The 115,343-nt window shown below is 50.0% G+C and carries 107 protein-coding genes and 4 tRNA genes (2 of these 111 cut by a window edge); 73 read left to right on the top strand and 38 right to left on the bottom strand.

The features are described from left to right. A protein-coding gene (locus ACXAF9_RS05685; protein WP_475071500.1) for a ZIP family metal transporter crosses the window boundary here: on the bottom strand, nucleotides 1-849 show its 5' portion. The gene continues 144 nt to the left of window position 1, outside the view; the window shows 849 of its 993 coding nt (coding positions 1-849); it begins with the start codon at nucleotides 847-849; its stop codon lies off the left edge, out of view. 14 nt (nucleotides 850-863) lie between these two features. Further along, the gene (locus ACXAF9_RS05680; RefSeq protein WP_475071497.1) at nucleotides 864-2,006 is read right to left on the bottom strand and encodes a MalY/PatB family protein; all 1,143 of its coding nucleotides are present in this window, start codon (nucleotides 2,004-2,006) and stop codon (nucleotides 864-866) included. A gap of 200 nt (nucleotides 2,007-2,206) precedes the next feature. Here ACXAF9_RS05680 and ACXAF9_RS05675 point away from each other — a divergent pair, with 200 nt between their 5' ends. The 6 genes from ACXAF9_RS05675 (at nucleotide 2,207) to ACXAF9_RS05650 (ending at nucleotide 13,184) form a co-directional block, all read left to right on the top strand. Next, complete coding sequence (locus ACXAF9_RS05675) at nucleotides 2,207-3,757, top strand: 2-isopropylmalate synthase (RefSeq protein ID WP_475071494.1); 1,551 nt, start codon at nucleotides 2,207-2,209, stop codon at nucleotides 3,755-3,757. Between the two features lie 6 nt (nucleotides 3,758-3,763). Then, nucleotides 3,764-4,624, top strand: coding sequence for a uracil-DNA glycosylase family protein (locus tag ACXAF9_RS05670; protein ID WP_475071492.1), 861 nt, complete (start codon nucleotides 3,764-3,766; stop codon nucleotides 4,622-4,624). A gap of 26 nt (nucleotides 4,625-4,650) precedes the next feature. Continuing rightward, nucleotides 4,651-5,112 (top strand): ribosomal protein S18-alanine N-acetyltransferase, encoded by a 462-nt coding sequence (gene rimI / locus ACXAF9_RS05665; RefSeq protein ID WP_475071490.1) that lies wholly within the window; start codon nucleotides 4,651-4,653, stop codon nucleotides 5,110-5,112. Between the two features lie 151 nt (nucleotides 5,113-5,263). Beyond that, nucleotides 5,264-5,938 (top strand): DUF1449 domain-containing protein, encoded by a 675-nt coding sequence (locus tag ACXAF9_RS05660; RefSeq protein WP_475071487.1) that lies wholly within the window; start codon nucleotides 5,264-5,266, stop codon nucleotides 5,936-5,938. 56 nt (nucleotides 5,939-5,994) lie between these two features. Then, entirely contained in the window at nucleotides 5,995-7,965 is a 1,971-nt protein-coding gene (locus ACXAF9_RS05655) for a hypothetical protein (protein ID WP_475071483.1), read from the top strand. Nucleotides 7,966-8,054: 89 nt separating this feature from the next. After that, nucleotides 8,055-13,184 (top strand): DNA repair ATPase, encoded by a 5,130-nt coding sequence (locus ACXAF9_RS05650; protein WP_475071480.1) that lies wholly within the window; start codon nucleotides 8,055-8,057, stop codon nucleotides 13,182-13,184. Nucleotides 13,185-13,278: 94 nt separating this feature from the next. Here ACXAF9_RS05650 and ACXAF9_RS05645 read toward each other — a convergent pair whose 3' ends face one another. Both ACXAF9_RS05645 and ACXAF9_RS05640 read right to left on the bottom strand, forming a co-directional pair. Further along, nucleotides 13,279-14,466, bottom strand: a complete 1,188-nt coding sequence (locus ACXAF9_RS05645) for a HAMP domain-containing protein (RefSeq protein ID WP_475071477.1) — start codon at nucleotides 14,464-14,466, stop codon at nucleotides 13,279-13,281. Between the two features lie 29 nt (nucleotides 14,467-14,495). After that, the gene (locus tag ACXAF9_RS05640; protein ID WP_475071474.1) at nucleotides 14,496-15,128 is read right to left on the bottom strand and encodes a DUF8082 domain-containing protein; all 633 of its coding nucleotides are present in this window, start codon (nucleotides 15,126-15,128) and stop codon (nucleotides 14,496-14,498) included. Between the two features lie 449 nt (nucleotides 15,129-15,577). Here ACXAF9_RS05640 and ACXAF9_RS05635 point away from each other — a divergent pair, with 449 nt between their 5' ends. The 19 genes from ACXAF9_RS05635 (at nucleotide 15,578) to ACXAF9_RS05545 (ending at nucleotide 31,976) form a co-directional block, all read left to right on the top strand. Further along, nucleotides 15,578-17,383 (top strand): acyl-CoA dehydrogenase C-terminal domain-containing protein, encoded by a 1,806-nt coding sequence (locus ACXAF9_RS05635; protein WP_475071472.1) that lies wholly within the window; start codon nucleotides 15,578-15,580, stop codon nucleotides 17,381-17,383. Between the two features lie 74 nt (nucleotides 17,384-17,457). Then, nucleotides 17,458-17,775: an SCP2 sterol-binding domain-containing protein gene (locus ACXAF9_RS05630; protein ID WP_475071470.1), complete on the top strand. Its 318-nt coding sequence runs from the start codon at nucleotides 17,458-17,460 to the stop codon at nucleotides 17,773-17,775. A gap of 105 nt (nucleotides 17,776-17,880) precedes the next feature. Further along, complete coding sequence (locus tag ACXAF9_RS05625; RefSeq protein WP_475071468.1) at nucleotides 17,881-19,554, top strand: AMP-binding protein; 1,674 nt, start codon at nucleotides 17,881-17,883, stop codon at nucleotides 19,552-19,554. A gap of 17 nt (nucleotides 19,555-19,571) precedes the next feature. Further along, nucleotides 19,572-20,138 (top strand): DUF2889 domain-containing protein, encoded by a 567-nt coding sequence (locus ACXAF9_RS05620; RefSeq protein WP_475071467.1) that lies wholly within the window; start codon nucleotides 19,572-19,574, stop codon nucleotides 20,136-20,138. 4 nt (nucleotides 20,139-20,142) lie between these two features. Further along, a complete protein-coding gene (locus ACXAF9_RS05615) occupies nucleotides 20,143-21,168 on the top strand; it encodes an NAD(P)H-dependent flavin oxidoreductase (protein WP_475071465.1) in 1,026 nt (341 codons plus the stop codon). 4 nt (nucleotides 21,169-21,172) lie between these two features. Next, entirely contained in the window at nucleotides 21,173-21,913 is a 741-nt protein-coding gene (locus ACXAF9_RS05610; RefSeq protein WP_475071461.1) for an enoyl-CoA hydratase/isomerase family protein, read from the top strand. Between the two features lie 112 nt (nucleotides 21,914-22,025). Next, nucleotides 22,026-22,451, top strand: coding sequence for a phosphoribosyl-AMP cyclohydrolase (hisI, locus tag ACXAF9_RS05605; protein ID WP_475071459.1), 426 nt, complete (start codon nucleotides 22,026-22,028; stop codon nucleotides 22,449-22,451). Beyond that, on the top strand, nucleotides 22,448-23,788 hold the full coding sequence (locus tag ACXAF9_RS05600) for a dihydroorotase (RefSeq protein WP_475071457.1): 1,341 nt from the start codon (nucleotides 22,448-22,450) through the stop codon (nucleotides 23,786-23,788). Before hisI ends, ACXAF9_RS05600 begins: the two co-directional genes overlap by 4 nt. Then, the gene (gene folE2 / locus ACXAF9_RS05595) at nucleotides 23,789-24,709 is read left to right on the top strand and encodes a GTP cyclohydrolase FolE2 (RefSeq protein WP_475071454.1); all 921 of its coding nucleotides are present in this window, start codon (nucleotides 23,789-23,791) and stop codon (nucleotides 24,707-24,709) included. A gap of 28 nt (nucleotides 24,710-24,737) precedes the next feature. Continuing rightward, on the top strand, nucleotides 24,738-25,298 hold the full coding sequence (locus tag ACXAF9_RS05590; RefSeq protein ID WP_475071451.1) for a DapH/DapD/GlmU-related protein: 561 nt from the start codon (nucleotides 24,738-24,740) through the stop codon (nucleotides 25,296-25,298). A 137-nt stretch (nucleotides 25,299-25,435) separates the two neighbouring features. Continuing rightward, a complete protein-coding gene (locus ACXAF9_RS05585; RefSeq protein ID WP_475071449.1) occupies nucleotides 25,436-25,681 on the top strand; it encodes a hypothetical protein in 246 nt (81 codons plus the stop codon). Nucleotides 25,682-25,781: 100 nt separating this feature from the next. Then, a complete protein-coding gene (locus ACXAF9_RS05580; RefSeq protein WP_475071447.1) occupies nucleotides 25,782-26,702 on the top strand; it encodes a glutaminase in 921 nt (306 codons plus the stop codon). 215 nt (nucleotides 26,703-26,917) lie between these two features. Beyond that, nucleotides 26,918-27,670, top strand: coding sequence for an electron transfer flavoprotein subunit beta/FixA family protein (locus tag ACXAF9_RS05575; protein ID WP_475071445.1), 753 nt, complete (start codon nucleotides 26,918-26,920; stop codon nucleotides 27,668-27,670). Continuing rightward, nucleotides 27,667-28,596 (top strand): electron transfer flavoprotein subunit alpha/FixB family protein, encoded by a 930-nt coding sequence (locus ACXAF9_RS05570; protein ID WP_475071443.1) that lies wholly within the window; start codon nucleotides 27,667-27,669, stop codon nucleotides 28,594-28,596. The genes ACXAF9_RS05575 and ACXAF9_RS05570 overlap by 4 nt, the downstream gene beginning before the upstream one ends. Nucleotides 28,597-28,821: 225 nt before the next feature. Next, the gene (locus ACXAF9_RS05565) at nucleotides 28,822-30,222 is read left to right on the top strand and encodes a cytochrome ubiquinol oxidase subunit I (RefSeq protein ID WP_475071441.1); all 1,401 of its coding nucleotides are present in this window, start codon (nucleotides 28,822-28,824) and stop codon (nucleotides 30,220-30,222) included. Then, nucleotides 30,219-31,226, top strand: coding sequence for a cytochrome d ubiquinol oxidase subunit II (gene cydB / locus ACXAF9_RS05560; protein ID WP_475071438.1), 1,008 nt, complete (start codon nucleotides 30,219-30,221; stop codon nucleotides 31,224-31,226). The genes ACXAF9_RS05565 and cydB overlap by 4 nt, the downstream gene beginning before the upstream one ends. Further along, nucleotides 31,213-31,380, top strand: a complete 168-nt coding sequence (locus tag ACXAF9_RS05555) for a DUF2474 domain-containing protein (RefSeq protein ID WP_475071435.1) — start codon at nucleotides 31,213-31,215, stop codon at nucleotides 31,378-31,380. The genes cydB and ACXAF9_RS05555 overlap by 14 nt, the downstream gene beginning before the upstream one ends. A 54-nt stretch (nucleotides 31,381-31,434) precedes the next feature. Continuing rightward, on the top strand, nucleotides 31,435-31,677 hold the full coding sequence (locus ACXAF9_RS05550) for a type II toxin-antitoxin system ParD family antitoxin (protein ID WP_475071433.1): 243 nt from the start codon (nucleotides 31,435-31,437) through the stop codon (nucleotides 31,675-31,677). Then, nucleotides 31,674-31,976, top strand: coding sequence for a type II toxin-antitoxin system RelE/ParE family toxin (locus ACXAF9_RS05545; protein WP_475071431.1), 303 nt, complete (start codon nucleotides 31,674-31,676; stop codon nucleotides 31,974-31,976). Before ACXAF9_RS05550 ends, ACXAF9_RS05545 begins: the two co-directional genes overlap by 4 nt. Nucleotides 31,977-32,136: 160 nt before the next feature. Here ACXAF9_RS05545 and ACXAF9_RS05540 read toward each other — a convergent pair whose 3' ends face one another. Next, nucleotides 32,137-33,315: a benzoate/H(+) symporter BenE family transporter gene (locus tag ACXAF9_RS05540; protein ID WP_475071429.1), complete on the bottom strand. Its 1,179-nt coding sequence runs from the start codon at nucleotides 33,313-33,315 to the stop codon at nucleotides 32,137-32,139. A gap of 131 nt (nucleotides 33,316-33,446) precedes the next feature. On the opposite strand from ACXAF9_RS05540, the gene ACXAF9_RS05535 reads away from it, so the two are divergent. From ACXAF9_RS05535 to ACXAF9_RS05525, 3 genes are read left to right on the top strand one after another with little or no spacing between them, the layout of a single operon-like run. Continuing rightward, nucleotides 33,447-34,007 carry a helix-turn-helix domain-containing protein gene (locus ACXAF9_RS05535; protein WP_475071427.1) on the top strand — a complete coding sequence of 187 codons (561 nt, stop codon included), beginning with the start codon at nucleotides 33,447-33,449 and terminating at the stop codon, nucleotides 34,005-34,007. Nucleotides 34,008-34,016: 9 nt separating this feature from the next. Then, nucleotides 34,017-35,006: an aldo/keto reductase gene (locus tag ACXAF9_RS05530; RefSeq protein ID WP_475071425.1), complete on the top strand. Its 990-nt coding sequence runs from the start codon at nucleotides 34,017-34,019 to the stop codon at nucleotides 35,004-35,006. 8 nt (nucleotides 35,007-35,014) lie between these two features. Beyond that, complete coding sequence (locus tag ACXAF9_RS05525; RefSeq protein WP_475071422.1) at nucleotides 35,015-35,749, top strand: 5-oxoprolinase subunit PxpA; 735 nt, start codon at nucleotides 35,015-35,017, stop codon at nucleotides 35,747-35,749. A gap of 112 nt (nucleotides 35,750-35,861) precedes the next feature. Here the strand turns inward: ACXAF9_RS05525 and ACXAF9_RS05520 are convergent, their stop codons facing one another. Continuing rightward, complete coding sequence (locus ACXAF9_RS05520) at nucleotides 35,862-36,533, bottom strand: AraC family transcriptional regulator (protein WP_475071420.1); 672 nt, start codon at nucleotides 36,531-36,533, stop codon at nucleotides 35,862-35,864. Nucleotides 36,534-36,873: 340 nt separating this feature from the next. Between ACXAF9_RS05520 and fadB the strand changes: the two genes are divergently transcribed. From fadB to ACXAF9_RS05505, 3 genes are all read left to right on the top strand, one after another. Further along, complete coding sequence (gene fadB, locus ACXAF9_RS05515; RefSeq protein WP_475071417.1) at nucleotides 36,874-39,036, top strand: fatty acid oxidation complex subunit alpha FadB; 2,163 nt, start codon at nucleotides 36,874-36,876, stop codon at nucleotides 39,034-39,036. Nucleotides 39,037-39,047: 11 nt separating this feature from the next. After that, nucleotides 39,048-40,223 (top strand): acetyl-CoA C-acyltransferase FadA, encoded by a 1,176-nt coding sequence (fadA, locus tag ACXAF9_RS05510; RefSeq protein ID WP_475071414.1) that lies wholly within the window; start codon nucleotides 39,048-39,050, stop codon nucleotides 40,221-40,223. Between the two features lie 89 nt (nucleotides 40,224-40,312). Beyond that, the gene (locus ACXAF9_RS05505; protein ID WP_475071412.1) at nucleotides 40,313-40,777 is read left to right on the top strand and encodes a hypothetical protein; all 465 of its coding nucleotides are present in this window, start codon (nucleotides 40,313-40,315) and stop codon (nucleotides 40,775-40,777) included. Between the two features lie 8 nt (nucleotides 40,778-40,785). Here the strand turns inward: ACXAF9_RS05505 and ACXAF9_RS05500 are convergent, their stop codons facing one another. Both ACXAF9_RS05500 and ACXAF9_RS05495 read right to left on the bottom strand, forming a co-directional pair. Beyond that, the gene (locus ACXAF9_RS05500) at nucleotides 40,786-41,376 is read right to left on the bottom strand and encodes a TetR/AcrR family transcriptional regulator (protein ID WP_475071410.1); all 591 of its coding nucleotides are present in this window, start codon (nucleotides 41,374-41,376) and stop codon (nucleotides 40,786-40,788) included. Nucleotides 41,377-41,458: 82 nt separating this feature from the next. Then, on the bottom strand, nucleotides 41,459-42,019 hold the full coding sequence (locus ACXAF9_RS05495) for a hypothetical protein (RefSeq protein WP_475071408.1): 561 nt from the start codon (nucleotides 42,017-42,019) through the stop codon (nucleotides 41,459-41,461). Nucleotides 42,020-42,570: 551 nt separating this feature from the next. On the opposite strand from ACXAF9_RS05495, the gene ACXAF9_RS05490 reads away from it, so the two are divergent. Beyond that, nucleotides 42,571-45,471: a toxin VasX gene (locus ACXAF9_RS05490; RefSeq protein ID WP_475071761.1), complete on the top strand. Its 2,901-nt coding sequence runs from the start codon at nucleotides 42,571-42,573 to the stop codon at nucleotides 45,469-45,471. Between the two features lie 2 nt (nucleotides 45,472-45,473). Then, nucleotides 45,474-46,451: a hypothetical protein gene (locus ACXAF9_RS05485; protein ID WP_475071406.1), complete on the top strand. Its 978-nt coding sequence runs from the start codon at nucleotides 45,474-45,476 to the stop codon at nucleotides 46,449-46,451. Between the two features lie 66 nt (nucleotides 46,452-46,517). On the opposite strand, the gene acnA is transcribed toward ACXAF9_RS05485, so the two are convergent. The 5 genes from acnA to ACXAF9_RS05460 all read right to left on the bottom strand — a co-directional run bounded on the left by acnA (nucleotide 46,518) and on the right by ACXAF9_RS05460 (nucleotide 52,308). Continuing rightward, the gene (gene acnA / locus ACXAF9_RS05480; protein ID WP_475071404.1) at nucleotides 46,518-49,265 is read right to left on the bottom strand and encodes an aconitate hydratase AcnA; all 2,748 of its coding nucleotides are present in this window, start codon (nucleotides 49,263-49,265) and stop codon (nucleotides 46,518-46,520) included. Nucleotides 49,266-49,534: 269 nt separating this feature from the next. Beyond that, nucleotides 49,535-49,861 carry an AzlD domain-containing protein gene (locus ACXAF9_RS05475; protein ID WP_475071402.1) on the bottom strand — a complete coding sequence of 109 codons (327 nt, stop codon included), beginning with the start codon at nucleotides 49,859-49,861 and terminating at the stop codon, nucleotides 49,535-49,537. After that, nucleotides 49,854-50,594 (bottom strand): AzlC family ABC transporter permease, encoded by a 741-nt coding sequence (locus ACXAF9_RS05470; protein WP_475071400.1) that lies wholly within the window; start codon nucleotides 50,592-50,594, stop codon nucleotides 49,854-49,856. The genes ACXAF9_RS05475 and ACXAF9_RS05470 overlap by 8 nt, the downstream gene beginning before the upstream one ends. Before the next feature lie 9 nt (nucleotides 50,595-50,603). Continuing rightward, nucleotides 50,604-51,401 carry an MOSC domain-containing protein gene (locus ACXAF9_RS05465; RefSeq protein WP_475071397.1) on the bottom strand — a complete coding sequence of 266 codons (798 nt, stop codon included), beginning with the start codon at nucleotides 51,399-51,401 and terminating at the stop codon, nucleotides 50,604-50,606. A 55-nt stretch (nucleotides 51,402-51,456) separates the two neighbouring features. Further along, the gene (locus ACXAF9_RS05460; RefSeq protein WP_475071395.1) at nucleotides 51,457-52,308 is read right to left on the bottom strand and encodes an SMP-30/gluconolactonase/LRE family protein; all 852 of its coding nucleotides are present in this window, start codon (nucleotides 52,306-52,308) and stop codon (nucleotides 51,457-51,459) included. A gap of 133 nt (nucleotides 52,309-52,441) precedes the next feature. Between ACXAF9_RS05460 and ACXAF9_RS05455 the strand changes: the two genes are divergently transcribed. From ACXAF9_RS05455 to ACXAF9_RS05440, 4 genes are all read left to right on the top strand, one after another. Next, entirely contained in the window at nucleotides 52,442-53,191 is a 750-nt protein-coding gene (locus tag ACXAF9_RS05455; protein ID WP_475071393.1) for a helix-turn-helix domain-containing protein, read from the top strand. Between the two features lie 136 nt (nucleotides 53,192-53,327). Then, the gene (locus ACXAF9_RS05450; RefSeq protein ID WP_475071391.1) at nucleotides 53,328-54,278 is read left to right on the top strand and encodes an AEC family transporter; all 951 of its coding nucleotides are present in this window, start codon (nucleotides 53,328-53,330) and stop codon (nucleotides 54,276-54,278) included. Nucleotides 54,279-54,288: 10 nt separating this feature from the next. Then, a complete protein-coding gene (locus ACXAF9_RS05445) occupies nucleotides 54,289-55,311 on the top strand; it encodes a LacI family DNA-binding transcriptional regulator (protein ID WP_475071389.1) in 1,023 nt (340 codons plus the stop codon). Then, entirely contained in the window at nucleotides 55,308-55,814 is a 507-nt protein-coding gene (locus ACXAF9_RS05440) for a GNAT family N-acetyltransferase (protein ID WP_475071387.1), read from the top strand. Before ACXAF9_RS05445 ends, ACXAF9_RS05440 begins: the two co-directional genes overlap by 4 nt. Before the next feature lie 141 nt (nucleotides 55,815-55,955). Here the strand turns inward: ACXAF9_RS05440 and ACXAF9_RS05435 are convergent, their stop codons facing one another. From ACXAF9_RS05435 to ACXAF9_RS05410, 6 genes are all read right to left on the bottom strand, one after another. Continuing rightward, the gene (locus tag ACXAF9_RS05435) at nucleotides 55,956-57,248 is read right to left on the bottom strand and encodes a DUF6638 family protein (protein WP_475071385.1); all 1,293 of its coding nucleotides are present in this window, start codon (nucleotides 57,246-57,248) and stop codon (nucleotides 55,956-55,958) included. Then, a complete protein-coding gene (locus ACXAF9_RS05430; protein ID WP_475071383.1) occupies nucleotides 57,232-59,133 on the bottom strand; it encodes an ATP-binding protein in 1,902 nt (633 codons plus the stop codon). Before ACXAF9_RS05430 ends, ACXAF9_RS05435 begins: the two co-directional genes overlap by 17 nt. 11 nt (nucleotides 59,134-59,144) lie before the next feature. Beyond that, nucleotides 59,145-60,248, bottom strand: a complete 1,104-nt coding sequence (locus ACXAF9_RS05425; RefSeq protein WP_475071381.1) for a hypothetical protein — start codon at nucleotides 60,246-60,248, stop codon at nucleotides 59,145-59,147. A 60-nt stretch (nucleotides 60,249-60,308) separates the two neighbouring features. After that, entirely contained in the window at nucleotides 60,309-61,358 is a 1,050-nt protein-coding gene (locus ACXAF9_RS05420; protein WP_475071379.1) for a hypothetical protein, read from the bottom strand. A 176-nt stretch (nucleotides 61,359-61,534) separates the two neighbouring features. Beyond that, nucleotides 61,535-62,887 carry a DUF1329 domain-containing protein gene (locus tag ACXAF9_RS05415; protein WP_475071377.1) on the bottom strand — a complete coding sequence of 451 codons (1,353 nt, stop codon included), beginning with the start codon at nucleotides 62,885-62,887 and terminating at the stop codon, nucleotides 61,535-61,537. 19 nt (nucleotides 62,888-62,906) lie between these two features. Continuing rightward, the gene (locus ACXAF9_RS05410; RefSeq protein WP_475071373.1) at nucleotides 62,907-64,862 is read right to left on the bottom strand and encodes a DUF1302 domain-containing protein; all 1,956 of its coding nucleotides are present in this window, start codon (nucleotides 64,860-64,862) and stop codon (nucleotides 62,907-62,909) included. Nucleotides 64,863-65,168: 306 nt separating this feature from the next. On the opposite strand from ACXAF9_RS05410, the gene ACXAF9_RS05405 reads away from it, so the two are divergent. The 9 genes from ACXAF9_RS05405 (at nucleotide 65,169) to ACXAF9_RS05365 (ending at nucleotide 71,638) form a co-directional block, all read left to right on the top strand. Continuing rightward, nucleotides 65,169-66,230 carry an AraC family transcriptional regulator gene (locus tag ACXAF9_RS05405; RefSeq protein ID WP_475071371.1) on the top strand — a complete coding sequence of 354 codons (1,062 nt, stop codon included), beginning with the start codon at nucleotides 65,169-65,171 and terminating at the stop codon, nucleotides 66,228-66,230. A gap of 130 nt (nucleotides 66,231-66,360) precedes the next feature. After that, the gene (locus tag ACXAF9_RS05400; RefSeq protein WP_475071369.1) at nucleotides 66,361-68,112 is read left to right on the top strand and encodes an acyl-CoA dehydrogenase; all 1,752 of its coding nucleotides are present in this window, start codon (nucleotides 66,361-66,363) and stop codon (nucleotides 68,110-68,112) included. A gap of 9 nt (nucleotides 68,113-68,121) precedes the next feature. After that, a complete protein-coding gene (locus tag ACXAF9_RS05395) occupies nucleotides 68,122-69,774 on the top strand; it encodes an electron transfer flavoprotein-ubiquinone oxidoreductase (protein ID WP_475071367.1) in 1,653 nt (550 codons plus the stop codon). A 137-nt stretch (nucleotides 69,775-69,911) separates the two neighbouring features. Continuing rightward, complete coding sequence (locus tag ACXAF9_RS05390) at nucleotides 69,912-70,355, top strand: pseudoazurin (protein ID WP_475071365.1); 444 nt, start codon at nucleotides 69,912-69,914, stop codon at nucleotides 70,353-70,355. 160 nt (nucleotides 70,356-70,515) lie between these two features. After that, on the top strand, nucleotides 70,516-71,115 hold the full coding sequence (locus tag ACXAF9_RS05385) for a MarC family protein (RefSeq protein WP_475071363.1): 600 nt from the start codon (nucleotides 70,516-70,518) through the stop codon (nucleotides 71,113-71,115). A gap of 162 nt (nucleotides 71,116-71,277) precedes the next feature. After that, nucleotides 71,278-71,365: transfer RNA gene (locus tag ACXAF9_RS05380), tRNA-Ser, on the top strand. Between the two features lie 18 nt (nucleotides 71,366-71,383). Further along, a tRNA-Asn gene (locus ACXAF9_RS05375) sits at nucleotides 71,384-71,459 on the top strand. A gap of 11 nt (nucleotides 71,460-71,470) precedes the next feature. Beyond that, a tRNA-Lys gene (locus ACXAF9_RS05370) sits at nucleotides 71,471-71,545 on the top strand. Nucleotides 71,546-71,563: 18 nt separating this feature from the next. Beyond that, a tRNA-Lys gene (locus ACXAF9_RS05365) sits at nucleotides 71,564-71,638 on the top strand. Nucleotides 71,639-71,717: 79 nt separating this feature from the next. On the opposite strand, the gene ACXAF9_RS05360 is transcribed toward ACXAF9_RS05365, so the two are convergent. Then, nucleotides 71,718-71,969 (bottom strand): DUF1127 domain-containing protein, encoded by a 252-nt coding sequence (locus ACXAF9_RS05360; protein ID WP_475071361.1) that lies wholly within the window; start codon nucleotides 71,967-71,969, stop codon nucleotides 71,718-71,720. A 176-nt stretch (nucleotides 71,970-72,145) separates the two neighbouring features. On the opposite strand from ACXAF9_RS05360, the gene ACXAF9_RS05355 reads away from it, so the two are divergent. The 4 genes from ACXAF9_RS05355 (at nucleotide 72,146) to ACXAF9_RS05340 (ending at nucleotide 75,162) form a co-directional block, all read left to right on the top strand. Next, nucleotides 72,146-73,060: a LysR family transcriptional regulator gene (locus ACXAF9_RS05355; RefSeq protein WP_475071358.1), complete on the top strand. Its 915-nt coding sequence runs from the start codon at nucleotides 72,146-72,148 to the stop codon at nucleotides 73,058-73,060. Nucleotides 73,061-73,120: 60 nt separating this feature from the next. After that, entirely contained in the window at nucleotides 73,121-73,606 is a 486-nt protein-coding gene (gene greB, locus ACXAF9_RS05350; protein WP_475071356.1) for a transcription elongation factor GreB, read from the top strand. Between the two features lie 70 nt (nucleotides 73,607-73,676). Then, a complete protein-coding gene (locus ACXAF9_RS05345; RefSeq protein WP_475071353.1) occupies nucleotides 73,677-74,126 on the top strand; it encodes a hypothetical protein in 450 nt (149 codons plus the stop codon). Nucleotides 74,127-74,238: 112 nt separating this feature from the next. Then, nucleotides 74,239-75,162 carry a DMT family transporter gene (locus ACXAF9_RS05340; protein ID WP_475071351.1) on the top strand — a complete coding sequence of 308 codons (924 nt, stop codon included), beginning with the start codon at nucleotides 74,239-74,241 and terminating at the stop codon, nucleotides 75,160-75,162. Nucleotides 75,163-75,166: 4 nt separating this feature from the next. Here ACXAF9_RS05340 and ACXAF9_RS05335 read toward each other — a convergent pair whose 3' ends face one another. Beyond that, nucleotides 75,167-75,550 (bottom strand): hypothetical protein, encoded by a 384-nt coding sequence (locus tag ACXAF9_RS05335; protein ID WP_475071349.1) that lies wholly within the window; start codon nucleotides 75,548-75,550, stop codon nucleotides 75,167-75,169. Between the two features lie 139 nt (nucleotides 75,551-75,689). Here ACXAF9_RS05335 and ACXAF9_RS05330 point away from each other — a divergent pair, with 139 nt between their 5' ends. Then, the gene (locus ACXAF9_RS05330; RefSeq protein WP_475071346.1) at nucleotides 75,690-76,955 is read left to right on the top strand and encodes a DUF945 family protein; all 1,266 of its coding nucleotides are present in this window, start codon (nucleotides 75,690-75,692) and stop codon (nucleotides 76,953-76,955) included. On the opposite strand, the gene ACXAF9_RS05325 is transcribed toward ACXAF9_RS05330, so the two are convergent. The 8 genes from ACXAF9_RS05325 to ACXAF9_RS05290 form a co-directional block, all read right to left on the bottom strand. After that, the gene (locus ACXAF9_RS05325) at nucleotides 76,915-77,250 is read right to left on the bottom strand and encodes a hypothetical protein (RefSeq protein ID WP_475071344.1); all 336 of its coding nucleotides are present in this window, start codon (nucleotides 77,248-77,250) and stop codon (nucleotides 76,915-76,917) included. The two genes, ACXAF9_RS05330 and ACXAF9_RS05325, sit on opposite strands and share 41 nt — an antisense overlap. Before the next feature lie 23 nt (nucleotides 77,251-77,273). Next, a complete protein-coding gene (locus ACXAF9_RS05320) occupies nucleotides 77,274-78,125 on the bottom strand; it encodes a putative RNA methyltransferase (protein WP_475071342.1) in 852 nt (283 codons plus the stop codon). Nucleotides 78,126-78,135: 10 nt separating this feature from the next. Next, nucleotides 78,136-79,272 (bottom strand): succinyl-diaminopimelate desuccinylase, encoded by a 1,137-nt coding sequence (dapE, locus tag ACXAF9_RS05315; RefSeq protein ID WP_475071340.1) that lies wholly within the window; start codon nucleotides 79,270-79,272, stop codon nucleotides 78,136-78,138. A gap of 68 nt (nucleotides 79,273-79,340) precedes the next feature. Beyond that, nucleotides 79,341-80,372 (bottom strand): 2,3,4,5-tetrahydropyridine-2,6-dicarboxylate N-succinyltransferase, encoded by a 1,032-nt coding sequence (gene dapD / locus ACXAF9_RS05310; protein WP_475071337.1) that lies wholly within the window; start codon nucleotides 80,370-80,372, stop codon nucleotides 79,341-79,343. A gap of 45 nt (nucleotides 80,373-80,417) precedes the next feature. Beyond that, the gene (locus tag ACXAF9_RS05305; RefSeq protein ID WP_475071335.1) at nucleotides 80,418-80,768 is read right to left on the bottom strand and encodes an ArsC family reductase; all 351 of its coding nucleotides are present in this window, start codon (nucleotides 80,766-80,768) and stop codon (nucleotides 80,418-80,420) included. A gap of 4 nt (nucleotides 80,769-80,772) precedes the next feature. Continuing rightward, on the bottom strand, nucleotides 80,773-81,981 hold the full coding sequence (gene dapC / locus ACXAF9_RS05300) for a succinyldiaminopimelate transaminase (RefSeq protein WP_475071333.1): 1,209 nt from the start codon (nucleotides 81,979-81,981) through the stop codon (nucleotides 80,773-80,775). Nucleotides 81,982-82,226: 245 nt separating this feature from the next. Continuing rightward, entirely contained in the window at nucleotides 82,227-82,490 is a 264-nt protein-coding gene (locus ACXAF9_RS05295) for an EF-hand domain-containing protein (protein ID WP_475071331.1), read from the bottom strand. Nucleotides 82,491-82,507: 17 nt separating this feature from the next. Then, a complete protein-coding gene (locus ACXAF9_RS05290; RefSeq protein ID WP_475071329.1) occupies nucleotides 82,508-82,744 on the bottom strand; it encodes a hypothetical protein in 237 nt (78 codons plus the stop codon). Between the two features lie 437 nt (nucleotides 82,745-83,181). On the opposite strand from ACXAF9_RS05290, the gene ACXAF9_RS05285 reads away from it, so the two are divergent. The 3 genes from ACXAF9_RS05285 to ACXAF9_RS05275 are packed head-to-tail and all read left to right on the top strand — an operon-like array spanning nucleotide 83,182 to nucleotide 85,767. After that, a complete protein-coding gene (locus tag ACXAF9_RS05285) occupies nucleotides 83,182-84,027 on the top strand; it encodes an alpha/beta fold hydrolase (protein WP_475071326.1) in 846 nt (281 codons plus the stop codon). A gap of 20 nt (nucleotides 84,028-84,047) precedes the next feature. Further along, complete coding sequence (locus ACXAF9_RS05280) at nucleotides 84,048-85,085, top strand: hypothetical protein (RefSeq protein WP_475071324.1); 1,038 nt, start codon at nucleotides 84,048-84,050, stop codon at nucleotides 85,083-85,085. A gap of 25 nt (nucleotides 85,086-85,110) precedes the next feature. Next, nucleotides 85,111-85,767 (top strand): DUF2959 domain-containing protein, encoded by a 657-nt coding sequence (locus ACXAF9_RS05275; protein ID WP_475071322.1) that lies wholly within the window; start codon nucleotides 85,111-85,113, stop codon nucleotides 85,765-85,767. 55 nt (nucleotides 85,768-85,822) lie between these two features. On the opposite strand, the gene ACXAF9_RS05270 is transcribed toward ACXAF9_RS05275, so the two are convergent. From ACXAF9_RS05270 to ACXAF9_RS05245, 6 genes are all read right to left on the bottom strand, one after another. After that, a complete protein-coding gene (locus tag ACXAF9_RS05270; RefSeq protein WP_475071320.1) occupies nucleotides 85,823-86,200 on the bottom strand; it encodes a lysozyme inhibitor LprI family protein in 378 nt (125 codons plus the stop codon). 69 nt (nucleotides 86,201-86,269) lie between these two features. Further along, the gene (locus ACXAF9_RS05265; protein ID WP_475071318.1) at nucleotides 86,270-87,037 is read right to left on the bottom strand and encodes a glycoside hydrolase family protein; all 768 of its coding nucleotides are present in this window, start codon (nucleotides 87,035-87,037) and stop codon (nucleotides 86,270-86,272) included. Nucleotides 87,038-87,141: 104 nt separating this feature from the next. Beyond that, a complete protein-coding gene (locus ACXAF9_RS05260) occupies nucleotides 87,142-87,867 on the bottom strand; it encodes a hypothetical protein (RefSeq protein ID WP_475071314.1) in 726 nt (241 codons plus the stop codon). A 14-nt stretch (nucleotides 87,868-87,881) separates the two neighbouring features. Then, the gene (locus ACXAF9_RS05255) at nucleotides 87,882-90,503 is read right to left on the bottom strand and encodes an MlaD family protein (RefSeq protein WP_475071312.1); all 2,622 of its coding nucleotides are present in this window, start codon (nucleotides 90,501-90,503) and stop codon (nucleotides 87,882-87,884) included. Beyond that, nucleotides 90,500-91,126 carry a paraquat-inducible protein A gene (locus tag ACXAF9_RS05250; protein WP_475071309.1) on the bottom strand — a complete coding sequence of 209 codons (627 nt, stop codon included), beginning with the start codon at nucleotides 91,124-91,126 and terminating at the stop codon, nucleotides 90,500-90,502. Before ACXAF9_RS05250 ends, ACXAF9_RS05255 begins: the two co-directional genes overlap by 4 nt. Next, entirely contained in the window at nucleotides 91,119-91,778 is a 660-nt protein-coding gene (locus tag ACXAF9_RS05245; protein WP_475071305.1) for a paraquat-inducible protein A, read from the bottom strand. The genes ACXAF9_RS05250 and ACXAF9_RS05245 overlap by 8 nt, the downstream gene beginning before the upstream one ends. 223 nt (nucleotides 91,779-92,001) lie before the next feature. On the opposite strand from ACXAF9_RS05245, the gene pdxH reads away from it, so the two are divergent. The 3 genes from pdxH to ACXAF9_RS05230 are packed head-to-tail and all read left to right on the top strand — an operon-like array spanning nucleotide 92,002 to nucleotide 93,792. After that, a complete protein-coding gene (gene pdxH / locus ACXAF9_RS05240) occupies nucleotides 92,002-92,652 on the top strand; it encodes a pyridoxamine 5'-phosphate oxidase (protein ID WP_475071303.1) in 651 nt (216 codons plus the stop codon). After that, the gene (locus ACXAF9_RS05235; RefSeq protein WP_475071299.1) at nucleotides 92,649-93,320 is read left to right on the top strand and encodes an alpha/beta hydrolase; all 672 of its coding nucleotides are present in this window, start codon (nucleotides 92,649-92,651) and stop codon (nucleotides 93,318-93,320) included. Before pdxH ends, ACXAF9_RS05235 begins: the two co-directional genes overlap by 4 nt. Nucleotides 93,321-93,330: 10 nt before the next feature. Beyond that, a complete protein-coding gene (locus ACXAF9_RS05230; protein WP_475071297.1) occupies nucleotides 93,331-93,792 on the top strand; it encodes an FKBP-type peptidyl-prolyl cis-trans isomerase in 462 nt (153 codons plus the stop codon). 32 nt (nucleotides 93,793-93,824) lie between these two features. Here ACXAF9_RS05230 and ACXAF9_RS05225 read toward each other — a convergent pair whose 3' ends face one another. Then, complete coding sequence (locus tag ACXAF9_RS05225) at nucleotides 93,825-94,082, bottom strand: hypothetical protein (RefSeq protein WP_475071293.1); 258 nt, start codon at nucleotides 94,080-94,082, stop codon at nucleotides 93,825-93,827. A 462-nt stretch (nucleotides 94,083-94,544) separates the two neighbouring features. On the opposite strand from ACXAF9_RS05225, the gene ACXAF9_RS05220 reads away from it, so the two are divergent. From ACXAF9_RS05220 to ACXAF9_RS05150, 15 genes are all read left to right on the top strand, one after another. Beyond that, a complete protein-coding gene (locus ACXAF9_RS05220) occupies nucleotides 94,545-94,814 on the top strand; it encodes an STAS domain-containing protein (RefSeq protein WP_475071290.1) in 270 nt (89 codons plus the stop codon). 16 nt (nucleotides 94,815-94,830) lie between these two features. Then, the gene (locus ACXAF9_RS05215; protein WP_475071288.1) at nucleotides 94,831-95,193 is read left to right on the top strand and encodes a response regulator; all 363 of its coding nucleotides are present in this window, start codon (nucleotides 94,831-94,833) and stop codon (nucleotides 95,191-95,193) included. 6 nt (nucleotides 95,194-95,199) lie between these two features. Further along, entirely contained in the window at nucleotides 95,200-97,326 is a 2,127-nt protein-coding gene (locus tag ACXAF9_RS05210) for a chemotaxis protein CheA (RefSeq protein WP_475071285.1), read from the top strand. 2 nt (nucleotides 97,327-97,328) lie between these two features. Next, nucleotides 97,329-97,838, top strand: a complete 510-nt coding sequence (locus ACXAF9_RS05205) for a chemotaxis protein CheW (RefSeq protein WP_475071283.1) — start codon at nucleotides 97,329-97,331, stop codon at nucleotides 97,836-97,838. Nucleotides 97,839-97,874: 36 nt separating this feature from the next. Further along, entirely contained in the window at nucleotides 97,875-100,211 is a 2,337-nt protein-coding gene (locus tag ACXAF9_RS05200; RefSeq protein WP_475071281.1) for a methyl-accepting chemotaxis protein, read from the top strand. A gap of 67 nt (nucleotides 100,212-100,278) precedes the next feature. After that, nucleotides 100,279-101,124: a CheR family methyltransferase gene (locus tag ACXAF9_RS05195; protein ID WP_475071278.1), complete on the top strand. Its 846-nt coding sequence runs from the start codon at nucleotides 100,279-100,281 to the stop codon at nucleotides 101,122-101,124. A 19-nt stretch (nucleotides 101,125-101,143) separates the two neighbouring features. Further along, a complete protein-coding gene (locus ACXAF9_RS05190) occupies nucleotides 101,144-101,776 on the top strand; it encodes a chemotaxis protein CheD (RefSeq protein ID WP_475071276.1) in 633 nt (210 codons plus the stop codon). Between the two features lie 9 nt (nucleotides 101,777-101,785). Continuing rightward, nucleotides 101,786-102,853, top strand: coding sequence for a protein-glutamate methylesterase/protein-glutamine glutaminase (locus tag ACXAF9_RS05185; protein WP_475071273.1), 1,068 nt, complete (start codon nucleotides 101,786-101,788; stop codon nucleotides 102,851-102,853). Between the two features lie 33 nt (nucleotides 102,854-102,886). Beyond that, nucleotides 102,887-104,071, top strand: a complete 1,185-nt coding sequence (locus ACXAF9_RS05180; RefSeq protein WP_475071271.1) for a methyl-accepting chemotaxis protein — start codon at nucleotides 102,887-102,889, stop codon at nucleotides 104,069-104,071. A gap of 39 nt (nucleotides 104,072-104,110) precedes the next feature. Then, nucleotides 104,111-104,419 carry an STAS domain-containing protein gene (locus ACXAF9_RS05175; RefSeq protein ID WP_475071268.1) on the top strand — a complete coding sequence of 103 codons (309 nt, stop codon included), beginning with the start codon at nucleotides 104,111-104,113 and terminating at the stop codon, nucleotides 104,417-104,419. Nucleotides 104,420-104,431: 12 nt separating this feature from the next. Then, complete coding sequence (locus ACXAF9_RS05170; RefSeq protein ID WP_475071266.1) at nucleotides 104,432-106,171, top strand: SpoIIE family protein phosphatase; 1,740 nt, start codon at nucleotides 104,432-104,434, stop codon at nucleotides 106,169-106,171. 194 nt (nucleotides 106,172-106,365) lie between these two features. After that, nucleotides 106,366-106,500, top strand: a complete 135-nt coding sequence (locus tag ACXAF9_RS05165; RefSeq protein WP_475071264.1) for a hypothetical protein — start codon at nucleotides 106,366-106,368, stop codon at nucleotides 106,498-106,500. Nucleotides 106,501-106,750: 250 nt separating this feature from the next. Further along, a complete protein-coding gene (locus tag ACXAF9_RS05160; protein ID WP_475071262.1) occupies nucleotides 106,751-107,158 on the top strand; it encodes a GNAT family N-acetyltransferase in 408 nt (135 codons plus the stop codon). A 96-nt stretch (nucleotides 107,159-107,254) separates the two neighbouring features. Next, nucleotides 107,255-108,055, top strand: coding sequence for a DODA-type extradiol aromatic ring-opening family dioxygenase (locus tag ACXAF9_RS05155; protein ID WP_475071260.1), 801 nt, complete (start codon nucleotides 107,255-107,257; stop codon nucleotides 108,053-108,055). 97 nt (nucleotides 108,056-108,152) lie between these two features. Then, on the top strand, nucleotides 108,153-110,096 hold the full coding sequence (locus ACXAF9_RS05150) for a methyl-accepting chemotaxis protein (RefSeq protein WP_475071258.1): 1,944 nt from the start codon (nucleotides 108,153-108,155) through the stop codon (nucleotides 110,094-110,096). 7 nt (nucleotides 110,097-110,103) lie between these two features. On the opposite strand, the gene corA is transcribed toward ACXAF9_RS05150, so the two are convergent. After that, a complete protein-coding gene (gene corA, locus ACXAF9_RS05145) occupies nucleotides 110,104-111,165 on the bottom strand; it encodes a magnesium/cobalt transporter CorA (RefSeq protein ID WP_475071256.1) in 1,062 nt (353 codons plus the stop codon). A gap of 118 nt (nucleotides 111,166-111,283) precedes the next feature. On the opposite strand from corA, the gene ACXAF9_RS05140 reads away from it, so the two are divergent. Then, the gene (locus tag ACXAF9_RS05140) at nucleotides 111,284-113,113 is read left to right on the top strand and encodes a sensor domain-containing diguanylate cyclase (protein WP_475071254.1); all 1,830 of its coding nucleotides are present in this window, start codon (nucleotides 111,284-111,286) and stop codon (nucleotides 113,111-113,113) included. 63 nt (nucleotides 113,114-113,176) lie between these two features. Here the strand turns inward: ACXAF9_RS05140 and ACXAF9_RS05135 are convergent, their stop codons facing one another. Next, nucleotides 113,177-115,343: the 3' portion of a valine--tRNA ligase gene (locus ACXAF9_RS05135; RefSeq protein WP_475071251.1), read on the bottom strand. It continues 689 nt past the right edge of the window; only the last 2,167 of its 2,856 coding nucleotides appear in the window; its start codon lies beyond the right edge, outside the window; the stop codon is at nucleotides 113,177-113,179.

Here is a 115,343-nt window from a genome sequence, read left to right as displayed (position 1 = left end):
TAAACCAATCGAATAAGCAAGCGGCAAACCGCTGGCCACGCCAATACCGACAAACGCCCCTAAGGGTTCCATCAACCCGCTACCGGCCGCCATCAAAAATGCCCAGATGGGTTTGATGCCCGCAGAGCGAAGGGCCATCGCAACGGCCAAACCCTCTGGAATGTTCTGAATCGAAATAGCACTGGTGATGGCCACGCCAATCGGATCATCACCACCGGCAAAGCCTACCCCAATGGCCATCCCCTCCGGGAAGTTGTGCAACGTGATTGCCATGGTGAATAACCAAACGCCACTTAAGCGGTCGCGACCCGGGCCAAAGGTGCCGCTGTACTCGTGAGCGTGCGGCGTAAAGCGGTCCAGCCCCAGCATCAACAAAACGCCCAAAGTTAAGCCGAGAACGATCACCAACGGGGTCCAAGTATCTGAGCCCAGCAAGGTGTCGGAGGCTTCCATCGCCGGTAAAATCAGCGAAAACACGCTCGCAGCCAGCATCATGCCTGCGGCAAACCCCAACATGCTGTCTTCGGTTTTGGTGCTGAGCCCCCGAAGCACTAATGCGCCTAAAGCCCCCAGAGCGGTCGTACCAAAGCTGATCGCACTGCCGAGCATGGCGTGATTGAACTGAGTGTTTTGTCCGCTAAGCGCTTGGTACTCGATGAGCATCAAGACGAACATCACCAAGACAGAGAGCCCAAACCCTGCGCTTAGCAAAGGGTGGGCTTTAAGCTCCGCTAGTAGCTGGGTAATAAAACCATCAATTTTGGTATTTGGGTTGGTTTCATCGGGCTTAATCGCATCAACCTTATTCGTATCATGGAGGTGTTCGGTGGCGCTGTGTTCGCTGCTCATGTGAGGCGGCATCCTTACTTCGTAAATACGCGTTCTATACGGGCGACGGCTTCTTCCAGACGCGACCTTGGGCAACCAAAATTAAGTCGCATAAAGCGATCATTGCCAAAGTCACGCCCTGGGGACATCCCCACACCCGCGTCTTCAAAGGTGTGAGGTAAGTCTTGAATATCGGTACCGGAGAAATCGATCCACGCTAAATAGGTCGCTTCGATGGGGCGAAGTGTAACGCCAGGCAAAGCATTTAAGCGCTGCATTAGGTAATCCCGGTTATCTTTTAGGTACGCGCATTGGGCTTGGTTCCAATCATCACCGTCTTTGTATGCGGCTAGTGCGGCCGTGTAACCAAGAAGGTTCGCATCTGGCACGATGCCGCGGCGGACTCGGTGAAATGCCGAGCGAAGCGTCGGGTCGGGGATGATCGCCACCGAGCACCCCAAGCCTGCAATGTTAAAGGTTTTGCTCGGCGCCATCAGAGTAATTGTGCGCTTGGAGATTTCGTCCGAGAGGGAGGCGATTGGGATGTGTTTAAGGCCCGGTTCCAAAATCAGGTCGCAGTGAATCTCGTCCGAGCATATATAAAGGTCATGCTCGATCACAAAGGCCGCCAAGGCGTCGAGCTCCTCTTTGCGGTACACTGTGCCGCCAGGGTTATGCGGATTACAAAACAGCACTAAACGAGTCCGATCAGTCAATTGGGCTTTAAGGCCCTCTAAATCGATCACCCAACGCTGGTTGACCTCCTTCATGGGGACTTTGACCGCTACTCGGTCGGATAGCTTAGGTGCACTGATAAAGGGTGGGTAGATGGGGGTAGCACTCAGTACCTGATCGCCGGATTCGCCAACGCTTCGGCACGCCAAATTTAACCCACACACCAAACCGGGTAACCACACTAAAGATTCCGCGGTCACTGACCAGTCGTATCGCTGTTTTGCGCGCGCTATAAATACCTCGACCAGCTCATCGGGCGTGTGCGTGTAGCCAAATACACTGTGATCGATTCGTTGATGCAGAGCCTCCATCACGCAAGGGGGCGAGGCAAAGTCGGTATCGGCAACCCACATAGGCAATATCGGAAAGTCTTGGTACTTGCTCCATTTCTCGCTGTGGGATTGGCTGCGATCTATCAAATGATCAAAGTCGAACGTGCTCATGGCGTATCCTTTTTCTGTGACTCCCTAACAGTAAAGAATCGCCATGCGCAAATAAAGCAGCAGCGTGTTGACCCACGCATGCAGAATGACGATTTCGCCGTCATACTGTACACTTTAGGCCGCTACAATCCGTACCTATAAAGCGCTGCGACCGCAAGCAACGCAGCCATATACGACAAGACACCCTGGGAGTGAGCATCATGAGTCAACAAGACCGAGTGATTATATTTGATACCACCTTGCGTGATGGGGAACAAAGCCCCGGCGCGTCGATGACTCGTGATGAGAAACTCCGCATTGCCAAGCAGCTTGAGCGCATGCGCGTGGATGTGATCGAGGCCGGCTTTGCCATCGCCTCCCCTGGGGATTTTGAATCGGTCAAAACCATTGCCGATGCGATCAAAGAGAGCACCGTGTGTTCGCTTTCACGCGCACTTAATGCCGATATAGATCGAGCCGGCGAGGCGCTTAAAAACGCCGCGTCCGGTCGAATCCACACCTTTATCGCGACCTCACCAATCCACATGAAATACAAACTGCAGATGCAGCCAGACCAAGTGGTTGAACACGCGGTGAAAGCGGTGAAACGAGCGCGCTCTTTGGTAGGGGATGTGGAGTTTTCGCTGGAAGACGCCAGCCGCTCTGAGCTGGATTTTATGTGCCGCATTATTGAAGCGGTAATCGATGCCGGAGCATTGACGATTAATATCCCAGATACCGTGGGCTACGCGGTTCCCGAAGAGTTTGGTCACACCATCGGTCAGTTAATCGAACGCATCCCGAACTCCGATAAGGCCATTTTCTCGGTGCATTGTCACAACGATTTGGGTCTTGCGGTGGCCAACTCGTTGGCGGCCGTCTCTGCAGGTGCACGTCAGATTGAATGTACTGTAAATGGCTTGGGTGAGCGTGCGGGTAATGCCTCCTTAGAGGAGGTGGTCATGGCGCTGCGCACCCGTAAAGATCGTTTTGGGCTTGAAACCAACATCGATACCACACAGATCGTGCCTGCATCGCGTTTAGTTTCCAGTGTGACGGGCTTCCCAGTGCAGCCGAACAAAGCGATTGTGGGGGCGAATGCCTTTGCGCACGAATCGGGCATCCACCAAGACGGTGTCTTAAAACACCGTGAAACTTACGAGATCATGACCGCGCAGGATGTAGGTTGGAACACCAACCGCATGGTGCTCGGTAAGCTTTCCGGTCGTAATGCGTTCCGTACCCGTTTAGAGGAGCTTGGCACCACGTTTAACTCCGATGCTGAGTTAAACCACGCATTTGCGCGCTTTAAAGAGCTGGCGGATAAAAAGCTTGAGATCTTTGATGAAGATTTGGTGGCGCTGGTTTCCGATACCCGTGCTGAAGAAGCCTACGAGAAGTTTAAATTGTCCTCCTTGGCGGTGACCTCTCAAACAGGTGAAACCCCCGTCGCTTCGGTCAGCTTAATGGTGGATGGAGAAGAGCATAAAGCCCAGTCCTCAGGCGGTGGCCCTGTCGATGCGGCGCTAAAAGCGATTGAATCGATTGTGGCATCCGAATCGAACCTGCAGTTGTACTCAGTTAACGCCATTACCAGCGGTACCGACTCGCAAGGTGAGGTGACCGTTCGCTTGGAAAAAGGCGGCCGTATTGTCAATGGGCTCGGTGCGGACACCGACATCATCATCGCCTCGGCCAAAGCTTACGTACACGCACTTAACTTGATGGCGGCTAACCTACAAAAAGCCCACCCACAAAACGACGGAATTTAACCCAGTATGAACCCGCAACGTCAGCATCAATACCTAAATGCCATGGGGATTACCTCATGGCTACCCCGTGCGACGTTGCCGAGGGCTGCGCCCTCCAAAGATTGGGTGCACACTTTTTTATATGGGCACCTAGACGAGGAGTTCGGATACGCAGACGCACCGGGTGAGGATATTGATCACCCCATATCCGAAGCGCCCGTGCGACCTACCTCGGCGGTCAGTGGTGCAGCCCGTGTGCAACAAGGCGTCAAAGACGCGCTGGGTTCGTTAGCGGATGCGGCACCAGCCGCCAAACCGGCCGCGAAAGCACCCGCGGAAAAAGCGGCCGAACACAGCGAAGAGCCTGTCCCAGATATCGGCGTAACGCCGCGGAAAGACCCGACCAAAGCGCCGAACTTCCGTTTAAGCTTTTACCACTTTGGGCAAGTCTTGGTGGTGGATTCTATGCCGCCACAAAGCCCAGTGGGTATGTCGGTCAGCCGTCAGCAGCAGTTATGTCAAAACATGATCAAAGCGATGGGTGGCTCAGGAGCCTTAGCGGTGCCTCACAGCTCACTGCCATGGCCGATGCTCTCGGGCAGTCGTATTGATCAAGGCCCAAATGTTGCCAGTGAGGCGGTGCGCTATAAATTGGATAAGCTCTTATTCGAACACCCGGTTAACCTAGTTTTATTATTGGGCGAAAGCGCCTCCCAAATGGTGATGCAGCGTGAAGAGGGGCTCGATACGCTTCGCGGGATGAGTTTCCATTACCGCAGCGACATTAAAGTGTTAATGACGCACAGCTTAAGCGAGATGCTCTCGATTCCGGAATGCAAAAAAGAGGTCTGGAAAGACCTGCAACCCTTTGTACCGCTTGCTCCGTGATGAAGGTCGTTTGTCAGCCGCTAATTTTGCCAGATTCAAACTCGGTAGAGCGTTTGTTGCAGATTGAATCCGAGGCTTTCCCCTATGAAACTTGGTCTGAATCGAGGCTTTCAGAGCACCTAAACCAAGCGGATGACATGGTTCAGCGACGCCTTAACCTAGGTCTATACCAGGGGGAGGAACTGATCGGCTTTGTTATATCTGGGGGTGTTATTGACGAGCTGGAGCTGTACCAAATCGCCATCGCCAATCAGCACCAAGGCATGGGGTATGGCCGAGAGTTATTGTCGGCCTTCCTGAGGGGGGCATCCACCTTAACGCCTGCAATTGAGCGAATCTTGCTTGAGGTGAACACGCATAACCAGGCAGCCATCGGCTTGTATCAGTCACATGGATTTACAACAGACGGGCATCGGAAAGGGTATTACACAACGCCCGAGGGCCGTCAGGATGCGTGCCTGATGTCGTATACATTCCCTTCGTCTTAAAAATCACAAAATTTTCACTTGTTTTGCAGCGTCAATCGGAGTATTTTTTCGACTCGCTTTAGAGACTGTTGTCTGTCAAAAGGAGTTTGGCAAGAGCTCTATAGCTCCCAATTCGATGCTCTTACATTTTTCACTTAACGGACGAAGTGACATGTTTGCTCTTTTATTGATGGAAGATATGAACCCCTTCTATCAAAACATTGCCTCTTTCCCTACCGCGATATTCACCTTTTTACTGGTGGTGTGTGTCTTGTTCTGGTTGATCGCTATGCTCGGCATGATCGATCTGGAAGGCTTTGATTTTGGCGATGCTACTCCCGATATGGAAACCACCACAGGCCATGCGATGGCGGGGGTGTTTACCCACTTTAATCTTCGCGAGATCCCCCTAACGGTCACGCTGACCTTTTTCAGTTTGTTCGGTTGGTTAATCTCGTATTACAGCGTTCACTACCTAAGTGGCCTTGTGGATGGGGCTTTGCGCTATCCCGTGGGTTTTGGCATCTTGCTGGTGGGGTCGTATGTGGCGATGTGGCTTACCTCCCTGATCTGCATCCCTTTGCGACCCTTTTTCCGTTCATCGGACCAAAACAAAACCCAATCACTCATCGGCCAAGTGGCGATCGTTCGCACCAGCAAGGTCGATCAAACCTACGGTGAAGCGTTTGTGAATGATGATGGCGCAGGCCTTATCATTAAAATCCGCTCCATCAATGACCAAGTGTTTCTTCGTGATCAGCGCGTCGTGTTGATCGAGTATGTGGAAGGTGAACATATCTACCGCGTAATTTCTGAAGATGAATTTTTAGGAAAGCCAGTTATCTAGCATTTTTCGCTTAAGAAAACGGACTTTTTTATTCAACCCGAAATGGAGTATTCAAGGTGGCAGACCTCTCTATCTTAATGCCGATAGCGACCGGTGCGATCATTGTTGTGGGCGCGCTGATCTTTTTAGCCATTATGTTTAAGGCCTTTTACTTTAAGGTCGAGCAGGGCACAGCTTTGATCGTCAACGATTTAAGCTCAAAGCCAAAGGTTCACTTTACCGGTGCGCTGGTTTTCCCGGTGATCTACAAAAAGGAGCTGATGCGCATCTCCTTGATCACATTGGAAGTGGATCGTCGTGGTAAAGACGGTTTGATCTGTGCGGACAACATGCGTGCGGATATCACCGTTGCTTTCTACCTTCGCGTTAACGAAACCCGTGAAGACGTATTGAAAGTTGCGAAATCGATCGGTGCTAATCGTGCATCAGACCGCAACGCGGTCAATGAACTGTTCAACGCTAAGTTCTCGGAAGCGCTGAAAACCGTTGGTAAGCAGATTGATTTCGTGAATCTGTTTGAAAACCGCTTAGAGTTTCGCGAGAAAATCATCCAAGTAATCGGTAATGACCTAAACGGCTATGTTCTGGAAGACGTTGCGATTGACTACTTGGAACAGACGCCAAAAGGCTCTCTGGATCCTAATAACATCTTGGATGCCGAAGGTATCCGTAAGATCACCGAACTTACGGCCGCTCAGAACATTCGCACGAACGTATTCGAGCGCGACGAAGAGCTGGCGATCAAGAAAAAGAACGTTGAAACCGTTGAAGCGATGTTGGCACTTGAGCGTCAAGAAAAAGACGCTGAAGCCAAGCAGGAGCGTGAAATCGCTACGATTCAAGCGCGCGAGCAAGCTGAAACCAAGAAGGTTCAGGAAGAAGAGCGTCAACGTGCTGAAACGACTCACATTACCGTTGAGCAGGAACTTCAGGTTCAGCGTGAGAATCAGCAGCGTGAAATCGAAGTGGCGGAACAAAACCGTCAGCGTGCCGTTATCATCGAAAAAGAGAAAGTGACTCGAGCTCAAGAGCTTGAAATCGTTGCTCGTGAGCGTGAAGTTGAGTTGCAGCGCATTGAAGCGGAAAAATCACTGGAGATCGAACGTAAAGAGATCGCCAATGTGATTCGTGAGCGTATTGCCGTAGATAAAACGGTGGCGATGGAAGAAGAGCGCATTAAAGAAGTGCGTGAAGTATCCGAAGCGGATCGCCTGCGTCAAACGATGGTCATCGATGCGGAAGCGAAAGCCGAAGAAGAGAAAGTCCGCCAAGTGAAAGCGGCCGAAGCGCGCGAGCTATCGGCACGCCATGAAGCGATTGAAATCACCACGATGGCACAAGCGAACTTAGAAGCGGCGACCAAAGAAGCCGACTCTAAGAAGAAGTTGGCCGAAGGCCTTCAAGCGGAACGTGCAGCGCCGGGTCTTGCCGATGCGAAGATCGAAGAAGCAAACGCCATCGCCCTGGAAAAAACCGGTCTTGCTGAGGCAAGCGTTATCCAAGCGAAGGGTGATTCTGAAGCGAACGTTATCCGTGCCAAAGGTGATGCTGAGGCAGACGCGCACCGTGGTACAGGCTTGGCGAATGCCGAAGTTATTGCGGCGAAGGGTGAAGCGGAAGCTCGTTCTGAGCGTGAGATCGGTCTGGCGCAAGCTGAAGTTACTCGTGAGCACTTCAAAGCCGAGGCTGAGGGCTTAGTTGATAAGTTCGAAGCGATGAACTCTATGAGCGAGCAGGCACGTGAGCACGAAGAGTTCCGTATGGGTCTTGAGACTGCGCTTAAAGAAGCGCTGGCATCGATCGAAGCCGGTAAGGACATTGCGAAAGAGAACGCGGAAGTTCTGGCCGCTGCTCTGCAGAAAGCGAAGATTGATATCGTCGGTGGTGAAGATCACTTCTTCGATAACTTTGCGAAATCTCTGTCGATCGGTAAAGCCATCGATGGTTTAGCAGGTAAGAGTAATTTGGTAAGCGCTTTGATCAACAAGGCGATGACCGATAAAACACCTGAGAAAACCGACGCCTGATTTTACGTCAGGTTCTTTTAAGGGAAGCTTGGGCTTCCCTTCTTTTTCTTCTGTAAGAAGCGCCACGTTAGTCATAGCAAGGATGGATCATGGTGGAACAAGCGCACACCGATAACAGTGAAGATCAGGTCGTTGATAAAGCAGTCGCCGAAGGCGGCGCCTACGAGGTTATCCGCAAGCGATTAACCGAACAGGGCACTAAACTTGAAACGGCGGTTTCGAAGCTGAACTCCGAACGACTCAATGAGTTCGGAAGCTCCGAAATGAGCGTGCAGAGCCGTGTGCGTTTTCGGACCGAAAATAACTGTATTGCCCGCGATATTGTTCAGGTGGGTCCATACCTTTTGCTGGGCTACAACGTGTTTATTGGTCTTAAAAAAGAGACCCGCGTTGAGGATGTGTTCGCGTTATTTACCTTAGAGCAAGAGGGCGATAACGTTGAGTGCAAAGAGGTGGCCGCTGAAAGCACCTTCCTATCGCACCCAAGCTTTGTAAACGACTTTGATGAGCTGTATCGCTACTACAAAGACACGCGTCTTGTGCAGTTGAGCGTTACGCACGATAAGCTGTTGGCTGGCTTCCAAATCGGAGAACGGATCGATGATATCCGCGTATTCCGCTGGTCGCTCTCGCCCGATGGTAAAAAAGTCGAGTACATTGATAACCGTGGTGAGCGGGATATTAAATTACCGCCACGTTACGATTTTGAATGGGTCGAGACAGGCCGTGAAGAGATCGTTAATGGTCGTCACCCGCATGTGAATATTCGCGATCGCGTATTCGTAGAAACCATCAACGGTAACTTAACCGTAAAGCTTGAAAACAACACCGAAGATGGCTTGGGGATCTATCAAGAGCCGGTCGATGATCCGACCCAATCGCTTGATGATGCTCAAATTGCCTACGCCGAAGTAGGCGATCTTATTCTGCTTCGCATTCGACCTTACCGTGAAGAAACGATCCGCTATTTTATTTTTAACCCATCCACTCAGTCGGTTTTGCGAGTGGATGCGTTAGGTCAGTCCTGTGTACAACTGCCGGAAGACCACGGTGTTATCTTCCCGGGTGGTTATTACCTTCAAACCGGTGAATACAAAGCGTTTGATGAAACCGTCTCCGGTTTCCGCTTTAAACGGGTACTTCGCTCGCCAAATGGCGAAGATGTATTGTACGTGTTTTATGAGCCGCACGATGGCGTGGTTGGGCTGTTTGCGTATAACCTGATTAATAAGACTTTGCAGAACCCGATCTTGGGTCATGGTTATGCATTGGCGGCGGATGGCCGATTGACCATCTTTACGGCCGAGGGCGAACCGACCCGAACACACCCGATGCAAATTTGGAAAACGCCATATTTTAGCTCCGAATTTGCCAGCCAAGTCCCAGCGAAGAACAGCTTTTATGGCCGTATCGGTAATGCCGAGCTGGTTCGTGGTATTTCCGATTTATATTCAATCTGTCGCCGAATCGAGCAGCAAAGCGTCTCATCTAGGCTGTACAACGAGTTAGTTCAGTCCGCGCAAAAGCTGTTTGATAATTATTATTGGTTAAGTCAGGGCGAAACCTCGGACATCGCCGAGCTGATTCGTCAGATTGCATCGACGTCTGAGCTGGTGATCGATGAATTCGAGAAAGTCCAAAGCATCCGTCAACAGACCGAACAAGCACTCAAAGAAGCTGAAACTGAACAGAAAGATCTGGTTCAAAAGATCCGCTCTGAGCACTGGGAAGCGATCGATGCGTATGTGGATGCCTTAGGTCAGATTCGTCGTCATCGCGGTCGCTTGATGACCATCCGTGACTATCGTTACATGGATCTGGCGCGCCTCGATCAGCTCTCCAAAGAGTTGGATAAAGAAGAGAGCGAACTCTCTGAGCGTACTGTTTCCTTCTTAAGCGATGAACACGCCTTTGACCCTTACGAGTCCAAACTCACCGAGCTTGAGAAAGAGATTGAGCATGCGGCCACCAGCCAAGGACTAAAGCCGTTGGTGGAGTCGCTTGATCAAGTGGCACAAGGGTTGGATTTATTGTCCGAATTGATGGGCACACTGGACATTGAAGACCCGCTGGTACGCACCCGTATCATCGATTCTATTTCGTCAGTGTACAGCCGAGTCAACCAGCTTAAAGCGACCACGCATCACAAAGAGAAAAGCATCGGTTCGACTGAGGCGGTCGCGCAGTTTTCGGCGCAGTTTAAGCTGTTCTCGCAAAGCATCGCCAATGCGCTGAGTCTTTCCACAACCCCAGAAAAATGTGAAGAGCAACTGTCGCGCTTATTGGCTCAGTTAGAAGAGCTGGAAAGCCAATACAGTGAGTTTGATCAGTTCTTAAACGACATCATGGACAAGCGTGAAGAGGTCTATGAGTCGTTTGAACAGCACAAGCAAAGCCTGCTTGATCAGCGTCAGAAGCGCGTGCAAACCTTGATGGATTCGGCCAAGCGCATGTTGTCGACCATTGAGAAACGCGCCAATAAAATGACCGATAGTGATGAGCTAAACACCTACTTTGCATCCGATGCGCTGGTCTTAAAGATCAAGGACCAGCTGGATCAGTTGCGTGATCTTGATCAAGCCATCAAGGCCGATGATATTGATGCCCGCTTTAAAGGCATTAAAGAGCAAGCGCTACGCTCGTTGCGCGATAAGAAGGACATCTTCGAAGCCGGTGGACAAGTCATCAAACTTGGGCCTCGTCATCGCTTCTCGGTGAATACGCAGGAGATGGACCTGACACTTTTGCAGCGTGATGGCGCGATGGCGATCCACCTTACAGGTACCGATTTCTTTGAAACCTTACACGATGAAGAGCTGGATGCGCTGAAGCCCTATTGGGATTTAAACATCGAGTCCGAGAGCGATTCGGTGTACCGCGGTGAGTATTTGGCGTATCAAATCCTGTCGTTGTCAGAGCAGCAAAAAGAAGGCCTGTCGATGGACCGCCTTCACCAAGCCTTGCCAGACCCTACGCGTCTGTCGGCCTTGGTCAGTGAGTTTGCAACGCCGCGCTACCGTGAAGGGTATCAAAAAGGTATTCATGATCACGATGCCACTAAGATTTTAACTCAGCTGTTGCCGGTCTATCAGCAGGCGGATCTGCTCAGTTATGACCCTTACAGCCGTGGTATCGCGCAACTGTTTTGGGCATACAGCCAAAGTGGACAGACGATCACCAAAGCAGAACAAACCACAGCGATCAGCTGGCATGATCGCGCGCGCTCGGCCTATCAGATGGCGCATCTGTTCGCGAGCCAGGAGGCCGTTGAGCTATTGCGCCAAGAAGTGCGTACCCTTTTGGTTCGCTTTAACGATCAGTACCAGTTAAACGTCTCGGCGATTACGCTAAAAGAGGCCGCTGCTTATTTGGTGGCAGAGTTGGGTCGTGACCGACTGGAGTTTATCGGCTCGGAGCTGGGCACTGCACTGGTTGACGAGTTTAAACGCGCGATGACCACCGAAGCCTGGCAGCAGTTTGAGCAAGCTTTGGATAAGCTCAAAGGCCGACCATGCGAGCGCTGGCAGATTGCCCAGGCTTGGTTATTGGCGCTGACTTCCCAAAAAGGCTTGTCTCAGTTTGTACGCTACATTCCTGAGGCGGTCGCGATGCTGGTGGTCGAAGCACGCTTAGATCGCCGCTTTGTTAGCATCAACATCGACTTTAAAGTCGATGGTCTCTTGGGGGATCATCGCCGCTTAGAAAACCAGTCTTTGAGTGTTGCGCTTGATGAGTTTTTAATGCGTCTTCGCGCGCATACGCACGAAACGGTGGTGGGTTTTCATACCCTTCAGGAAGTGCGCCAAAGAATCATCGCCGATCAGAAGACACGTCTTCGTTTGGAAGAGTTTAAAGCGCGTCCGCTCAGCTCGTTCGTACGTAACCGACTGATCAACGAGTCTTACTTGCCGATCATCGGGGATAACTTAGCAAAGCAGATGGGTACAGTAGGGGACTCAAAGCGAAGCGACCTGATGGGTCTTTTGATGATGATCTCGCCACCGGGTTACGGTAAAACGACCCTGATGGAGTATGTCGCTAACCGATTAGGTTTGGTGTTCATGAAGATCAACTGTCCATCCCTTGGACACGATGTGTTGTCCCTAGACCCTGAGCAAGCACCGAATGCGACGGCACGTCAGGAGTTGATTAAGCTGAATTTGGGCCTTGAGATGGGTTCTAATGTGATGCTGTATCTGGATGACATTCAGCACACTCATCCTGAGTTCCTGCAGAAGTTTATCTCCTTGTGTGACGGTACTCGTCGAATTGAAGGTGTCTGGAAAGGCCAAACGAAAACCTACGACATGCGTGGGCGTAAGTTCTGTGTCGTGATGGCCGGTAACCCCTACACCGAATCGGGCGAGGTGTTTAAGATTCCGGACATGCTTGCCAACCGTGCGGACATTTATAACTTGGGTGATATCTTGGGTGGCATGGACGAGGTCTTTGCGCTCAGTTACATCGAGAACGCTCTAACGTCCAATCAAGTGTTAGCGCCGCTTGCGACCCGCGATATGAACGATGTGTATCGTTTTGTGGATATGGCCAAAGGCAAGCCGGTTGCCGCCACTGAGCTTTCCTACGCTTACAGCGGTGCCGAAGTTAACGAGATCACCGATATCCTGAAAAAGATGTTGATGGTCCAATCCGTGGTGCTGCGAGTGAATCAGCAGTACATCGCCTCGGCCGCGCAAGATGATCAATACCGCACAGAGCCTGCGTTTAAGCTGCAGGGCAGTTATCGAAACATGAACAAGATGACCGAGAAAATTTCGGCGGTCATGAACGATGATGAAATGCAGCAGATGATTGCAGACCACTATGTAGGTGAAGCCCAGCTGTTAACCACAGGGGCGGAAGCGAACCTGCTAAAACTGGCCGAACTTCGTGGCGCGCTTGAGGGCGATGATCAAACCCGATGGGAGAAGATCAAAGAGGACTTCCAACGCATTAAAGCGATGGGCGGCCAAGATGCCGATGTGGGCCAACGCGTTGTGGCGCAGTTGGTGGATATGTCCACCACGATGAACAAAGGTTTGTTGCCGATGGCGGAGATGATGGATAAACGCCTACGTGCGGATCTGTTCACCTATGACAAGGTGCGCTCCATCCACGAGCAGATGCAGGTCTGGTCACGTGAGTTGTCCGGTAAACCGGTTGAGTTGCCAGAGGGCAAACCACCGGAGCCACCCGCCGACCCGCCCGAAGTCGAATAAACAGATCGACATCTAAAAAAAAGCCCCGGCCCTCTTAGAGAGTGCGGGGCTTTTTGTTCAGGCAAACGTTTAATTCTAAAGGCTATATCGACCGTTACAGCTTCATCATTAGCTTTAATGATTCACGAAGACGCTCAAAGGATTCAGCTAGGGTTTGAATCTCGTCATTGGTTTTGATTTCGATTGGGGTATCGACCTCGCCGTGACTGAGTTCATCGGCCGCTTTGGTCAGTGCACGAAGCGGCGCGGTCATCGTTTTCGCCAAGTAGCGTGCGTAGAAAAAGGCGACGATGGCCGCAATCACAATAAAGGCCAAGAAGGCGTAACGGTACTGGAACAGCAACGCGTAGGCGGTGGTGTTCGGGGTATCGGCCAGCAAATACCCAAGCAGTGCTTGGTGTTCATGGTCGGCGTACACACGTGCTCGAGTTAGGATCGACTCGTCCGTCAGTTCACTGGCAAGCTCATTGTTACTCTGCACCCAGGTTTTACGCTCTTCGTGCTCCGAAAAGTAGTTCGCGCCGTGGCCTAAATCGTGAACACTGCCCCACAATTGATCGGTATCCGCACCCGCTAAATAGAACCCACTTGGGCTTAACAGCGTAAACTGCGTATCACCTTGGCTGTTGCGCTCGTTCACAATCGCCAACAGTGCATTGGCATCCACACTGATCATCAACACACCCACAAAACGTTCGCCCACGGCGAACAGCGGCGTGGCAAAGCGCACGGTCGGGCGGATGGGCTCTTCGAGCACGCCTTGCTCACGGGTCAGATCCATCTCAGAGGTGTAGGTTTCATTAAAAGCTAAGCGCTTAGTGGCCTGAAAGTGCGGGCTGGTATTTCGGTTGGCCAGAAGCTCTGGCTGGACAATACGGCTGCTGCCCTCTTGCTCGTTATGCTCAACGCGAATTCGCTCGTTGCCTTTGGCATCGATCAAGGCGATCTGGTTATAGAGTTTTCGATTGTTCACGATGCTCAGAAAATCACGTGCAATGTAACGGCCTTGAAGCTCCAGTTGTTTCTCGTCGTTGATCACCAAAGCGCGACCGTATTCAAACAGAGAATTGGAGTCCCGTAGGTAATAGAGATCCCCTTTGACCGGTTTTAAGGTGTCCTGAAAGCGGGTGGCCATCAAGGACATCTGAGAATGGGTGTTTTGCTGGCCAGAGGTTTCCAGAATGTTTTCGGCGGTTAAGTACGCATAGGCGCTTAACAGGACAACAGGAACAATGGCGACAAGCATGAGGGCGCGCTCAATGCGGCCTTTAATGGATCGCATACGTCTCTCCTTACGATCGGATGCTGAAGTTAAATATGACGGGTGCTGTTAAAGAACGCGGATTTCTTGGTTGGGTTCTCGATGAACGTACCGATGCGCTCCAGAAGGATGGGTAGTCGGTCGTGGTCTTGCTGCCCCTCAGACGACCAGATTTGATATTCACGCTTAAACACGATTTTGGCCGCAGGCCCAACTTGTTCGGTTAAGGCGTTTACGATGCTGTCTAGGGCATCGGAAGACAGCGCGGCTTTTGCAGGCTCAACCTGCTCGATGCGTGGTGTCGTAGGTTCTCGGCGCACAGATGGCTCGGCGTTGGCAGGCTGGCGATGCGCTAGTTGCGCCGCTAAGGTGATCAAGCCGCGCTGCAAACCCTTCATCGCCACGCGTACCAAACCAATGTTGATGTGTGCTTCGGCCATCAACAGAAAGAGGGTGTCGGTATCGAGGCGAAAGCCAATGATCTTACGATCCGAAATTTCAAGAATGACCTCGTTTCGATGGGAATCTTGTTGGGCTTCCAACATTTGATGAACGGCCGGTACGGACTTTTCCAGCGTCGCGTGATCGGGCTCTGGCCACTCGTATTGCACCAGAGTGCCTTTTTGCGCGAGGGCGTAGTGATGAATACCGGTAAGTAATTGAAAATCGTTGATTGGGCTCATACTGCCACTGCCTTACACCAGGAATAACGAAAGGGTTGTTCACATCATCCTGATCGATTTCAACGCACGATGGGGCTTTGCCTTATCGTGTTGTACAGGCCTTCCATGACACGGTGTGCGCTCCTTGTCTGCGCACGTTTACGGAGCAGAATTAAAACAGGTGTATATGACACAAATGTGACATGGCGATATTTTCATATAAGGTTAAGAATGCGCTTTTCTTACAATCGCGGTGAAGGTTTTTGTCACTCTTTTATTTAGGTGGATTCATCTATAGCCCACAGGATCAGGGGCTTTGATCGAGATGGCGCATAATGTCAGATAAGTTGGCGGCTTTTGCCATTGGTAGAGAATGCTCGGTGGTTCATTCTTACTGAAACGATGCCTGATGCTTTTTTAATCAAGCTAGGTCAAAACCGTTGGGCTAATAAGAAGAAAAGAGGTTGTCTATGTCTGAGTATAAAGCGCCACTACGAGATATGCAGTTTGTCCTAAATGAGTTACTGGACGCGCCATCTCACTACGCAAGCTTACCCGGTGCCGAAGAGGCCACCGAAGATATGGTTTCAGCCATTTTAGAAGAGGGCGCACGTTTTGCAGAGCGCGAGCTTGCTCCTTTGAATGCGGTCGGTGATCAGCAAGGTTGTCGCTTTGAAGCGGGTAAGGTTATTACCCCAGAAGGTTTCAAAGAAGCGTACCAAAGCTACGTCGAAGGCGGCTGGCCATCGCTGGCACATGACGTTGAATTTGGTGGGCAGGGGTTACCGGAATCACTTGGGACCATCATCAGCGAGATGATCGGTACGGCTAACTGGTCGTGGAGCATGTACCCGGGCCTTTCACACGGTGCGATGAACACGCTGCACGCCCACGGCACCGATGATCAAAAATCCACTTACTTAACCAAATTGGTGTCCGGTGAGTGGACCGGCACCATGTGTCTCACTGAGCCACAATGCGGCACGGACTTGGGCCTTTTGCGCACTAAGGCTGAGCCCAACGCCGATGGCAGTTATGCCATCACGGGCACCAAGATTTTTATCTCGGCCGGTGAGCACGACATGGCCGATAACATCGTCCACATTGTGTTGGCCCGTCTACCTGATGCACCCGCTGGTACCAAGGGGATCTCCCTCTTTATCGTGCCTAAGTTTATGTCAGACGGTGATGGCGAGGGTGCGGGTATTGGCGAGCGCAATGCCGTTGAGTGTGGCTCCATCGAACATAAAATGGGGATTCACGGCAATGCGACCTGCGTGATGAACTTTGATGGTGCCAAAGGCTACCTGATTGGCCCGCCCAACAAAGGCCTTAACTGCATGTTCACCTTCATGAACACAGCGCGTTTGGGCACGGCGCTTCAAGGTTTGGCGCACACTGAATGGGGCTTTCAGAACTCGTTAGCGTACGCGAAAGATCGCCGTCAGATGCGTGCACTCAATGGCCCGGCAGAGCCGGATCAACCCGCAGACACCATCATAGTGCACCCGGCTGTGCGCAACATGCTGCTGACCCAAAAAGCCTTTGCTGAGGGCGGCCGAGCACTGATCTATTACTGTGCCTTGCTGGTGGACATTACCAAGTCCGGCAGTGGCGATGCCCAGCAAGAAGCCAATGACCTACTGGCCTTACTGACACCGATTGCGAAAGCCTTCTTAACGGAAACCGGCTTTGAATCGGCCAACCATGGTTTACAAGTGTTTGGCGGGCATGGGTACATCGCCGAGTGGGGCATGGAGCAGAACGTTCGGGATGCCCGCATCGCGATGCTTTATGAAGGTACGACTCAGATCCAAGCGCTTGACCTGTTAGGCCGCAAGGTCTTGATGAGCCAAGGCGAGGTACTGAAACGCTTTACCAAAATCATTCATAAGTTCTGTAAAGAGCACGAAGGTAACGCCGAGATGGCTCCGTTTATCACCGCACTCAGTGAGCTCAATAAAGAGTGGGGAGAGATCACGATGAAAGTCGGCATGAAAGCGATGCAAAATCGCGATGAGGTTGGCGGTGCGGCGGTGGATTACCTGATGTATTCCGGCTATGTCGCGTTAGCTTATTTCTGGGCGCGTATGGCGGCTAAGTCACAAGCGGTGTTGGCCGAAGGCACCAGTGAAAACGGGTTCTATGAAGCCAAACTCAAGACCGCGACCTTCTATTATCAACGTCTGTTGCCCAGAACCCGAACCCATGTGGGCGTGATGCTTTCGGGTGTGGATAACCTGATGGCAATGGCGGAAGACGAGTTCCAGTGGTAAATCCCTGTATTTACCCAACGCGCGGGATCTGAAAAGATCCCGTGATGATCACAATAACAATAAAGGAGAGGATCATGGCTGATATGACAGCACTCTTTAACGCATTAAACGATCGATTTGATGCACAAGCGGCCAGCGGTGTTGATGCGGTGTTTCAATTCAATGTGACCGATGCCGACAATCATTATGTGGCGATTAGCGATGGCGCATGTGAGGTAGGTCATGGTGATCATGATGACCCATCCGTTACGCTAACGATGGACAGCGAGACGCTGCAAGATGTCATGAACGGTGAAGCCGATGGTATGCAAGCTTTCATGATGGGGCAGATTAAAGCGGACGGCGACATCATGTTGGCCACCCGTTTGACCGCCCTGTTTCCGGTCGGGTAAACGAAAACACGCTACACTTATCAACAAGAACAGCGTAGCCGTATAACGGCACAGCGCTCTAAGAGCGCCTATCCTGCATTATAAGAACAAAGAGTAGGAGCTAGTATGGATCATGCTCGTGGATCTTGGATTCCGGAGTCATTGAATCCCAAAGGCTATCAAAACCTAGTGGATCTGCTTCGGGATGCTTGTCGTCAATACCAAGACAAACCCGCGTTCAGTGGATTTGGTCGTACCATCAGCTTTGCGGAGCTGGATCAACTCTCCGATGCGTTTGCCGTGTACCTGCAAAAAGACACGGACCTTGTACCGGGTGACCGTATCGCCATCCAGCTCCCTAACTTGGTCCAGTACCCTGTGGTGGTGTTTGGGGCGCTAAAGGCGGGTCTTGTGATTGTGAATACAAACCCTCTTTATACCCCGCGTGAAATGGCGCACCAATTTAAAGACTCCGGCGCTAAAGCTCTGGTCATACATGCCAGCATGGCGCACAACGCGGAAAAGATCTTAGATCAAACTCGCATCAAGCACCTGTGGGTCACTCAAATCGGCGATATGCACGGTGTGTTCAAACGCACGCTGCTGAACTGTGCAGTGAAATACCTCAAAAAGATGGAGCCGGAATACCACCTGCCCGACGCCAAACCGCTTTTGGATGCGTTTCATCGATACCTTGGTGAGGAGCCCGCGCTGGTACCGATCAAAACCTCGGACTTGGCGGCACTTCAATACACCGGTGGCACTACAGGGCTCTCTAAAGGCGCGATGCTGACCCATGGCAACTTGGTATCCAACGTGTTGCAAGGGCATGATCTGATTCGGCGCGCCGGGCAAAACTGGCAGCAAACCACCATTGCGCCTTTGCCCTTGTATCACATCTATGCGTTCACCATTTCATTGGTGATCATGGAGGAGGGCGGTCACAGTGTGCTGATTGCAAACCCTCGTGACATCGATGGGTTTGTTAAAGAGCTTAAGCATTGGCAGCCGACCACCTTTACGGGGCTCAATACCTTGTTTGTGGCCTTGTGTAATCATGCAGGTTTCAGTGAACTCGATTTTAGCCGCCTAAGAGTCACCATCTCAGGCGGGATGCCACTGACCCATGCCGCCGCTGAGCAGTGGCAAAAGATCACAGGCTGCGAGATCCTGGAAGGCTATGGCCTTACCGAAGCGTCACCGGCCGTGGCGATCAACCCGCCGGGTAAAAGCGAGATTGGCTCCATCGGTTGGCCACTGTCTGAAACCGATGTGCAGATCCTTAATAAAGCTGGCGAACCATTGCCCGATGGCGAGGTAGGAGACCTGTGCGTCAAAGGCCCACAGGTGATGCCCGGCTATTGGCAGCGCGAGGCGGAAACGAAAGTGTGCTTTACCGAGAACGGCTATCTGCTGACCGGTGATGTCGCCGTACGCCTAGACAGCGGTCGAATCCGCATTGTGGATCGGGCCAAAGATTTGATCATCGTATCGGGCTTTAACGTCTACCCCAATGAGATCGAAGATGTGGTCGCCTCTCATCCGTTAGTCAGTGAGTGTGCGGTGATTGGCGTGCCGGATGCGCGGTGCGGCGAGATTCCTAAGATCTATGTGGTGCTCAAAGAAGCCAACTCCATCACGGGTGGGGATCTCATTAAGTGGTGCAAAAACCATTTAACCAGCTACAAGGTGCCTAAGCAGGTGGCCTTCGTGGATGAGTTACCAAAATCCAATGTGGGTAAAGTGCTGCGCCGAATGTTGAAAGAGCAATCGGACAAGGCTCCGCCATCGGCGGCCTAAATCAAGGAGGATGCGTTATGTCGCTCTCCCGTGCTGTGCCGCGCAAACTGATCCATCGTCGAGAGATCCAGTCGTGCGGCTATCAACGAGAAGATGGACTTTGGGACATCGAAGCCCATCTTAAGGACCTTAAGACCGAAACGGTTCCACACCCCGAACGTGAGTCGGGGTACATCCCTGCAGGCGAGCCGTTTCATGAAATGATCGTACGCTTGACTATTGATACGGGGCTTTTGATCCATGACATCGAAGCCCACACACGCTTTGCGCCGTTCAAGATGTGCGCCAGTGTGGCCGATGTGTATGAGGCGATCAAAGGCACGCGCATCTCGGCCGGTTGGCTTAAAGAGTGTAAAAGCCGAACCGGCGGCCGCTTAGGGTGCACCCATCTTAACGAGCTGCTGCCCGTGCTTGCGACAACGGCTATCCAAAGCTTATGGACATTGCAAGATGAAGCCACCTTTAGACAGAGCGCCTCGACCATGATCAACACCTGCCAAGGGTGGGCCAGTGATGGCGAGGTGGTCCGAAAATATCTGCCTGAGCATTATCAAGGCGATCCGATAAAAATACTTCAGGAGTGACACCATGGCGATGCCAGATGCCTTCTCTGGTCGGTTGATGTTGCCGGCCATCGCAAGCCCTATGTTTCTTGTTTCAGGCCCAGAATTGGTCATCGAAACCTGCAAAGCCGGAATGGTCGGCACCTTCCCTGCGCTGAATCAGCGCACCAGCGAAGGCTTTGAAGAGTGGTTGATTACGATTAAATCAGCCCTAGCGGAGTTTGAAGAGACCACTGGCGAAACCGCCGCGCCATTTGGGGTCAACTTGATTGTGCACGGCTCCAACCCACGTTTAGAGGCGGACTTAGCACTGTGCGCCAAGCACGAAGTACCTTTGGTGATCACCTCTTTAGGGGCCGCCAGCAAGGTCGTGGACGCGGTACACAGTTATGGCGGGCTGGTGTTTCACGATGTGATCACCAAACGCCACGCCCAAAAAGCCGCGGATGCGGGTGTGGATGGCATCATCGCGGTGGCAACCGGTGCTGGTGGTCATGCGGGCACTGTGAATCCTTTTGCGCTGATCAGCGAGATTCGCTCCGTATTTGATGGCACCCTCGTGCTGGCGGGCTGCCTGAATACAGGGCGCGATATCGCCGCCGCTCAAGTGATGGGGGCGGACATGGCTTACATGGGTACACGCTTTATCAACACCCAAGAGAGCCGCGCGGTGGATGAATACAAAACCATGATCGCCGAAAGCGAAGCCAGCGACATCGTGTACACCAAAGAGATCTCGGGTATTTACGGTAACTTTTTGAAACCGAGCCTAAGCCAAGCAGGGCGCGACCCAGACACGGGTAAAACGCAGACGGATGTGCAAGCAGCGGATAAATCGATTGATCTTGGTGAGGAGCTAACCGCACCGAAAGACGGTGCATCGGCTTGGAAAAGTATCTGGTCTGCGGGCCAAGGCGTGGGTGGCATTAACGATGCTCCAAGCGCCGCTCAGTTGATTGCTCAATTGCACGACGAATACGTGGGCGCGACGATTGAGTTTGGTGGTTTAAGCCGCGAATACGCCCTTAAACCACAACGACGCGTGGAGTAATCGGATGCTGGATATCACCACCCACGGTTCGGTGTTGACCTTAACACTGGACCGTCCCGAGAAGAAAAACGCTCTGAATACCGGCATGTATCAAGCTCTGATCAATGCGCTTGTGCAGGCCGAAAGCGATTCGCTGATAAAAGCCGTTATCCTAACCGGCGCGGGTGATAGCTTTTGCGCAGGTCATGACTTGGCGGAGTTTGCCTCTTTAGGTCAAGAAGCCCTCGCTAAAGAACCACTGGCGTTTTTGCACACCCTAGCGCGATTTAAAAAGCCGCTTTTGGCTTCAGTTGAAGGGGATGCCATCGGTATAGGTACATCACTGTTACTCCACTGTGATCTGGTGGTGGCGCACCCTGATGCAAGATTCCAACTGCCCTTTACCCGGCTGGGTTTGGTGCCCGAAGGTGGGACAAGCCTTCTGTTACCTGAGCGATTAGGCCATCAAAAAGCGTTTGAGCTTTTGGTGCTTGGCAAACCGTATTCGGGTGTTGAAGCCGAACGGTATGGTTTGATCAATCAATGCAGTGAAGCGCCCTTGGCTACCGTCCAAGCGCTGGCGGATGAGATGGCGCAGTTAGAACCGATGGCGGTGCAGATGAGCAAAGCCTTACTGAAACAGGGAAGGGAAGCGGAGTTGACGGATCGGCTCGATGAAGAGGTGGATCAGTTTGTGGCCAGACTCAAAACCCCGGAAGCCCAAGCCGTGATTGCCCAGTTTTTTATGCGAAAATCCGGCGCATAACTCATCTTCCAATCCTTCTTGGGATGGAGTAATAACGCTCTGCCCCAGGAAAAGTCCTCGACCTCTTTAAAAATTATGATATGTTATAATATAACATTTATAGATTTTAAAGATGATGCAAAACGCTTACTTTCTGAGTCTTGAAAACATGTCGGATGGGACGAACGTGCCTTTCGATCATGTCCTCAACAACCTTGCCTTCAATGAGCAGGGATTAATCCCCGTGATTACCCAAGATGCCTCTACACACGCGGTTTTGATGATGGCCTGGATGAACAAGGCCTCACTTGTAAAAACCTTGGATGAGCAGCGTATGGTGTACTGGTCGCGTAGCCGAGAAACGTTTTGGCGCAAAGGGGAGAGCAGTGGAAACACTCAGCAGCTGGTGAGCCTCTCCGTGGATTGCGACGGTGATGCGCTGTTGTGCCAGGTGGTTCAAACGGGAGCGGCTTGCCATACCGGCCGGGCCAACTGTTTTTATCTGGATGTCGATTACGCCCATGCCAAGGTGTATGTCCGTGGGGATGCCAGCGTATGAACTCGGTTGTGATCAAAAATGCGACCATCATCAATGAGCATGCTCGTTTTGAGGGTGATGTCCGTTTTCGGCATCAGCGTATCGAGAAAATCGCCTCGCAGATTCAACCTTTGGAAAATGAGCGAGTGATTGATGCACAGGGGAAGTGGCTTTTGCCGGGGATGATCGATGACCAAGTGCATTTTCGTGAGCCAGGGCTTACTCATAAAGGGTCAATCGCCACGGAATCCCGTGCGGCCGTAATGGGGGGGATCACCAGCTTTATGGAGATGCCCAACGTTAATCCATCCACCACGACCTTGGCGGCGATTGAGCATAAAGAGGCCATCGCGCGTCATGATTCTTTTGCAAATTACGCTTTCTACCTAGGCGCCACCGAGGATAATTTAGAGGTCATAAAGTCCCTAGACTCTAATCGCGTGTGCGGCGTAAAAGTCTTTATGGGAGCTTCGACAGGCAGCCTGTTGGTCGAGAACCCAACCATCTTAGAGGCGATTTTTCGTGAAAGCCCGGTGCTGATTGCAACGCATTGTGAAAGTGGCCCTGTTATACAGCGCAATCTTGATCGGCTATTACAGAAAACCCAGCCGCCATCCATTCATCATCACCCCATCATTCGCGACGACGAAGCCTGCTATGTCTCATCCTCTTATGCGGTTGCCTTGGCTAAAAAGTACCAAACCCAACTTAATGTTTTGCACATTACGACGGCCAAAGAGCTTAGCTTGTTCAGTGATGCGCCTCTTTCTGAAAAAAAGATCACCGCGGAAGCGTGTGTTCATCATCTTTGGTTTTCGGATCAAGACTATGCGCGCTTGGGCAATCTCATTAAGTGCAACCCGGCCATCAAAAAAACAAGTGACCGTGATGCGCTGCTGGCTGCATTACGGTCTGGCGTGATTGATATCGTCGCGACGGATCATGCCCCGCATACTTTTTCTGAAAAACAACAAGCGTACCCAGAAGCGCCAGCAGGCTTACCCTTAGTTCAGCACGCACTGTTGATGATGCTAGAGCACGTGGTACAAGGCCGCTTGAGCCTAGAGGATGTGGTTGAAAAGTGCGCTCATAACCCAGCCATTCGATACGGTGTGGCTGACCGGGGCTTTATCCGCGAAGGGTATTTTGCGGATTGTGTCCTAATTGATCCAGATGCAATGACGCAAGTGACGCCAGAGAGCATCGCTTATCAATGCGGTTGGAGTCCCCTTTTGGGTCACACCTTTTCGACCCGAATCGCATCCACGTTTGTTAACGGCCAATGTGTTTTCGATGGCCACTCGGTCCCTATCCATACTTCGGCAGCCCAACCGTTATTTTTTACCCGCGAGCGATAAATGTCACAGGAACAAAACCCACTGGTCGACATTACGTCGATGGATTCAGCCAGTATTTCAAGCTCCCTTCAATGGGTTGGCATGGAAGGTATCTCGATTCCGTTATTGTTTAATGCAGGGGGTGAGTGCCCACATGTGTTAAATGCCAAAGCGGACGCCTTTGTGAGCATCGACAACCCTGATACTAAAGGGATTCACATGTCGCGTTTGTATACGCGGCTAGCAGCCGTCAGTGAAACACCGCTGAACCATGAGAGTGTGCATACGTTGTTGCGTGGTTTTGTTGAATCCCAAAAGGGGATCAGCCAGTCAGCCAGGGTTGCTTTGCACTTTGATCTGCTTCTAAAGAAGCCTGCGCTACTGAGTGATGAAGCCGGATATCAATCGTACCCTGTGACGATCTCCTCCGATTATAAAGAGGGTGAATGTAGCCATACGGTGAAATTGAGCATCCCATATTCGAGTACTTGTCCCTGTTCTGCGGCGCTGTCACGACAGCTGTTAGCCGAGGCGCTGGACAGTGCTTTTCCGACCGATCAGGTCGATAAATATACGTTACTTGAATGGGTGCGCTCCTTGAATGGCTCGGTCGCTACGCCGCACAGTCAGCGGTCGTTCGCCAGCGTCACATTAGCGCTAAAACCGAATCAATGGTTATTCATTCCAGCGGTGATTAAGCAGATCGAAACGGTACTGGGTACCGCTGTGCAAACTGCGGTAAAGCGCCAAGATGAGCAGGAGTTTGCTCGCTTGAATGCCATAAATCTCATGTTTTGCGAAGACGCAGCCCGAAAGGTAAAAGCCTATGTGCACACACTGAGCGCGGTGCAGAGCTACGCGTTGAAAGTCGATCATCAAGAAAGCCTTCACCCTCACAACGCGGTTGCGATGGACGCATCCTTCAGCAGCCCGTTTCACTGAGCACGCTTACGACAAGAGAGTTACCATCATGTTAAGAAAAAACCCCTCCGGACATTATCCGACCGTATCCAGTAAAGCTTTTATTGATCCTACGGCGATCATTTGCGGGCATGTGATCATCGAAGATAATGTTTTTGTTGGTCCTTACGCTGTTATTAGGGCGGATGAATTGGATAAAAACGGTCATATAGAACCGATTGTTATTCAGCATGATTCGAATATCCAAGATGGCGTTGTGATCCATTCCAAAGGGGGCGCATACGTTCGGGTAGGGGCGAGGAGTTCCATTGCACATCGCTCGATTGTTCATGGTCCGTGTGTTGTGGAAGATGATGTGTTTATTGGCTTTAACTCAGTGGTGTTTCGAACACACATTGGCAAAGGCTGTGTAATACGACACAACAGTGTGATTGATGGGATTGATCTGCCTGCTGGCTATCACGTACCGCCAATGACCAACATTGGGCCTGGGTTTGATTTATCATCGATAGAGCGTGTGCCACCTGAATACTCATCGTTTTCTGAGTCGGTGGTATCGGCAAACAACGTGCTGGTGGATGGCTACAAGCGAATTGCGAACGAGATGTGACGTTAAAATAGAGAGGACAAAAACGAAGAAGGCTGCCAGTTGGCAGCCTCTTTCTGCATGTTCCGCTTATCTTTCTTGCGGATGGCTTTATTGGTTTTTTGGTGAACCCCGCCCTTTTTCATAATCGGGGCAAAGGCGTGTCCATTGCGCTTTTGCTGTTTGGCTTTCATAAAAACCTCGTTGGTTTAATCCTTGAATTAGGAAAGGCAACAATAGCAGAGATCGATGCCATTCACAGCGCTTTGACCGATAAAATCTTACCCAGTTCTCAAGGTGTGACGCTCTTACGCTTAACTCTTTTAAACAATACAGGAAGGTTGCCGGCCACCAAGGTCAAGACGCCAAAGGCCAGCCCCCTTAAAGCCTGTACCCATTCCGATTAAGCTTATGCGAAAGTGTCAGTAGCTTAGGTTGTTGATTGAGGCGCTGAGGTGGGAGGGGTAAGATGATCACCCATAATAAAAACACAACACAACCAACACGATGCAACAGATCCTAGACGACATTGCCGCACAGATGGCAAACGAAACCGAGCGCGGCAAGGTGGCGGATTACATTCCGCAGTTGGCGCATATCGACCCAAACCAGTTTGGTATTGCAGTCGCAACCCCAGATGGGCAGGTTTTTAGCGCGGGGGACGCCGCTACCCTGTTCTCCATTCAGAGTATCTCTAAGGTGTTTACCCTCACCATTGGCCTTGGCAAGTTAGGTGATGGGCTTTGGACGCACGTTGGGCGAGAGCCCTCGGGGGATCCGTTCAACTCGATTGTGATGCTGGAACACGAGTCGGGCCGCCCGCGTAATCCGTTTATCAATGCCGGTGCGATTGCGGTTGTTGATGCGATTATGATGGGGCACGAACCCAAAGAGACACTGGGCGAGATCCTTCAATTTGTGCGTTTCATTGCCAATGATGATTCGATCAGCTTTGATCACAAGGTCGCGGCGTCCGAGATGCAGCACAAAGATCGTAACGCCTCCTTGGCGCACTTTATGAAATCCTTTGGTCGTTTAAAGCACGATGTGGATAAAGTGTTGGGTACGTATTTCCATCAGTGCTCGATTGCGATGAGCTGTCAGCAGTTGGCGCAGGCGGGGCTCTTTTTGGTGTCCGATGGGATGAATCAACACACCGGCATTAAAGTGGTCAGTGCTCAGCGGGCAAGACGGATCAACTCCCTTATGATGATGTGCGGTCATTATGATGGCTCGGGCGAGTTTGCCTATCGGGTGGGTTTGCCCGGTAAAAGCGGTGTGGGTGGTGGCATTCTGACCATTGCCCCTGGCAAAGGCGCGATTGCCGTCTGGTCGCCAGGATTGGATGAGGTGGGTAACTCGAAACTGGGCACCAAAGCGCTGGAGCTTTTTGTGCAGCAAACCGGCTGGTCTATTTTTGGCCGATAAGCAAATTGACGGGGTCACATACGGCTATGTTTGAATGCTTTTGTGATCCTTATTCAGGTTTTTAACTCCTTTTATATCAATTGCTTAGTTTTTTCTGATTGTTATTGTCAGTTACTCCGCTGTTAAATGTCATTGTGCGTTTTCAGCGGTCATCTATAGTTAAGTCATTCCCTCAACACCGATTCAACAACAATAAAAGCAGAGGATGAGTGGCTATGAAAGTGCTTGTCGCGATTAAGCGAGTCATTGATTACAACGTGAAAGTTCGGGTTAAACCCGATGGCAGCGATGTGGATCTGACCAACGTAAAGATGGCGATGAACCCTTTTTGTGAAATCGCCGTGGAAGAGGCGGTTCGCTTAAAAGAAAAAGGGGTTGCCAGTGAAGTCATTGTGGTTTCGGTAGGTGCCAAAGCCTGTCAGGAACAGATCCGAAGTGCGCTGGCGCTCGGTGCCGACCGCGGTATCCAAGTCGAAGTGGATGCTCTTCCGGATGCGATCTCGATCTCCCGACTGATCGCTAAGGTTGCCGAGCAAGAATCCGCCGACTTGATCATCTTAGGTAAACAATCGATCGATTCCGATAACAACCAAACCGGCCAGATGGTGGCTGCCTTGTTGGATCGCCCTCAGGCAACGTTTGCCTCCGAGGTTGTGGTTCAGGACGGTGAGGTGCAAGTTACCCGAGAGGTCGACGGTGGCCTTCAAACCCTCGCACTGCAACTGCCAGCGGTGGTAACGACAGACCTTCGTTTGAACGAGCCTCGTTACGCCAAGCTCCCGGACATCATGAAAGCGAAAAAGAAACCGTTGGATGTCATTACGCCCGATTCGCTTGGGGTGGCGCTCAGTCAAAACGTGCGTGTGCTGGGCGTAGAAGCACCGGCGCAGCGTACCGCGGGCATCAAGGTGGGCTCGGTCGAGGAGCTTGTGGATAAACTGAAAAACGAAGCGAAGGTGTTGTCATGAGTGTATTAGTGATTGCCGAACATGATCATAACTCGATCAAATCCGCGACGTTGCACACGTTAAAAGCCGCCTTCGAGATAGGGGCAGATGTTGACCTTCTGGTGGCAGGTTTCAACTGCCAAGCAGCGGCCGAACAAGCCGCTAAGATCGACGGGGTTCGAAGCGTAAAAGTGGTCGATGATGCTGCGCTTGAGCATCAACTGGTGGAGTCTGTCACGCCTCAGGTTCTTTCGTTGGCCGAGGGGTACACCCATATCCTTGCACCTGCGACGACCACCGGTAAAAATCTTGTGCCTCGCTTAGCCGCTAAGCTTGGCGTAAATGCGCTGTCCGATGTGGTAGCGGTTGTTGCCAGCGATACGTTTAAGCGCCCAATTTATGCTGGTAACGCCATTGCGACCGTCCAAAGTGATGATGCCGTTAAGGTGATGACCGTTCGCGCAACCGCCTTTGACAAAGTAGCGACCGAAGGTGGTTCGGCCAGCATTGATGCGGTGGCGGCTGTTGCGGTTGATAGTGCCAGCCGATTTGTCAGCGAAACACTGGCCGAATCCGACCGACCTGAGTTAACAGCCGCTCGCGTTGTGGTATCGGGTGGGCGTGGTCTTGGCAGCGGTGAGAACTTCGGCATCCTGTACAGCCTTGCCGATAAGCTCGGTGGTGCGGTGGGAGCCTCCCGTGCGGCGGTGGATGCAGGCTTTGTCCCTAACGATTTACAGGTGGGGCAAACCGGCAAAATGGTGGCGCCCGATTTGTACATAGCAGTGGGGATCTCCGGAGCCATCCAACACCTTGCTGGCATGAAAGACTCTAAAATTGTGGTCGCTATCAACAAAGATGAAGAAGCGCCCATTTTCCAAGTGGCGGATTACGGCTTAGTGGCCGATCTGTTCGACGTCATCCCTGAGCTGGAAAGGTTAGTGTAAGCCGCGCTTACTCCCCAAACCACTCAACCTTCCTTGGCTGTGACAATCTGTCACAGCCTTTTTTCGTGGGTTCCGCGATATCCTTGCGTCACATCAAAACAAGAAGCTTTTCAAAGCTCGACCTCTTTAAACTGGCCGATACGCTGATTTTACTTAAAGTTAGGTCATCGAAATTGGCTGTTTGTACGTAAATTGATCAATGACGAAAACCCTTAGGACAGTGCTATGCTCGATCTGACTGCGGTTGACCTTGCGCGGATTCAATTCGCGTTTACGGTTTCGTTCCACATAATTTTTCCTGCCATTACCATTGGCCTTGCCAGCTACCTTGCGGTGCTAGAAGGCTTATGGCTTACCAAAAAGAACACCCTGTATCGGGACCTTTATCACTTCTGGTCGAAAGTCTTTGCGGTCAACTTCGCAATGGGCGTGGTGTCCGGTTTGGTGATGTCCTACGAGTTTGGCACCAACTGGAGTGGCTTCTCGACCTTTGCAGGCGGTGTTACCGGTCCACTGCTCGCTTACGAAGTACTCACGGCTTTCTTCCTTGAAGCTGGGTTTCTTGGGGTGATGCTGTTTGGCTGGAACCGCGTTGGGCCGGGGTTACACTTTTTCTCCACCTTGATGGTCGCCATAGGTACCTTGATCTCCATGACATGGATTTTGGCCTCCAACAGTTGGATGCAAACCCCACAAGGCTACGAAATCGTCGATGGCCGAGTCGTTCCGGTGGATTGGATCGAGATCATCTTTAACCCATCTTTCCCTTACCGATTAGTGCACATGGCGCTCGCGGCCTTCCTAACCACCGCTTTGTTTGTTGCGGCCTCCGGTGCGTGGCACCTATTAAAAGGCACCTGTGTACCGCAGGCGAAAAAAATGTTCTCGATGGCGATGTGGATGCTGCTGATAACCGCACCCATCCAGATCATTGCAGGGGACTTTCACGGGTTGAATACGCTGGAGCATCAGCCGGCCAAAGTGGCGGCGATGGAAGGGCATTGGGAGAACACACCGGGTGAAGGCGTTCCACTGATTCTGTTCGGCTGGCCCGATATGGAAGAGGAGGTCACTAAATACGCACTCGAGATCCCCCGTTTGGGCAGCTTGATCCTAACCCATTCGTGGGATGGGCAGTTTGCAGGGTTAAAAGAGTTTGCCCCAGAAGATCGCCCTTACGCGCCCTTGGTATTTTGGAGCTTCCGTATCATGGTGGGCCTTGGGTTCTTAATGCTGCTGTTGGCTGTGGTGGGTGTATACAAACGCATTAAAGGTCGTTTGTACGATTCGCCTCTGTTCCTAAAAAGTGCGTTGGCGATGGGGCCTGCGGGCATCATCGCGATTTTAGCCGGTTGGTTTACCACCGAAGTCGGTCGCCAGCCGTGGGTCGTGTACGGCGTTATGCGCACCGAAGATGCAGCTTCTAACCACTCTGTCGAAGCGCTCACCATAACGCTGATCGCATTTGTCGTGGTCTACTTTATCGTCTTTGGAGTGGGGGTGGTGTACATGCTGAACCTGATCAAAAAAGGGCCATCCACCCACGAACCGCACGAGATCCTAGACGAGCACAATCGCCCAGCGCGTCCGCTATCGGCCATTGATGACGAGGAGGTCAAACTATGAGTATCGATCTATCAATGGCGTGGACACTCATCATTGGATTTGGGCTGATGATGTATGTCCTCTTGGATGGCTTTGACTTAGGGATCGGTATCCTCTTTCCCTTTATCCAAGATAAAGAGGAGCGCGATGTGATGATGAACACCGTCGCGCCTGTCTGGGATGGCAATGAAACATGGTTGGTGATGGGCGGCGCTGCCTTGTTAGCGGCCTTTCCACTGGCTTATTCGGTGATTCTAAGTGCATTGTACCTGCCGCTGATCTTTATGTTGATTGGCCTTATCCTGCGTGGGGTGGCGTTTGAGTTTCGTTTTAAAGCGGACGATCACCACCGCCACTGGTGGGACAAAGCCTTTATTGGCGGTTCCTACTTGGCCACGTTTTGCCAAGGCGTGGCGATGGGGGCTTTTATCAATGGGTTTGAGGTGGTGGACAATCACTTTGCCGGCGGCACGTGGGATTGGCTCACGCCGTTCAGCCTCTTTACTGGTGTCAGTTTGCTGGTGGCTTATGCTCTGTTGGGCAGCACTTGGTTGCTGTTCAAAACCGAAGGGCGATTGCAAAAGGATATGCGAACGCTCACAAGGCCCATCACAATGTTGTTATTGGCTGTGATGGCGGGCATCAGCATCTGGTCCCCACTGGCGCACCCCGCCATTGCGGATCGCTGGTTTACGATGCCTTATCTTTTGTACTTTTCGCCTGTGCCCATCCTTGTGGTGCTGATGTCGGTCGGGTTAGTCCGCTCGCTTAACAGTCGCGCCGAGTACGCCCCTTTCCTGCTTACGTTGGGGCTCTTGTTCATGGGCTACAGCGGGCTGTTAATCAGCTTATGGCCTTATATTATCCCGCCGAGCATCACGATTCACGAGGCGGCCGCACCCGAGGCCAGCCAACTGTTTACCTTGGTTGGCGCGGTGTTTATCTTGCCATTTATCTTAGGTTACACGCTCTGGTCGTATTACGTATTCCGCGGAAAAGTGAGGATTGGTGATGGCTACCACTGACCCAAAACAGGATCAAAAACCACCCAAACCCTGGGCCAAGCGCCTAGGGTGGTTGGTGCTCATTTGGGGAGTCAGCGTCGTCGGTTTAGGGCTGTTTGCAGCTTTACTTAAGTGGGTAATGGTGGCGATAGGGATGTCGCCACCGCTTGGTTGACATCTGAAATTCAAATACCATAATTAGGTATATATTGGTATTTGGAGGTTGGGCATGGCTAAAAATACGAGCATTACACTGGGTGATCATTTTGATGGCTTCATTGCTAGTCAGATAAAAACTGGCCGTTATGGCTCAGCAAGCGAAGTCATCCGTTCTGCATTGCGTTTACTTGAAACTCAGGAAACGAAACTTGATACGTTACGCCAAGCGCTAGACGAAGGCGAGAGGAGTGGCGTAGCCGACTATGATTTGGAAGATTTGATATCAGAGCTAGATGGTGAGTTTAAAGAGTGAAGCCATTTAAACTCACTGCTCGTGCTAAAGCTGATCTGAAAGATATTGCTCTCTACACCCAGCGGTCGTGGGGGCGTGATCAGAGGAATATTTACCTTAAGCAGTTTGATGATGCATTCTGGTTGCTTGGAAAAAGTCCCGAAGTGGGGAAGTGCTGTGATGACCTCAAAGAAGGGTATCGGAAATTTCCACAAGGGAGTCATGTGATCTTCTATAAGAAGGTCTGCGATCAAGAAATACTGATCGTCCGTATTTTACATAAGAGTATGGATGTGGGTTCGGCAATGTTTATCCTGTAAACATGGAAGTAGCTTTGCCAGTGGTCCTTTGAACATTATGTTCTCTTTGATTTTGATTATGGCGGCATCAATCAGCTTTTTGTTTAAAGTTTTAAATCTTTCGATTTTTTCTTCAACGGTTTCGATCATATAACCACCATCTATTTTAAGACTGAGACTCTTAAGTTAACTTCTTCCGACTGTGATAAGCAATCAACCCCAACACAATCCCCCAAAACGCACTGCCGATGCCCAGTAATGAAATGCCGGATGCGGTCACCATAAAGGTGATCAAGGCGGCTTCGCGCTCATCCGCTTGGTTTAGGCTGTTGGCCAGTGCATTACCAATCGTCCCCAACAGGGCAAGGCCCGCAATGGCCATGACCAACGCGGTCGGGAAGGCGGCAAACAAGGCAGCAACGGTGGCACCAAACAGGCCCGTTAATAGATAGAAAATGCCCGCCCAAATAGAAGCGATGTAGCGTTTGGATTTATCCGGGTCGGCTTCTTCGCCCATGCAGATGGCGGCGGTGATGGCAGCTAGGTTGTACGAAAAACCGCCCAAGGGTGCTAAGACGATGCCTGTTAAACCGGTCCAGGTCATTAATGGGGAAGCCGGTGTTTGGTAATCGTTGGCACGCATAACGGCTAAGCCCGGCACCATTTGCGAGGTCATGGTCACGATAAAGAGCGGCAAGCCAACCCCAATTAAGGAAGACCAATGAAACTCAGGGGTGGTCCAAACGGGCTGCGTCCACTCAAACGATAACCCTGTTAGGTTGATTTCTTGTTGTAAGGCCGCCACGACAATGCCGATTAAAAAGGTCATTGGTATGACGTAGCGTGGCAGTACCCGCTTCATGATTAAGTACGCGGCAATCATTGAGGCAACCAAAGCCAAATCGCTTTGCAGTGAGGTAAAGAGGTTTAACCCAAACGGCACCAGCACGCCGGCCAACATGGCGGCGGATAGCGAGGCGGGTACTAAGCGAATTAACCGATCAAACCACCCCGTCACACCGGATAAGAAGATAAGCGCGGAGGCAAAGATAAACACCCCAATCGCCTCGCTCATCGGGATGCCTTCGAGGCCGGTGACCAAAAGCGCTGCCCCTGGGGTCGACCATGCGGTAATCACGGGGGATTTAAACGCCAAGGATAAACCGATACAGGTAAGGCCCATACCGATCCCCAGTGCCCACAGCCAAGAGTTGATCTCCTCTGGGGTGGCCCCTAACACAGCTAATGCTTGAAAGATGATGGCCACCGAGCTGGTATAGCCTACCAGTACCGCCACAAACCCAGCGGAGAAGCGTGATAGGTTAAACAATCCTTTGATGGTTGATTCGTTGTGTGTCATGGCCGTTATCTTTCATCGTGACTAAAAGGGCGTGCGTTAAAGCGCACAAGCGTTGGCACTGTAACATTGGTGCGTTATAGCGCACAATAGAATCTCTGGGTAATCGAACCGATTGACGGTAAATGAGTTGTATGGAACACCTGTTAACCTCCTTATCTGAGACATTAAAACAGCTGCGCAAAGAGCGCGGCTGGAGTTTAGATGTGGCTGCCAAAGCCACGGGGATCAGCAAAGCGATGCTGGGCCAAATTGAGCGCTGTGAATCAAGCCCAACGCTGACCACACTGTGGAAACTGGCGAGAGGCTACGAAGTCCCGCTCAGTGTGCTGATCGATGAGGGCGACGATGAGGCGGTTGGGCATCCGGTAAAGCGAAAACCCACTCCCGACAGCATGTGGGTAGCCACCTTATTTAAAGAGACCGAGCAAGTCCCGTTTGAGTGGTTAGAACTTACGTTTCCACAAGGTTATGAGCGCGAATCGGTACCGCACCAAAGCGGAGTGATTGAACATGTGGTGGTGAAAAGCGGGTCGATCGAGGTGTGTGTTGAGGGGCAAAGTCATCTATTAAACGCTGGGGAAACATTGCGTTTCTATGCTGATCGGCCACACAGTTACCGAAATGTGGCCGAGGGTGATACGGTTATACACAACCTGATCTATTACCCACAAAAACATGCCGGTCAGCCGTAAGGATTCTTCATGAAACGTACATTAGGCAACATCGAATGCACAGCCATCGGTTTGGGCTGTATGAACCTATCCCACGGGTATGGGCAACCAACCGATCGAAAACAAGCCGAACGCATCTTAACCGAAGCACTGGCAATCGGTTATTCGCACTTAGATACCGCAACCCTTTACGGAAACGGCGCAAATGAAACCCTGATTGGCGAGGTGCTAAGCCATCGCCGTAATGAGTTTACGCTTGCCAGTAAATGCGGCTTGGGCGTGAACGAGCAGGGCGTACGAGAGGTCAATGGCCGTCCCGAGGTTTTAAAAGCCCAATGCGAGGCCAGCCTTAAAAAGCTTAAGACCGATGTGATTGATCTTTACTACCTGCACCGTTGGGATCAACGCGTACCGATTGAAGAAAGCGTCGGGGCACTCGGTGATCTGGTGAAAGAGGGGAAAATTCGCCAAGTTGGATTATCCGAAGTCTCGGCCACCACCTTGGATAAAGCTCATAAAGAGCACCCCATTGCCGCTGTGCAAACAGAGTATTCACTGTGGACACGCAACCCAGAGATCGCCGTGTTGGAGAAATGCAAAGCGCTGGGCGCAACCTTTGTATCTTTCAGCCCACTGGGACGTGGTTTTCTGAGTGCGACGCTGCCAGCCATTGATAAGCTTGATAGCAGTGATATGCGCCAAGGGATGCCGCGCTTTCAAGGGGCGGCGTATCAACACAACTTAGCGTTATTAAACCCAGTTAAAGAGGTTGCTAAAGCTCATAATGTCACGGCCGCCCAAATCGCCTTGGCGTGGGTACTGGCAAAAGCACCTCACATTGTGGCGATACCGGGGACGACCTCTTACGAGCATTTAAAAGATAACTTTGAAGCCCAATCGATTGTGCTTCACGCCGAAGAGATCGCACTACTGGACGATGTGTTTGAGCCGAATAAGATACAAGGCCATCGTTATCCACCGGCCATGCAGGTGGATGTAGATACAGAAGAATTTGCCTGAGGATGAGTATGAAGATTAATTGTGACATGGGTGAAAGCTACGGCCCTTGGAAGATGGGCCGTGACGATGAGGTGATGCCTTTTATTGATATGGCGAACATCGCCTGCGGCTTTCACGCATCCGAACCGCTCACCATGTACAACACCGTGCAACTAGCCGTCAGTAGCGGTGTTGAGGTGGGGGCGCACCCAGGCTACCCCGATCTGTTGGGTTTTGGTCGCCGTGATTACCATTGCTCCCGCGAGGAGTTAATCGCAGGGCTGCTGTATCAAATGGGCGCGCTGGATGCGATCTGTAAAAGCTTTGGTAAGTCGATCAGCTATGTAAAACCGCACGGTGCGCTGTACAACAAAATGATGGTCAGCGACGATACCATGTCGGCTGTGATGACCGCCGTATCAAGCTTTCGGGAAGGATTACCTTTAATGGTGATGTCTACTCAACAGAACGATGCTTTGCTCGCAAAAGCGGATAAGTACGATTTGCCCTTGCTCTTTGAAGCCTTTGTGGATCGCGCTTATACCGAGGAAGGTTTGTTGGCGAACCGTCGTCACAAGGGGGCTGTGCATACCTCGTTTTCCCGCATTGAGTTGCAAGTGCAAGAGATTCTGCTCGAAGGGCATGTGACGACCATCGAAGGAAAACGCATCCCGCTTAAGGCCGATACGCTCTGTATTCATGGTGATGGCGAACACGCCGTAGAGATTGCCCGATTCGTTCGCGAGTTGATGGACGGCGATTGATCATTTGAGCACCGCTTTTTGCCAACCCAGTGAATACGCTTGCTGGGTTAGCTTTCCCATCGGTTGTCCTCATAGTTATCCACAGATTGTGTGCATAAACTAAAGTATTCATTTAAGCCGCCGACACAGGCTGGTTATCCTGCTTGGGCGAGCTTCCAAAAAAGCTTTTATAGTCCCGACTGAATTGGTTCAAGCTCTTGTAGCCCACCGCTGTTGCCGTTTGGCTAACGTTTAAATCATCGTGCGCTAACAATAACTTAGCTTTAATCAGGCGTAAGCGTTTGATGTACTGAATGGGCGTACATCGGGCGATCTCTTTAAAGTGCTTGTGGAAATTCGACACACTCATATTGGCTTGCTGGGCAAGATCATCCACATTAAGCGATTGATCAAAATGTTGGTGAAGATCCCCAAGCACACGAATCACCCGTGAGTAATGCCCGTGGCTGTGGACTAATGCCCGAAGCGCTGGCCCTTGTTCCCCTTTTAGGGCCTCAAATAACACCTCCCGCACGCGAGATATCCCCATCACTTTGGCATCCAATGGGTCTGACAATGCCCGAACCAAACGCGTTACTGCCTCGCGCATGCCGTCGGTCATCTCAACTGATGCCATCGGCGAGGGGGATTCGCCCATTTGGCTCACCGATCTTGGCAGGGCCGTGTGGACAAGCTCGGCCAGCATCGCCGGATCAATCTTGATCGAGACCCCCATCAAAGGTGTTTCATGTGAGGCGTATGTCTCGCACTCAAACGGCAAAGCTGTGTCTTGGGCGTTGCTCAATCCTATGCTGGTCTTTTTTTGAACCCTTCCTGAAACCCTGATGAGCTGTGGCTTAGGTTTAGTTACACAAAGGTTACAAAACAGGTTATCCACAGATAAAGGGGATAACTTAAAAAGTGCTAAAACAATCACCTACATCCACTTTATTCGCTTTGGTGACGCAAATTGTCACTGTTTATCCCGCCTCAATAAAACCGGCAACCTGTCTGATAACGAGGTTTGACGGCATACGACACTAACGCTGACGAAAACTGTCATTGTCTAACCAGGGGTTGCCGCTAGACTGAGATAAACGTCTGTGCTTTAGACATAACAATAAAATGAACAGCGGAGTCGAACCATGTTAATGGACGGACATACCTTACAGGTACGCCAGTTGGAAGCGGGTTTCTTTAATGTGGTGTTTAACCACAAAGAGGAGGCCGTCAATACGCTGAGCCAAAAAGCGATGGCCGAACTTGCCCAAGCGCTCGAACAGATCAAACAGCAATCCCCACTGAACGGTGTTGTGTTCAGTAGCGACAAAGAAGCCTTCATCGTTGGGGCGGACATCACTGAGTTTCATGCGATGTTTGAACACGATGAAGGTGCGATCACTCAAAGCCTTCTCTCGTTACACGAAGTGTTCAATACCATTGAAGACCTGCCGTGTCCTACTGTGTGTGCAATTAACGGTTTAGCGCTAGGCGGTGGTTTTGAGTTGGCGTTATCCACCGATTATCGTGTGGTGAGCGAGTCGGCTAAGGTGGGACTGCCAGAGGTGAAACTTGGCATCTATCCTGGGTGGGGTGGTACCGTTCGATTACCGCGCTTAATTGGTATCGATAATGCCAACGAGTGGATCTGTGCTGGTTCCGATAAGAAAGCCGCCGCTGCCTTTAAAGACGGTGCCGTGGATGCCGTGGTGAAAGCGGATCACTTAGCCGAGGCGGCGTTGGATCTGGTTAAGCGCTGTGCCAACGGTGAGTTTGACTACCAAGCACGTCGAGATGAGAAAACCTCGGCGGTGAAGCTCAATGCCATTGAATTGATGATGGCGTTCGAGACGGCCAAAGGGGTGATTGGCGCGAAAGCGGGGCCACATTATCCTGCGCCGATGATGGCGATCAAAACCATGCAAAAAGCGGTCACTTTACCACGTGCTAAAGCGCAGGAAGTGGAGGCGAAAAACTTTGCCAAACTAGCCACCAACAGTGTCACTAAAGCGTTGGTCGGCTTATTCCTGAAAGATCAATTTGTTAAGCGCGTCTCTAAGCAATACGAGGCCGGAACCGATGCCGTGAAGCAAGCGGCCGTACTGGGTGCGGGGATCATGGGCGGTGGTGTGGCCTATCAGTCGGCGTCCAAGGGCGTGCCTATTTTGATGAAAGATATCCGCCAAGAGGCGCTGGCACTCGGCCTTAGTGAGGCGACTCAGCTTCTGGAAAAACAAGTCAGCCGAGGAAAACTCGACACCAAGGGGATGGCCAACGTACTTAATCAGATCACGCCAACACTCTCCTTTGGGGATTTTGAGCCAGTCGATCTTGTTGTCGAAGCGGTGGTGGAAAACCCAAAAATCAAAGCCAGCGTCTTGGCGGATCTTGAAGCGAATGTCAGTGATGATGCGATCATCACCTCAAACACATCCACCATCTCGATCAACTCCTTGGCTAAGAGCTTGAAAAAGCCCGAGCGTTTCTGCGGCATGCACTTCTTTAACCCTGTGCACCGAATGCCGCTGGTGGAAGTGATCCGTGGCGAGCACAGCTCGGATGCGGCGATTGCTAAAACCGTGGCCTACGCCAAAGCGATGGGTAAAACGCCGATTGTGGTGAATGACTGCGCAGGTTTCTTGGTGAACCGAGTGTTGTTCCCATACTTTGCTGGCTTCTCTCAGTTGGTCAGCGAAGGGGTGGACTTTCAGCGCATCGATAAGGTGATGGAAGGCTTTGGTTGGCCGATGGGGCCTGCGTACCTGCTGGATGTGGTGGGCTTGGATACGGCCGCTCATGCCGATCAGGTGATGGCGGATGCATTCCCAGACCGCATGGGTCACGAGGGGCAAAATGCGATCGATCTTCTGTTTGCTGCCAACCGATTAGGTCAGAAAAACAAGCAAGGTTTTTATCAATACGAGCTGGATCGTAAAGGCAAGCTGCAAAAGAAAGCCGACAGCTCTGTCTATGAATTGATTGGGTTAGACCCTAGCCAGTCACCTGAGATCACCGATGAAAAGATCATCGCCCGCATGATGATCCCGCTGTGTGTCGAGACCGTGCGTTGCCTTGAAGAGAAGATCGTCGCATCCCCGGCCGAGGCGGATATGGCATTGATTTACGGTATTGGCTTCCCGCCGTTCCGTGGTGGTGTGTTCCACTACCTTGATGAGATGGGGCTTGGCACATTTTGCGAGATGGCCGCGCCGTTTGATGCCATGGGGCCTTTGTATCAACCGACAGCGGTGATGAAATCGATGGCTGAACACGGCCAAACCTACGGGTTAACCGGTCGCGGACAATAAGGAGAATAACAATGAAACTACAGCCAAACGATGTCGTAATTGTGGATGCCGTGCGCACGCCGATGGGGCGCTCCAAGGGCGGTGTGTTCCGAAATGTCCGTGCCGAATCTTTATCCGCCAGTGTGATGAAAGCGCTGCTGGCGCGTAACTCAGCACTTGCCGCGACGGATATCGAAGATGTGATTTGGGGCTGCGTTAATCAGACGCTTGAGCAAGGCTTTAACATTGCGCGAAATGCAGCCTTGCTTGCTGGTCTGCCGCATGAAATTGCGGGTATGACCGTTAACCGTTTGTGTGGCTCTTCGATGTCTGCGTTGCACTCGGGCGCGCAAGCGATCTTATCGGGCCAAGGTGATGTTTACTTGATTGGTGGCGTTGAGCACATGGGGCATGTGGATATGGCGCACGGTGTAGATATCAACCCAGAGATGTCCAAACACTCAGCAAAAGCCGCGATGATGATGGGTTTGACCGCCGAAATGCTCGGTAAAATGAACGGCGTCACGCGGGAGATGCAAGATGCCTTTGGTGCTCGCTCCCACCGCTTAGCCCACCAAGCCACCATCAATGGGGAGTTTGACTCCGAGATCATCCCAGTAGAGGGCCACAACGCCGATGGCTTTAAAATTCAGGTCACAAGCGATGAGGTGATTCGCCCAGAAACCACCACCGAGTCTTTGTCCGAGCTTCGCCCTGTTTTTATCCCTAAAGTGGGGACGGTAACGGCCGGCACCTCATCGGCGCTGTCCGATGGTGCATCGGGCTTATTGCTGATGTCAGCCGCTAAAGCACAAACGCTGGGGCTAAACCCCAGAGCCGTCGTGCGCTCGATGGGTGTCGCAGGCTGCGATCCATCCATCATGGGTTATGGCCCAGTTCCGGCCAGTAAAAAAGCGCTGAAACGAATTGGCCTTAGCGTGGATGACATCGACTATTTCGAGCTGAACGAAGCGTTCGCGGCACAAGCATTAGCTGTATTACAAGGTTTAAAGCTAAGCGACCGAATGGAGGAGCGCGTCAATATCCACGGCGGGGCGATTGCTTTGGGGCATCCTTTGGGTTGCTCGGGTGCGCGTATCATCACCAGTTTGCTGAACGTCCTAGAACAGAAAGATGCTCAGTTTGGCTTAGCCACCATGTGCATCGGCATGGGCCAAGGGATTGCGACGGTGATCGAGCGGGTGTAATGCGCAAAGCCTAAAACGAAAAACCGGTTGTATTAACTTAGCCTCCTCAATATTATGTCAACATTGTTGACTTTATTGAGGAGGTTGAGATGTTTCATGCAAAAACTCTGTTCTTAGTGGTCACGTTGTTCGGGTTATCTGGGTGTCAGGTAAACGATGTTGCCGTTTCTAATCTATCCGTATCGGGCGAAGTCTCTGCTTCGCACTCCATTCAAATGAGCCCGTCACTTGATGGGAAAGGGACTCTCTACATAGCAATGCTGGAGCAGTGCGATTTAAAAGCGCCATTGGCCGGAGTGGCTACTGTCCCTAATGCTGACTTGAGCCAAGGTCACCGTGTTGCTTTTTCCATCGAGGCAGCGAAGGAGGGGCACTACTTTTTAGCGACCTTTATGGATGAGCAGAGCTTAACCCCCAAAGGACCACCACGACCTACATCGGGGGATATGGTGTACTCTATAAGCGGTTTTGGTGATGGCAAGATTGATTGTGTCGAGGTGTCCGTCCCTCAAAAAGAGCAGGTGCACATCGAGCTTACCGGCCGAAGACCGTGATGTTGCACCTAGTGCTCCAATATGGCGTTGATTAGCCTTTCGATCATAGCATCGACACTTTGATCATCGAACTCAATTGCTTCAAATGCCGTCAGTGCCGCAACCCCGTGTACGGCGGCCCAAATATCCATCGCAAGTGTATGATTTATTTCACTGTCTTGACCTGCGGCTGCCAAGTAGCGCTCTAAAGCACTTTGCAGTCGCTCGAAGGCGGTACGTTCGAGTGTTGGTTCTTTTAAGCGATCATCCAGAGCGGGCAGGCCGCAGCCGCCAAACATAATCTGAAAGATAAGAGGGGTGCTGTTGGCGAATGCTACATACGCTTTGCCCATCTCAACGATGGTGCTTTTGGAGCCTTTGCCATCATCTGCCGTATGGATCATCTCACTTAATTGAGAAAAGCCCCGGCTGGCCACGCCGTGCAGAATGGCCTCTTTATTTTTAAAGTGTCGATAACACGCGGCTGGGTCAATACCCACTTCTCGGGCAACCGCACGTAACGAAAAGTGACTGTTCCCTTTTTCAAGGATCATCTTTTCTGCCGCGTTAAGCAGAGCTTCCCGGGCATTCCCGTGGTGATACGTGTTTTTATCCGTCATTGAGACTCAGCGTAATCGACTTTGAAAAGGTGATCACATCTTTTCAAATATACCGAGTGCGATCAATCGTATACCTATGAAATTAACTACCGCTCTTAGATGCAAGGCCGGTCTGTTTAAGGGCTGCACCGGTTTGGCTGTTTTGGTGGTAAGGCGAGTCTTGATGACGCGCCATAAAGGCCAAACGGTTTTGAGAGTAGCGCGAAGGCGATAGGCAGGATGGACATCGCACTTGGTACGAGGTTTCATTCACGCGGTAATACGCCATCCCGGATTGATCGATACGCCACTTGGCGGTGTGCGTGCCATTGATCATCATGGTGCCGCTCGCGAAGCAGTTGGCCCCTTGCAGTTGATTCAACTGTGCAGTTGCAGGCATGGCTTTCGCTTTTCTGGTAAAGATCTTCTCAACATCCGCTTCAGAGATCGCAAACTGAACACAATCATCCGGTACCTGAGTAGACTCCACCACTTTGGAATACACGCCGTTCAAGCTGATGTTAACGCCGCTGATCTGGCTTTTATTCACTGACATCGCTTGTGCGTTTTGCTTCGTTTGGGTTGGCGTACAAGCAACCAAAGTAAAGAGGCAAGACAAAGTTAATCCACGTAGAGCAGTCGATGAAATGGTTGAGAAGCGCATGTTCACATCCTGTGATGGTTCGCGTTACAGGTGAGTTGTCGGCCCGTTCCAAAGCCGCGACACCCACCCTAACGGATCTCACTTTTAAGATCAATCGGACAAATTCCTAGATTGGTTAGTGTTGAATAAATTACGACTTTGTAAGCGTGCAACATCTAGTGCGCTATGCTGTTTTTTCTGAAGTAGCCAAACTTATTTTCTGGATATCGATGAGTAGCTTAGACTAGGTATTGCCTTGAGTAAGTGACTAACTATCATGCCATACGGAATAAGTGAAATTGATTATGAAGTACACTGGGCAATCGAGTATAGTTGTACGCCATTTAAACGAATAAGGATGTTCGGATATGTCGAAATATGGAAAGCCTAAACAGAGCCCGTCTTTACTTCCAACTCACGAGAGCATAATTACAAACATTATTGAAGGCATGCACAAGCCGGAACCCATGAAGCCAAGGGCTTCAGCAGCTGAGCCTTGTCCAGAAGGGCCTGGTTTCGTGAGTTAAGGTAAAGGACAAGAACGCTCGTACGATCCTTTACCAGAAGGGTACATTCCTCTTTTTCCAACTCGGCTATCAGTTAAAGATGTTGTCCTAAGCGATTTACACATAGAGAGCAGCGCTTTGGATCATGTTGCTCCTGTTGAGTATACGATACTGAACCTTGATTATCATGATTTGGTGCCGATCCGAAAAGGGTACGTTTATATGTACGACCCCGAAATGAAAAAATGGGATGTCTATCGTTACCAAACAGAAGCCGGTGACGAAAATTCCGTTGTCGGGGATCCAAATACCCAAGAAGTTGTTCCAGCTCCTAACTATTCGTTTACTCGGTATAATGTGAAAACAGGCCAAGAGAAACGGTGGCAAGTCGATGTGGTAAGTTGCTCTGAAAAGCAAGGTAGTTTTCCATACCTGTTGCTGCGCGAAGATGCAACAGAAGTCTATGTCGCGTACAGTGAGTTCCGTTGGCCTAAAGCACTGTTTAAAGAAATCGAAAAATCAAATGCGTTTCTTGATCAGTTTATGACACCTGTTTATCCCACTCAAGCTAAACCTCATCATAGAGTGGATAAACTTACTAAGCTACCTAGCTTTTCAAGTTTTTTTGAAAAGGGGCAAGTTAAAGAAGAAGCTAACGAAGCGCTCGTCGAAGAGAATGTTATACGCTACACCGCTAGATATATAAAATCCATAAAAGATATCGCAAGGAATGATCTAGCACTAGAGAGAGCTCTATTCATAGCTTTAGATGATGACGTGGGTAATCTATTAGATGTTAATATGTCTGTACAGAATGCTTATGAGTACTCATTACGCTTTGAAGAGGAGAATGCTTACGCTTTAACAACTGGGAGGATTGTTAAACAGCTTAAGGATAAAGGGGTTGTATCTGAAGATCAGTGGTTTGAGTTTGGTAAGGGTACTGATTACGCATTTCTTGCTGAACTTGATGACAACTTTGAAACTGACTTTAAAGATGTTAATGATGTATCTAAAGCGCTGAAAAAAACAATCGATATACTAATCGCTAAGTGTCATCCTTATCTTGAGAGGGCTGAAAGCTCTACCTATCTGACCCAGCAAAATACTTTAGTAAACTTTGCTGAATCACTCGGGCTAGAAAATAAATCAGAAGTACTGGCGTACATGTTGTTAATTTCCAAAAGGGCCTATGAAGGATTAGAGAGGTCTTCTTCGGGTAAAGAATACGTCTATGAAATTCTTACCGGAGAAAAACCAGAAAGAGCGCCAGATGATCAAGTTTTCTATGGCGATGTTTATGAAAGTGACTCTGCTTATACACTTTTCAAACTTTTTAAAATATTAGAAGGCGTGACGGGTTCTCAAGAGAGAGGGGTTGATTTTAATACTAATTTGTTTGGGGCTTTAAATTCATTCTTTAATACCTTTGCTGATGCAGTAGCTAAAATTTATTGTTTTAATAAGGATGAAGACCCTAATGAAGTTAGTAAGGCTATTAAAAATACTATAAGGGGATTGTTCCGGTTAAAACCTAGAACTCTTCGTAATCCAAGCGATGCCCGGGAAATGATAGCGGAAATATTGGCAAGTACATCTTCTGAGTCGAAACATCAAATTCTTGGAAAGGCTGAAGAAGTCGCAAAAATTAGAGCCGAAACTGGCGGTGGGTCTACTAATAAGGCTTTTCATAAACCTTATGAAGTGACACAGCTTGAGTTTATTTCGGACGCTTCTAAAAAAACGAGTGATCTCAGTAAAGCGTTTTCGGACTTGAATGTATCGGGGCAGCTTTCTAATGGTTTAGGATTATTGGGTGGCCTAATTACCATTGCCATCAATGGTCCTAAAATAGGTGAAAAATATAGAAGCAGTAATGCATATGTGGCATTTACACAAAGTGCGGCAACGCAGATTGCGGGCGGTTTTTTAGATTGTATCGCCGGTTATTATTCAATAATTGATAATAAAGGGCGTTATCTTAAACTAGCTAAAATGTCACACAAAATTATACCTCGGATTACAAGGCATATTGGTAAAAAAGGTGGTTTGAAAACGGCCTTTAAACGGGCGGTTGTTACCGCGCGGGTGCACATAGGTATGACTGGTGCTTTTATCATTGCTTCTTCAATCGTCACTTCTGCTTTAGCGTTGGGGAGTGCTATTGTTGGGTGGAAGAATAGGGATTTAGCGGAGTTTATCGGTAACGGTCTTTGGGCAGTATCTGGAATCTGCTTTGCTGCGGGGCTCTTTTTTACACCTCTTCTCGTATTGGGTTTTTTATGTTTTGTATTTGGTTTTATAACTCAATTTTTTGTGAAAACAGATATAGAGAAATGGGTATATAATGGCTTCTGGGGGACTTCCTATAAACTTGGATACTCCATTAGAGATGACTATGGTGAAGATCTTAAAAGTCGGATTGACTTTAGTGCGAAGTTATATGATCTTAAAGAAGAGTATAAAAAAGAATCTGATATCCCTTCTGCTGAGCCTGAAAATCCTAAAAAAATCGAATATAAGAAAAATGTTAATTTGGCGTATAATCTTTATGACAAGTTTAATAAAGAGATAGCTGAGTTTGAAAATTTAATATCTAGAATTGATTTGTTTGATTTGGCTATTTGGGATAGAGAAGTAAGTGCCTTTTCTTTGCACTTCAAAGATGAGAGTTGTTTGAAGGATATCCGCGTTATAGTGAATGCTGTTACATTTGGCAGCCACTTTAATCAGGAAGATGAAATGTGTAAGGTTGAGTATAATCATATAATGAATGTTCGTTTTTCTCTGCCTTATGAAGTTTTATTTTATTCGGAAGGTAGGGTTGATATTAAAATTCAAGGATTTGACACATATAAAGAAAGATTTGAAAGAAATAATACTACGCATATTGTTTTTACAGTAAGCTATGAAGATGAAGAAGTGTCTAAATCAGGCGAAACAAAAATACTCTTAAGTGAAATTTAGTTATGATAAAAGTTGTTGAGTTTGATAAAGAAGTAGATGCCATTTTTAAGTCAGAAATTCCTGGTCATATTAAGTATGGCTTTCCAATTAAATACTCAGTTAAAGAAGAATCAAGCGAGATAAGGTTAAAGCGCTACTTTCCACAGGTGTGTCGTTTTATTATTGCTACTTACGCTCTCGTTTTTTTGTTTTTTTTGTTTTTTGTTTGGGGGGTTGATGATCTTACAAAAGGAGTTCAAAAGGATTGGGAGTGGCGATATGATTTTGATAGGATGGCTGAAGAATATTACTATACTCACACTGCCTATAATGAGTACAAAACGTTAGAGGAAACTAAAGAAATATTAAGGGTAAGACACCTTAGTTTTAATCTATATCTTTGGCTGTTTGTTATATTTGTTGGACCGGTTTTCTTTATATTTTTAGGCAGTCGCAGAACTCCTGTAGCTGTAAATAAAAAATATCGCCTTATTTATACATGGCACAGAGGACGGCTTTTTTATCATTCCCTGGATAGCAAGTTGGAACATCACAATTTAATGGTTGAAGAGATTCGGTTAGAAAAAAATAAAGGCATTAGTTTTCCTTTAAAAATTAAATTAACCGATTCGCGTGATCCTGAAAAAACACGCTTGTTTACGGTTGGCGCTATGCTAGACCCTTGTGTGCAGCAGTTTTACCCTATAGGCAGAACTATTTTAGCCTACCTTTGTAAAGCCAATTACGACACCGATGATCAGTGGCTCAAGAATGCTTTAGGAACGTATCAAACGCCATTCTCAAGAGCCATTTATACTTTTACGTCTTTTTCGTTTCGAAAAGGGGCTAATTTAGATAGCCCGAAAGTGCAGCGAGCGGTACAGGAAGTCCTCGCTAAGTACCCGCCTAAACCGCCAGAGGATAATTTTTTCGAAGCTGAACGAGAGTATTTTAAAACAGGGCGATTTGAAGGGGATGAGCTTTTGTTCCCTGAAGGGTAGTTATTTTTAGCTTTAATGAGAAAAGGCCCGAGCATTCGGGCCTTTTCATCTTATTGCTCAGTAAACTTACGACTTCATCAGCGCGCGCAGCACATAGTGCAGTATGCCGCCGTGTTTGTAGTAGTTAAGCTCGTTCTCGGTATCGATGCGGGATTTAAGCGCAACGTTGGCTTTGGCACCATCTGGATAGGTGATGGTGGCTTCTAAGCGCTCACCAGGCTTCATGCTGGCGATTCCGGTGATGGTGAAGGTCTCTTCGCCGGTTAGGTTTAGGCTGTTGCGATCTTCGCCTTCCACAAACTGCAGGGGTAAAACACCCATGCCGATTAAGTTGGAGCGGTGGATACGTTCGAAGGACTCTGCGATAACCGCTTTAACGCCCAATAAACGTGTACCTTTAGCTGCCCAGTCGCGGGAGGAGCCAGTACCGTACTCTTTACCGGCAACGACCACGAGGGAGGTTTGGGTTTCGGCGTATTTCATTGCGGCGTCATAAATGGCCAATTGTTCGCCACTTGGTATGTGGCGGGTAAAGCCACCTTCGACACCATCGAGCATCTCGTTACGGATACGTACGTTCGCAAAGGTACCGCGCATCATCACTTCGTGGTTACCACGACGTGAACCGTAGGAGTTAAAGTCTTTTGGCTCAATCCCTTTCTCTTGCAGGTAACGACCGGCCGGGCTGTCCGCTTTGATGTTACCGGCAGGGGAGATGTGGTCAGTAGTGACCGAATCACCAAATTTTGCCAGTACGCTCGCATCGACGATATCCGTTAGGGCTTCTGGGTTTTCGCCCATGCCTTCAAAGAACGGCGGATGCTGAATGTAGGTCGAGTCTTTCGACCATGCGTAGGTGTTGCTCTCTGGGACTTGAATCGATTGCCACTGCGCATCGCCATCAAAGACTTGCGCGTACTCGGTGCGGAACATATCCGTTTTGACTTGTTCAACCGCGTTTGCAATCTCTCGCTGGGTTGGCCAAATGTCTTTTAGATAAACCGGATCACCGTTACTGTCGCGACCAAGTGGCTCGCTCGCCAAATCAACACGCACACTACCAGCCAGTGCATAGGCAACGACTAACGGTGGTGAAGCCAACCAGTTGGTTTTGATGAACGGGTGGATACGGCCTTCGAAGTTACGGTTACCGGAAAGCACCGCTGCCACGGTTAAATCTTTATCGCGGATCGACTGCTCAATAGGGTCAGGCAGTGGGCCGGAGTTACCGATACAGGTAGTGCAACCATAGCCGACCAGATCAAAACCCAGCTCGTCCAAATAAGGTTGTAGGCCACTGGCGCTTAGGTATTCAGTTACTACTTTGGAGCCTGGAGCCAGCGATGTTTTCACCCAAGGCTGGCTTTCGAGGCCACGCTCACGGGCTTTTTTCGCCAATAAACCTGCGGCCAGCATCACACTAGGGTTCGAGGTATTGGTACAGGAGGTGATCGCCGCAATCACCACCGCGCCATGGTTTAGGCGGAAGCCCTTACCTTTGTAATGGATGCTGGTATCGCCTTGCTCACCGGCCATGCTGTTATCCGCACCCACAGCCGTGTCGCCACCTTCGGAGAGGAATTTCGCTTCTTCGATGATGTTGATGTTCGGCAGGCTATCGCTTAATAGCGTATCAAACGTGGTCTTCATCTGACCTAAGGGGACGCGGTCTTGAGGGCGTTTAGGGCCTGCCAAGCTTGATTCGACTGTGCTCATGTCAAGATGCAGTGTATCGGTAAAGATGGGCTCGTGGCCCGGCTCACGCCACAGACCTTGTGTCTTAGCGTATTGTTCGACCAGATCGATCTGTTGATCGGTTCGGCCCGATAAGCGAAGGTAATTCAGGGTCTCATCATCCACAGGGAAGAAACCACACGTTGCGCCGTATTCCGGTGCCATGTTGGCGATGGTTGCGCGGTCGGCCAGTGGAAGGTCTTTAAGGCCGTCGCCGTAAAACTCAACAAACTTACCGACAACGCCAAGCTTACGCAGCATTTGAACCACGGTAAGTACCAAGTCGGTAGCGGTGATGCCTTCTTTGAGTTTACCCGTCAGCTTAAAGCCAACCACTTCTGGGATCAGCATGGACACTGGCTGACCCAGCATGGCCGCTTCGGCCTCAATACCGCCTACACCCCAGCCAAGTACGCCAAGACCATTGATCATGGTGGTGTGGGAGTCTGTGCCGACCAGCGTGTCTGGGTAAGCGAAGGTTTTACCATCGGTCTCTTCGGTGAAAACGGTTTTGCCCAAGTACTCAAGGTTTACTTGGTGGCAGATACCGGTTCCCGGTGGGACCACACTGAAGTTGTTGAAGGCTTTTTGCGTCCAACGAAGGAACTCGTAACGCTCTTGGTTACGTTCCATTTCGATGGCGACATTGTCTTTAAACGCGCTTTCATCGCCGTAGTGGTCGACCATTACAGAGTGGTCAATGACCAAATCGACAGGGGATAGCGGGTTGATTTTGTTTGGGTCGCCGCCCATTTTGGCGATCGCATCTCGCATGGAGGCCAGGTCAACCGCCCCGGGTACACCGGTAAAATCCTGCATCAACACACGGGCTGGTCGGTAACCGATCTCACGGGTGGATTTGGCTTCTTTTTGCCAATCCACTAAGGCTTTCGCGTCTTCGGTTGTGGTGGTTTCGCCGTCGATAAAACGCAGTTGGTTCTCGAGTAAAATTTTAAGGGTGTTGGGCAATCGATCGATATTGCCGTACTGCTCGGCGGCTTTGGATAGGCTGTAAAAGTGATAGGTTTGACCGTTAACATCGAGTGAGGTTAACAGGTTTGAATCGGCATTAAATTTCACGGTTTGTCTCCTGTGTGCCTCTTTGGGCACTTTGTGGCGGAGCGGTCTTGGATGCCTTTAGCGGGCCAAGTTAACTCTCGCCACTTGCTCCATCGGTACGTTACATGTACGCGCATCGTAAAGAGATAGACCGTAAATTCAGGAAAAATTCCATCGGGAAGGGCAACGGTGTGTTATCGAGATCCAACCAAAGGCGACATAAAAGCGTCACCTTCATTGGTGAGTTGGATCGTTTGGTTATTAGATTTCTAAAGGTATCTAATCGTTTTTTAGAAAAAACGCAGCAGTATAAATACCAGCATGCCGCCCACAATGGTGGTCAGCAGGTGACGAAACACCATGCAGATAATCGCAGAGGCAATACCGGCAACCAGCCAAGGGTTGTGTGCACTGACCCAGAGCTCGCCTTTGGGCATGGTAATGGCTGGGACGATGATCGCGGTTAAAACGGCCACGGGCACAAAGGATAACGCATGACTTAACCACGCTGGGAAAGCGATTTTCTGGGCAAAGGCGAACAAAAAGAAGCGTGTTCCAAAGGTGACCACAAACATCCCCACAATAAGAAGCCACTCGCTGTTTAACCAATCAGCCATGTTGGGATTCCTTTTGTGATGCTTTATCTGGGTCGGTAACTTGGGTTTTGAGTGCAAGGCTCAGTGCAAAACCGACGCACACTCCGGATAAGCCAGAGACCATCAACCCCAGTTTATTGGGTAGGGAGTAGGTCACAATGCTCAATGCCCCAGCTGTTACAGCGGCGGCGATCATCGGGCGATTACGAAGGTAGGGCATGACCATCCCGATGAAGGTTACTGCCATCGCGAAATCCAAGCCCCAACTGGTCATATCGGGGAACAACTCCCCCAAGCTGATCCCAAGTAGGGTGCATAGAATCCAGTTACCGTACATGGCGATAAAGGAGCCCAGATAAAACCAGTGGGCGTTCTCGATACCGCTGTTGCTGTTCATAAAGCGGTTATTCACCGACGCAAAGGTCTCATCGGTTAAACCAAACGCCATCACCGCTCGCCAGCGTAAGGGCAAATGGCGCACTTTGGGCACCATATTAGCTGCGTACAACATGTGGCGTAGGTTCACGACAAAGGTGGTCGCGATGATGATCGGTGCTGTAGCACCTGCGGCCAGCATGCCAAGGGCGATAAACTGACTGGCGCCGGCATAGACAAAAATTGACATGGCCAACGCGCCGATCCAACTTAGGCCGCTAGGTTCGGCCAGCGTCCCGAAGATGATGCCAAACGGAATCGCCCCCACAATCATGGGGATCGTGGCTTTAACGCCATCGAAAAACTCTTTGGATTTCATGGGTGGTGCTCAGTCCAGAATCTCGACATCCATACCGACTTCAATCAAGCCTTCGGTTTCGGCAATCAAGTTTTGGCCAAAGAGTGGGCGTTTTCTCTCGTCCGAGTGATGTTGGATCAGGTTGCGAAGCGGCTCTTGTTTTGGATGGAACTCCATAGTGCGCGGCTTTAAGGTGATCAACTTACAACGGGTGCAAGGGGAGTGAACACGGTAAACCACATCACCAATACGGATGCGCTCCCAACCATCTTCGGCATAGGCTTCAGCGCCCTCAATGACAAGATTGGGACGAAACTGCTCCATAATGATGGGGCCATCGCATTGGGTTTGTAGCTCATCAAGGGATGCGGTGTTGGTTAAAAGCAGCGGATAGCCATCGGCAAAGCTCACTTGTCGATCACCGACATCTTCAATCGGGCGACTGGAGAGCGATCCAAAAAACAATAGTTTGGCAGGCTCGCCTAAAAAGTCCGAGATCCAGGCTTCGGCTTCTGGCCCGCAAAATTGCGCACCAAATGTGCTTTTCCACACGGTGGCGGATGTGTAAAGGTGTGGATAATCGCGCTCGATCAGCTTTAAAGGTGCTTTGCCTTCGGCGGTTAAAATCAATCCACCATTGATCGGCGTGGCTTGCAGCGACAGGAGTTTTGGGTGTTTACGGCCTGTTAAAAACAAGCCGTCCGGGTTCGTGACCAGATAACGTCGATCCCCTGCTAAGCCCCACTCATCAATCCAACCGCGGCTAATGTTGACCGGGGCGGAGGATTTAACAGGGTATTGGTGCAAGCTTGCGATGCGGATGGTCACGAAAGATCCCTCATGTTGGCGTATCCAAAAGAGGGATCATTGTAGAGCGGTTTTCTTACGGCTGCCAAGCACTCACTGTTCCATCCATCATCATCGGCGTATACAAGGTTTGATCGATAGCATGGATGTCGGCAAGCCCTTGTCCTAAGTGGCGTTTTGCGCTGCCATCGGCCTTCATTAAATCGCCTGCCAGCCAATCACTGATCCACAGCGTATCGCCGATGCGAGTGATGCCATCAATATTGCCAAGCGGCTTTCCATCCAACAGTGGCGAGAGTGATTCATCGCTTAAGTTGATTTGGTAAAGAACCCCAGGCGTGGTGGTACTGAAATCCTCGTTCATGCCTTGGCCCCAATTCCCGACAATCAGAGTGTTGTCTTCCCATAACACACCGTTAGGGTGTTCAAGTTCTGGGTAGGTTTTCCAAAGGGCTAAGGTATCGTCTTTAAGGCGGTACACACCGCCCCCGATCAAGTCGGAGACATACACCACCCCGTTAGGGGCGGCGGTTACATCGTTCAACATCTTCGCATCGCTGACTTCCCACACGTGGCTGGTTTGTCCGCTGTTTAAATCGATTTTATGCAAACGGGTAAGGTCCGCGACGTACAGAAACCCGTCATGAATCGCCATGCCTTTAGGCGCATCCAATCCCGTCGCCCAGTGTTGCTCGACCCACTTGCCATTAGCGGTGATTTTACTGATGTAGCCTTTTCCGTTTTTCTCCATCGGGGTGCCGTTAATGTTGCTCACATACAAGTAGGTTTGATCACCGACCACAGACTCGGGTTGCTCAAAGCCTGTTAACGTCCAAAGTGGGGCATCGTTTGCGGCAAGCGCTGTGTTGCTCGCGACCATTAACGTGCCAGTGATCAAAACGGTGGAGAAGTGTGTTCGAAAAGCCATTGTGAAATCCTTTTGATGTGATGGATGAATGACGCTTTTGTCTCACTTATCGATTCATATGTGAATCATTATTGGTTAAAGTGTCGTAATATGATCCTTTTTGTGGGTCTCTTAGATCATTTTGGAGATGGGTATGCATCATCGGCAAGGCGGTATCTTTCAAACCTTAAAAGAGGTGATGAAGGCAAAAGGGGTCACTTACAAAGCGCTGGCGACTGAGATGGCAGTATCGGAACCCACCATCAAGCGGGTGTTTCAAGATCAAGATTGTAAGCTCAGTCGATTGCTTGAGATCTGCAAAGCCTTGTCCATCGATGTGGAAACCCTATTGGATATGAGCGAGCGACAACGGCCCGAGATCAAACCCATCTCGGCTGACGCAGAGCAGGCGCTCGCCAACAACCGCACCTTGCTTTACCTCTTTATGCTGTTGGTCAGCGATGTGCCATTACATGAGATTCAGCGCACCAGTGGGTTTAGTGATGCCGAGGTGTATCAATACCTGCGTCAGCTAGAGGAGATCGGTCTTCTGCGGGTGGGGGTGGAAAATCGCATTACTTTTCTTATCGAAAAACCGATCAAGTGGCGGTTGGATGGCCCATTGCATCCGATTTTAGTGGGCGTAAACCAAGCCTTTGTTCAAAAAGCCGTTGAGAGCCACAACACCGATCAAACCCCGTTTTACTCGGCCAGTCGAATGGTGAGTGACCAAAGCCGAGAGGAGCTAGATCGCGCCTTCCAAGAGCTCTACGAGCGGTTTCATAAGTTGGCTTCACTCGACAAAGTGATGTTGCCCAAGGATCAATTAAAGCCTTACAAACTTTTGGCGACAATGGCTCCGTTCGACGCGTTGTATTACTTTCGGCATACACATCAAGCCTGATCTAAAACCGCAACAGTGCGTTGATCAACCCGTTTGATCTCAAAATGATGTACGTTATCATTTTTGTGATAAGCTGCTTCTCCATCATCAGAGTCGTGCGTTTTGACGCGGCTCGTTTTCAAGGAGCGGCCCCATCATGACGGATCAGGCGCAGTTATTTCATCAAATATTCTTAGTCATCGGCCCAGTATTTGGTTTGGTGATTATTGGTATTGTGCTTAAGCGTTTAAAACTGATTGATGCTGGGTTTATTACGACTGCTTCTAACTTGGTTTTCCGTGCCACCATGCCAACGCTCTTGTTCATGAGCATTTTGCAATCGGATTTGAGTACGGCGTTTCAGCCAAAATTAGTCTTATACTTCTCGGCCGCTACCGTGATGGGCTTTGTTATTGCTTGGCTGTGGGCGCTTAGAAGCGTGCCCATAGAGGATAGGGGCGTGTATGTCCAAGGGGCTTTTCGGGGCAATTGCGGCATTATGAGTTTGGCGTTAGCCACCAACCAATATGGCGATTATGGTTTGTCCGTTGGCGGGGTACTGTCCGGTTTTGTGGTTGTCATTTTTAATGTGCTTTCTGCGGTTGTTCTCTCAATCTATAGCCCGACTTTTGATGCCAATCTTAAAAGTATGATGCGACAAGTTGCTCGTAACCCGCTCATTATATCGGTCGTTGCTGGTCTGGCTGGATCTTACTTTGGCTTGCAACTACCAGAGTGGATGATCAAAACCGGTAACTATTTCGGTGCTATGTCGCTGCCCATAGCCTTGATCTGTATCGGCGGAACGTTATCGTTAGCGTCTTTTAAAGCTTCTGGACGGGTAACGCTGGGATCAAGCTTATTCAAAGTGGTCTGGATTCCACTGATTTTTGTTACGATTGCATGGGCAATCGGGTTTGAGGGGCGTGAGTTAGGTATATTGTTCCTGTTCTTTGCAACACCCACTGCTGCGGCCAGTTATGTTATGGCGCGTGCAGCAGGTTCCAATGCCGAACTTGCCGCCAACATCATTGCGCTGACAACCGTTATTTCGGTGGTCAGTATCATGGTTGGGTTGTACATTTTGCATCTGTTACAGCTGATTTAACCAAAGAAGAATGAAAAAGCCGCACCCATCGCACAAAGAGCACAGCCAGATCACTTTATTGGATGTAGCTAAGCACGCGGGCGTATCGCCCATTACGGTGTCTCGGGTATTGAATGACCCCGACAAGGTAAAAGCGAAAACGCAGGAGAAGGTCAAAGCGGCCATCAAAGAGATCGGCTACGTGCCCAATATGCTGGCGGGTGGCTTGGTCTCTTCACGCAGCAAATTGATTGTGGTGGTCGTACCCAGTATCGCCCACCGCATCTTCGTGACCTCGATCCACCGCATCACAGAGCGCATGACCCAAGCGGGATATCAGGTGCTTCTGAGCCAAACCTTTTTTGACACCGACAGCGAATACGAGCAGATCCAAAAAGTCCTCTCGCGCCAGCCGGATGCGGTGGTATTAACCACACCCTTGGTCTCGGAAGATGCACGAGCGCTGTTGATCTCCCGACAAGTGCCGGTGGTCGAAATTTGGGATTATCACGATCACCCGATCGATGCGATGGTGGGGTTCTCCCACATCGCCTTGGGGCAGGCCATGGCAAAAGTGATGTTGGATAAAGGCCACCAGCGTTTTAGTTTAATATGGGTTGATGATACCCGCGGTCAGGTTCGCTGCCGAGCGTGTCAGCACTACTTAGAAGAGGCTGTTGCAACGGTCGAATCGGTCATGCTGATCAAACCGCCTGTGTCGGTGGTAGAGGGTAAAAAGGCGATGGCGTCGTTACTTGATGATGGGGTTCAATCCTCTGCGGTGATTTGCAGTAATGATCTGATCACCCAAGGGGCCGTCGCGTGTTTATTGGAGCGCGGTATCCAAATACCCGAACAAGTCGCGCTAGTGGGTTTTGGTAATATCGATTTCACCGCCCATGTGTACCCAAGCCTTTCCACCTTTAGCGTGACCAACGAAGCGATTGGCGATATCGCCTCCGATATGTTGTTAAAGCGCCTAAATGGCGAAGCTGGCGCACAGACACTGAAACACGATATTGGCTTTACCTTTGAAGACCGGGGTACGTCGTGACCGATAAACGCATCGAGATATCACCCTTCTGCGATGGCGAATCCAATGCCTTGGCGGATCTGTTTACTGCCTCCGTCCATGGGATTGATGATGCGTTGTATTCGCCAGCGCAAAAAAGCGCATGGGCACCACTCAAGATCGATTATCCCTTTTGGCAGACCCGGTTTGTGAACACTCAACCTTGGGTCGCCCGCATGGCTGGTCGGCCGGTCGGGTTTGCCGAGCTTATCTGCTTTCCTGAAAAGAGTGCAGGCTACATCGATTGCTTCTACGTTCACCCCAACACTCAAGGCCAAGGGGTTGGCCGAGCCTTGCTGAACCAGCTTATCCACAAGGCAAAAGAGCAGGGACTCACCCATTTAACCACCGATGCATCGCTTGCGGCTGTGCCGTTTTTTAGCGCTTTTGGGTTTGTTGAAGGACAACGTAACACGCATCACCGAGCGGGTGAGGTGTTGGTGAATGTGACGATGACCTTAACTATAAAAAGCTTAAGGACGTAACCTTTAAGGAGGATACTATTTAGAGGTCGTCACGACTTTCAATCACCTTCCTTAGCCCAAGGGGTCGTGTATGAGTTATTTTTGATAACACATCATACATAGTATGTTTCAACAAGGAGGAGCGGGTACCCTGAATCAAGGTTACCCGAGCGTATGTCTGTCTAACTCTTCGATGAGGTCTCGGTTGTCTTCGATAAACGCCATGATCATCCGCTGTTTAGCGGCTTTTGAGTGTTGAAGTCGTTCGCGGAACAGATCTCGATTGTACGCAAAACAGCGAATATGACTGTGCGGCGTAAAATAGCTGATAAGGTGGTTGAGCACGGCGGCATGGTGCTCGGCAAAGTCGTTTTCAGCGACCTTGCAGGTGTAAAACACACCGATGCTTTCATCGACGGGTTTATTCAAGTCCAGCATACGGCCAAGTTCATAGAGGTGATGGAAATCGTCTGGCAGAGCCGAAAAGTTCTGCTCAATGTAGCGCTTTAGGTAACTGTCCGTGACGTGCCTTGGCTCGCTGTTTTGGATCGTAAAGAGCTGCTCCAACACCACATTGCGTTGCTTTTGCTTTAAACGATTACGCATATCGATTAACGCTTGGCCTTTGAGCGGCTCGATCAAATCTTCGTGGGTGAGAAAACGATAGACCTCAACCGGGTTGGTTGCGCTGATCACCCGAACACCCAATGTCTCGAGTTCTTCCTCCCGGCTTTGATCTAGGGGGATGACTACGGCTTTGTGCGCTTCATTCACTGGATGGAACACATACATGCCACCACAATGTTTCGAGTAAAAAATGCTTTGCTCAAATTGAGTAATGGCTGGGATCAGCACAGACGGCTGCTCAACATCTAAGTTTTCTGCAATCGACAGCAAGCGCTTGAAGGTATTGGGGTCAATCCAAGCGTCTTCATCAAGGGCTAACAGTCGCTTGGTTTCTTCGGTGTAGGCATGAGCTGTCGAGATCAATTCGCGGTGTGTATCGACCAGCACATCAATGTGCCGAATCGATAATACATCTTCCAAGGACTGTACTTTAAAGATGTTATTTTCAAGCTCACCATATAAGGCATCGCGAGCCGTCAGTGCCACAATGGTGTTAAAGTTTTGGCGAATAAAAGCTTTTATGATCCAGATGGTCGTCGAAAAGTGCGCCCGTACAATCGGGTAGTTTTGCTGATGGACGCTGACCAAAATGAATTTTTTGTTGATGCCGTTGACGTTCAAGTAGTCTGGGTCACCACACTCTTTGGCAATCTCGGGCGAATAGCCACTGCAGTCGATGTGAAACAGCTCAAGTTCGGTCGTAAAATCGCACAGATCTTTTAACGCCCGGTTGTAACGCTCAATCAGATGCGGGGACTCAATCCGCATCAATCGCTCTTGCGTGAGTAGCTCAATCGCCTCATCCGAGACCTTACTGATCGTGTGCATGATGGCCTCGTGACTGCTGATAGTGTGAGAGGGCTTGCTCTTTTAGTCCAAGCTCACGCACCATGTTTTGGATGGCGACATCGTCCGATTTACCCGCATAACGGAACTCAGAATCGGCGTAGCGGTTGATCTCTTGAAGAAGCATGTCTGGGGTAATTGGCACACACAGCTCTTCGATCATGGCGCGTTTGGTTTCGTACGGCTTGAACAGGAACAGATCAGGGTGCTCAAACCACTCATCCGGCAGCTCAAAGTCCATGGATCGTACTTTTGCGGCATCGGTAATGTTCTTGATGGCGCGTCCAGTAAAGCGATCATCGGCTTGCTGGATGGCTTTCAAGTAGTAACCAATGTTAGCCAGTGTATCCAGTTCACCGTGTTGGTGAATCACACGTTCGTAAACCTCAAGTAGCTTAGCTTCTTGGGGCTTTGCATGTGCCTCGTAACTGGCTTTGACCGCTTGCTGAATCGCTTGGGTAGTAAATAGCTCGATATCACCAGTTGGGATGGTGTGACGCTTACCCAAGAGCAGCGCCAAAATATCCACATAGTCCTCGTAGGTTTTGGGGCCATCGATCAAAAAACGAGCGGCGGCGCGTTGGCGCAAGGCATCATCGACGTTTTCTGGATAGTTCGAGAACATCCCAAAGCTGCAGTTTCCGCGCACTAGGGTGTTGGCACCCGCGAAGGACTCCATCAAGACGGCGGTCACTTCCTGCTGACCGCTGGAGCTTTGTTTATCCCCACGTTTGCCGGCTACTTGGTCGATGTCATCAATCGTACCGAAACCAATAACGGACGGGTTAAGAACATTGCGAATGAAAGACTTCGCGTTCTGGCCGGATTGCCCTTGGTAGGAGCTGATGCAATCAGGGCCAAAGTTTTCGTAATAGAACGGGTAATCAACCTGTTGGCAGTAGTCGTTTAAGAGGCCCGCCAGCATCTGAATCAGGGTAGTTTTACCTGTGCCTGGGTTCCCATCACCCATAAAGGTGAAGATAAAGCCGCCGAGTTCCGCAAACGGGTTGAGCTTACGTTCAAAATCGTAGCACATCATCATTTTGGCAAGCTTGGCCGCTTGGTATTTAGCTACGGCGTTACCGATGACCTCTTCTGGCTTTTTAAACGCCATGCTCAAGCGTTGCGTTTTGGGGGCTAAGCTGCGCTCAAATCCGTTGATCTCGAAGTGATCTTTCTTGACCTGATAAGTGCAACGGGTAAATAAGTGCACTTTCTTAAGGTCGGCACTGATCAGATCAATCTGGTCTTGAAAGGCGTTACACATGCTGTGAATCAGCTCGAACAGCCGATCATCATTGTGAGCATGCTCTTTGATGGCCGAGGCTAAGTGCGCGATGATATCGTTCATTGTGTCGGCCGGTGTCTTTAACGCAAGGGCCGGCGGGGTAAAGTCAAACGTCGCCGCGTCCGACCCGACTTCAAGATGCGCTTGTACGTAGTTACAAAATACCGAAGCCACGATAGCGGCATTGGTGTGTAACAGAGCATGAAACTCGGTAACGTCATTGCCGTGCAATAAGCCTTTACTGTTTTTACTCAGAAGCTCATTCAGACCCGATGGCTGATCAAATTGTGATGCGGTGGCGGAGGCAATCGCCATCCCTCTGAGCATTACTGTCAATGCGTGGTGCTGCACGTCCGTTAAGATTGGGAGCTCAGGTGTGAGTGCGTGCAAGGTATCCGCAAGGGTGAAGCTTTCGGTAAGTTGGCGTAAGCCGCCCCCAATGGCGCTGGCGCTGAACGAAGCTGGCGACTTACTGGATTGGGTTCTCAGATTAACCGGCTTTAGCAGGTATTTATCCACCTGCGCGATCTTTTCCTGAATCAGGGACTCTTTAATTTCGATCAGTTGCTTAGATTCCATTCCAATGCCTTTTAGTGATCAAACGTCAGATACTTGTTGTACTGAAAGATGGGGTTATCCGGTTGCTCTTGCAGAATTTGGTAGGCTTCGTACGGCAAAAAAACATCTTGCTGGATGCGCGTTGCCCCAGCGTTAAACTGCGAGAAGTCCTGATGATCGACATCGTAGATCTGTTCAATTTGCGATCCAAAGAAGCCTTTTTTAATGGTGCGCTCTCCTTTTGAGAGCAAGGTTTCGGTCGAGCAGACCATGAGCCATTGATCATTTGGATTGCGGATCGGCTCCAGAATACGGGCGATCTGATCATTGTGTTCTGTCACATTGTGCATGTAGAAAGGGCCCATGATGATCCGTTTGATCGATAATGGATGAACATCTTCAAAGCGAAGATCAAACTCTTTCGCAAAATGCACCAGCTTTAACGTGGCGAAGGCTTTGCCTTGAACGTACTGGTTTAACCACTCCAGTAATTCGGATTGTGGGGTCAGCTCTTCTTTACCGCTGTAGCGAAACTCGACCAAGTACACGACCGGCAGATTCAGCTCCGGATCAAACGCCGACCAGTGCAACAAACGGCGGCCATCCGGTAGGGTGTCTTCCGCTTCAAGGACTGCATCACGAGAGGCACTGAACACATAATCATCGATTAAGCGCTGATAGTAGCGGCGCATCGAGAGCTTATGCAGGTGGCTAAAGGGCAGTGACTTATCGCTCAAAATACTCTGGAGAATATCCTGCTGGGTCTTCTCAACAGGGCCGAGCTTCTCAAGCATCGCTTCGGCGTTTTTACGCGCGTTCCGTGTGGATAGCAGTTCCGACATGGCCGGCATACCTGAACCTGTTTGGCACATGTATAACGGGGCTTGGTCGATTTCGGGCAGTTGTGCGTTAAAGCGAAATTTATCTTTTAGGGCCGCAAACAAACTGCCGAGTGCCATAATCTCCAAATGGGTGATCATGTCACTGACCTGCTCGGTCTCGGATAATTGATCGATGGCTTGGTTTGAAATCGTGGCCAGATGGCGAAACGCATCACTCAAACAATCAAGATAATGATTGATCAGCTCAGGTGATTGCATCTGGACGATGCCCGCAGGCAAGACTCGCGTCGTCATGATGAATCCAAGTAATCAGACTAAGAAAGGAAAGGGGATTCCCCCTTTCCGGATGGGCCGTTAGGAGTATTGGCCAGAGTCTTGTTGCTCAAACACCTTCGCCATACGGCGGCGGACCACTTCGTCAGCTTCGTGCTTACGCTTGAGCAGCTCTTCGTTGAACAACATATCGCCGGCGTGCTTCTCCGCCATTTCGGTATGACGGTTTTTTGCTGCACTGGCGATGGAGGCCATATTGTTGGCGATCATCTTATCGATGTTGGTACCAATCTCGTTCAGCTTGTGCGCTGTCTCGTGTTGCTCGGATGTGCGGATCTGATGCTGGTACGAGGTAAAGAGTACCGCGCGTTGCTGAGTATCGATCTTGAGTTTATTGATCAAGGACTCGTTGACCGCTTTCAAATCAGATAATACGTCAACGTTCATGCGGTTTTGATCGCGGTAGCGCTCAAGAGATTGGGCTTTGGTACGGGCCACACCGACATCGCTCTCGACTTTTTTGAACTCGTTCAGGCGCTCTTGAAGCTCGTTTTGCAGCTCTGTGCGCGTTTCAAATTCAACTTCGGTCGCGATTTTGTCGGTGATCGCTTCAATCGGGGCACGTAAGGCTTCTAGCTGGCCTTCAAACTCAACGATTTGGTTAGCCACCTCTTGCAGTTGTTCCGATGTAAGACGGGCGTTTTCAAGGCCGGCTAACAGTTGTTGTTCCAGCAATTGGGTGCGCTCTTTAAGAATGGACTCAATCGCATTGGATTTATGCAGCATGTTATCGAGATTTTGCTCGATGCTGGATTCGGTAATGCGGTCCATGCGCATCGCTTGCGCCTTGTTTTTTGAGAAGAAGCCAATCAGGCGTTCTTTCGCGGTTGGGCGCTGCATCGACTGGAAATGCTCGCCAAAGCTGTTGGTCAGCTCGTCGAGTTCATTGATTTCGGTCGCGATGTTTTTTTGAAAATCACGTGTTTGATTACGTGCTTCTTGAAGGGTAACCGTTTTAAGGTCGATTAAGTCGGTGGTTTCCGAACCGTTCAGGGCGGTTTCGGCAATCACTGAGTTTACTTTTGCCTGTTCCGTTTTGGCCGCTTCAATGCTGAAGCTGGTCGAATCCATGCCCATATACAACTCCTTGATATTCCTTATCGAGCGATGTGTCCATTCCAATGGACGAGCATTATAGGCCAATTCCGCTGTAAAAAACGATGGGAACGTAACGAATATTGCAATAAGAGTTGTGGATCAGAAACAAAAAAACCGGCCGTGGCCGGTTTTTAGATTGGGTGTTTGTATTAACGGCCCATGCGACGAATCGCTTGTGGGGTAAAGTCGTTGTGTTTAAAAACCTCGCCAAACAGGAAGCCTTGACCCTCTTCGTTGGTGAGACCACCGGCTAGGTAGCGACCTGATTGAAGGTCATACAGCATCTCGCCTGCGATCCAAGGTACATCCGCATTGCGGTATTGAAGCTCGTGCGCTTCACCGACCCGCCATAACTCGCCACGACCGTCGTAGTGATCAACAATTGCGGCTTGCCAAGTATCTTCATCAAAATAGAAGGTTCGCTTGCCATACACATGGCGTGCACCCTCTTTTAAGGTCGCTTCGACTTTCCATACGCGGTGCAGCTCGTAGCGCAAAAGCTCTGGGTTTGGGTGACCGGCTTGAAGGATGTCCGCGTAAGAAAGCTCGCGGTCCGCCAGCTTAAAGCTGTTGTACGGGATGTACAGCTCTTGTTTGCCTACCAGTTTCCAGTCGTAACGGTCGGGTGCGCCGTTAAACATGTCGAGGTTGTCCGTGGTACGTTGGCCATCGGTTGCGGTGCCTGGTGCATCGTAAGCGATTTGCGGTGCCAATCGTACGCGTCGCTGGCCAGCATTATACGTCCACGCTTGGCGTGGCTGTGTGACCTGATCCAACGTTTCATGCACCAGCAAGATGTTACCCGTTAAGCGCGCAGGCGCCAGCACTTGCTGCACAAAGTAGAACAGGATGTTGTTATCGGTTTTCGGGTCGTAACCCTCTTCCAAATACCCAGGCCAGGCCATCTTTTCGTTGATCTTCACGGCGGTGTAAGCACCGTTAGCCTGAACCGGCACCTGTACAAAGGTACGTTCAACCGAACCACCGCGATAGCGGGTTAAGTGGTTCCAGATCACTTCCAGACCGTTTTGCGGGATTGGGAAAGGGATACCTTCCACCAGATTTGAGATGCCATTACCGTCGGCCGTCAACGTCGCTTGGGTAGCGTTAGTTTTGGTCCCAGAGATGATCTTTTCAGGCACTTTGGCGCTGCGGTGTGTTGGGTACACCTTCATCTCAAAGTTAGGGTATTTCTTCAGTAAGGCCAGCTGCCCTTCGGACAAGTTGGCTTTGTACTGATCGGCATTGCTTGCGTTGATCACAAACAAGGGTTGATCGGCTGAGTAAGGGTCGGTGTACACTCCCTCCGATCCACCGGATAGGCCACCATCCCATGCGGGGATCGTACCGGCCGCGTTTGCCGCTTTTTCACCGCCAAGCGGTGTTAAGGTATCGCCAAGGGCGGCTGCTTGATCCGCTGAGACAGCGGCCAGTGCAGCGCCTGGAGCAATCGCCAGAACCAGAGCGCTGGCTAACAAATGGCGTGTAAACGTCGCTTTCATAAACTGTTCTCCAAATCGGTTAGAAGGCCACTGATGCGCTTAATGAGATGTAGTCGCGATCTTCTAACTCGTTGTATTTACCCCCAAAGAAGTTGGTGTAAGACAACTGTACGGAATAACGTTCCAGATAATCCGCACTCAAGCTTAGGTTCAGAGATTTCTGACCTTCGCTGAATGTGGCACCTGGTTGTGGGCCATAGCCGTAAACACCGTGCTTAAAGCTCACGGTTGGGGTTAAGTTAACGCCTGCGAAGGCACTTGGGTAATACAAGGAGGTGCGTAACACATACCCAACGGAGTCTTGAGTTACGAAGCCATCATCGTCAGTTGAGGAGTAACCATACACACCGCTACGACCGTATTTGATGGCATTGGAGCCCTCATCGAAGTCGTGAATGTGCGTCCATCCCAGCTCACCTACCAAGGCCAATCGGCTTGCGCCCATGACATTGTTCACAGTTTTGATGAACGTGCTTTGAACTTGGGTGATATCAAACGTATCGTAGCCCTGAATCGTACCCCCAAACGCCGTGTTTTGAACTACTGTATTGGCTGGGTTTCCAGCAGCGGTGCCGAGCGTCAGCATGGACTCCACCAACATAGGGCCGTTCATCTGCAACGGAACATCCCATTTATGGCTGACTTCACCCGACCAAGCGACATCGCCTAAGTTGGTGTTCCAACTGACGCCGATCATTTTGATGTCATCTGGGTATTCAGTGAAGTATTCACTGTTAAGAGCAGCGGTTCCTGCTGTTTGAGTCACGGCAGCCGTGACGTCATCGGCCAAGGCTTGAAGGACCAGTGGGTTCGAAAGGTCGGCACCGGCAGCCACGTATTGCGCTGTTACAGCCGCTTGAATGGTTGGCGTAACGGCGGCGGCTAAATCCAATGGGTTGATATTGGTTTTAACGCCACTCACCACCGGCAAACGTGAATGGTATTTCGCGAAGTAGAAGCCGAACTCGGTATTGTTTAATGACTCGGAGAAATAGCGAGCCGCTAAACCGAACTGACCATCGTCGCTGCCTTCACGAACACCATCGCTGTTGCGTTCAACCACTGGGCTGATACCGGTCAATGACCATGGCGAGCCTAAACCCGCAAGGTTGTAGTAGGTGTAATCATCAATACCCGCTAAAACGGAAGAGTTGATACGAATACCATTACACTCTTCGGCGGCAAAATCGTTTACCGAGAAGTAAGTACCACAGCCCTCTTCAACGGTTTGCTCCCACGTAAATTGGTAGAAGGCTTCTAAGCTTAAGTTGTCGGTCAAACCAATGGAGGCAAACGCCTGATTGGCGGGCAATAAGGCTTCTTTGACTTCGGCGCCTGGGCGGCGGAAGGCACTGACATCGTAAGCGTTAATGGAGTTTAAGCCCCCTTGAATAAAGGTACTTTCGCCCCAGTTGATGACCTGACGGCCCAGTCGCACATCGACCGGCATAGAGCCAACATCAAAATAGCCGTACACATACGCATCCAAAATTTCAGCGCCGGTGAACTTGGCGTAATCGTTGAAGCCGTCATCATCCAGAGCGTCACCTGATTGATAACCGTTGACCGTATTGCCGTGGGCACGCTTGCCGCTGTTGAGTTCAAAGTCAGCCCAGTATTTGCCGCGTACCAACAAGCCTACGTTTTGGTAATCCAAGGTTAACTCGTGAATGCCTTTAAACGTTTTCGAGAAGGCATCCCCTTGTTTGAAGTTTTGGTTGCCGTCATCAAAGCTGCCAGACCCAACACCGGTGCCACCGTTGGCCGATGAGATCAGGTCGCTGTCTGGATCATTTAAGCGCCAGCTAGCGCCCATCGAGATCTGAGAGTCAAAACGACCTTCGACTTCACCAAGGCTAAACTCCAAGGCGTGAGCCTGAGATGCCATGGTCGCTGCAATCAACGTGGGCAGAAGTTGACGCATTCCGATAGAAGCGGATTTTACGCCGCGGGTGGGCGTGATTTTTATTGCCATTTCGTTCACCTAACGTGTTTTTATTGTTGTTAGCAACGAGGTTTAGACGAATCCAACACACCAGTGTTGGGATAAGCGTTCCTACAAGCCATCAGCGTCGCTGCTAAACAGTACATCCATGTTTTCGGGATTTCGACGGCATTATAGCTTGCAATTTCATGATCTACACTGACCAGCATAGCAACAATGACAAATACCGCCAGACTGATTAACAAATGAGTGCTGCTCTGGGATTGATCTTGTACGGATCAGCTCTAAAATGGGATTAAGAATAACAAAAACAGTCAGTCGTACAGGAGGCTCAAGATGGAGCGTACCATCACGGTTCCGAACGGATACGTGAAATTCCTGCTGAACAATGCTCGCCTTCAAGGCTTTGATCAGGAAGAGTTACTCGCCAGGGTTGGTTTGAACGCCGACGAGGTTGAGGCGTTAACCGAGCTACCCGCCGAAAAATTTGGGCAGTTGTACCAACACATTATTTGGATTACCCAAGATGAGTCCTTTGGCATGCTGAGCGGCGGCAAAGTACCGAACGGGACTTTCCGCATGATGTGTCATGCCATTATTCACTGCAAAACGCTAGAGCGTGCGCTTCGCCGGTGCAGTGATTTTTATGAGATCTGCCGAGGCTCTAAAATCAAACCGGTACTGATCCGCAAAGGGCGTTACGCCAAAGTCAGTTTTGCCCCAACGCAAGAGATTGGCGACGATGAGTTTCGAGCGATTTTGTCACAGCAAACCGCTGATCAGATCCGTACCTCGTTGTCCGTTTGGCAGCACTTTACCAGTTGGCTAATTGGTAGTCGTTTGGAGCTTAAAGCGGCGTACTTCACCTTCCCTGAACCTAGCGATCAAGATTATTACGAAACCCTGTTTCGCTCCGAGGTACGTTTTGATCAACACGATAACGCCTTGGTGTTTCCGGCGCGTTTTTTGGATTACCCCATCGTGCAAAACGAAGAGACTCTGCACGGATTTCTAAAAACCGCACCGTTTCAGTTATTGGTCATGGTGGATGACGACAAAAGCTTAAAATCCCAAGTGGTGGCCATTTTAGGAAAGGATTTTAGCCGCGAGATGCCAAGTGCCGAGGATGTCGCCTTTGCGCTCCATATGTCCGTATCGACATTGCGCCGACGCCTGTTGGAAGAGGGGACCTCCTATCAAAAAATCAAAGACGAGTCTCGTAAAGAGGCGGCGCTTAATTACATGAACTCGCCTCAGCTATCGATCAGTGATGTTGCCTCTTTGATGGGGTTTGATGAGCCGTCGGCGTTTTTCCGGTCCTTCAAGAAGTGGACGGGTATGACGCCTGGTGAGTATCGAAAAAGTGAGGCCTATCAGCAGCAGTATGATCAGGCTTGATGGGGTTGTGAGCGCTAATGTCACTGTTTTAGGTGAGATATGTTATTGAGCCAATAGCCCCCTTAAGGCGATGATTTTGGGTAATCGACAAGAATAAAAAATCGACCCGTCATCGGGTGGGAGAACCACCATGAATCATTATGAATACCCTTTAAAAGACGCCCAATTTTTGATCAACGAGGTGTTGTCTTTTTCCTCCTCCGATGTGGCGAGCGCATCGGATTTATCCCAAGAGCTTTCGGTTGCCATCTTAGAAGAAGCGGCGCGCTTTGGTGGCTCTGTGCTGGCACCGTTAAACCCCGATGGGGATAAAAACGGCGCGAAACTGACCGCGCATGGCGTTGAGCAAACGCCTGGTTTTAAAGAAGCGTATCAACAGTTTTCCGAGAACGGTTGGTCCTCGTTAGCCGGACCTGTCGAGTTCGAAGGGCAAGGGCTTCCGCATTTGATCAGCACGGCGGTTAATGAAGTATGGCAGGCCTCTAATATGGCGTTTGCGCTTTGCCCGTTGCTGACACAAGGCGCCATCGAGGCGCTAGTGAGCCATGCGGATGATGCTTTAAAACACACCTATCTGGCGAAAATGGTATCGGGGGAGTGGACGGCCACGATGAACCTGACCGAACCCGATGCCGGGTCTGATTTGGCGGCGATTAAATCCCGAGCACTCCCCGAAAGGGATCATTATCGCATCAGCGGACAGAAGATCTTCATCACTTGGGGCGATCATCAAATGACGGACAACATCGTGCATTTGGTGTTGGCACGTCTTCCAGACGCGCCAGCCGGTGTGAAAGGGATCTCCCTTTTTGTCGTGCCTAAGTTTTTACAAGATGAGTCGGGCGCTTGGTCTGTATCCAACGATCTTAAAGTCGTATCGCTTGAGCATAAGTTGGGTATTCATGGCAGTCCAACTTGCGTCATGAGCTATGGCGAGGAGGGCGGAGCCATAGGCTACCTCGTGGGCGCTCCGCATTCGGGCTTAGCGTGTATGTTTACGATGATGAACGATGCCAGACAAAACGTAGGCCTTCAGGGGCTTGCCATTTCTGAGCGCGCTTATCAGCAAGCCCGTGCTTATGCGTATGATCGAATTCAAGGCACTTTACCCAGCGGGGAGCGCGTGAATCTGTTTGCCCATGCGGATGTGCGTCGCATGCTGCTGATGATGAAATCCGCCGTTGCCGCCATGCGCGGTGTGATGTACCGCGCCTCGTTTGCGATCGATCACTCTAAAGCGGCCCCCACTCAACCTGAACTGCATGCCCGAGTAGAGCTTTGGACGCCCATCGTAAAAGGCTGGATGACCGAACTTGCTCAGGAGGTCACCTCCTTGGCTGTGCAGGTACACGGGGGCATGGGGTACATCGAAGAAACGGGGGTGGCCCAGCATTTTCGTGATGCGCGAATCCTGCCAATTTATGAAGGCACCACCGGTATCCAGGGCTTGGATTTAGTGGGCCGAAAACTCCTAAAAGACAAAGGGGCGGCACTGACCGCCTTGCTCGACGAATTCGATCACTTCACGGATCAACCCTTTGATGAAGCGGTCGCCCCTTTTGCGTTGCAACTGAAAAACGCGATTGAGCTGGCGCGGTCTGCCAAAGAGAGCGTGCTTGCCAATCCTGCGGCCTCGCCTGCTGTCGGCGTTAATTTAATGATGCTGCTTGGATTTGTAGCAGGCGCATGGTCGATCATCGATGAAGCTCAGCACGCGGCGGTTAAACGCCAAGAGGCGGATGCTGACACGGCTTTCCTAGAGACCAAACAGACGCTTGCTGCGTTCTATTGCGTGCATTGGCTACCCCGAGTGCAGGCGTTGCATACCACCGTGTTGGCCGGTGATGCAGCGATCATGACTCTGAATCCAGATCAATTTTAAGGAGGACTTATGTCTGAACGTGATGCGATGGAAGTGGATCTGTTGATCGTTGGCGCAGGTCCTGCCGGTTTATCCACGGCCATAAAAGCGATGCAGGTGGCACAGGCGAATGATAAAGAGATCAGCGTGTGTGTGCTTGAAAAAGGCTCTGAAGTGGGGGCGCACATACTCTCGGGTGCAGTGATAGAAACGCGCGCCTTGGATGAGTTGATCCCCGATTGGAAAGAGCGCGGTGCGCCGCTGAATACACAAGTCCAAGAGGACCAGATGTATCTGTTGCGCGATGCCGAAAAAGCATGGTCGATTCCAACGCCATTAATCCCTGCTTCCATGCATAACCATGGCAATTACATTGTCAGTGTAGGGAATCTATGCCGTTGGTTGGCTGAGCAAGCAGAAGCTTTGGGTGTGGAGCTGTTTCCTGGCTTTCCCGCGTCTGAAATCTTGTACCACGAAGATGGCTCAGTCAAAGGCGTGGCGACTCAAGATATGGGGCTCGATAAAGAGGGCCAACCCAAAGAGGGGTATACCCAAGGGATTGAACTGCACGCGAAGTACACGGTGTTCTCTGAAGGGTGCCGCGGGCACTTAGGTAAACAGCTGATCGAACGCTTTGATCTGGCCAAAGAGTCTGACCCACAACACTACGGTTTAGGCTTTAAAGAGTTGTGGGAAGTCCCCAAAGAGCAGCATGAGCCGGGGCGCGTGATTCACGGGTCTGGCTGGCCGTTGGATATTGATACCCAAGGCGGCTTCTTTTTATACCACGCTGAGAACCAGCAGGTTGTGGTGGGGTTGATTGTGGATTTGAACTACAGCAACCCACACTTAAGCCCTTTCGATGAGTTTCAGCGCATGAAGCATCACCCTCTGATTGCCTCGGTGCTAAAAGGCGGTACTCGTTTATCGTATGGCGCTCGAGCCATCGCTAAAGGTGGTTTTAATGCGCTGCCGCGAATGGTCTTTCCGGGTGGGTTATTGATTGGCTGCGATGCAGGTACCCTGAACTTTGCCAAGATAAAAGGCACACATACCGCAATGAAAAGCGGTTTATTGGCGGGGGAGAGCATCGCGAACGCTCTGATGAACGGTGCCGAGGGTGGGGATCGACTCCACGACTTTGAAACCGCGTTTGAGCAATCCTGGCTTTATGAAGAGCTCAAACAAGCACGTAACTTTGGTCCAGCCCTACACCGGTTCGGTATGTGGGGAGGCGGTATCTTCAATTACTTGGATCAGAGTTGGTTTAAAGGGCGCTTACCGATCACTTTGCGTGATCAAACGGAAGATTACGCGCAACTGGTTCCTGCATCCCAAGCACAGAAGATCGATTATCCAAAACCCGATGGGGCGCTCAGTTTCGATAAATTGAGTTCGGTGTACTTGTCTAACACCAATCACGAAGAGGAGCAGCCTTGTCACCTTACGTTAAAAGATGCGCTGATTCCGATCACAAAAAACCTGCCTTTATACGATGAACCAGCCCAACGGTATTGCCCTGCTGGTGTGTATGAAGTGGTCTCGGAGGCAGGTGAAGATCGCTTACAAATCAATGCTCAAAACTGCATTCACTGCAAAACGTGCGACATTAAAGACCCATCGCAAAACATCACTTGGGTAACCCCAGAGGGCAGCGGTGGGCCAAACTACCCTAATATGTAGGGTTATTTGCATCTTAAAGACTACTACCAAGGAAGGTAGTTTTACCTCCGTGATGAACGCAAAGGCGAATACCCCAGATCGCGACTATGGTGTTTTATGTACTGAGGTACTAATTCAAACAAAAAACCGAGGTGAATATGAAGTTGCGTTCAGTTGGGATGGCCTTGTTGTTGATGTCGAACGTTGCTCTGGCCGCAGAGCATACAGTTGAAATGAAAAACAAAGGTGAAGGCGGCATGATGGTGTTTGAACCTGCTGTCGTTCACGTTGCTGTTGGCGATACTGTGAAGTTTATTTCAACAAACCCTGGTCATAACAGTGAGTCTGTAGAAGGACTTATTCCTGAGGGAGCGACTCCATGGAAAGGTGCGATTGGTCAAGAGATCGAAGTCACAGTTGATAAAGAAGGCGTATACGTTTACAAGTGCGCTCCGCATCAGCCTATGTCGATGATCGGTGTGATTGTAGCGGGTAACCCTACAAACCTTGACGAGATCAAAGCAAACTCAGAAGCGTTTAAAGCGACGCTTGTGATGAAAAAGAATCGTCTGGATAAATACCTAACCGAAGCTGAAAAGTAAGCACTTATCAGCCAGACACAGACGGGACTAATGATCAAACACAAGCCGGCACCTGCCGGCTTTTTTCTTTCTGGCGACAGCCCCCTCGCATCCTATTCATATTCGTACTACCATCGCTCTCCATTTTTACGAATTCCAAGACTGCTTAGAGGTTTGGCTGATGGATATTGCCATCTATCTTAATGCGATGATCGCATTGTTTGTCATTATCGATCCAATTGGCGCGGCGCTGATTTTTCACTCGTTAACCCCACCGGATGACACGGCGCATCGATTTAAGATGGCTTTGAAAGCGACGTTGATCTCGTCAGCACTGCTGATACTGTTTGGTAATTTTGGTGAGCCGCTGTTGCATAAGCTCGGCATCTCGATTGATGCACTTCGCATCTCGGGAGGGATCTTACTCTTCTATACCGCCTTCCATATGATTACGAAAGACATTGAATACACCAGCACGACCGAGCGTCGTGATATTGCGGTGTTTCCTATGTCGATTCCTATGTTGGCAGGCCCTGGCTCATTAACCTTGGCGATCCTGCTGTTTTCGAATGCCAATAGCCCGGCGACGCAAATGTCGATCACCGTTGCGATCTTGTCGATCGCGATGACGACCTTGATCCTCATGATCTTATCTCGCTACGTAAAACGAGTGATTGGCCGAACCGGCGATGACATCTTAAGACGCTTCTTAGGGGTGTTGCTGGCCGCCTTGGCCATACAGTTCATACACGATGGTGTAGCCAATATGACAGCGCTGTGATGACAGCGCTTTTTTTGTTTAAAATCTGACCGAAAACGTCAGTAAGTGACTGTTTTTTGAACAGAAATGGAAAGAATGTCACTTTTTTTCACTTTTTTGCGTTTTTTTCGAATTCTGGTGTTGACACTTTTCCTGAGGTCTATAAAATACGCGCCATCCTTTGGAGGGGTGGCTGAGTGGTCGAAAGCACCGGTCTTGAAAACCGGCGAGTCGAGAGGCTCCCAGGGTTCGAATCCCTGCCCCTCCGCCATTTAAAGGATACTGAAGTTCCTCGATAGCTCAGTTGGTAGAGCAGTAGACTGTTAATCTATTGGTCGCTGGTTCGAGTCCAGCTCGAGGAGCCAACTTCAGGTGTGGGTCGTTAGCTCAGTGGTAGAGCAGTTGGCTTTTAACCAATTGGTCATAGGTTCAAATCCTATACGACCCACCACTTTTATTTTTTCAGGACGGGTCGTTAGCTCAGTGGTAGAGCAGTTGGCTTTTAACCAATTGGTCATAGGTTCAAATCCTATACGACCCACCATCCTGAACACATCTTCTCTTATTTTATCCTTATCTTCTCAAGTGCTTCTTTAAATATCTGTGAATTGAATATAGTCTATTCAATTTTGCCAGAACCATTTTCGCGCTTCTTTTATCGCTTCACTTCGCGAAACACCGATATCCTTTAACGCAACTGTGTCTAACTGCGCCAGCTGCTTGCGGGTTCTGTATCGTTGGTGCCATATCCTCAGCTGTTTAATGAGCTGTCGGCGGTACTTTTTCAGAGCGTGAGTGCTATCCGAGCTTTTCGAGTCACTTTGAAGCGTCTTGGCGTCGTCAGCATATGGGGTTTGGGAAGTGAGCGATTTCATGATCTGTGCCTTTTAATGTGTCCTATCTGCACAGTCTCTTCATTGTCACTTTATGAATCTAATCATTCCTTTTGAACGCCGCCCTCAGAAATTCTGATCATCACTGGCTGCACTCTGTGGTTTAATCAAGCCTTACACGAATTTTGATGACACAGTTTTGACTCAAGGTGCATGGCATGGAGCTTTACCAATTAAAATCATTCGTCAAAGTGGCCGAGCTCGGCAATTTAACGCGTGCATCCGAAGTGCTGTTTTCCAGTCAGCCTGCCGTCAGTGCTCAGATTAAAGCCCTAGAGGAGTTTTTAGGGGTTCAGTTGTTTGTGCGCTCTACCAAGGGGATGTTGTTAACCGCCGCAGGTAAACGTCTTTATGATGATGCGCTTATGACCTTGCAAGCGGCCGAGAAGATGCAGCAGCGTGCACAAGCGCTTCGTGATGAGATCGTTGGGGAGCTTAAAATCGGCATTCACACCGATTACGATTTTATGATGACCGGTGCCTTGTACCAGCAAATGAAAGCCCGATGCCCCCAGTTGGAGCTGCACTTTTATCAGACCTCCAGTGCTGTGATCGCAAGACCATTAAGAACCGGGGAGCTTGATGCAGGCTTTAGTTTTGGCCCCAAGCAAAGTGGCGAGCTTAGCATTGATGAGCTTTCACAAGTGCCTCTTAAGGTGGTGATTCCTAATGCGCTTAATCTTGAACAAGCAGAACTGGCCTCTAAGAGCCTTTTGGCGGATCTGCCTTGGATATATACCTCAAAAAACTGCCCCTTCTATGTGATTTGTGAACAGCTTTTCGAAGGTCAGCCAACGCAACCCAGTCAACTGACGTGGGTGGATACCGAAGATGCGGTGGTGGCTTTGGTTAAGGCAGGGGTGGGTGTATCGATTCTTCGACAAGACACCGCCGAGCAGCTTGAGGCGCAAGGCGTTGCGACGATATGGCAGGGGGAGGTTCCAAGCATTGCGCTTAACTTTGTGACCAATGCGCGTCGAAAGCATGACCCGTTGATCAGTTTGTTTCGTGAATGTGTTGGGGAGTGCTGGCACCTGCCTAAAGCGTGCGAGCAGCCGCGTAAGATTGCCTAAATAGCTGATGTTTATGAAAGGCTGAGAGTACACTTAGCTTTTTTAACAATCGAGATCCCGATGCGAACACGGTTAATCACCCCAGAGGGGATGAACACCCTAAAAGAAGAGCTCAATCACCTTTGGCGTGTTGAACGGCCGGAAACCACCCGTAAAGTCACATGGGCGGCCTGTTTAGGTGATCGAAGCGAAAATGCGGATTACCAATACAATAAACGTCGCCTGCGTGAGATCGACCGTCGTGTACGTTACCTGCGAAAGTGCATTGATGAGCTTAAAGTTGTGCCTTATTCGCCGCAGCAGGAAGGGAAGGTGTTTTTTGGCGCATGGGTTGAGATTGAAAACGAAGAGGGCGAGCAAAAGCGTTTTCGAATTGCCGGTTACGATGAGATCTTTGGTCACAATGACTACATCTCGATCGACTCACCGATGGCGCGCGCCCTTCTAAAAAAAGAAGTCGACGATGAAGCGGTGGTACGCACCCCTGAAGGCGACGCCGTGTGGTATGTCATCTCCATTGAGTACAAACCCGAAACGGGCGCTTAATCCGATCAAGTTTACCAAGGCTTAGCCGAAAACCTATAAAGACCCTCGTTTCTTTATTATTTATGGTTTTATGATCGTAGACAGCAGCACATTAAACCGCATTGAGTCGACTACCCAGGCATTGCCCTCGGCGGTACGTTCGACCAATGGTGCGGACTTTGCGTTGCTGATCAGCTTAATCGATCACTACCAGTCCAACTCCCAATCCGCTTTTCAGGTTCAATCCGGTGCTCAGTCAACGGCCGGGCATGGAGCGGGATTTGAGCTGCCTACGGCCGTTACCTATCCCGACCCTAATCAATACCACACCGCAGAGGCGGTAGAGCGCTTGAATGCGTCTGTAAATAACCAGAATCAAGGTGATTTTGCCTACCTAAACAGCCTGATCAACACCTTATCCGAGCGCGGCGAACCAGACCCATCGGCGTCTGTTTACCAAGGCGACCCGTTTGCAAAAACGGCATTGGAGGCCAGTGGCGCGCTGATGTTGGATCAAATCACTTTATCTCATGCACTTTGACCTAAATCTTCTAGGGTTTTAGAACGCACTGTTGCATCCTAAAGGGCGCGAAGTACAGTCTATCTGGTTACACTGCGCCACAGGAATCATCATTTATGAGTAAGGAATGCATATGGCTGAAACGCTCAACGGTGAGCGCTCGCAACGATGGGCATTGATCTTCGGTGGACTCGCCGTGTTTTTTTGGTCGACGGTCGCTACCGCGTTCAAATGGGCTCTTAATACCTTAACGCCCATCCAGTTGGTGGCGATTGCAAGCTTAACCACGGTTGTCATTTTAGGTGTGGTTGTGGGTGTGCGGTACTCGATGGCGCAGGTGATGGAAAGCTGGCGTTCTGCTCCTGGTAAATTGGCGATGCTTGGGATTATTAACCCGGCGGTGTATTACTGGGTGCTGTTTCAGGCGTACGATCTTTTACCGGCGCAGCAAGCACAGCCACTTAACTACATCTGGGCCTTGGTCTTATCGCTTTTAGCTGTACCCTTCTTGGGACAAAAGCTGCATCGTTCGGACATTTTGGCTCTGTGTGCGGGGTTTATCGGGGTGTTGATCATCGCAACTCGGGGCGATATTTTGGGTCTCTCGTTTGACAGTCCACTTGGGGTTGGGCTTGCCCTTTTGAGCACGCTTTTTTGGGCGTTTTATTGGGTCATCAATACCCGTCTTAGCGTACCGGCCGAAATTGGATTGTTAATTGGCTTTTTGCACGGCACCCCTTTGGTGTGGGCTGTCATGCTTTGGCAGGATGGGCTGCCAGCGCGTTGGGATGGTATCGCCAGCGCCGTTTACGTCGGCTTTTTTGAGATGGGTGTCACATTTTTGCTTTGGCTTGCGGCCATGAAAAAAGCAGAGAACACCAGTCAGGTCAGTAACCTGATCTTCTTATCGCCGTTTTTATCCTTGCAGTTTATCCACTTCTTTCTAGGGGAGGAGATCCACCCAGCCACCTACGCTGGGCTGTGTGTCATCATAGGTTCGGTGCTGTTTCAGCAATGGGCGGCCAAACGAGCCACCCCAAAAGCGGTATCGGTGTAGTCGCTTAACTGGTTACCCATTGGATCAAGGTCTCAGTGCCTTGGTCCAGTTTCCACCACTCATCAGGGTCATCGCCATCACTCCATCCGCCTGCGATGCAGCGAATCTGAGTATCCAACCCTTTGGCCGCGGCGCGCGCGCACTCAAGGTCGGTTGACCATGGGGTTTTATCCGACTTAAACCAAACGCTGGTCCAAGCTTTGCCTACTACTTTTTCATGGATCAACACTGGGATCTCGCCTTGGTCGGTGGTTAAGCGGTATTCGTGCGTTACGCCCTGAGCGAATACAGAGGTGAGCGTACCAAGCGTGGATAACCACTGTTCTAACTCCGCAACCGGGCAGCTTTTTACGTACACTTCGATGTCAGGGTGGCGTTCTTGGCTCATGGTGTTTCTCAGGGATTAAAGCGCCTCAGTATGAGGATTTGTCGGTATTTGATCAATAGCTGCTGAGATGCAGCCGGTGTTCGTGTATCCTTGCGGGCTTTGATTTATTCGACACGACGATCAGCGAGGCACGATTAGGATGATCTTAAAACGCTTAAGCTTGGTGGCTCTTGGTCTTGTGTCGAGCAGTGCACTGGCCTATGGCGTGTGTCTATGGCAAACCGGAATAACGGTTGAGCGGCAGTTTGTTTTTCAAACCGAACAAGTGAACCGCAGCGGCGTTGCTAAAGTCGAACTCACGTTTGAGCGTGGATGGTTTACCTCGTTTGCTCGTGTCGTGGTCAAGCCGCTTGCAGAGCAGGCGGTTGAGATCCCCTTTGAAGTGGAGGTTGAACACGACTTTTTCAGTGCACACTTTGATGTGAGCTTGGGCAATGATGCCGCCGTGGCTGGTTTATTTGCGCCGTCTGCTGAACCTTTGGTGTTTGTGGCCGATGTATCTCTTAATCCGATACAGCAAACCGTAAGCTCATCGGGACATATTCAGCTGGCCGCCTTGGATGGCGCGTTTGGCTCAACGCACATACGCTTACAACCAAGTGAAGTAAGCTGGCGATCATCGCCATTGGTTATCGAGTATTTGGCAACGATAGGAGATCTGGTGCTGCAATCAGACATCGACACAATTGAACTAGACGGTGGTGATGCCCAAGTGACGGGTGCGTTTGAGCCATCCCAAGCGTTGGGTGCGTTGATCAGTGAGTTAACGGCTTCCTTCGTTTTGAAGCATCTGTTTTGGCAGGATAAGCTGAACGGCGAATCCTTAAAGCTCGAAGGTGTTGCGGTCTCGGTGGATCAGATGGTCGATGTAGGTCGAAGCTATTGGAGTATCGGGCTTGGAGCGGATCAGCTTACCTTGTCGGTACAGGGACAGCAGTACCCAATGCAGCAGCCAAACGCGCAGTTAACGGTTGATGTGGATGAGAAAGCCTTTGCTGAGTTTATTGCAAGGTACAATCAAATGTACGACCCCGCCCCTTACGAGGTGGCCGAGTTGCTAAACCCTGTAACCCAGCAAGGCGTTGGGGTAACCGTGCATGATTTCTCGTTTGAAGTGTTGGGCGAGCAAGCCCGAGCGACGGCAAAGTGGACGTTAAATGGCTTTGATGCCACCACGGCTTTAATCTCCCCGGTTGTTTTGGTGCCTGTATCCACACTGGATGCGCATCTAGAGGTGCCGATTCAGATTGCTGAGCGTTTACCCGAGAGTACCCAAGATGAGCTTGATCTGTTAATCAATCAAGGCATCTTTGAAGAACAAGACGGTCAGTGGGTCAGTGAGATTCGTTTTGATCGCGGTGCGCTCACCGTGAACGATCGCCCGTTTTCTCTGTTGAAGATGTAGTGCTTGAGCTCTCCTTGGAGGGCTCGTGCAGGATGTATCGGATTAAACTGATCACACTCAAACACAGATACCCCACCCCCGCGACGCAAAGCCCCACGGCGATCAAGACCACGCCTGTGGCGGCGATGATCTCCTGAGTGACACTCCCGCCAAATACGTACTCTGCGATCAGCACAAGCCCTAAACCCAGCAAGGTCACACCAAAGCCGCTCAGTAACATGATTAAGTTACGCGTTGGGTTGGCGCCAAAGTTTAGAATGGGTGCCAGTTTGGTGCGCAAGACGTGCTTGTTCATTGGTTTGCTCGTTAGGGCGTTTCTTAAGATGTCGGCTGAAAGACCGCAATATTGACATCAAAGGTCAGGTTTAAATCACCCGATGAGATCAGTTGCTGGCGCTTTTCACCTTGGATGCGTTGCCCATGTGGCGTCATGCTTAAGAGCGCTTCTAGCTCGCTCTCTTTGGGTGAGAAGGTAAAGCTTAGGCGCTCTTGCTGCTTGAGCGAGAAAAGCGTTGAAAGGTCCTTAATGGGGTCAAACGATGAGGGACGTATCTCATCGTAGATGATTGAGCGAAGCTCGATAAGGTGTTGCTCGGCAGGCCAAACCAGTATCAAAAAGCCCTCTTGATGCAGCGCTTTGTTAAGCGCCTCAGGCATCAAACGGCTGAATAATAGGGTGATCAACGATTGGGAATGCGCCTGAACAGGCATATCAGCACCCGATGCGACCAGCCAGGTAATCGACTTATCTCGGCGGCATGCGGCTTTGATGGCGTGCTTGGAGATGTCTAACCCAATGACGGCGCTGTCGTTAAGTTGCTCGGCCATCAAGGTGGTGTAATACCCCTCGCCACAGCCCATGTCCAATAAGGCGCCTTCGCGATTGGGCATTAGCTCGCAAGCGAGCGCCGCAATACGTTCGCCAAGCGGCGCATAGTGGCCTTGATCTAGAAACTCGGTACGGGCGATGACCATCTCTGGGTTATCGCCTGGGTCTTTAGAGCGCTTTTTCTGAACCGGTAAAAGATGCCAGTAGCCCTGCCTTGCGCGATCAAAGCTGTGGCCTTGATCGCACTTAAGCGTGGTGTCTGTGCTGTGCTCATCGGAAAAGTCGGATTTGCACAAAGGACAAATCAGCAAAGGGCACGCGCTGTTCAAACTGGGCATCATGGTGATCAGCTTAGGCGCTTAACAAACGTGCCAGCACGTTCTCGTAAATATCGGTTAACAGATCCAAATCCGTCGCTTTAACGCGCTCATCGACCTTGTGGATGGTGGCGTTAACAGGCCCTAACTCAACCACCTGAGCACCGGTTGGGGCGATGAAACGCCCATCGGAGGTACCGCCCGATGTGGAAAGCTCGGTTTCGTACCCTGCAATGTCTTTGATGGAGGCTTGAACCGCTTCGACCAGTGAACCCTTATCGGTTAAGAATGGGTTGCCCGATAAAATCCAATCAACATGCCACTCTTGGCAATAGCGGTTTAGGGTTTCGGTGACGCGCTCTTTCAGCTCGTCAGCCGTGACTTCGGTCGAAAAGCGGAAGTTGAAATCGATGACCACTTCACCAGGGACCACATTGGTTGCGCCTGTACCAGAGTGGATGTTCGAGATCTGGAAGCTGGTCGGTGGGAAGTAGTCGTTGCCTTCGTCCCACACTGTGGTGGAGAGTTCGGCCAAAGCACCAGAGGCTTCGTGAATGGGGTTGCGAACCAGGTGTGGATACGCCACATGGCCTTGGATGCCTTGTACATGAAGCTTGCCGCTGAGTGAACCACGACGACCGTTTTTGATGATATCACCCACTTTGTCGGTGCTGGATGGCTCGCCAACGATGCACCAATCGATCTTTTCGTTACGCGCTTCGAGTGTGTCGATCACGCGGGTGGTGCCGTTGATGAACGGGCCTTCCTCATCACTGGTGATCAGCAAGGCGATGGAGCCAGTGTGGTCCGGGTGATGATCAATGAAACGCTCCAGTGCGATCATAAAGGCCGCAATGCTGCCTTTCATATCGGCGGCGCCGCGTCCCCACAAATAGCCTTGGCTCAGGGTGGGTTCAAACGGAGGGTGCGTCCAGTTTTCGACTGGGCCTGTTGGAACGACGTCGGTGTGGCCGGCAAAGCAAAAGAGTGGCCCTTCAGTACCGCGACGCGCCCACAGGTTGGTGGTGTCCTCAAATACCATGCGCTCAATGGTGAACCCCAGCTTTTCCAATCGGCTGATCATCATCTCTTGGCAGCCAGCGTCTTCCGGGGTAACGGAGGGGCGGGCGATCAGATCTTGAGCCAGTAAAACAGTAGGGGATTGCGACATGATGGGACTCCGGTAGTAAAAAGAGGGGCTTCACGTAAAGCCCCTGTATCGATCACAGTGAGATGATCTTAGTTGTGCTTGTGAAGCTCTTCGTTCAGTTCGATGGCTGATTTGTTGGTCTTCACTTCGATGCGGCCGTTGGTCGAGTTACGACGGAACAACAGATCGGATTGGCCAGCCAGCTGAGACGCTTTAACGGTTTCGACTTCGTTGTTTTGATCATCCAGAACCACAACTTTAGAACCGCCAGTCACGTACAGACCCGCTTCGATGGTGCAGCGATCGCCCAGTGGGATACCAAGACCTGCATTCGCGCCCAACAAGCAGTTTTCGCCTACTGAGATCACAACGTTGTTACCACCTGACAGAGTACCCATGGTTGAGCAACCGCCGCCAAGGTCAGAACCGTTACCAACCACAACGCCTGCAGAGATGCGGCCTTCAACCATGCTTACACCCATAGTGCCTGCATTGAAGTTGATGAAGCCTTCGTGCATAACGGTTGTGCCTTCGCCAACGTGTGCGCCTAAGCGGATGCGCGATGCATCACCCACACGGATACCGGCCGGTACTACGTAGTTGGTCATTTTCGGGAATTTATCCACAGACTGTACGTCCAGCACTTTACCTTGCGCACGAGCTTGCAGTTGACGGCGTGGCAGATCTTCTAGAGAGATCGCGCCTTCGTTGGTCCATGCAACGTTTGGCAGAAGGCCAAACATGCCCGCTAGCACAACACCGTGCGGCTGAACCAAACGGTGAGAGAGCATTGCAAGCTTTAAGTACACTTCTGGTGTGGTTGCAGGCTCAGAATCGGATTCTAGGATGGTCACAACCAATGGGGATTGAGTACCTTTTAGGATCTCAACGATCTCCGCTTGGTCCTCTGCACCTACGCTTAGGAAGGCGGCTTCCAGATCATTCAGTTGCTCTGCACAGATCTCGATGGCCGCATCGCCACCTTCGTAATCCAGCTTCTCGCCAACCGCTTTGATCAGCGCTTCAGATGGGTTGATCACAGGGGCGTTGTAGTACACTTCTAACCAATCACCGTTGGAAGATTGGGTACCCACACCCAGACCAAATGCAAAATAACTCATAAAACTCTCCATTCCAGACGCTGTGGCGTCTTCTCTTAAAATCAATTAGGCAAATAAGGCTTGGTAGTCGTCGGCTTTAAAACCCACCACGCGACGATCACCTAAATCCAATACTGGGCGCTTGATCATCGCCGGTTGTTCTAACATCAGAGCCTCGGCGCTTTGGGCATCGATGCTGTTTTTAACATCATCGGGCAGGGCGCGCCATGTCGTACCGCGTTTATTCAGCAGAACCTCGTAGCCTAGCTCTTCACACCATGCGTGCAGTTGCTCGGCGTTTAAACCATCGACACGAAAATCATGAAAGCGATAGTCGACTTGTTGCTCGTCAAGCCACTTCTTGGCTTTTTTGATGGTGTCGCAGTTCTTGATGCCGTAAAGGGTCACTTGGCTCATGGCTTTAGGCTTCCTGTTTCAATTGCTCTACAAACGCGCGGATACGCTCAGCGCCTTCAACACACTCTTCCATGGTCGCGACTAAGGCCATACGAACGTAGTTTTCACCCGGCACCATGCCGTCTATTTCACGCGAGACATAACGACCAGGAAGAACGGTCATGTGTTGCTCGGCAAATAAACGCTGTGCGAATTGATCATCGGCAATCGGCGTTTTTGCCCACAAATAGAAGCTGGCATCGGGCTGAACCACGTCCATCACCGGCGATAAAATATCGATAACGGCTTTGAACTTAGCGCGGTACAGATCACGATTCAGACGAACGTGAGTTTCATCGTTCCATGCTTCAATCGACGCAACTTGGTGTTGAATCGGCATCGCGCTGCCGTGGTATGTGCGGTAGGACAGGTAAGGCTTTAATAACTTCGCATCGCCCGCCACAAAACCAGAGCGAATGCCCGGCAAGTTGGAGCGCTTGGATAAGCTGTGCATGACGATGCACTTATCGTAATCATGACGGCCAAGCTCGGCGCAGACTTCCAAAAGTCCGACAGGCGGATTTGCTTCATCGAAGTAGATCTCGGAGTAGCATTCGTCCGAGCAGACGATAAAGTCGTACTTATCCGCCAGTGCGATCAGCTCTTTGAGTGTTTCGGCTTGGGTAACCGCACCTGTTGGGTTGCTTGGGGAGCACACAAATAAAATTTGGCAGTTTTCCCACACCTCGGCAGGCACCGCTTTGTAATCAGGTACAAAATTGCGCTCGGCTGTACAGTTTAAGTAGTAAGGCTCAGCTCCCGCTAAGTACGCGGCACCTTCGTAAATTTGGTAAAACGGGTTTGGCGCAACAGCCAAAGCCCCTGGTTTGCGCTCGATGGCCGCTTGGGTAAACGAGAAAATCGCTTCGCGCGTGCCGTTTACGGGCAGCACGTGGTCTTCACCTGTCAGGGTGCCTTCTTTTAGTTTAAAGCGGCGTGTACACCAGTTCGCGATCGCTTCGCGAAGCTCGGGTGTGCCTTTAGTGGTCGGGTAAACGGATAAGCCAGATAGATGTTCGGCTAAGGTTTTTACCACAAAGTCAGGGGAGGCATGTTTGGGCTCGCCGATGGAAAAGGCGATGTGGCTCTTATCAGCCGGAGGCGTCACCTGCGCTTTTAACGTAGCCAGTTTTTCAAACGGATAAGGTTGTAACCGCTCAAGATCCCGATTCATGCTTATGATTCCTATCTGACGAAGTCGTCTGCCAATAAAGTGGCTGCAAAGTATACCGGATACGCACGTGAGGATTAAGCGTTCACCAGCAAAGAGCTGCGCTTTGGGCATAAAAAAGCCCCGGAGCTTCGGGCGGCTTACCGGGGCAAAAGTTACGAGAGATAAATAAAAACGCGGTTAGCGTTTTACAACGTATGAGTCGATAGAGTCCTCCTTGACAGATCTTCCTTGGATAAAAGCGGACCTTAACCGGTGGTCAGACGACGAAACTCCTTTCGCGATAGACGACCATCCTTGTTTTGGTCCAGTGCATCGAAACGATTGATCAGCTCCTCGACATAGATCGCCTCATTGGGCGTAATCGCGTTGTTGCCATCCATGTCCAAGGTGGTAAACAAGTCTGTACCGCCTTGGGGCTGATGAAAATCAAACTGGGCGTGGGCGATGGATGAACGGACAAAACTGACGATGATGCACATCGTTAAACAAGCCCACAACACAGATTTCATGACATATCTCCTTAGTGTTAACTGGCAACGTACAGATCAAATTCGGCTTCGCTGAGTGCTCCATTGCCATCGAGGTCCAAAGTTGCGAACTGTTCGAGCAAGTCTTGATGGCCATCGGCCTCTTCATAAGAGATCTCGCGATCTCCATTGCTGTCTAACGATAAAAAGGCCGCCAATTCGGTTTCATCAAGCTGTGCCCAAGCGGGTGTTGATAAAATAACCAATAACGCACTGAAAACTGGGACTTTTTTCATGACATTCTCCTGATACGAGTCGTTAAATCTTACATAGCGGAAAACGTACCATCTTTATAAAAATCTATATTTATCAATGTCTTATTTTTTGACTTGGTTGTTTAGATGATTTTTTGGGGTTTTTAGATGTCTGGTTTGTCTCTCTATGGAGACGGTGGTTTTGTTGCTATTATAAGTCTCAATAAAATCAATAACTTACAATGTGTCAAAAAAGAGACTAAAAAGTTTATTAGGGAGCGAATTATTCATAACTTGCTGATTTTAAAGTCGTTGGTGAGGGCTGTGACCTAGTCGATTAAGAGATCACGTTAAAAAGAGTAAGTGTGGTAACGTAGATCCACCAGGTGTTGTACACGATGCGACGATAAGCAGGTGTCCGGGAAGTCTAATGGTAGGCCGATCATCCAACGTAGACCGATAGGGAGGCGAAGACCCTGATGAGAACCGAAGAGGTAATGTGCTTAAGCCCGAAAGGATACCACCGTATGGTGTATCACGAATGGGGACACCCTGATAATGAGCGCGTGTTGGTCTGTGTGCATGGTTTGGCTCGAAACAGTCGAGACTTTGATGAGATCGCCAAGGCGCTGTCCAGAGACTATCGTGTGGTCTGCCCAGATGTGGTCGGTCGCGGAAAGAGTGACTGGCTGCACCAGCCGGAGCTGTACACCTTTCCTCAATACCTCAGTGATATGATGGTTTTATTGGGGCGTCTGAATGTTCCCAACGTCGCGTGGCTTGGGACTTCAATGGGTGGGCTGATCGGTATGATCTTGGCGGCGTACCCTAATTCCCCCATCCACCAATTGGTGCTGAATGACATTGGGCCTTTTGTCAGTCATACCGCTTTGGAGCGCATCGGAGGGTATCTAAAGCCGTCGGCCTTTAATCACCTTGATGAGGTCGAAGCGGCGATGCGTAAAACTTATCCTGCCCTTCGTCATTTAACAGACGAGCAGTGGCGGCACATGGCAAGGCATAATGTGAAACAAGAGGGCGAGCAGTGGATACTCCACTACGACCCCGCCATTGGAGAGACCTCGCGCCAAAACGCAAGCCAGGATGTGGATCTATGGGCCATGTGGGAGATGATCACACAGCCGCAAATGTTGATCTGGGGGGAAGCCTCCGATGTGTTGGAAGCAGACACGGTTCAACGTATGCAAGAAAAGTGTAGTGGATTGCATACGGTTTCTTATCCGGGGATTGAACATGTCCCTTCATTAATGGAAAAAGATCAGATTGATCAGGTACAAGACTGGTTGCGAAGCACCAGTGCGTAAGTCATTCACTAAGGAGTGATATGTCGGTTTTATCTCGTTGGCCAAAAGAGCAGCTGTGTTTAACCAACGCACGGCGAGAAGAGGTGGTACGTGTGGTGGAGCGCGCGTTTGCCTCCGCCTTGGCCTCGCTAAAAGTGGATATCGGTTTGGTGGCCATGTTTGAGGCGATCTATGTCCCGTTAGGTTCTTGGTTGTATTGCCGAAAACAGCAGCAAGAGGGGCCTTTGGTCATCGGCATCAATGGTGCCCAAGGTGCCGGTAAATCCACGCTGTTCAACTTGATTGAAGTGATCCTCTCCGAAGCGTTTGACCTTAAAGTTGTGGGCTTTTCTTTGGATGATCTTTACAAAACCCGTGAAGAGCGCGAGCGCTTGGCCAAAGAGGTTCATCCGCTTTTGTTGACCCGAGGCGTGCCGGGTACACACGATGTTCAGCTCGGGATTGATATTATCGAATCACTCAAGCGTGCTGACCCGATGCAACCGACCAAAATACCGGTGTTTGATAAATCGATTGATGATCGTTGCCCAGAAACCATCTGGCAGGAGTGGCTAGGCCCTGCGGATGTGATTGTCTTTGAGGGCTGGTGTGTGGGCGCTGTGCCGCAGTCCGATGCTAATCTTCAATCACCGATTAATGAGCTTGAAGCCAATGAAGACCCAGAGGGTGAATGGCGTCGTTACGCCAACGAGCAATTGGCGGGGCCTTATCAGGCGTTGTTTGAGTGTTTGGATCTTCTGATTATGCTCAAAGTCCCAAGCATGGAAGCCGTGTATGAGTGGCGCTCCTTGCAGGAGAAAAAGCTGGCCGAGCGGGTAAAGTACATTTTTGATACCCAGCAGCCAACCGATCATCTTCGGATCATGAACGAACAAGAGATACTGCGTTTCATTCAGCACTACGAGCGCCTAACACGCCATATGTTGGATGAGATGCCAAACCGAGCGGACGTAACGCTCAAATTAAACGAAAATCATAAAATCAGTGAGATCCAGATCAACACACCTCTTGAGTGTTTGGAGGATCTCAAAGAGGCCGAAACCGCTGTATCTGAGTGAATCAGCGGTCAAAAAGGAACAGAGAATGAAGGTTGTGACTTTATTAAAAGCGGGTGTGTTAGGGGCTGCACTCACTCTGGCTGGGTGCCAAAGTGCCTACTATGCCGCGATGGAGCAGGTGGGTGTGCATAAGCGCGATATCTTGGTGGACCGTGTGGAAGAGGTTCGTGATGCGCAGGATGAAGCCAGCGAGCAATTTACCGATGCGCTGACGCAATTCCGCCAAGTGGTTCAGTTTAATGGTGGTGAATTAGCCGACTTATACGATGATCTCAATGCAGAGTACAACGACAGCAAAGCCGCAGCCGATGAGGTTCATGCGCGTATTGCTCAGGTCGAGAGCGTTGCAGAGGCCCTGTTTGAAGAGTGGGAAGCGGAGCTTGATCAGTATCAAAGCGCCACCTTAAAAGCGCAAAGTGCCTCATCGCTTCGCCAAACCAAACAGCGTTACCGAAGCCTAGTTAAAACCATGAAACAAGCCGAAGGCCGAATGCAACCTGTGCTGCGCGCGTTAAATGACAATGTGCTCTATTTAAAGCATAACCTAAACGCCCAAGCGGTAGGGGCCTTAAAAGGCGAGTTTGGTACCTTACAGCGAGACATCGACCGCTTGATCAAAGATATGCAGCGCTCCATTGATGCATCGGATGCCTTCATCCAATCCTTAGAGCAGCAAGGCTAACCGCCTTAAGGTTTCGGTTAAAAAAGCCTGCATGATGCAGGCTTTTTATTCTGGCTCAGTAGTTGCCCAAGTAGTGAAGCAGTTGAACAACACGCGCTTTGATCAAGGCGCATCGATATTGGGCGATTGATAAGCGTGATGATGTTCCAAAGCGACTTTGAGTCCAATTTTGGTTCTGAAACTCAAACTCCTGATCACGAAACGTAATCCACGCCTTCTGAGACGTTTTTAAAGCCTTCTTTTCACTCGCTTCAAGCTCAGACATCAAAGCCGAGTAAGCTTTGTTTAGCTCGGTATCCAAGAAAGTCTCGTATTCCGAATAAGCTTTTACGTAGTCCCCAGTGGAGTAGTCACCTGTTACGATTGACTGTTCAATGACTGTAGCTCTGTGAGTAAAGTCTTCAACTTTACTGGGAGCATCAGGGTTATCCACAGCAAACGTGACAGTAGATATTAAAACCAAAAAACTTGCTAAACATTTACTCATTTTTTTAAACATATATCACCATCGTACATAAATGCCTTTTGAATAGATATTCCATTCAGATTTGCGTCTATTGACCAAGCCTGTCATGACCTGCCCTTGGGACTTATTCCAAGCTTTCCAAGCAGCTTCAATAGAACTATAAGGTGTTATTGCAGTAGGATTATTTAATAACTTTAGAACGGATGACTTTTTGAACGCAGTTATTCCGATGTTATAAGTGAAAATAACTAAGGCATCAAACTGGTTTTGTGTTAAGGATGCTGTAACACTTTGTTTTACGCAGTTCACGAAAGGTAGAAGATCTTTCCCGAATAGCGTTTCAGCCGTTTCTTCATTGATTCCATTTTTATACAGCTCCCAATCGGTCTTACTGATTAAGTGGCCATAGCCAATGGTAGCTCCTTCTATCCATTCGGATATCTCTTTGCCTGTTTGGTCGTCATAAGGTTGAAGCTTTAAAACTTCAATTTCCTTTAACAGGTTTTTACCCTTAGAGCTGAACGTCATGGAGGCGTGGCTGACGGGGATGATGGTTTTTGTAACGATAAGTGCTTTTAAAGTTCTACCGTTAGGGTCCACTCGGGCATCAGGTCGAATCATTTTCAAGTGCTGCTTTTGAAAAGCTTCTATTCGACTGATTGTTTTGGGGCCAATAAGCCCATCCACAGATAAGGGAGAAACGCTAGGCGTGTACTTATGTTTATTCAAAAGGTTCTGAATAACCTTAGTATCGTTTGGGCGATTCTGTCCCTGTTTGCCTACTGAGGCAAAGATCTTGTCCATAACAAATTCCTTTTGTTAGATTAGCAGGCGAACGTTATCTAGCTACTGGGTTCTTGTCAAACCTATGAGTGTATTTTCGCGATAGCTCAGCCTTAGTAAAAGATTCAAATCGGCAATAACGTTGTTGATGCCACGCCGTGTAAGACTTTATTGATCGCACGATTATTTTGGTCTGCCACGATCTCGGCCATCATATCTTGCAGGGCGATCATTTTGCCGAACAGTCGCTCGATGCTGAGGTTGATCTCTTCGGTGTCATAGGACAGTCGGTTGCTGACGATGAACGGCTCGCCTTGTTCATCCAGTTTGTGGGTGAGTAACCATGCAACGGTTTCAAGGTTGCGGGCACTGTTGTAGAGCTTTTGCTGATCCAGCGAATCCAGCATGAAAAATTCGCGTTGGTAGTTGTAGCTTCGGTGCAGCATGCCGGTTACACCAACCATTAACGCGAACACACGGTCGCCGGTAAAGTCGGGGTCAAAGGCGCGGTGAACAGCCTGGTTGGCGTAGTAGTCACCCAGCTCCGAAAAGCGGATGATGCGCGGATACGCAAAAAGCTGTGCTGTGCGCGACTCAATGCTGGTGCCCTCGGGCGCTTTGGCCAGCTCTCGCGGGTTAAGTTTATACAGCTTGATGAGTAAGCGCTCTGCAAGCTCGTTCACCGTTTCAAGGTGCATATCCGTGACCATATCGATCTCGGATTTGGCCAGCTGTTTGATGGTGAACGGTTTGCGTTCTTGATTAAGCGTTTGGCAACCGCTCAGTAAAGCGATGAGGCACACGGCACTCACCGCTTTAACTGAGCGGGTCGAGGTAACAAAAAACAGCATACGACCCTTACTTATCAGTCATCCTTTACTGTAAAGATAGCACCGGATTTAGCCGGCGCACTGTCATTAGGCGAATCAAAGCTTAAGCCGCCGCCAATGATGGTCTCAAGACTATCGGTTCTTACCTTAACGCCACCAAACAAAGAGGCATCAACCTTGATACCGCTAATGTTGATAAAGGTGCTGTTATGCTTCAAATAGCCCGTGTACTCAGGCTTGATGTTCACGAAAATATTGACGTGATTGCCTTCACCAGCTGGCGGTAAGTCGAAATTGACGACGGAGCCCACTGGAACCTTTCGATAAAACACGGGGCTGCCTTTTACTAAAGAGCCTAAATCGGGCGCTTGAACAATGATGTTAAGCCCCGACTCATCCTGAAACCCTGGGGCTTTGGATTGGCCTTGGAAGCTGAACTGTGCTGCCCCTTCACCTTGAGTGGCCGCAATGTAGTTACCCAGCAGCATACCTTCTGGGTTTTCGATCGCGCTTAGGCGGATTTTAGTGCTGACCACCCAGAACTGGCTGCCTTTGCGTGCCAGGAAATGCCCATCCCGGAACAGGTCGATCTCCGCTTGGATACTTTGTCCATCATTAATCACGGCGACACTGCGTACCTTACCCACCACTTGGCCTTTATAGCGGATGTCCGCCAATGGCTGAAGGTCTTTACCAGCTGGGAAGGTAACCGAGATACGAAGAGGCTGCAGCTCGCTTTGTGTCTCGTTGTTGTACAGCGTAAATAGGTGATTCGTGTTCACGGCTTTGCCATCGGCAAAGTTCGCAAACGCGACGCCGCCGGTTAACAGGGACTCGACCGATTCCATCTTAAGATCCAGTGCACGTAAGGACACATCGGCCGAGATGCCGCTGGCATTCCAGAAACGAGTACCTTCGTGAACCAGGTGCTTATAACGAGACTCGACTAAGCCGCTCATGGTGACGCTTTTGCCATCTTTATTAAGACTCACATCGGTTAATTCACCCACGCGAATCTGTTTATACAGGATGGGGTCGCCTGCTTTTAAGGAGCCTGTCTCCTCCGCATGTAGACGCACTTTTAACGCGCCAGAAAAACGTTTATCCGCAAGGCGGCCTTGATCGGATGCCTCTTGATAGGAGGTGTGTAGATCAAAGCGTGGGGCTTTATCCCCTTTGAACGCGCTACCGCTTGACCCTTCTGGCGTGAAGAAGGCGATTCCGCCAAACAGTAAGGAGGTAGCGGATTCTGTACGCAGATCAACCCCTTTCAAGCTTGCGTTGACCTGCACGCCACTGGCGTTCCAAAAGCGGCTTTTTGAAGAGACAAGGTGGCGATACTGGGACTCAATAGCCGCGTGGATAATCACCTGCTCACCTTTTTCATCCAGCTCGTAATTGAGGACTTCACCGACCGGTATTTGACGATACAGGATGGGCGCGCCCCGAGTGATGGAGCCCAGTGAATCGGCCACCAAATCAATGGTCAATCCATTGGTCAGCTGTGGTTTAGCAGGGGCGATTTTAAGGGCGGTAAACTCCGTGGTCTCCTCGCCTTGTCCGGGTTCTAGCTGTATATAACTTCCCCTAAGTAGAGAGCCTACATCGGAAAGATTCGAGAGCGACAGCTGGGGTTTATGCAGCCAAAATCGTGAGCCTTTGCGCAACAAGTTTTTTGCGCGCGGATCCATCAGGGTGACCGCATCCAAATACTGAAAGTCATCGGTCAACTGAGTGCTTTTCACTCGGCCAACCGGTACGCCACGACTGATCACCTGAGTGCCTTCATCTATGTCGGTGGCCCCGGGGAAGCGTAGTGAAACTTCGATCCCCTCTTGAGCATCTTCGTAATCGTCATAGAGCGGGAATTGAGTGCCGTTTTTGGCAATATCAGCCGAGTCATCGGGGGTTGAGAAGTGAATGCCTCCGGCAATGATGGCGGCAAGCGACTCCATTTGAACGTCAATTTTAGGCAGATCCGCTTTGATTCGAATGCCACTGGCGTTCCAAAAACGGGTGTTCTCTTTGATCAGCTTGCTGTAGCGCGGGTCGATGTAGGTTTCGATCAAAACTTGGTCGCCCTTTGGGTTCAGCGTATGGCTAAGGACCTCACCTACCTCAATGTCTCGATAGTAGACTTTGGCGCCTTGATAGACGGAGCGCGCGGAATCCGCTGTCAAAGTAAGGTACAGGCCATCAGTGTCTTTTAACGGCGGAGGCGGTTGGTCCAGTGCAATAAACTCGTCACTGGAATCCCCTTCGGAACCCGGTTGAAAGGCGATGTAATAGCCCGAAAGCAGCGTTTCCAAGCCGCGTACACCGGATAAAGAGACTTGCGGCTTTACCAGCCAAAACTGCGCTTCACTGGTTAACGAGTCCGAAATTTCGGGCACCATCTCGATGGTGGCACGCACTCGGCGAAGATCCTCATCAATCTTCAAATTCTTGACCACACCAGTGGGTAAGCCTCGGTAAAGTACCTTGGTTTTACCCTCTTCAAGGCCAGTGGCTGAATCGAACATCACCTCAATCATGACGCCTTGGTCACGGTAGTTGGTATACACCAACCAACCGGCAATGATGGCCGCTAATAAAGGCAAAATCCACACGACTGAGGGCAGTCGGCGGCGGGTGACAACAGGGGTTGTCTCACTCATGGAAATACTCCAAGCTGTTCTAATCGCTTATCCCAAATTAACCGGGTATCGAAACTGTGGGCGGCCAACATGGTTAGCACAACCGAGGCACCAAACGCCGTAGCTCCGGCATTGCCGGTCACGCTGGCTAAGCTGCCTAACTGGACAATGGCCGCTAAAATGGCAACGACAAAGACATCCAACATGGACCATCGGCCGATCCACTCGACAAAGCGATACATCCACATTTTTTGATTCAAATTGGTGGTCCAACCGCACTGCACGGCCAGTAGTAAAATGATTAACCCAATGATTTTGAGCACAGGGATGATCACCGAGGCGGTCAGCACCACCAAGGCAATGCCGTACATACCGTGATCCATCAGCTGAAGCACACCTTCCAAAATGGTGGCCGGTCCGCCTTGGCCGAGTGATTTCAAGGTCATGATCGGTAACACATTCGCGGGGATCAGCATAAAAGCTGAGGTAATCAACAAAGCCCAAGTGTGCGCGATGGAGTGTGGAATACGGCCGTGTAGCTTGTAGCCGCACCGATCACAACGATGATGCTCGTGCGCTTTGGGAAACACCTTGCTGCAGCAATGACAGGTGATTAAGCCGTTTTGCAGCGCATTGTTACTCATAGCTGCGGCCCCATTTGCGTTTGTCCAACTGCTCTATCCGCCGCCAAAAGCGCTCTTTATCCAGTTGTGTGGAGCTTAAAATGGTGACAATGATCAAGCCGGCCAAACTGTATAAGCCTATGCCGGGTGTCACAGCGGCCACGTCAATCAGCTTGATGATCGATACCAGAATCCCCAGCATGTAAATCTCTAACATGCCCCAACTGTCGAGTTGCTGATAACCCCGCATACACCACGCTAAAAAGGGCGCTTTTTGATGCCAAAGTAAACAGGCACTCGTGTAGGCCATCAAAACTAATTTAATAAACGGAATGATGATGGCGCAAAACAGAACCAACCCTGCGACAAAATACAGGCCGCTGTTGTACATCGCTTTCACCGATTCAAAGATGGTTTCTGACTGCTCCAGTCCCAACGCTTTAAGCGATAGGATCGGAAAGATGTTGGCCGGAAAGATCAAAATAAGCCCCGCCAATGCCGTGGCTAAGCACCACTCGATGGAGTGATGTTTTCGATCGATTAACACGGTTTGGCAGCGTGGGCAGCGAGCTTCATGGCGATCCGGAATGGCAGGACGTTTGAGCATTTGATCGCAGGCCGGACACACTAAAACGGTGTACAGATCGCTGTTGGGAGAAACCTTAATGGGCATATTCCATTTGAAATCGTTGAACAAAGCTGAGTATGCCAGAACTGTCGATAAAAACGCTATGCCTCTTACGCATAGTTCTAAACAAGAGTGGCCAACCAAGATTTGTTGAGTTAGCGCAACCAATCGACATTGTGGGCATCGACCGATTGGATTCCCGCGTAAGTAAGGGTGAGCTTGCGCCCAGTATTGGTTATAGTGCGGGCAATTCGATAGGAGAGACAAGATGGCACACTCTGGAGATTTAACTGAATTACGCCGTGAGTATTTGGCAAGTGGCATCACAAAAGCCGACATGGTCGCCGACCCGGTAGAGCAATTCCGCAATTGGTTTGAGACCGCCCGTGAATACCGTCCTGATGATGTCAGCTCAATGACACTGGCAACGGCGGACGCCACGGGTATGCCTTCGGCCAGAATTGTGCTGTTAAAACATTTTGATCAGGATGGTTTTGCCTGGTACACCGATTACGAAAGCCAGAAAGGGCAGGCGCTTGCGGCTAATCCTAAAGCCGAAATCCTGTTCTACTGGTACGGCCTAGAGCGCCAGATCCGTATTCAAGGCTCAGTCGAAAAACTGACGCCTGAACAAGCCGATCAGTACTTTAATTCACGCCCTTTGGGCAGTCGCTTAAGTGCCAATATCTCCCGCCAAAGCCAGCCTGTGGATAACCGTGAAACGTTAGAGGCGAAAGTGGCTGAGCTTGAAGCATCCATCACCGACGATCACGTTCCACGTCCAGAGCGTTGGGGTGGGTATCGCCTTGTACCAAGCCGCTTTGAATTTTGGCAAGGACGCGAAAGTCGACTGCACGATCGACTGATTTACGTTAAAGATGATAATAATCAGTGGGCTATCGAAAGGATTCAACCATGAGTGATCAAGAACTTTTATCGGTACAGTGGCCACAACCCTTTGATGGAACCCCCGATGCGGTGGTGATCTGGTTGCACGGTCTTGGGGCTGATGCGTCGGACTTTCCGCCGACAGTGCCGTATTTGGAATTGAACGATCAACAAAACGTTCTGTTTTTGTTCCCCAATGCGCCGGTTGTCCCGGTCACTGTGAACGGTGGTTGGGAGATGCGCGCGTGGTACGACATCCTGTTGATGGAGCAAAACCAACGGGTGATCAACGAAGATGATCTGGAAGCCTCGGTGCGTCGTCTTGAAGCGATAGTTGTTAATGCGATCAATCAAGGGGTGCCTGCGAATCGCATTTTTCTCGTTGGTTTTTCACAAGGGGGCGCGGTCGCTTACGAGGCGGCGCTTAGAATCTCCCCGAACATCGGTGGCGTCGTGGCGATGTCGACCTATCTGGCCCGTGAGCTTCACACCATTGAAGTGGCCGCCTCTACCCAGTTGCCCATTTTGGTCCTGCATGGAGATCAAGATGATGTGGTTACCCCGGTTATGTGTGACAATGCTCTCAAACAGCTGTGGGGCTTGGGGTTCTCACCAGAGGAGCACCGCTACCCTATGGCGCACGAAGTGAGTGTGCCGTCGCTAAAACAGATGGGGCTATGGCTTCAAGATAGGCTTTAGAAGTAAACCGATGAAGATTACAAAAGATACGTACGTCACATTTCACTACACCTTGAAAGACCGTAACAAAGAGGTGGTTGATACGACCGAAGGTGAAGATCCAATCCCTTATTTGCACGGCTACAAGCAGATTGTGCTTGGCCTTGAAAATGCGATGGAAGGCAAAGAAGCGGGTGACAAGTTCAAAACCACCGTTGCCCCGCAGTTAGGCTATGGCCTGCACGACGATGCAAAAGTCTTTGACGTTGAACGCGCTTTGTTCGATGGTATGCCTGATCTTGAACCGGGTGTTATGGTCCAACTGACGAATCCTCAAGGACACCCCGAAGTAGTGACGGTTCTGGCCATCGATGATGAAACCGTAACCGTGGATGCAAACCATCCGTTCGCTGGTGAAACATTGGACTTCGAGATTCAAGTTATCTCTGTCCGCGAAGCCACAGAAAGCGAAATTCAACAAGCCCAAGCGTAAGGGCTGTTTTTAAAGGGTCTGATCGAATCTGATCAGACCTTCTCTCGCCATTCCAAATCCCCAATGTGGACGTTCAGCCATTCAAAACCGATGCGTTTTGCGACCGCGGCTGCCCCATCCAAGCTTTTGAACTCCCGTTCTTTTTTACTGCGCTGAAGATCCAGCGTAATCACATTCCCATCCTTAGCGATGAATTTCAAAGTCCAGCCACGCGACATTGAGACGGGTGCTGCTTGGCAAGACTCGAATACACCTGCGTTGAACAAAAGCTTAATTTCTCTTTCTTGCATTTTCTTTTACCAGTTTTGATTTGTCTTAACTAACTAATGATTAGTATAAAACTTATAACGATAAATCACAAATTTTTATTGAGAGATTTAGCTATCTAAGTTTTTGTTTTTTAAAGTGAAAATATTTTTTTTGAAGTTTCTTTTGGGAATGTTTTTGATGGTATGTAAGTATCTGAATTTAAAAGGGATTTTGGGTGTTTGGTCTGGATTTAAATTTTAAATCGATAATCGCTTACAGATAGTTTTTATTGGTTTTTTGTTTCGTCAAAAATGATTTTTGATTGTTTTAAATCATGATCTGGCTAAAACCCAACAGGGTCGGGCCAAATTTCGAAGAAAAATGGGTGTTTTAAACACCTTTGACTAAAGATTTACTGAAACTGAACGACACAAGAGGTGTATCTGGAAATTTGGTCTAGGCTGTAAATATCCACTTCTTAAACAAGGTTAGGGAGAACACGCATGCAACTGCCCGCTCAGTTGATCATTCAAGTCATCGAAGACTGGTTTGAGCAGTTCCAGAAAGATTGGTCTCCTGGTAGTCCCTGTGAACTCGATGGTTCTGGGGTGGAGCGCATAGACACTGCAGGCCTTCAGTGCTTGGTAGCCATCAATAAAAACCTGATGACTCAGGGGATGTCGCTGTCTTGGACTGGGGTATCCGACACCTTGACGCAAAACGCGAAACGTTTGGGTGTTGAGCAGTTAATCAACCTACCAGATCACGATTAATTTTGGAGAACGATGTATGGCAACAATATTGGTAGTGGATGACTCTGCGTCACTAAGAAGCATGGTGGTTTTCACGTTAAAGCAAAATGGCTACAACGTGGTTGAAGCGGGGGATGGTCAAGAAGGCTTGAACAAAGCCAAAGGCGGCAGTTTTGATCTGGTACTCTCTGATGTGAACATGCCCGTGATGGATGGCCTCACGTTTTGCGCCGAGCTTCGTAAACTCCCTGCTTTTAAGTTTACTCCGGTGCTGATGCTGACTACAGAAAGCTCGCCCGATATGAAGCAAAAGGGTAAAGCCGCTGGCGCCACTGGGTGGTTGGTTAAACCGTTTAACCCAGACACCTTAATGGCTACGCTGAAAAAAGTAATGCGGTGATCCCTCATGAGCATTGATCTGTCCCAGTTTATTCCAACCTTCCTGGAGGAGAGCTTCGAAGGGCTTGATGTCATGGAAAATGGCCTCCTGAATCTGGATGCCGAAGACCACGAGACGATCAATGCCATCTTCCGAGCCGCGCACTCCATCAAAGGTGGGTCCGGTACGTTCGGCTTTAATCACATCACCGAATTTACCCATGTGGTCGAAACCTTGCTCGATCAGGTTCGAAGCGGCCAACGTGAATTCAGCGAGCACTTGCGTAACTTGCTGCTCGAATCGGTGGATTGTATTCGCATGCTGCTTGAAGCTGCACGTGATGGCAGTGAATGTGATGATCCTCAAATCGCCGATGTTCATGGTCGCCTAAGTCAGGAGCTGTCTGGCGATTCAGCTGATGCACTCAGTGACAGTGAACAGCCGAAGGCGGATGACTCATCCGATGGCGGTGTTTGGCACATCCAGTTTGTACCTGAAACGCAGCTGCTGTTGACCGGTAATGAGCCATTACTCTTGCTGGATGGTTTGCGTGATTTGGGCGATGTTACGTTAACCGTTAATACCGATGCGGTTCCCGGTATTGATGCGCTAAACCCTGAGCAGCTTTATCTGACCTGGAATATTCATCTGGTTTCTGAGTGTGATGAAGCCGCTATCCGAGAGGTGTTTGAGTGGGTTGAAGATGATTGCGAATTATTGATCACTCAATCGAGCGCTGACACACTTGAAGACAACGCCTTGGATGCCCAGGCTGATTCCCCAGTCGTCGAATCAGAGGCAAAAGAGCACGCGGCCGATCCCGTTGAAAAAACGATCGAAGAGAAACCTGCCGAAGAGAAAGCCGTCGCTCCCCCACCTAAAGCCGCGGATAAACCGGCCAGCAAACCTGCCGCACGAAAAAATACCACCGAAGCCAGTTCGATCCGTGTGGGTATCGACAAAATCGATGCCCTGATCAACCGGGTCGGTGAGTTAGTGATTACCCAATCCATGTTAGGACAAGTCGGACTTGAGCTGAATGACATGGAGCATCCTGCGGTTGAGCGCTTGTATGAGGGACTCACGCAGTTAGAGCGCAATGCGCGCGATCTTCAAGAAGATGTGATGCGCATCCGAATGTTGCCCATCAGTTTTGTGTTTAACCGCTTTCCGCGCATGGTTCACGATGTCAGCGCGAAACTGGGTAAACAGGTTGAGCTGGTGGTGCGTGGTGAACAGACCGAACTTGATAAAACCGTTATGGAGAAAATCGGTGACCCCTTGGTGCACCTTCTTCGTAACTCGTTGGATCATGGCCTTGAACCCCCCGAAGAGCGGGTGGCGGCCGGAAAACCAGAAACCGGTATCGTCGAACTCAATGCCTATCACCAAGGTGGCTACATCATCATCGAAATTCGTGATGATGGGCGTGGCCTGAACACCCAACGGATTCGTGAAAAAGCACTGGAAAATGGACTCATCACTCATGACCAAGTGATGACCGAATCAGAGATAAACGAACTTATTTTCCGTCCCGGATTTTCGACCGCCGCCGAGGTCAGCGATCTTTCTGGCCGTGGTGTCGGTATGGATGTGGTGCGTCGAAACATTGAATCCTTAGGTGGCAATGTGGCGGTGAAATCCGAAGCCGGTAAAGGCTCAATCTTTACCGTCAGCCTGCCGTTAACCTTAGCGATTTTGGATGGCCAGTTGGTGCAAGTGAACGATGAGATCTACATCGTCCCTTTGGTTTCGGTGGTTGAGTCGATTCAAGTATCCCAACTGACCTTAAAGTCGGTTGCGGGAGAAGGGCGATTATTCCACTTCCGTGACGAGTACATTCCGATCATTTACTTACGACGTGTGTTTGACCTTGCGAGTAACCCGAATGCGTTTGAGGACTCCTTGATGGTGGTCTTGGAAGCCGGTGGCCAAAAAGTGGGATTGGTGGTTGATGAGCTGCAAGCCCAGCAGCAAGTCGTGATTAAAAGTTTAGAGACCAATTACAAACGCATAGATGGCCTCTCCGGCGCGACCATTTTAGGTAACGGCGATGTGGCTCTGATTTTAGACGTCGCGGGCTTGCTGAAGGTGGGTCTTGACCCACTGCATGTCTCGTCTATGAAAACTGTGATGCAGGAAAAGGTGGCCTGATCATGACCGATGCAGCAGAACTCATCACTGAAGATAGTCGTCAATTTTTGACCTTTATCTTAGCGGATGAAGAATACGCGGTGGATATCCTTAGTGTGCAAGAAATACGAGGGTGGATGCCCGTAACCCGTATACCCAATGCGCCCAGCTACATGAAAGGGGTGCTTAATTTGCGTGGTGCCATTATCCCTGTCGTGGATTTGAGAGCGCGTTTTGGGTTGGAAACTCGGGATTATGGCCCTACCACGGTCGTGGTTGTCGTGTGGGTGAACACCGGTCAGAAACAACGTTGCATCGGGTTGGTGGTGGATGCGGTTGCAGAAACCTACACCATCCCGATCAGTGAGATTCGAGGAGCCCCGATGATGGGTAGTGGTATTGACCCGGCTTACATTGAAGGGCTAGCAACCGTCGATGAAAAAATGGTGATCCTGATGGACATCGACTACTTGTTGAATACGGGGGATCTGGAATGCGAAGCCGCTGATCACGCCCCAGCTGAAAGTGCCTGATGGCTCGCAGACCTGTGAACACGAAAGGAGAGATCCATGAAAATTAATATGCCGGTTACAGATCGCGAAGTGAAAGTGATCCCGGGAAAAGAGTTGGTGACTAAAACGGACTTAAAAGGCCGGATCACTTACGTCAACCAAGCCTTCATCGAAATCAGTGGTTTTTCGGAGCAAGAGCTGGTTGGGCAAAACCATAACGTGGTGCGTCACCCCGACATGCCATCAGCCGCGTTTCAAGACCTTTGGGATACGCTCAAGCTGGGCCGCCCTTGGTGTAAGTTGGTGAAAAATCGGTGTAAAAACGGGGATTACTACTGGGTAAAAGCGAACGTCACGCCGGTCTATCAAAACGGTCAGGTCGTTGAATACATGTCGGTTCGAACCATTCCAACCGATCAAGAAATACGCGATTCTGAAGCCCTTTACGCCAAACTGAATAACCAAGAGGCGTCCATACCTAGCCCGAAAAATGTGGTTGAATCGACGTTGTCAAAAGGCATCTTACAGTACGTGGGGGTGGCTGCTGCGATGACGGTCGTTATCTCGGCCTTCTTTGCTGCGATGGGGCAATACGCATGGATGGAAGTGGGGCCAGTTCTTGGTTTGATTTACCTGTCGGTCATGAGCCTCAAGCTTGTGAAAAGTGATGTTCAAGATCCGATTGAAAGCACATTGAAAAGCCTGAAAAAAATCGGTGAAGGGGATTACTTTACCGAAATCGCTGTGAATGAGTCGGGCGAAATTGGGCAACTGAAGCGGGGGATTAAATCGCTCGCGATCAAACTAGGATTCGATGTTAATAATTCCAAAGCTGTTGCAACGAACGCCATGCGCATCAAACAAGCGCTCGACAGTGTGTCCTCCAATGTCATGATGGCAACGCCTAATGGCGACATCATCTACATGAACGATGCCATCTTAAACATGTTCCAAGTGGCCGAAGCGGACATCTGTAAGGACTTACCCAACTTCAGTGCGAGTGGGTTAATGGGCCGTAATATCGATGATTTCCATAAAGATCCATCGCATCAGCGCCGGATGTTGGAAGCGCTGACCAATACATTCCGAGGCCGAATCAAAATTGGATCACGCTCTTTTGATCTGATCGCTAACCCTGTGAGATCCGATGAAGGTGAGCGCTTGGGTACCGTGGTTGAATGGTTGGATGTGACCGATCAGCTTCAAGCTGAAAAAGCGATCGAAGATATGATTCGAAGTGCCAGCCAAGGTCAGTTGAGCGAGCGTTTGGATTCGGCCGCTTACTCCGGTTTCATGCAGAACGTGGCTTCCGGTGTGAACGAGATGCTAGACACCATTGTGGCACCCGTGCGTGAAGCAAAACGGGTATTGATCGCTTTAGCCGATGGCGACTTAACACAGCAGATGAGCGGTAACTTCTCGGGTGAGTTCAGTGAGCTGAATGATGCCTTGAATGTATCGATGAATAAACTGCAGGACATGGTGATTGATATCCGCGCCGCCGGTGCCAACATCACTACCGGTGCGTCTGAAATTGCACACGGTAACACCACTTTAAGTCAGCGTACGGAAAGCCAAGCGGCCAGCCTTGAAGAAACGGCAGCCAGCATGGAAGAGATGACCAGTACGGTGAAACAAAATGCTGAAAACGCACAGCAAGCAAGCCAATTGGCCGAGCGTGCGAAAGCCTTGGCGGATGAAGGCAGCGATATCTCTGGCAAGGTGGTTCGCTCGATGGGCGATATCAGCAACAGCTCGAAGAAAATTGCTGAAATCATCGGTGTGATTGACGAGATTGCGTTCCAAACCAACTTGCTTGCTTTGAACGCAGCGGTTGAGGCAGCGCGCGCCGGTGAACAAGGCCGAGGTTTCGCGGTGGTTGCATCTGAGGTTCGTAACTTGGCACAACGCAGTGCCAGCGCTGCAAAAGAGATCAAAGAGTTGATCTCCGATAGCGTTGATAAAGTCGAAGAGGGTGGTCGTTATGTGGATGAATCCGGTCGCGCGTTAAGCGAGATTCTGGATGGCGTTCAACAAGTGGCAGCGATCATTCACGAAATTGCTTCTGCTAGCCGAGAGCAAGCCAGCGGTATTGAACAAGTCAACGTGGCCGTCACCGCGATGGATGAAGGCACCCAGCAAAATGCGGCGCTGGTTGAGGAGGTTGCAGCCGCTTCCGAATCAATGGAAGAGCAAGCGCAGCAACTGCAACGCCTAGTGAATGTGTTCCGAGTGGATGGTGTGGATGAGCCACAACCAACAGCCGCTCCGGCTAAGCGTCAAACCACATCGAGCCCATCTAAAGCCGTGTTAAACGCGGCAAAGGGTAAGGAAAACCGCCCAGCCCCTGTTATGCGAGCGGCGACCAGTGATGATGAGTGGGATGAGTTTTAAACCACTTTGAGGTAGGTCAAACCAGCCCGGTTGGGCTGGTTCCGTAAGCATAGGAGGCTTAACCGCCATGAGTCACACACTGGGCGATCAATCACGGGTTCGTGAATATCGTTACACCGATGCTGATTTTCGACATATCCGTAAAACCTTATATGACCACGCGGGTATCTCATTATCAGATTATAAAAAGGACATGGCCTACAACCGCCTAGTTCGTAGGATTCGTGTTCTGAATCTGAACGGGTTTGCGGAGTACTTTGCCTACCTTGAGAACACCCCTGATGAGTTTGGTCAGTTCATTAACGCTCTGACCACAAATTTGACCTCGTTCTTTCGCGAGAACCATCATTTTGAGTGTTTGAAAAACCAAATTTTACCGTCGTTGGACAAAGCGGGACAAAAGCGCATTCGTATCTGGTCGGCGGGTTGCTCTGTTGGGGAGGAACCTTACAGCATTGCGATGAGTTGCCAAGTGGCGGGTATCGATCTTCAGCGTATTGATCTTAAAATTTTGGCCACGGACATCGACTCAACGGTGTTAGCGACGGCCAAAAGTGGTGAGTACGGTTTAGAGCGTATCCAAAGCATTCCAGAGAACTATCAGAAAAAGTTTGTTGAGTACGACAAGCTCAAGCCCAATGTCGCGATCATGTCGCCAAAGATACGCAACATGATCACCTTCAAAGAGCTGAACCTGATGCAAAACTGGCCGATGAAAGGGCCGATGGATGTGATCTTTTGCCGCAATGTCATGATCTATTTCGACAAAGAAACTCAGATGCAATTGTTGGATCGTATGGCTGAGTTGTTAACGCCCAACGGCATTTTATTTGTGGGTCACTCGGAAACACCGTTCCGTTTGACCGATCGTTTTAAGCTGGTAGGTCAGACGATTTACCGTCGAGTGTATTAGTAATCGAGGAGGATCAAGGATGTCATCAGTTCACGCATTGAACCCTCCTCCAGGTGAGCCTTTAATCGGATTTAATCATTTTCAGCGACAGTGGTTTAAGAAAGAGCAGTGCTACTCCGTCAAGATTAAACCCGGCGAATACTACGTCACTCGTGAGCATGAGGCGATCATTACCTTGCTGGGGTCTTGTATTTCAGCTTGTGTCTGCGACCCCGTGACCGGTATTGGTGGTATGAATCATTTTATTCTGCCTGAGAATGATCGCTTTCAGAATTTGGCGCAATCCGAGACGGCGCGCTATGGCGTGTTTGCCATGGAGCAGCTGATTAACGAAATCTTAAAGCATGGCGGCCAGCGTCACCGCTTAGAAGCAAAGATCACAGGCGGCGGGCAGATGATCCCAGGGATGAGTGATGTGGGGGATCAAAACATCCGCTTTGTGAAAATGTTTTTACAAACCGAGGGGATTCGCCTGATCAGTCAGGATGTCGGTGGGGAGTATGGCCGAAGGGTGGCTTACCTTCCTTTGCAAAACCGCTTACTGGTTAAACGAATGCCAACACTGCATAACAGCCGACTGTACTTGGCCGAGAACAAATTCCGTCACCAGATCGAGCAGCATAATGATGGCAGTGATGTCGAATTGTTTTAAGGGGAGCCTATGAACCCAATCAAAGTCCTGATTGTGGACGATTCCAATTTGGTACGCACCGTTCTGACCGAAATTTTAAAAACGCAGAACGATATCGAGGTGGTGGGTGCGGCAAATGATCCATACGAAGCGCGCGAGATGATCAAAACGTTGGAGCCGGATGTGCTCACGTTGGACATCGAGATGCCCAAAATGGATGGCGTAACGTTTTTGAAAAACCTCATGCGCTTAAAGCCGATGCCGGTCGTGATGCTGTCAACGCTCACCGCGAAAGGGGCCGAAGCGACGTTAATGGCGATGGAGCTGGGTGCAGTTGATTTTATCCAAAAGCCCGGACAAACCGGAGCCAATATGCTCAAAGGTGAGTTTTTAGAAGAACTGACCACAAAAATTCGGGCCGCTTTCTTGGCAAAAAAGCACATCCAACGGAAAGGCCAAGCATCACCGGCGGCCTCTTATGCACCCAAACCAAAACGCGAAGCGATTCATTTAGCGCCAACGGCCAGAGGGCAGTTAGTGGCGATAGGTTCCTCTACCGGCGGGACAGAAGCCCTGTTTGAGTTGCTCACTGCTTTACCAACAGGGATGCCGCCAATTGTTATTGCCCAGCACATACCACAAACCTTCAGTGCACGGTTTGCCGAACGGCTGGATAAACGTTGTGAGTTGACGATTAAAGAAGCGCAACATGCCGAAGTGTTACAAGCCAGCCATGTTTACATTGCCCAAGGTGGAAAGCACCTCAAGGTGAAACGGCAAGGCGGGGTTTTAAAGTGTTTTATCGAAGACAGCGAACCGGTTAATCGTCATAAACCTTCGGTTGAAGCGCTGTTTGATTCCTTGATCCCTTTAGAGCTGAGCTCGCTCACAGCTTTGATGCTTACAGGCATGGGAGCTGATGGAGCCGAGGCGATGTTGCGATTAAAAAATCATGGCGCAATGACCATCGCCCAAGATGAAGAATCCAGTTTAATTTGGGGTATGCCTGGGGCGGCGGTAAAGCTTGGCGCTGCAAAAAAAGTTTTACCTTTGCCACGAATGGCCGATGCACTTATTAAGCACCTGACCGCCAGTTAACCCACGGGTGACGATCCGATAACAAGAGAAAAGATGATGAACAAAAAAAGCCTCCTGATAGCCGGTTTTGTACTCTCGGTCCTCTTCACCGCTGCTGGGGAATTCGCGGCTATACCGTTAGTGCATTGGGTCGGTATAGCGGGACTTGCGGTGATTGCGTTGGTGGCACTGAAAGGGCCCAGCGGTTCGCCAGCCAATACCAAAGTCGTCAGTGATGATGCATCGCTTGCCACTGACCTGAGCACAAGGGAAGCCTTTCGTGAACTGAAAGAGTACCTGCTGTTTGAGTCTCAGGTGATTCATCAAGAGATTAAACGTGTAGACCATCTGATCAAAGAAGCGGTTGATGAGATGAACTGCTGTTTTGTCCGGATGAACAGTGTCGGTCAACAGCAAGGTGGCATGGTTGCGGAGCTTCTGAACGTGTCCAACAATGATGACGGGCCAGAAGCGTTAAACATGCAAAACTTCCTGACTGAAACAAGCAAGATCTTGGATCAGTTTGTCGACATGATGGTGAACGTCAGTAAAAACAGTTTAGAGACGGTGCACCACATTGACGACATGGTGGAGCAGCTCGATGGTATCTTTAGCTTGATTGAAAACGTAGAGGGCTTGGCTTCGCAAACGAACTTATTGGCCCTTAACGCCAGTATCGAAGCCGCACGTGCAGGTGAAGCGGGTCGCGGGTTTGCGGTGGTTGCAGATGAGGTACGCTCATTGTCGATCAGCTCGGCCGAGCTTAACAATCAGATTCGCGAAAAGATCACGGGTGCTAAATCCACGATCTCCAACCTGAAAACTACCGTGAGTAAAACAGCCACGGCGGACATCACTGAAACCATCGAAACCAAAGAGCGAGTCTCGGTGATGCTGGGCAAAGTAAGTGATATGAACTCGATGATGATGAATCGTGTCGAGAAAATGAAAGCCTATGGTAACGAGCTTAATGCTTCGGTGGCGGATGCAACGCGCTCCTTACAGTTTGAAGATATCTCCTCTCAAGCGCTCAACTCGTTAATCGTTAACCTTGAGGGGGTGAACACTTTGGCGGATAACATCAGCCAATTAGACCTCCCAGTGCCGGAGCCCATGGCTGAAAAAATATCGGGCATTGCGGCTTATTGCCAAGAGCAACGTAAAAATGGTGAAGCGCGAAATCAACACCGCACCGTATCCCAAGTCGATATGGAAGAAGGTGATGTAGAGCTGTTTTAACCCTGAATCAGTGACGTATTTATTTGAATTGGAGTCAATATGCCCATTAGCAGTCAATCCTCTCCGGATCTTGCGCAGGTTACTATCACCATCACCGAACGCTTTGATTACGGGTTGCATCAGGATTTTCGTACCACTTATCAGAAAGTGGAGCAGCCTGGCACGATCTTTCGTATTGATCTAAGCCAAGCAACTTATATGGACAGCTCGGCACTGGGTATGGTGCTACTGCTCAAAGAGCACGCTGAAAAGTGCGGCGGTGAAGTCATCATCTGTCAGCCACACAGCAGTGTTGAAAAAATCCTACGCATCGCCAATTTCGATCGCTTTGTAAAAATTGAGCACTAAAAGGGGTTGTGAGTGGTCGATCCGAAAGCGTCAAAAATGGTTCTGATTCTTGATTCCAATTTAGAGCGAAGTTCGTCTTTAAAAGAGCTTTGTAAATCTCTCAATTATCAAGTTTTAAGCTACCTTTCGCTTGAAACAGCTAAATTACAAGTCAGTGAGCAGCTCCCAGATCTTGTTTTCATGAACTTGTCGATGCATAACTCGGGCTTGATTGGTTGGATCACTTCTTTAAAAGAAAGTGCAGGGCATAGTTTTTTACCGGTCATCTGTTTGATTGATGCGGTTTCTGACACTTTAATCCAAGAAGCCGTTGAAGCTGGGGCCGATGACTTTATAGATTGGCCTTGTTCATATGAGGGTCTGCGAGCTAAGTTGATCGCCATAAGACGTATGAAAAAGTTGTATCAGGAGATACATGATCTTCATCAGATTCGTCAACGAGATGAAGAGGTCGCAGAACAAATCTTCAGTCGTGCCATCGAAAAAGACAATGTCCTAACTGACTGTATACGCTTAGTGCGCCGAGCGGCTGAAACCTTCAGCGGAGACCTTCAGCTAACGGGTCGTCGTCCCAATGGTGATGTAAATGTACTATTGGGTGATTTTACGGGTCACGGATTAACTTCTGTTGTTGGGGCGCTACCGGTTGCTGAAACATTTCGAGCCATGACAAATAAAGGTTATGAAGCGCCCGAGATACTTAAACAGATCAATACTAAGCTTTGCGCATTACTTCCGACTGGGATGTTTCTTGCCGCTATATGGGTCACGATTACTCCAGAAGGACATTGCATCATTTGGAATGGAGGAATGCCCGATCTTCTAGTCCTTGATCAAGACGGAGAGGTTGATCGGCGATTTAACTCTGTTGATCCACCCCTTGGCATCTTGAAGAGCATGGGATCTCTTATGATGCGTTCTTGCGTGTTGTTACCTGAGCAACGAATACTGATGATGAGTGACGGGGTATCAGAAGCACGTAATTTTGAAGGCGAATACTACGGCGAAGAACGCGTCTTAACGTCGGTTTCACTAGCAAGCCAATCAAGCGCTCCGTCCTTATTACCCTCAATGATGAGGGATCTAGATCATTTTTTATGCGGCTTTCATCAAGAAGATGATATCAGCTTGATTGAAATCCCCTCGAATGTTTTCCAAAAGATTGAGGTGGAAGCATCTACAGCAACGTCTTCATTAGAAGAGCCTGCGATCATTAAAGAGGCTAAATCTGGTTCGGAAATATTTGATTCGCAAGCTGCTTGGTGTTGGAAGCTCGTTTTACGTGGTAAAGACTTAAAACGTGTTAACCCTGTGGCTTTAGCCATGAATCAGCTACAAGAAATAGAAGGCGCTCAGGATCAATGGCACGTAGTGTTTACCGTATTAACCGAACTGTTTTTGAATGCGTTGGATCACGGCATATTAAAGTTGCAATCGGATCTTAAATCCACGGCTGAAGGGTTCACGCAATATTTTGTAGAGAGGGAAAAACGGTTAGAGGAGTTAAAGCCTACCGACTTTGTGAGTTTAGATATGTTCTTAACCAGAAAGCAGGGTAGCGAAGGTGGTTTATTAATCATTGTTCTTAATGACAGCGGTGACGGTTTTGACGTTTCTACCGTGCTTGATAAGAGTGATTCAGAATCGGCTGTGGTTCCTTTTGGTCGAGGTATACCGCTGGTCCGACAAATCTGCCGAAGCCTTACGTATAACGATAATGGTAAGAGTGTTACCGCTTTATACGAGTGGTGATGGCTAAACATTGATTCGGATCAATCGAGGTGGCTATGGATGCATCGGTGATTTTCGAAATAGTCCTTTTAACTCAATGCGTTATTCTCGCTGTGTGGCTCTGGTAAAGTAACCATTGAGCCACATCAATTCTTTCTTTACCCGCCAGAGCTAGGCTGTTCCTACTGAGTTAATAAAAAATTACGAGGTGGAGCATGTTCGGAATCGATCCTTATTCGTTTGAAACCTTGTGGCCAAGCTTACTCGGGGTGGCCGCAATCTCAACCGCCATGGTGTGGGGGTTCATTAAAATTCGCCATCTCATCAATGAAGATGTGAAGAAAAAGTAAGTTCCCGTTTCCATGTGTGTTGTGAAAATGTGTCTTCTTGCAGCCAGACAATCGTCTGGCTTTTTTTGACAATCCCCCAACATGCGCTATACCTAAGTAAAGTCTTACTGTTTTATCTCATGTTTTAACCTCTTATCTCAAGCAATGCTCTAGCAGGGGATCTAACAAAGGGGCAAGAAGGATCGAGCCCCTTTGATTTTTTCATCCATCAAGCGATGATACGTATATCCACCACAATCTCTGTATCCTGATGCACGAACTTCCCCAACCTTTGTGGCGCACCTTGCACCCATTTTACAAAGCCAATGCCTTTGAAGGGTTTCCCTCTAAACACGATCGCGTATTCGTAAAAGAGGGAAGCAACGAGACCATTCTTGCGGTTGCCCTTATCCAGTCCAAAGCCGGTGTTGATCTGTTATCGGGCGTGTTGGTGGATCAGTCCCAACGCCAGCAAGGGATTGGCCGGGAATTGGTGAAAGAGGTTGTGATGATGTGGCACAAAGAGTGTGATCGCCTTTTATATTGCTTAGCAGAGCCCCACTTAACCCCTTTTTACGAGGCCTGCGGGTTTCACCTCAGTAAAGGCACGGCGCAGCTGATGCGTTTGAAGTGTCGTTACGAAGGGGCAAGCCGGACGCTGTGCGTTTTTGAAGTGTGAAGGTATATTTTTTGTGCATGATTGTCTTTATAAGTATGCATGATTGTTCTTTTTAAGTTGGGAGTACACTGTGTTTAAGTCATAGGAGAAACACATATGTCATTACCCACTTACTTTTTATCCCACGGTGGTGGCCCGTGGCCTTGGATGAAAAAAGAGCAAGGCGACACCTTCCTTCAGCTCGAACAGTCGTTGATTGAGATCCCAACAAGCCTTCCAGAGGCCCCAAAAGCAGTGCTGGTGATCAGCGGGCACTGGGAAACCGAGGGGTTTCGTATTTCCTCGTCAGAGCGCCCTGGTATGGTGTTTGATTACTACGGTTTTCCGGAGCATACCTACCATATCTCGTATCCAGCGCCTGGCGCGCCGTGGTTGGCGGAACGCGTACAAACCCTATTAGGTGCAGCGGGCATTGATGCGGTATTGGATGCCGAGCGCGGTTTTGATCACGGTACCTTCACCATGCTAAAACCCATGTACCCTGATGCCACGATGCCGGTTGTCCAGTTATCGTTGGAAAAAGGCTTAGACCCCGCTTTGCATCTGCGCATCGGGCGTTTGCTAAAACCTTTACGCGACGAGGGTGTGCTGATCATCGGAAGTGGACTTAGCTACCATAATCTGCGCCGTTTCGACCCAGGTGCCAGTGCCCCGTCCAAAGCTTTTGATGATTGGTTACAGCACAACCTTCTAGAGGCGGGACCGAGTGCCCGTACCCAATCGTTAGTTGAGTGGGAGCAAGCCCCGATGGCTCGGTTTGCGCACCCAAGGGAGGATCACTTAATCCCCTTGATGGTGGCCGTAGGCGCAGCCGAAGAGGAAGCGGGTGCGTGTATCTATCATCAAGAGGATCTTTTCAAATCCATTACGGCGTCTAGCTTTCGATTTGGGGTGTAGAAAACTACTCTTTTAGTCCTATTTTTCACCACTTGGCTCACGGTTCGATTGAATTAGTCGATACTGATATTCATCTATTAACCAGTTTGGATTGAATATGCTGTCGAACATCAAACTAGGAGCTAAGTTAGGTTTAGGGTTTGGTGCTGTTATGGCGTTAATGGCTGTAGCGGCACTGTTTGCTATTCTATCGCTGAAAGCATCCGAAAAAGGGTTTGTGGCTTATGGGCAAATGAGCGACACCACCCAAATGGCCAATACGATTAATATTGAAATGTTAGAGGCCAAAGTTGCCTTTCAGACGTTTCTTGAAACCCACACCGAAGATGATTTAACTCAGTTTCAATCCTCACTTTCCAGCTTAAAAATGGCCTTATCGGCGTTGGAGCCAGGCATAGACCCTGAACAACGCCCTGTCCTGACCGAAGTGCAATCCAAACTCTTGGGATACGAAACCATTGCTGAGATGCTTCGCAGCCAGTTACATGAAGCCGATGCTCTGATCCAAGATAAACTCAGTGTTCGCGGTGAGGAGATGAGTCTAAGCATGGCGGACATCATCGAACGGGCCAGCGACGATGACGACACCATGGTGATGTTCAGTGCCGCTCAAGTACAGCAAGCTTTGATGGCGACGCGTTTGTACGTCAGTCAGTATCTTAACAGCTGGGATACTCAGGATTATCGACGTGCGATGCAATCGTTTGAGAACGATGTAGATGAGCTATCAGATGAACTCGACAGTGACATCTCAACGGCCGATATCCGGGTCAAGTTCTCAAACTTTAGGTCGGAAAGTGAAAGCTACATCGAGCACCTTCAATCTCTGTACAGCCAATTGGAAGCGCTCAAAGAGGGCAAGTTGGGGATGCAAGTAATGGAGGAGGATGTGATCTCGCGCATCTCCGCTTTGGAAGCCTCGGTCGTGGATTCCCAAACGGCTCTCAGTGCTCGTCTACAAGAAGAGGCGCAGCGCGAAGTGATGTTAGTGGGGTTGATTACGCTGTGCGCCATTGTGATGGGGGCGGTGTTCTCGTTTTATATGTCGCGTCTGATCAGTCGACCACTTAAAGACGCGGTTCACATCGCCAATGATTTGGCGGCCGGTAATTTGGCCATTGAGGTCCGCTCCAAAGGGCGCGATGAGATCGCCGAACTGCTCACCGCGTTAGGAAATACGGCCCAATCACTGCGTACTATGATTGGGCAAATCTCAAAAGCCAGTGATCAGATGAGCGATGCTTCAACGCGCATGGCAGGGGCAACCCAAAGGGCGCAGCAAGGCAGTCAACAGCAGGTTGAAGAAACCGATCGAATGGTGGATGCCATTGGTGATTTAAAGATCACTGTCGACCGAGTCACGGATAATGCCGCGCAAGCCTCGAGTGCGGCACATGAAGCCGAGCAAGAGTCGACACAAGGGCAACGCATTGTTGAGCAGACTCAGCAATCGATTCGTCAGCTGTCCACTTCTGTATCTCATACGCAATCGCGTATTCAAGACTTGGAGCTACAGAGCAACAACATTGGTGGCATTGTCGATGTGATTCGGGACATTGCAGAACAAACCAACCTACTGGCCCTTAATGCCGCCATTGAAGCGGCGCGTGCGGGCGATCAAGGTCGCGGCTTTGCGGTGGTGGCCGACGAGGTTCGGGTTTTAGCAAAACGCACTCAAGAATCGACCGAAGAGATCCGTCGCTTAATCGAGGGGCTACAAACGGGCACCAAAAGCGCCGTGATGTCGATGGATGAAGGGCGTTCCATCACCGAACAAACGGTTGAGTACTCAGAAAATGCGCACCAAGCGCTATTGGCGATTATGCAGGCGGTGAAGACCATCAACCGTCTCAACCAAGAGATCTCTCACGCCACGCAGGAGCAAAGCGGAGTGACCCAGCAGGTGCAAGGCAGTGTCAATCAGGTACGAAGCGTTGGTCAAGAAAGCGCCTCTCATGCCAACCAAACGGCCAGTGCAGCCGAAGAAATCCAACACATTGCAGGACAACTGCACACCATGGTGGCGCGCTTTAGGGTGTAACCTTAGCTTATAACCAGCGCTTTTTATGAAAATAGAACCACAAAATACTAGGGATAATCACAAAGCAACCCAAGAGTGTCGGGTATCCCCATTTCCAGTGGAGCTCTGGCATCCAGTCAAAGTTCATCCCGTAGATGCCGGTCAGGAAGGTCAGCGGGATGAAAATACTGGAGAAGATCGTCAACACCTTCATGATCTCATTCATTCGGTTGTTGATGTTCGAGATATGAATATCCATCAAACCGGACAGTATTTCTCGGTAGGACTCCAAGCTTTCGGTGATATGCACGGTGTGGTCGAGCACATCGCGTAAGTAGATTGGGGTTTTCTCGTGGACCAATCCTGATTCGCAGCGAATAAAGCCACTCAGTAATTCACGAAGCGGTGAAACGCTTCGACGAATCTGGATCAGGTCTCGTTTAATTGTCTGTACCTCCGAGATTAAGTCGGTGCTGCGTCCTAACATCACCTGATTTTCCAACGAGTCGATTTGCTCATCCATCCGGTCAATCAAGGTGAAATAGTGGTCTACCACCAAGTCCAAAATGGCGTAAGCCAGATAGTCCGTTCCGGCGGCGCGCAGTCGTCCTTTTGCCGAGTTGAGTTGCTTGATCAGTGGCTCAAAAAAGTCATCATCGCGCTCACGAAACAGCAGCAAATGCTGATCCAGCACCACCATGCTGATCTGTTCATACTCGATCGCTTGGTCGGCTTCTTGCGGCGTTAAGATTCGACGAAACACAAGAAAAAGATAATGCTCGTACTCTTCAAACTTTGGACGCTGGTGGGTGTTCACAATGTCTTCAACCACTAATGGGTGAATCTTGAACCGGTCGCATAATTGAGCAATGTCGGATACCGCATTCAGGCCCGATGTACTGATCCAGCAGCGTTGATGCTGGCTTAGATCTTTATCAAATACTTGATCATAGGGCGTTTTTTGAACATCGGATGCCGTGTAGATCAGCGCATGGGTCGCAGTGTGCGCATGATGAATTTGACCTATGTGAGTGGGGGTTCCTGCGGGCAGTCCTGCTTTGATGGCGCGTGAATGCGGGTGCCGTTTCATAAGGTTTCCTTGGTGACAGAATGAAGGTCAAATTGCATCCAGAGTATGTAAGCAAGAATTGATGGGCTGGTCTAGACTCAAAGAGACGCAAGGATGCATAATCAATGGAGATATCTCTTTGAAACCATGGTGTTTACCCCTTTGCCTATTGCTGATACTGATCAGTCGCCACATCGGTGCATCGGAGCCGATTGGTGTGGGGTATGACTTTAAGAGTATCTCGATAGGCCCTAACGTTGAATATTACGAAGACAAGGACAGCCTTAAATCGTTCGCAGATGTGCAGTCAACCACCATAGATTGGAAAACATCGGACATGCCGCAGTTGAGCTTTGGCTTTTCCGATTCCGCTTACTGGGTGCGCATACCCATCATTAATGACACCGCCAGAGGCGTCTCATTGGTGTTGGATATTAACAATCCTTTCCTTGATCGGGTCGATCTGTTTGTAAAACGCCTTTTTGAGCTTGATCATTCAAAAGCGGGGGATACGCAACCGTTCAATGAGCGGCCGATCAAACACCCCAATCTGCTTCTGCCGTTCGAGTTGCAGCCCTATGATGAGGTCGAGTTGTTTATCCGGGTAGAGAGCAAGGGGACCATCCAAATCCCGATGACCTTGCGTACCCAATCCAACTTTATAGAGCATAACTTTGTCGCTAACTCTTTAAGCAACCTGTTTTACGGTGTGCTCTTGGCCATCAGTTTGTACCACTTGATGGTGTACCTAACGGTGAAAGATGAGTTGTATCTTTTATACACCTTCCTTTACATCAGCATCATCGGTATTTATCTATCGACCGATGGCGTACCCAATATTTTGTTCTGGCCCGAACACCCGGAATTTACCAATTACTTTTTGATCCTATCGATAGGCTTATCAATTTTCTTCCCGTGTTATTTCAGCTACGGTGTACTGAACCTAAAAGAAGAGCGCCCGCGTTGGGGTTATGTGATGCGGGCGATCGGCCTTTTAGGCCTAGTAAACGGCTTGCTGGGTTTTGTGGTGCCTTATCACGAGCATCTGCGTTGGATTTTATTGTGCAGCATGATCTCGATTGTTGTGAACTTAGCCTGTTACTTGGTGCGTACACTGGATGGTTTCCGCTCCGCTAAATTGATGTTGTTATCGGGCTTGTGTGCAAGTGTAGGCTTTACGGTGTCCATTCTGGCTAATTTCGGTTGGATTCCCAGTACTACATTGACAGAAAAGGCGCCTTACTTAGGCATCATCTTAATGGCGATGATGCAGGCATATGCGTTGGCCAATCGTATCTCGCTAGAGCGGGAGTTGTTAGCCCAAGAGCAGCATGATTTGATCGAAACGCAAAAAATGATCAATCAAAATTTAGATGCCATGATCAAAGAGCGAACCTACGAGCTTGAAGAGGCAAACCGCCGCTTGGTTGAGCTCAGCACAACAGACCCACTTACCAAGCTTAGAAACCGGCGTCACTTTGACGATATATACCGAACCGCCTTCCGCCATGCAGCACGCAACCAACGTCCGTTATCGATGTTGCTGCTCGATATCGACCACTTCAAACGCGTCAACGATACCTATGGCCACCAATTTGGTGATCTGTGTTTAATCCAGTCAGCCAAACACATATTGGATTGCGTCCGTCGCCCAACCGATGTCGTGGCCCGATACGGCGGAGAGGAGTTTGTGATTTTACTGCCCGAAACCGACATTGATGGTGCTATCTTAATCGGTGAAATGCTCAACGAGCGTTTCAGAAATGCACACATCACAGCCGCAGGTATCGACATCATTGTGACCGTCAGTATCGGGGTCGTCAGTATGGTGCCGGACATTGATACCTACGAAGATCAACTCTTAAGCGAAGCGGATAAACTGCTGTACGTCGCGAAGGACAGAGGACGGGACCGCTTAGAATGGCGTCGACTGAACCCGACGGCGTTTGAATATGATGGCGTAGAATAAATTGACGACTTAAATAAAAACGGACGCCTTCGCGTCCGTTTTTTTATCAAGCGGCTGTGAGTATCACAGCGCTTCGATCTTAGCGTATTGATCGGTCAGTTTAGACAGCGATGTTTTCGCCTCTGTCAGCTTCTCTTGCTCTTTCGCAACAACGGCTTCTGGGGCATTGGCGACAAACTTCTCGTTAGAGAGTTTGCCTTCCACGCGGCTCACTTCTTTGCTGAGTTTGTCGATCTCTTTCTTCAAGCGCGCAAGTTCTGCATCTTTATCGATCAAACCGGCCATTGGAACCAAGACTTCCATCTCACCAACCAGTTGGGTGGCCGACATCGGCGCTTCATCACCAGCGTTTAACCAAGTAATGGAGCTCAGTTTCGCAAGCTTAGTCAGGAAGGTGCGGTTTTCATCCAGACGACGTTGATCTTCTGCGCTGCCATTGTTGATCAAAATATCCAGTTCTTTGGCAGGGGAGATGTTCATCTCACCACGAATGTTACGGATACCGATGATCACGCCTTTCAACCATTCGATGTCGGATTCGGCTTGCTCATCACGCTTGCTCATGTCGGCAACCGGGTACTCTTGCAGCATGATGGTATCGCCGGATTTACCGGTCAGATCTTTGACTTGCTGCCAGATCTCTTCAGTGATGTACGGCATGATTGGGTGCGCAAGACGCAGCAATACTTCCAGAACACGTACCAGAGTACGACGCGTACCGCGTTTGGCTTCAACGCTGGCGTTTTCATCCCACAATACCGGTTTTGATAACTCAAGGTACCAGTCGCAGTATTCGTTCCAGATAAACTCGTAAAGCGCCGAAGACGCCAAATCAAAACGGTACTCATCAAAGTGCTTAGTAACTTCCGCTTCAAGGGATTGCAGGCGGCTTGAGATCCAACGATCCGCCAGTGACAACTCAACCGCTTCGCCATTTACACCACAATCTTCGCCTTGGGTGTTCATCAACACATAACGTGCTGCGTTCCAAAGCTTGTTACAGAAGTTACGGTAGCCTTCAAGGCGCTTCATATCCCAGTTGATATCACGACCGGTGGTCGCCAACGCCGCTAGGGTGAAGCGCAGAGCATCCGTACCATGAGCAGCAATCCCTTCTGGGAACTCTTTCTCGGTACGCTTGCCGATCTTCTCGGCAAGTTGTGGTTGCATCATGTTGCCAGTGCGTTTTTCGAGAAGCTCTGGCAGAGAGATACCGTCGATCATATCCAGTGGGTCCAACACGTTCCCTTTGGATTTCGACATCTTATCGCCGTGCTCATCACGGATAAGACCGGTCACGTAAACCGTTTTGAACGGTACTTGCGGCTTGCCGTCTTCATCTTTCATAAAGTGCATGGTCATCATGATCATGCGCGCTACCCAGAAGAAGATGATGTCAAAACCGGTCACCAACACATCGGTTGGGTGGAAGGTCTTTAAACGGTCGGTATTTTCTGGCCAGCCCAGTGTGCCGAACGTCCACAGTGCCGAGCTGAACCAGGTATCCAATACATCGTTATCTTGGGTCAGTTCGATGTCGGCCGCTAGGTTGTACTTGGTGCGTGCCGCTTCTGCGGTGTTAGCAACGTAGACATTACCTTGCGCATCGTAGAACGCAGGGATGCGGTGGCCCCACCACAATTGACGGGAGATGCACCAATCTTGAATGTCACGCATCCAAGCGAAGTACATGTTCTCGTATTGTTTAGGTACAAACTTGATATCGCCATTCTCGACCGCTTCGATGGATGGTTTTGCCAGCGTTTTCGCATCCGCAAACCATTGGTCGGTCAGCATTGGTTCGATCACCACACCACCACGATCGCCGTACGGCACGGTCATGTCGTTCTCTTCAATTTTTTCCAGCAAGCCTAATGCTTCGAAGTCGGCGATAACGGCTTTACGCGCTGCAAAACGCTCCATACCACGGTATTTTTCTGGCAGTGTGGTGTCGATGTCATGGTTGACGGATCCATCACTGTTAAAGGCCTGAGCTTCTTCACGGATATCCGCGCTGAAGGTCAAAATATTGACCATCGGCAATTCGCAGCGCTTACCCACTTCATAGTCATTGAAGTCGTGCGCAGGTGTGATCTTCACACAGCCGGTGCCTTTTTCCATGTTGGCGTAATCATCCGCCACAATTGGAATACGACGACCCACCAGTGGTAGCTCAACAAACTTACCGATCAGGTCTTGGTAACGCTCATCTTCAGGGTTCACCGCCACA

The organism is Neptunomonas sp. ABH4_499, assembly GCF_056160565.1.
Note: the sequence above shows the minus strand (reverse complement) of the source record. Positions and strands in the feature narration are given on the sequence as shown.

Bases quoted from the DNA above. Each gene is read 5' to 3' on its own strand.
- ACXAF9_RS05610 (WP_475071461.1), top strand. From the start codon at position 21,173: ATGCTGGATATCACCACCCACGGTTCGGTGTTGACCTTAACACTGGAC.
- ACXAF9_RS05195 (WP_475071278.1), top strand. From the start codon at position 100,279: ATGAGTCACACACTGGGCGATCAATCACGGGTTCGTGAATATCGTTAC.
- ACXAF9_RS05575 (WP_475071445.1), top strand. From the start codon at position 26,918: ATGAAAGTGCTTGTCGCGATTAAGCGAGTCATTGATTACAACGTGAAA.
- ACXAF9_RS05640 (WP_475071474.1), bottom strand. From the start codon at position 15,128: ATGAGCCCAATCAACGATTTTCAATTACTTACCGGTATTCATCACTAC.
- ACXAF9_RS05160 (WP_475071262.1), top strand. From the start codon at position 106,751: ATGCACGAACTTCCCCAACCTTTGTGGCGCACCTTGCACCCATTTTAC.
- ACXAF9_RS05550 (WP_475071433.1), top strand. From the start codon at position 31,435: ATGGCTAAAAATACGAGCATTACACTGGGTGATCATTTTGATGGCTTC.
- ACXAF9_RS05675 (WP_475071494.1), top strand. From the start codon at position 2,207: ATGAGTCAACAAGACCGAGTGATTATATTTGATACCACCTTGCGTGAT.
- ACXAF9_RS05505 (WP_475071412.1), top strand. From the start codon at position 40,313: ATGTTTCATGCAAAAACTCTGTTCTTAGTGGTCACGTTGTTCGGGTTA.
- ACXAF9_RS05670 (WP_475071492.1), top strand. From the start codon at position 3,764: ATGAACCCGCAACGTCAGCATCAATACCTAAATGCCATGGGGATTACC.
- ACXAF9_RS05355 (WP_475071358.1), top strand. From the start codon at position 72,146: ATGGAGCTTTACCAATTAAAATCATTCGTCAAAGTGGCCGAGCTCGGC.
- dapD (WP_475071337.1), bottom strand. From the start codon at position 80,372: ATGAGTTATTTTGCATTTGGTCTGGGTGTGGGTACCCAATCTTCCAAC.
- ACXAF9_RS05200 (WP_475071281.1), top strand. From the start codon at position 97,875: ATGAAAATTAATATGCCGGTTACAGATCGCGAAGTGAAAGTGATCCCG.
- ACXAF9_RS05475 (WP_475071402.1), bottom strand. From the start codon at position 49,861: ATGGCTGATTGGTTAAACAGCGAGTGGCTTCTTATTGTGGGGATGTTT.
- ACXAF9_RS05265 (WP_475071318.1), bottom strand. From the start codon at position 87,037: ATGGACAAGATCTTTGCCTCAGTAGGCAAACAGGGACAGAATCGCCCA.
- fadA (WP_475071414.1), top strand. From the start codon at position 39,048: ATGAAACTACAGCCAAACGATGTCGTAATTGTGGATGCCGTGCGCACG.
- ACXAF9_RS05280 (WP_475071324.1), top strand. From the start codon at position 84,048: ATGTCGGTTTTATCTCGTTGGCCAAAAGAGCAGCTGTGTTTAACCAAC.
- ACXAF9_RS05425 (WP_475071381.1), bottom strand. From the start codon at position 60,248: ATGACGACGCGAGTCTTGCCTGCGGGCATCGTCCAGATGCAATCACCT.
- ACXAF9_RS05250 (WP_475071309.1), bottom strand. From the start codon at position 91,126: ATGAGTAACAATGCGCTGCAAAACGGCTTAATCACCTGTCATTGCTGC.
- ACXAF9_RS05600 (WP_475071457.1), top strand. From the start codon at position 22,448: ATGAACTCGGTTGTGATCAAAAATGCGACCATCATCAATGAGCATGCT.
- ACXAF9_RS05455 (WP_475071393.1), top strand. From the start codon at position 52,442: ATGCATCATCGGCAAGGCGGTATCTTTCAAACCTTAAAAGAGGTGATG.
- ACXAF9_RS05525 (WP_475071422.1), top strand. From the start codon at position 35,015: ATGAAGATTAATTGTGACATGGGTGAAAGCTACGGCCCTTGGAAGATG.
- ACXAF9_RS05325 (WP_475071344.1), bottom strand. From the start codon at position 77,250: ATGAACAAGCACGTCTTGCGCACCAAACTGGCACCCATTCTAAACTTT.
- ACXAF9_RS05450 (WP_475071391.1), top strand. From the start codon at position 53,328: ATGACGGATCAGGCGCAGTTATTTCATCAAATATTCTTAGTCATCGGC.
- ACXAF9_RS05180 (WP_475071271.1), top strand. From the start codon at position 102,887: ATGATGAACAAAAAAAGCCTCCTGATAGCCGGTTTTGTACTCTCGGTC.
- ACXAF9_RS05245 (WP_475071305.1), bottom strand. From the start codon at position 91,778: ATGCCCATTAAGGTTTCTCCCAACAGCGATCTGTACACCGTTTTAGTG.
- ACXAF9_RS05210 (WP_475071285.1), top strand. From the start codon at position 95,200: ATGAGCATTGATCTGTCCCAGTTTATTCCAACCTTCCTGGAGGAGAGC.
- ACXAF9_RS05150 (WP_475071258.1), top strand. From the start codon at position 108,153: ATGCTGTCGAACATCAAACTAGGAGCTAAGTTAGGTTTAGGGTTTGGT.
- ACXAF9_RS05410 (WP_475071373.1), bottom strand. From the start codon at position 64,862: ATGGCAATAAAAATCACGCCCACCCGCGGCGTAAAATCCGCTTCTATC.
- ACXAF9_RS05225 (WP_475071293.1), bottom strand. From the start codon at position 94,082: ATGCAAGAAAGAGAAATTAAGCTTTTGTTCAACGCAGGTGTATTCGAG.
- ACXAF9_RS05615 (WP_475071465.1), top strand. From the start codon at position 20,143: ATGGCGATGCCAGATGCCTTCTCTGGTCGGTTGATGTTGCCGGCCATC.
- ACXAF9_RS05590 (WP_475071451.1), top strand. From the start codon at position 24,738: ATGTTAAGAAAAAACCCCTCCGGACATTATCCGACCGTATCCAGTAAA.
- greB (WP_475071356.1), top strand. From the start codon at position 73,121: ATGCGAACACGGTTAATCACCCCAGAGGGGATGAACACCCTAAAAGAA.
- ACXAF9_RS05155 (WP_475071260.1), top strand. From the start codon at position 107,255: ATGTCATTACCCACTTACTTTTTATCCCACGGTGGTGGCCCGTGGCCT.
- ACXAF9_RS05255 (WP_475071312.1), bottom strand. From the start codon at position 90,503: ATGAGTGAGACAACCCCTGTTGTCACCCGCCGCCGACTGCCCTCAGTC.
- ACXAF9_RS05175 (WP_475071268.1), top strand. From the start codon at position 104,111: ATGCCCATTAGCAGTCAATCCTCTCCGGATCTTGCGCAGGTTACTATC.
- ACXAF9_RS05420 (WP_475071379.1), bottom strand. From the start codon at position 61,358: ATGGATTCGACCAGCTTCAGCATTGAAGCGGCCAAAACGGAACAGGCA.
- ACXAF9_RS05290 (WP_475071329.1), bottom strand. From the start codon at position 82,744: ATGAAAAAAGTCCCAGTTTTCAGTGCGTTATTGGTTATTTTATCAACA.
- ACXAF9_RS05435 (WP_475071385.1), bottom strand. From the start codon at position 57,248: ATGCACACGATCAGTAAGGTCTCGGATGAGGCGATTGAGCTACTCACG.
- ACXAF9_RS05445 (WP_475071389.1), top strand. From the start codon at position 54,289: ATGAAAAAGCCGCACCCATCGCACAAAGAGCACAGCCAGATCACTTTA.
- hisI (WP_475071459.1), top strand. From the start codon at position 22,026: ATGATGCAAAACGCTTACTTTCTGAGTCTTGAAAACATGTCGGATGGG.
- ACXAF9_RS05235 (WP_475071299.1), top strand. From the start codon at position 92,649: ATGAGTGATCAAGAACTTTTATCGGTACAGTGGCCACAACCCTTTGAT.
- ACXAF9_RS05340 (WP_475071351.1), top strand. From the start codon at position 74,239: ATGGCTGAAACGCTCAACGGTGAGCGCTCGCAACGATGGGCATTGATC.
- fadB (WP_475071417.1), top strand. From the start codon at position 36,874: ATGTTAATGGACGGACATACCTTACAGGTACGCCAGTTGGAAGCGGGT.
- ACXAF9_RS05360 (WP_475071361.1), bottom strand. From the start codon at position 71,969: ATGAAATCGCTCACTTCCCAAACCCCATATGCTGACGACGCCAAGACG.
- ACXAF9_RS05625 (WP_475071468.1), top strand. From the start codon at position 17,881: ATGGATCATGCTCGTGGATCTTGGATTCCGGAGTCATTGAATCCCAAA.
- ACXAF9_RS05430 (WP_475071383.1), bottom strand. From the start codon at position 59,133: ATGGAATCTAAGCAACTGATCGAAATTAAAGAGTCCCTGATTCAGGAA.
- ACXAF9_RS05680 (WP_475071497.1), bottom strand. From the start codon at position 2,006: ATGAGCACGTTCGACTTTGATCATTTGATAGATCGCAGCCAATCCCAC.
- ACXAF9_RS05390 (WP_475071365.1), top strand. From the start codon at position 69,912: ATGAAGTTGCGTTCAGTTGGGATGGCCTTGTTGTTGATGTCGAACGTT.
- ACXAF9_RS05565 (WP_475071441.1), top strand. From the start codon at position 28,822: ATGCTCGATCTGACTGCGGTTGACCTTGCGCGGATTCAATTCGCGTTT.
- ACXAF9_RS05230 (WP_475071297.1), top strand. From the start codon at position 93,331: ATGAAGATTACAAAAGATACGTACGTCACATTTCACTACACCTTGAAA.
- ACXAF9_RS05205 (WP_475071283.1), top strand. From the start codon at position 97,329: ATGACCGATGCAGCAGAACTCATCACTGAAGATAGTCGTCAATTTTTG.
- ACXAF9_RS05495 (WP_475071408.1), bottom strand. From the start codon at position 42,019: ATGCGCTTCTCAACCATTTCATCGACTGCTCTACGTGGATTAACTTTG.
- ACXAF9_RS05620 (WP_475071467.1), top strand. From the start codon at position 19,572: ATGTCGCTCTCCCGTGCTGTGCCGCGCAAACTGATCCATCGTCGAGAG.
- ACXAF9_RS05305 (WP_475071335.1), bottom strand. From the start codon at position 80,768: ATGAGCCAAGTGACCCTTTACGGCATCAAGAACTGCGACACCATCAAA.
- ACXAF9_RS05275 (WP_475071322.1), top strand. From the start codon at position 85,111: ATGAAGGTTGTGACTTTATTAAAAGCGGGTGTGTTAGGGGCTGCACTC.
- dapE (WP_475071340.1), bottom strand. From the start codon at position 79,272: ATGTCGCAATCCCCTACTGTTTTACTGGCTCAAGATCTGATCGCCCGC.
- ACXAF9_RS05330 (WP_475071346.1), top strand. From the start codon at position 75,690: ATGATCTTAAAACGCTTAAGCTTGGTGGCTCTTGGTCTTGTGTCGAGC.
- ACXAF9_RS05635 (WP_475071472.1), top strand. From the start codon at position 15,578: ATGTCTGAGTATAAAGCGCCACTACGAGATATGCAGTTTGTCCTAAAT.
- ACXAF9_RS05320 (WP_475071342.1), bottom strand. From the start codon at position 78,125: ATGATGCCCAGTTTGAACAGCGCGTGCCCTTTGCTGATTTGTCCTTTG.
- dapC (WP_475071333.1), bottom strand. From the start codon at position 81,981: ATGAATCGGGATCTTGAGCGGTTACAACCTTATCCGTTTGAAAAACTG.
- ACXAF9_RS05405 (WP_475071371.1), top strand. From the start codon at position 65,169: ATGGAGCGTACCATCACGGTTCCGAACGGATACGTGAAATTCCTGCTG.
- corA (WP_475071256.1), bottom strand. From the start codon at position 111,165: ATGAAACGGCACCCGCATTCACGCGCCATCAAAGCAGGACTGCCCGCA.
- ACXAF9_RS05555 (WP_475071435.1), top strand. From the start codon at position 31,213: ATGGCTACCACTGACCCAAAACAGGATCAAAAACCACCCAAACCCTGG.
- ACXAF9_RS05540 (WP_475071429.1), bottom strand. From the start codon at position 33,315: ATGACACACAACGAATCAACCATCAAAGGATTGTTTAACCTATCACGC.
- ACXAF9_RS05470 (WP_475071400.1), bottom strand. From the start codon at position 50,594: ATGAAATCCAAAGAGTTTTTCGATGGCGTTAAAGCCACGATCCCCATG.
- ACXAF9_RS05630 (WP_475071470.1), top strand. From the start codon at position 17,458: ATGGCTGATATGACAGCACTCTTTAACGCATTAAACGATCGATTTGAT.
- ACXAF9_RS05580 (WP_475071447.1), top strand. From the start codon at position 25,782: ATGCAACAGATCCTAGACGACATTGCCGCACAGATGGCAAACGAAACC.
- ACXAF9_RS05660 (WP_475071487.1), top strand. From the start codon at position 5,264: ATGTTTGCTCTTTTATTGATGGAAGATATGAACCCCTTCTATCAAAAC.
- ACXAF9_RS05185 (WP_475071273.1), top strand. From the start codon at position 101,786: ATGAACCCAATCAAAGTCCTGATTGTGGACGATTCCAATTTGGTACGC.
- ACXAF9_RS05295 (WP_475071331.1), bottom strand. From the start codon at position 82,490: ATGAAATCTGTGTTGTGGGCTTGTTTAACGATGTGCATCATCGTCAGT.
- ACXAF9_RS05530 (WP_475071425.1), top strand. From the start codon at position 34,017: ATGAAACGTACATTAGGCAACATCGAATGCACAGCCATCGGTTTGGGC.
- ACXAF9_RS05645 (WP_475071477.1), bottom strand. From the start codon at position 14,466: ATGCGATCCATTAAAGGCCGCATTGAGCGCGCCCTCATGCTTGTCGCC.
- ACXAF9_RS05345 (WP_475071353.1), top strand. From the start codon at position 73,677: ATGATCGTAGACAGCAGCACATTAAACCGCATTGAGTCGACTACCCAG.
- ACXAF9_RS05165 (WP_475071264.1), top strand. From the start codon at position 106,366: ATGTTCGGAATCGATCCTTATTCGTTTGAAACCTTGTGGCCAAGCTTA.
- cydB (WP_475071438.1), top strand. From the start codon at position 30,219: ATGAGTATCGATCTATCAATGGCGTGGACACTCATCATTGGATTTGGG.
- ACXAF9_RS05485 (WP_475071406.1), top strand. From the start codon at position 45,474: ATGATAAAAGTTGTTGAGTTTGATAAAGAAGTAGATGCCATTTTTAAG.
- ACXAF9_RS05395 (WP_475071367.1), top strand. From the start codon at position 68,122: ATGTCTGAACGTGATGCGATGGAAGTGGATCTGTTGATCGTTGGCGCA.
- folE2 (WP_475071454.1), top strand. From the start codon at position 23,789: ATGTCACAGGAACAAAACCCACTGGTCGACATTACGTCGATGGATTCA.
- ACXAF9_RS05535 (WP_475071427.1), top strand. From the start codon at position 33,447: ATGGAACACCTGTTAACCTCCTTATCTGAGACATTAAAACAGCTGCGC.
- ACXAF9_RS05215 (WP_475071288.1), top strand. From the start codon at position 94,831: ATGGCAACAATATTGGTAGTGGATGACTCTGCGTCACTAAGAAGCATG.
- ACXAF9_RS05570 (WP_475071443.1), top strand. From the start codon at position 27,667: ATGAGTGTATTAGTGATTGCCGAACATGATCATAACTCGATCAAATCC.
- ACXAF9_RS05460 (WP_475071395.1), bottom strand. From the start codon at position 52,308: ATGGCTTTTCGAACACACTTCTCCACCGTTTTGATCACTGGCACGTTA.
- ACXAF9_RS05190 (WP_475071276.1), top strand. From the start codon at position 101,144: ATGTCATCAGTTCACGCATTGAACCCTCCTCCAGGTGAGCCTTTAATC.
- ACXAF9_RS05415 (WP_475071377.1), bottom strand. From the start codon at position 62,887: ATGAAAGCGACGTTTACACGCCATTTGTTAGCCAGCGCTCTGGTTCTG.
- ACXAF9_RS05260 (WP_475071314.1), bottom strand. From the start codon at position 87,867: ATGCTGTTTTTTGTTACCTCGACCCGCTCAGTTAAAGCGGTGAGTGCC.
- ACXAF9_RS05400 (WP_475071369.1), top strand. From the start codon at position 66,361: ATGAATCATTATGAATACCCTTTAAAAGACGCCCAATTTTTGATCAAC.
- ACXAF9_RS05500 (WP_475071410.1), bottom strand. From the start codon at position 41,376: ATGACGGATAAAAACACGTATCACCACGGGAATGCCCGGGAAGCTCTG.
- ACXAF9_RS05220 (WP_475071290.1), top strand. From the start codon at position 94,545: ATGCAACTGCCCGCTCAGTTGATCATTCAAGTCATCGAAGACTGGTTT.
- ACXAF9_RS05385 (WP_475071363.1), top strand. From the start codon at position 70,516: ATGGATATTGCCATCTATCTTAATGCGATGATCGCATTGTTTGTCATT.
- pdxH (WP_475071303.1), top strand. From the start codon at position 92,002: ATGGCACACTCTGGAGATTTAACTGAATTACGCCGTGAGTATTTGGCA.
- ACXAF9_RS05335 (WP_475071349.1), bottom strand. From the start codon at position 75,550: ATGAGCCAAGAACGCCACCCTGACATCGAAGTGTACGTAAAAAGCTGC.
- ACXAF9_RS05650 (WP_475071480.1), top strand. From the start codon at position 8,055: ATGGTGGAACAAGCGCACACCGATAACAGTGAAGATCAGGTCGTTGAT.
- ACXAF9_RS05285 (WP_475071326.1), top strand. From the start codon at position 83,182: ATGAGAACCGAAGAGGTAATGTGCTTAAGCCCGAAAGGATACCACCGT.